At 66.9% G+C, this 112,650-nt stretch carries 104 protein-coding genes (2 of these 104 running past the window's edge); 53 read left to right on the top strand and 51 right to left on the bottom strand.

The window, feature by feature from the left end:
- Both EDC64_RS16900 and EDC64_RS16895 read left to right on the top strand, forming a co-directional pair.
- Positions 1 to 394, top strand: partial view of a hypothetical protein gene (locus EDC64_RS16900; RefSeq protein WP_132033502.1) — the 3' portion only. 446 nt of this gene lie to the left of the window's left edge; only the last 394 of its 840 coding nucleotides appear in the window; its start codon lies off the left edge, out of view; it ends in the stop codon at positions 392 to 394.
- Positions 395 to 596: 202 nt separating this feature from the next.
- Positions 597 to 2,198 (top strand): hypothetical protein, encoded by a 1,602-nt coding sequence (locus tag EDC64_RS16895; protein ID WP_132033500.1) that lies wholly within the window; start codon positions 597 to 599, stop codon positions 2,196 to 2,198.
- Positions 2,199 to 2,234: 36 nt separating this feature from the next.
- Here EDC64_RS16895 and EDC64_RS16890 read toward each other — a convergent pair whose 3' ends face one another.
- Positions 2,235 to 5,156 carry a DUF4114 domain-containing protein gene (locus EDC64_RS16890; protein ID WP_132033498.1) on the bottom strand — a complete coding sequence of 974 codons (2,922 nt, stop codon included), beginning with the start codon at positions 5,154 to 5,156 and terminating at the stop codon, positions 2,235 to 2,237.
- A gap of 270 nt (positions 5,157 to 5,426) precedes the next feature.
- Here EDC64_RS16890 and EDC64_RS16885 point away from each other — a divergent pair, with 270 nt between their 5' ends.
- On the top strand, positions 5,427 to 6,236 hold the full coding sequence (locus tag EDC64_RS16885; protein ID WP_132033496.1) for a bestrophin-like domain: 810 nt from the start codon (positions 5,427 to 5,429) through the stop codon (positions 6,234 to 6,236).
- A gap of 15 nt (positions 6,237 to 6,251) precedes the next feature.
- Here the strand turns inward: EDC64_RS16885 and EDC64_RS16880 are convergent, their stop codons facing one another.
- Both EDC64_RS16880 and msrB read right to left on the bottom strand, forming a co-directional pair.
- On the bottom strand, positions 6,252 to 8,369 hold the full coding sequence (locus EDC64_RS16880) for a S9 family peptidase (RefSeq protein ID WP_132033494.1): 2,118 nt from the start codon (positions 8,367 to 8,369) through the stop codon (positions 6,252 to 6,254).
- On the bottom strand, positions 8,359 to 8,838 hold the full coding sequence (gene msrB, locus EDC64_RS16875) for a peptide-methionine (R)-S-oxide reductase MsrB (RefSeq protein ID WP_132033492.1): 480 nt from the start codon (positions 8,836 to 8,838) through the stop codon (positions 8,359 to 8,361). Before msrB ends, EDC64_RS16880 begins: the two co-directional genes overlap by 11 nt.
- Before the next feature lie 402 nt (positions 8,839 to 9,240).
- Here msrB and EDC64_RS16870 point away from each other — a divergent pair, with 402 nt between their 5' ends.
- The 4 genes from EDC64_RS16870 (at position 9,241) to EDC64_RS16855 (ending at position 11,787) form a co-directional block, all read left to right on the top strand.
- Positions 9,241 to 9,657, top strand: a complete 417-nt coding sequence (locus EDC64_RS16870) for a Ros/MucR family transcriptional regulator (protein ID WP_132033490.1) — start codon at positions 9,241 to 9,243, stop codon at positions 9,655 to 9,657.
- Between the two features lie 645 nt (positions 9,658 to 10,302).
- Positions 10,303 to 10,701, top strand: a complete 399-nt coding sequence (locus tag EDC64_RS16865; protein WP_132033488.1) for a DNA replication initiation protein — start codon at positions 10,303 to 10,305, stop codon at positions 10,699 to 10,701.
- The gene (locus EDC64_RS16860) at positions 10,698 to 11,273 is read left to right on the top strand and encodes a DUF6456 domain-containing protein (protein WP_245504753.1); all 576 of its coding nucleotides are present in this window, start codon (positions 10,698 to 10,700) and stop codon (positions 11,271 to 11,273) included. Before EDC64_RS16865 ends, EDC64_RS16860 begins: the two co-directional genes overlap by 4 nt.
- Before the next feature lie 145 nt (positions 11,274 to 11,418).
- On the top strand, positions 11,419 to 11,787 hold the full coding sequence (locus EDC64_RS16855) for a DUF805 domain-containing protein (RefSeq protein WP_132033486.1): 369 nt from the start codon (positions 11,419 to 11,421) through the stop codon (positions 11,785 to 11,787).
- A 13-nt stretch (positions 11,788 to 11,800) separates the two neighbouring features.
- Here EDC64_RS16855 and EDC64_RS16850 read toward each other — a convergent pair whose 3' ends face one another.
- Positions 11,801 to 12,223 carry a SufE family protein gene (locus EDC64_RS16850; RefSeq protein WP_132033484.1) on the bottom strand — a complete coding sequence of 141 codons (423 nt, stop codon included), beginning with the start codon at positions 12,221 to 12,223 and terminating at the stop codon, positions 11,801 to 11,803.
- A 110-nt stretch (positions 12,224 to 12,333) separates the two neighbouring features.
- Positions 12,334 to 12,747, bottom strand: coding sequence for a DUF5330 domain-containing protein (locus EDC64_RS16845; protein WP_132033482.1), 414 nt, complete (start codon positions 12,745 to 12,747; stop codon positions 12,334 to 12,336).
- A 226-nt stretch (positions 12,748 to 12,973) separates the two neighbouring features.
- Here EDC64_RS16845 and EDC64_RS16840 point away from each other — a divergent pair, with 226 nt between their 5' ends.
- On the top strand, positions 12,974 to 13,381 hold the full coding sequence (locus EDC64_RS16840; protein WP_132033480.1) for a DUF983 domain-containing protein: 408 nt from the start codon (positions 12,974 to 12,976) through the stop codon (positions 13,379 to 13,381).
- A gap of 19 nt (positions 13,382 to 13,400) precedes the next feature.
- Here the strand turns inward: EDC64_RS16840 and EDC64_RS16835 are convergent, their stop codons facing one another.
- From EDC64_RS16835 to EDC64_RS16770, 14 genes are all read right to left on the bottom strand, one after another.
- Positions 13,401 to 14,807, bottom strand: coding sequence for a TRAP transporter large permease (locus EDC64_RS16835; protein ID WP_132033478.1), 1,407 nt, complete (start codon positions 14,805 to 14,807; stop codon positions 13,401 to 13,403).
- 1 nt (position 14,808) lies between these two features.
- On the bottom strand, positions 14,809 to 15,393 hold the full coding sequence (locus EDC64_RS16830; RefSeq protein WP_132033600.1) for a TRAP transporter small permease: 585 nt from the start codon (positions 15,391 to 15,393) through the stop codon (positions 14,809 to 14,811).
- A 120-nt stretch (positions 15,394 to 15,513) separates the two neighbouring features.
- Positions 15,514 to 16,503, bottom strand: a complete 990-nt coding sequence (locus EDC64_RS16825; RefSeq protein ID WP_132033476.1) for a sialic acid TRAP transporter substrate-binding protein SiaP — start codon at positions 16,501 to 16,503, stop codon at positions 15,514 to 15,516.
- A 125-nt stretch (positions 16,504 to 16,628) separates the two neighbouring features.
- Entirely contained in the window at positions 16,629 to 17,717 is a 1,089-nt protein-coding gene (locus EDC64_RS16820) for a 5-(carboxyamino)imidazole ribonucleotide synthase (RefSeq protein ID WP_132033474.1), read from the bottom strand.
- A 3-nt stretch (positions 17,718 to 17,720) separates the two neighbouring features.
- Entirely contained in the window at positions 17,721 to 18,203 is a 483-nt protein-coding gene (gene purE / locus EDC64_RS16815; RefSeq protein WP_132033472.1) for a 5-(carboxyamino)imidazole ribonucleotide mutase, read from the bottom strand.
- Positions 18,204 to 18,389: 186 nt separating this feature from the next.
- Positions 18,390 to 19,316, bottom strand: coding sequence for a lipid A biosynthesis lauroyl acyltransferase (locus EDC64_RS16810; protein WP_132033598.1), 927 nt, complete (start codon positions 19,314 to 19,316; stop codon positions 18,390 to 18,392).
- 33 nt (positions 19,317 to 19,349) lie between these two features.
- Positions 19,350 to 20,372 carry a zinc-binding dehydrogenase gene (locus tag EDC64_RS16805; RefSeq protein ID WP_132033470.1) on the bottom strand — a complete coding sequence of 341 codons (1,023 nt, stop codon included), beginning with the start codon at positions 20,370 to 20,372 and terminating at the stop codon, positions 19,350 to 19,352.
- Between the two features lie 15 nt (positions 20,373 to 20,387).
- A complete protein-coding gene (locus tag EDC64_RS16800) occupies positions 20,388 to 21,146 on the bottom strand; it encodes an SDR family oxidoreductase (RefSeq protein WP_132033468.1) in 759 nt (252 codons plus the stop codon).
- A gap of 13 nt (positions 21,147 to 21,159) precedes the next feature.
- Entirely contained in the window at positions 21,160 to 22,437 is a 1,278-nt protein-coding gene (locus EDC64_RS16795) for a beta-ketoacyl-ACP synthase (RefSeq protein ID WP_132033466.1), read from the bottom strand.
- A 107-nt stretch (positions 22,438 to 22,544) separates the two neighbouring features.
- Positions 22,545 to 23,723 (bottom strand): beta-ketoacyl-ACP synthase, encoded by a 1,179-nt coding sequence (locus tag EDC64_RS16790; RefSeq protein ID WP_132033464.1) that lies wholly within the window; start codon positions 23,721 to 23,723, stop codon positions 22,545 to 22,547.
- Positions 23,716 to 24,189 carry a 3-hydroxyacyl-ACP dehydratase FabZ family protein gene (locus EDC64_RS16785; RefSeq protein WP_132033462.1) on the bottom strand — a complete coding sequence of 158 codons (474 nt, stop codon included), beginning with the start codon at positions 24,187 to 24,189 and terminating at the stop codon, positions 23,716 to 23,718. Before EDC64_RS16785 ends, EDC64_RS16790 begins: the two co-directional genes overlap by 8 nt.
- A 14-nt stretch (positions 24,190 to 24,203) precedes the next feature.
- Positions 24,204 to 24,485 carry an acyl carrier protein gene (locus tag EDC64_RS16780; RefSeq protein ID WP_132033460.1) on the bottom strand — a complete coding sequence of 94 codons (282 nt, stop codon included), beginning with the start codon at positions 24,483 to 24,485 and terminating at the stop codon, positions 24,204 to 24,206.
- A 221-nt stretch (positions 24,486 to 24,706) separates the two neighbouring features.
- Positions 24,707 to 25,765: a histidinol-phosphate transaminase gene (gene hisC, locus EDC64_RS16775; RefSeq protein ID WP_132033458.1), complete on the bottom strand. Its 1,059-nt coding sequence runs from the start codon at positions 25,763 to 25,765 to the stop codon at positions 24,707 to 24,709.
- Between the two features lie 133 nt (positions 25,766 to 25,898).
- Entirely contained in the window at positions 25,899 to 26,843 is a 945-nt protein-coding gene (locus EDC64_RS16770) for a LysR substrate-binding domain-containing protein (protein WP_132033456.1), read from the bottom strand.
- 181 nt (positions 26,844 to 27,024) lie between these two features.
- Here EDC64_RS16770 and EDC64_RS16765 point away from each other — a divergent pair, with 181 nt between their 5' ends.
- The 4 genes from EDC64_RS16765 to EDC64_RS16750 all read left to right on the top strand — a co-directional run bounded on the left by EDC64_RS16765 (position 27,025) and on the right by EDC64_RS16750 (position 30,878).
- Entirely contained in the window at positions 27,025 to 28,347 is a 1,323-nt protein-coding gene (locus tag EDC64_RS16765; RefSeq protein ID WP_132033454.1) for an aspartate aminotransferase family protein, read from the top strand.
- Positions 28,348 to 28,466: 119 nt separating this feature from the next.
- The gene (locus tag EDC64_RS16760; RefSeq protein WP_338023414.1) at positions 28,467 to 29,360 is read left to right on the top strand and encodes an amino acid ABC transporter substrate-binding protein; all 894 of its coding nucleotides are present in this window, start codon (positions 28,467 to 28,469) and stop codon (positions 29,358 to 29,360) included.
- A 34-nt stretch (positions 29,361 to 29,394) separates the two neighbouring features.
- Positions 29,395 to 30,201 carry an amino acid ABC transporter permease gene (locus EDC64_RS16755; protein WP_132033452.1) on the top strand — a complete coding sequence of 269 codons (807 nt, stop codon included), beginning with the start codon at positions 29,395 to 29,397 and terminating at the stop codon, positions 30,199 to 30,201.
- Positions 30,198 to 30,878: an amino acid ABC transporter permease gene (locus tag EDC64_RS16750; RefSeq protein WP_132033451.1), complete on the top strand. Its 681-nt coding sequence runs from the start codon at positions 30,198 to 30,200 to the stop codon at positions 30,876 to 30,878. Before EDC64_RS16755 ends, EDC64_RS16750 begins: the two co-directional genes overlap by 4 nt.
- A 44-nt stretch (positions 30,879 to 30,922) precedes the next feature.
- On the opposite strand, the gene EDC64_RS16745 is transcribed toward EDC64_RS16750, so the two are convergent.
- Positions 30,923 to 31,675: an SDR family NAD(P)-dependent oxidoreductase gene (locus EDC64_RS16745; protein ID WP_207916122.1), complete on the bottom strand. Its 753-nt coding sequence runs from the start codon at positions 31,673 to 31,675 to the stop codon at positions 30,923 to 30,925.
- The gene (locus tag EDC64_RS16740; protein WP_338023413.1) at positions 31,672 to 32,544 is read right to left on the bottom strand and encodes a beta-keto acid cleavage family enzyme; all 873 of its coding nucleotides are present in this window, start codon (positions 32,542 to 32,544) and stop codon (positions 31,672 to 31,674) included. Before EDC64_RS16740 ends, EDC64_RS16745 begins: the two co-directional genes overlap by 4 nt.
- A 133-nt stretch (positions 32,545 to 32,677) precedes the next feature.
- Here EDC64_RS16740 and EDC64_RS16735 point away from each other — a divergent pair, with 133 nt between their 5' ends.
- The 5 genes from EDC64_RS16735 to EDC64_RS16715 all read left to right on the top strand — a co-directional run bounded on the left by EDC64_RS16735 (position 32,678) and on the right by EDC64_RS16715 (position 38,276).
- Positions 32,678 to 33,409: a TetR/AcrR family transcriptional regulator gene (locus EDC64_RS16735; RefSeq protein ID WP_132033447.1), complete on the top strand. Its 732-nt coding sequence runs from the start codon at positions 32,678 to 32,680 to the stop codon at positions 33,407 to 33,409.
- Between the two features lie 65 nt (positions 33,410 to 33,474).
- Positions 33,475 to 34,449, top strand: a complete 975-nt coding sequence (locus tag EDC64_RS16730; protein ID WP_245504751.1) for a cyclase family protein — start codon at positions 33,475 to 33,477, stop codon at positions 34,447 to 34,449.
- Positions 34,450 to 34,615: 166 nt separating this feature from the next.
- A complete protein-coding gene (locus tag EDC64_RS16725; RefSeq protein WP_132033445.1) occupies positions 34,616 to 35,629 on the top strand; it encodes a Bug family tripartite tricarboxylate transporter substrate binding protein in 1,014 nt (337 codons plus the stop codon).
- A 101-nt stretch (positions 35,630 to 35,730) separates the two neighbouring features.
- Entirely contained in the window at positions 35,731 to 36,735 is a 1,005-nt protein-coding gene (locus EDC64_RS16720) for a Bug family tripartite tricarboxylate transporter substrate binding protein (RefSeq protein ID WP_132033443.1), read from the top strand.
- Between the two features lie 119 nt (positions 36,736 to 36,854).
- Positions 36,855 to 38,276: an FAD-binding oxidoreductase gene (locus EDC64_RS16715; protein ID WP_132033441.1), complete on the top strand. Its 1,422-nt coding sequence runs from the start codon at positions 36,855 to 36,857 to the stop codon at positions 38,274 to 38,276.
- A 71-nt stretch (positions 38,277 to 38,347) separates the two neighbouring features.
- Here the strand turns inward: EDC64_RS16715 and EDC64_RS16710 are convergent, their stop codons facing one another.
- Both EDC64_RS16710 and EDC64_RS16705 read right to left on the bottom strand, forming a co-directional pair.
- Complete coding sequence (locus tag EDC64_RS16710; RefSeq protein ID WP_132033439.1) at positions 38,348 to 39,013, bottom strand: TetR/AcrR family transcriptional regulator; 666 nt, start codon at positions 39,011 to 39,013, stop codon at positions 38,348 to 38,350.
- A 48-nt stretch (positions 39,014 to 39,061) separates the two neighbouring features.
- Positions 39,062 to 40,036, bottom strand: a complete 975-nt coding sequence (locus tag EDC64_RS16705) for a glutathione S-transferase family protein (protein ID WP_132033437.1) — start codon at positions 40,034 to 40,036, stop codon at positions 39,062 to 39,064.
- A gap of 172 nt (positions 40,037 to 40,208) precedes the next feature.
- On the opposite strand from EDC64_RS16705, the gene EDC64_RS16700 reads away from it, so the two are divergent.
- Together EDC64_RS16700 and EDC64_RS16695 are read left to right on the top strand one after the other, a co-directional pair.
- Positions 40,209 to 41,009: a glutathione S-transferase family protein gene (locus EDC64_RS16700; RefSeq protein ID WP_132033435.1), complete on the top strand. Its 801-nt coding sequence runs from the start codon at positions 40,209 to 40,211 to the stop codon at positions 41,007 to 41,009.
- Positions 41,010 to 41,174: 165 nt separating this feature from the next.
- Positions 41,175 to 42,182, top strand: a complete 1,008-nt coding sequence (locus EDC64_RS16695) for a Bug family tripartite tricarboxylate transporter substrate binding protein (protein ID WP_132033433.1) — start codon at positions 41,175 to 41,177, stop codon at positions 42,180 to 42,182.
- A gap of 56 nt (positions 42,183 to 42,238) precedes the next feature.
- Here EDC64_RS16695 and accC read toward each other — a convergent pair whose 3' ends face one another.
- The 5 genes from accC to EDC64_RS16670 all read right to left on the bottom strand — a co-directional run bounded on the left by accC (position 42,239) and on the right by EDC64_RS16670 (position 47,033).
- Complete coding sequence (accC, locus tag EDC64_RS16690) at positions 42,239 to 43,594, bottom strand: acetyl-CoA carboxylase biotin carboxylase subunit (protein ID WP_132033431.1); 1,356 nt, start codon at positions 43,592 to 43,594, stop codon at positions 42,239 to 42,241.
- Between the two features lie 26 nt (positions 43,595 to 43,620).
- Positions 43,621 to 44,091 (bottom strand): acetyl-CoA carboxylase biotin carboxyl carrier protein, encoded by a 471-nt coding sequence (gene accB, locus EDC64_RS16685; protein WP_420808966.1) that lies wholly within the window; start codon positions 44,089 to 44,091, stop codon positions 43,621 to 43,623.
- Between the two features lie 55 nt (positions 44,092 to 44,146).
- Positions 44,147 to 44,593, bottom strand: a complete 447-nt coding sequence (gene aroQ, locus EDC64_RS16680) for a type II 3-dehydroquinate dehydratase (protein ID WP_132033427.1) — start codon at positions 44,591 to 44,593, stop codon at positions 44,147 to 44,149.
- A gap of 197 nt (positions 44,594 to 44,790) precedes the next feature.
- Complete coding sequence (locus EDC64_RS16675; protein ID WP_132033590.1) at positions 44,791 to 45,552, bottom strand: DsbA family protein; 762 nt, start codon at positions 45,550 to 45,552, stop codon at positions 44,791 to 44,793.
- A 35-nt stretch (positions 45,553 to 45,587) separates the two neighbouring features.
- Positions 45,588 to 47,033 (bottom strand): M48 family metalloprotease, encoded by a 1,446-nt coding sequence (locus EDC64_RS16670; RefSeq protein WP_132033425.1) that lies wholly within the window; start codon positions 47,031 to 47,033, stop codon positions 45,588 to 45,590.
- 199 nt (positions 47,034 to 47,232) lie between these two features.
- Between EDC64_RS16670 and EDC64_RS16665 the strand changes: the two genes are divergently transcribed.
- Positions 47,233 to 48,405: a pyridoxal phosphate-dependent aminotransferase gene (locus EDC64_RS16665; protein ID WP_245504750.1), complete on the top strand. Its 1,173-nt coding sequence runs from the start codon at positions 47,233 to 47,235 to the stop codon at positions 48,403 to 48,405.
- Positions 48,406 to 48,408: 3 nt separating this feature from the next.
- On the opposite strand, the gene rsmD is transcribed toward EDC64_RS16665, so the two are convergent.
- Both rsmD and EDC64_RS16655 read right to left on the bottom strand, forming a co-directional pair.
- On the bottom strand, positions 48,409 to 48,969 hold the full coding sequence (rsmD, locus tag EDC64_RS16660; RefSeq protein WP_132033423.1) for a 16S rRNA (guanine(966)-N(2))-methyltransferase RsmD: 561 nt from the start codon (positions 48,967 to 48,969) through the stop codon (positions 48,409 to 48,411).
- A gap of 3 nt (positions 48,970 to 48,972) precedes the next feature.
- Positions 48,973 to 51,258: a pseudouridine synthase gene (locus EDC64_RS16655; RefSeq protein ID WP_132033421.1), complete on the bottom strand. Its 2,286-nt coding sequence runs from the start codon at positions 51,256 to 51,258 to the stop codon at positions 48,973 to 48,975.
- A gap of 97 nt (positions 51,259 to 51,355) precedes the next feature.
- Between EDC64_RS16655 and EDC64_RS16650 the strand changes: the two genes are divergently transcribed.
- Both EDC64_RS16650 and EDC64_RS16645 read left to right on the top strand, forming a co-directional pair.
- Entirely contained in the window at positions 51,356 to 51,784 is a 429-nt protein-coding gene (locus tag EDC64_RS16650; RefSeq protein ID WP_132033419.1) for a nucleoside deaminase, read from the top strand.
- Between the two features lie 220 nt (positions 51,785 to 52,004).
- A complete protein-coding gene (locus EDC64_RS16645; RefSeq protein ID WP_132033417.1) occupies positions 52,005 to 52,994 on the top strand; it encodes an SLAC1 anion channel family protein in 990 nt (329 codons plus the stop codon).
- Positions 52,995 to 53,050: 56 nt separating this feature from the next.
- Here EDC64_RS16645 and EDC64_RS16640 read toward each other — a convergent pair whose 3' ends face one another.
- Both EDC64_RS16640 and purD read right to left on the bottom strand, forming a co-directional pair.
- Positions 53,051 to 53,950, bottom strand: a complete 900-nt coding sequence (locus EDC64_RS16640; RefSeq protein ID WP_132033415.1) for an alpha/beta fold hydrolase — start codon at positions 53,948 to 53,950, stop codon at positions 53,051 to 53,053.
- A gap of 93 nt (positions 53,951 to 54,043) precedes the next feature.
- Positions 54,044 to 55,300, bottom strand: a complete 1,257-nt coding sequence (gene purD / locus EDC64_RS16635) for a phosphoribosylamine--glycine ligase (RefSeq protein WP_132033413.1) — start codon at positions 55,298 to 55,300, stop codon at positions 54,044 to 54,046.
- A gap of 127 nt (positions 55,301 to 55,427) precedes the next feature.
- On the opposite strand from purD, the gene xseA reads away from it, so the two are divergent.
- Positions 55,428 to 56,999: an exodeoxyribonuclease VII large subunit gene (gene xseA, locus EDC64_RS16630; RefSeq protein WP_132033411.1), complete on the top strand. Its 1,572-nt coding sequence runs from the start codon at positions 55,428 to 55,430 to the stop codon at positions 56,997 to 56,999.
- A gap of 70 nt (positions 57,000 to 57,069) precedes the next feature.
- Complete coding sequence (locus EDC64_RS16625; protein WP_132033409.1) at positions 57,070 to 57,294, top strand: DUF2093 domain-containing protein; 225 nt, start codon at positions 57,070 to 57,072, stop codon at positions 57,292 to 57,294.
- Here the strand turns inward: EDC64_RS16625 and lpxK are convergent.
- The 5 genes from lpxK to EDC64_RS16600 all read right to left on the bottom strand — a co-directional run bounded on the left by lpxK (position 57,273) and on the right by EDC64_RS16600 (position 61,496).
- Positions 57,273 to 58,256, bottom strand: a complete 984-nt coding sequence (gene lpxK / locus EDC64_RS16620; RefSeq protein WP_338023412.1) for a tetraacyldisaccharide 4'-kinase — start codon at positions 58,254 to 58,256, stop codon at positions 57,273 to 57,275. The genes EDC64_RS16625 and lpxK overlap by 22 nt on opposite strands.
- Positions 58,257 to 58,297: 41 nt before the next feature.
- Positions 58,298 to 59,593 (bottom strand): 3-deoxy-D-manno-octulosonic acid transferase, encoded by a 1,296-nt coding sequence (locus tag EDC64_RS16615; protein ID WP_132033405.1) that lies wholly within the window; start codon positions 59,591 to 59,593, stop codon positions 58,298 to 58,300.
- On the bottom strand, positions 59,590 to 60,291 hold the full coding sequence (locus EDC64_RS16610) for a lysophospholipid acyltransferase family protein (RefSeq protein ID WP_132033403.1): 702 nt from the start codon (positions 60,289 to 60,291) through the stop codon (positions 59,590 to 59,592). The genes EDC64_RS16615 and EDC64_RS16610 overlap by 4 nt, the downstream gene beginning before the upstream one ends.
- Before the next feature lie 102 nt (positions 60,292 to 60,393).
- Positions 60,394 to 60,639, bottom strand: coding sequence for a DUF4170 domain-containing protein (locus tag EDC64_RS16605; protein ID WP_132033401.1), 246 nt, complete (start codon positions 60,637 to 60,639; stop codon positions 60,394 to 60,396).
- Positions 60,636 to 61,496 carry a 3'(2'),5'-bisphosphate nucleotidase CysQ gene (locus EDC64_RS16600; protein ID WP_132033399.1) on the bottom strand — a complete coding sequence of 287 codons (861 nt, stop codon included), beginning with the start codon at positions 61,494 to 61,496 and terminating at the stop codon, positions 60,636 to 60,638. Before EDC64_RS16600 ends, EDC64_RS16605 begins: the two co-directional genes overlap by 4 nt.
- Positions 61,497 to 61,599: 103 nt before the next feature.
- Between EDC64_RS16600 and EDC64_RS16595 the strand changes: the two genes are divergently transcribed.
- Both EDC64_RS16595 and EDC64_RS16590 read left to right on the top strand, forming a co-directional pair.
- Positions 61,600 to 62,067 (top strand): RrF2 family transcriptional regulator, encoded by a 468-nt coding sequence (locus EDC64_RS16595; RefSeq protein ID WP_132033397.1) that lies wholly within the window; start codon positions 61,600 to 61,602, stop codon positions 62,065 to 62,067.
- Positions 62,057 to 62,938: an NAD(P)/FAD-dependent oxidoreductase gene (locus EDC64_RS16590; protein ID WP_132033395.1), complete on the top strand. Its 882-nt coding sequence runs from the start codon at positions 62,057 to 62,059 to the stop codon at positions 62,936 to 62,938. The genes EDC64_RS16595 and EDC64_RS16590 overlap by 11 nt, the downstream gene beginning before the upstream one ends.
- Before the next feature lie 16 nt (positions 62,939 to 62,954).
- On the opposite strand, the gene ubiA is transcribed toward EDC64_RS16590, so the two are convergent.
- Both ubiA and EDC64_RS16580 read right to left on the bottom strand, forming a co-directional pair.
- On the bottom strand, positions 62,955 to 63,920 hold the full coding sequence (ubiA, locus tag EDC64_RS16585; RefSeq protein WP_132033393.1) for a 4-hydroxybenzoate octaprenyltransferase: 966 nt from the start codon (positions 63,918 to 63,920) through the stop codon (positions 62,955 to 62,957).
- A 10-nt stretch (positions 63,921 to 63,930) separates the two neighbouring features.
- Complete coding sequence (locus EDC64_RS16580) at positions 63,931 to 64,434, bottom strand: hypothetical protein (protein WP_132033391.1); 504 nt, start codon at positions 64,432 to 64,434, stop codon at positions 63,931 to 63,933.
- A gap of 339 nt (positions 64,435 to 64,773) precedes the next feature.
- Between EDC64_RS16580 and EDC64_RS16575 the strand changes: the two genes are divergently transcribed.
- The 3 genes from EDC64_RS16575 (at position 64,774) to ilvC (ending at position 68,278) form a co-directional block, all read left to right on the top strand.
- Positions 64,774 to 66,534, top strand: a complete 1,761-nt coding sequence (locus EDC64_RS16575; protein WP_132033389.1) for an acetolactate synthase 3 large subunit — start codon at positions 64,774 to 64,776, stop codon at positions 66,532 to 66,534.
- Between the two features lie 128 nt (positions 66,535 to 66,662).
- Complete coding sequence (gene ilvN / locus EDC64_RS16570) at positions 66,663 to 67,178, top strand: acetolactate synthase small subunit (protein ID WP_132033387.1); 516 nt, start codon at positions 66,663 to 66,665, stop codon at positions 67,176 to 67,178.
- Positions 67,179 to 67,258: 80 nt separating this feature from the next.
- Positions 67,259 to 68,278, top strand: a complete 1,020-nt coding sequence (gene ilvC / locus EDC64_RS16565) for a ketol-acid reductoisomerase (protein WP_132033586.1) — start codon at positions 67,259 to 67,261, stop codon at positions 68,276 to 68,278.
- Positions 68,279 to 68,366: 88 nt separating this feature from the next.
- Here ilvC and EDC64_RS16560 read toward each other — a convergent pair whose 3' ends face one another.
- The 3 genes from EDC64_RS16560 to EDC64_RS16550 form a co-directional block, all read right to left on the bottom strand.
- On the bottom strand, positions 68,367 to 71,339 hold the full coding sequence (locus tag EDC64_RS16560; protein WP_132033385.1) for a hypothetical protein: 2,973 nt from the start codon (positions 71,337 to 71,339) through the stop codon (positions 68,367 to 68,369).
- Positions 71,340 to 71,617: 278 nt separating this feature from the next.
- Positions 71,618 to 71,911, bottom strand: a complete 294-nt coding sequence (locus EDC64_RS16555) for a hypothetical protein (protein WP_132033383.1) — start codon at positions 71,909 to 71,911, stop codon at positions 71,618 to 71,620.
- Positions 71,912 to 72,039: 128 nt separating this feature from the next.
- A complete protein-coding gene (locus tag EDC64_RS16550) occupies positions 72,040 to 72,561 on the bottom strand; it encodes a DedA family protein (protein WP_132033381.1) in 522 nt (173 codons plus the stop codon).
- Between the two features lie 370 nt (positions 72,562 to 72,931).
- Between EDC64_RS16550 and EDC64_RS16545 the strand changes: the two genes are divergently transcribed.
- Both EDC64_RS16545 and infA read left to right on the top strand, forming a co-directional pair.
- The gene (locus EDC64_RS16545) at positions 72,932 to 74,455 is read left to right on the top strand and encodes a DEAD/DEAH box helicase (protein WP_132033379.1); all 1,524 of its coding nucleotides are present in this window, start codon (positions 72,932 to 72,934) and stop codon (positions 74,453 to 74,455) included.
- A gap of 24 nt (positions 74,456 to 74,479) precedes the next feature.
- Complete coding sequence (gene infA / locus EDC64_RS16540) at positions 74,480 to 74,755, top strand: translation initiation factor IF-1 (protein WP_127089831.1); 276 nt, start codon at positions 74,480 to 74,482, stop codon at positions 74,753 to 74,755.
- 69 nt (positions 74,756 to 74,824) lie between these two features.
- On the opposite strand, the gene EDC64_RS16535 is transcribed toward infA, so the two are convergent.
- The gene (locus EDC64_RS16535; RefSeq protein WP_132033377.1) at positions 74,825 to 75,010 is read right to left on the bottom strand and encodes a hypothetical protein; all 186 of its coding nucleotides are present in this window, start codon (positions 75,008 to 75,010) and stop codon (positions 74,825 to 74,827) included.
- Positions 75,011 to 75,443: 433 nt separating this feature from the next.
- Here EDC64_RS16535 and EDC64_RS16530 point away from each other — a divergent pair, with 433 nt between their 5' ends.
- Genes EDC64_RS16530 through EDC64_RS16520 form a run of 3 tightly spaced genes read left to right on the top strand, consistent with a single transcriptional unit; the run spans position 75,444 to position 78,086 of the window.
- Positions 75,444 to 76,220 (top strand): ABC transporter ATP-binding protein, encoded by a 777-nt coding sequence (locus EDC64_RS16530; RefSeq protein ID WP_245504756.1) that lies wholly within the window; start codon positions 75,444 to 75,446, stop codon positions 76,218 to 76,220.
- Complete coding sequence (locus EDC64_RS16525; protein WP_132033373.1) at positions 76,217 to 77,026, top strand: ABC transporter permease; 810 nt, start codon at positions 76,217 to 76,219, stop codon at positions 77,024 to 77,026. The genes EDC64_RS16530 and EDC64_RS16525 overlap by 4 nt, the downstream gene beginning before the upstream one ends.
- A gap of 37 nt (positions 77,027 to 77,063) precedes the next feature.
- Complete coding sequence (locus EDC64_RS16520) at positions 77,064 to 78,086, top strand: ABC transporter substrate-binding protein (RefSeq protein ID WP_132033371.1); 1,023 nt, start codon at positions 77,064 to 77,066, stop codon at positions 78,084 to 78,086.
- A gap of 70 nt (positions 78,087 to 78,156) precedes the next feature.
- Here EDC64_RS16520 and EDC64_RS16515 read toward each other — a convergent pair whose 3' ends face one another.
- The 3 genes from EDC64_RS16515 to parE form a co-directional block, all read right to left on the bottom strand.
- Positions 78,157 to 78,888, bottom strand: coding sequence for an SDR family oxidoreductase (locus tag EDC64_RS16515; protein WP_132033369.1), 732 nt, complete (start codon positions 78,886 to 78,888; stop codon positions 78,157 to 78,159).
- 502 nt (positions 78,889 to 79,390) lie between these two features.
- Complete coding sequence (locus EDC64_RS16510; RefSeq protein WP_132033367.1) at positions 79,391 to 80,956, bottom strand: bifunctional aminoglycoside phosphotransferase/ATP-binding protein; 1,566 nt, start codon at positions 80,954 to 80,956, stop codon at positions 79,391 to 79,393.
- 56 nt (positions 80,957 to 81,012) lie between these two features.
- Entirely contained in the window at positions 81,013 to 83,040 is a 2,028-nt protein-coding gene (parE, locus tag EDC64_RS16505; protein WP_132033365.1) for a DNA topoisomerase IV subunit B, read from the bottom strand.
- 195 nt (positions 83,041 to 83,235) lie between these two features.
- On the opposite strand from parE, the gene argC reads away from it, so the two are divergent.
- From argC to gcvA, 3 genes are all read left to right on the top strand, one after another.
- Complete coding sequence (gene argC / locus EDC64_RS16500) at positions 83,236 to 84,291, top strand: N-acetyl-gamma-glutamyl-phosphate reductase (protein WP_132033363.1); 1,056 nt, start codon at positions 83,236 to 83,238, stop codon at positions 84,289 to 84,291.
- Between the two features lie 126 nt (positions 84,292 to 84,417).
- Positions 84,418 to 87,861 carry a DNA polymerase III subunit alpha gene (dnaE, locus tag EDC64_RS16495; protein WP_132033361.1) on the top strand — a complete coding sequence of 1,148 codons (3,444 nt, stop codon included), beginning with the start codon at positions 84,418 to 84,420 and terminating at the stop codon, positions 87,859 to 87,861.
- Between the two features lie 7 nt (positions 87,862 to 87,868).
- Positions 87,869 to 88,765, top strand: coding sequence for a transcriptional regulator GcvA (gcvA, locus tag EDC64_RS16490; protein ID WP_132033359.1), 897 nt, complete (start codon positions 87,869 to 87,871; stop codon positions 88,763 to 88,765).
- Here the strand turns inward: gcvA and EDC64_RS16485 are convergent.
- Positions 88,750 to 89,541, bottom strand: coding sequence for a crotonase/enoyl-CoA hydratase family protein (locus tag EDC64_RS16485; protein ID WP_132033584.1), 792 nt, complete (start codon positions 89,539 to 89,541; stop codon positions 88,750 to 88,752). The genes gcvA and EDC64_RS16485 overlap by 16 nt on opposite strands.
- Before the next feature lie 352 nt (positions 89,542 to 89,893).
- Here EDC64_RS16485 and EDC64_RS16480 point away from each other — a divergent pair, with 352 nt between their 5' ends.
- The 14 genes from EDC64_RS16480 to lpxB all read left to right on the top strand — a co-directional run bounded on the left by EDC64_RS16480 (position 89,894) and on the right by lpxB (position 104,477).
- On the top strand, positions 89,894 to 90,898 hold the full coding sequence (locus tag EDC64_RS16480; RefSeq protein ID WP_132033357.1) for a 30S ribosomal protein S2: 1,005 nt from the start codon (positions 89,894 to 89,896) through the stop codon (positions 90,896 to 90,898).
- A gap of 100 nt (positions 90,899 to 90,998) precedes the next feature.
- Positions 90,999 to 91,922, top strand: coding sequence for a translation elongation factor Ts (gene tsf / locus EDC64_RS16475; protein ID WP_132033355.1), 924 nt, complete (start codon positions 90,999 to 91,001; stop codon positions 91,920 to 91,922).
- A 16-nt stretch (positions 91,923 to 91,938) separates the two neighbouring features.
- Complete coding sequence (pyrH, locus tag EDC64_RS16470; protein WP_132033353.1) at positions 91,939 to 92,655, top strand: UMP kinase; 717 nt, start codon at positions 91,939 to 91,941, stop codon at positions 92,653 to 92,655.
- Between the two features lie 74 nt (positions 92,656 to 92,729).
- Positions 92,730 to 93,293: a ribosome recycling factor gene (frr, locus tag EDC64_RS16465; RefSeq protein WP_132033351.1), complete on the top strand. Its 564-nt coding sequence runs from the start codon at positions 92,730 to 92,732 to the stop codon at positions 93,291 to 93,293.
- 25 nt (positions 93,294 to 93,318) lie between these two features.
- Entirely contained in the window at positions 93,319 to 94,086 is a 768-nt protein-coding gene (locus tag EDC64_RS16460; protein WP_132033349.1) for an isoprenyl transferase, read from the top strand.
- The gene (locus tag EDC64_RS16455) at positions 94,083 to 94,892 is read left to right on the top strand and encodes a phosphatidate cytidylyltransferase (RefSeq protein WP_132033347.1); all 810 of its coding nucleotides are present in this window, start codon (positions 94,083 to 94,085) and stop codon (positions 94,890 to 94,892) included. Before EDC64_RS16460 ends, EDC64_RS16455 begins: the two co-directional genes overlap by 4 nt.
- 8 nt (positions 94,893 to 94,900) lie before the next feature.
- Positions 94,901 to 96,070 (top strand): 1-deoxy-D-xylulose-5-phosphate reductoisomerase, encoded by a 1,170-nt coding sequence (dxr, locus tag EDC64_RS16450; RefSeq protein WP_132033345.1) that lies wholly within the window; start codon positions 94,901 to 94,903, stop codon positions 96,068 to 96,070.
- Positions 96,071 to 96,190: 120 nt separating this feature from the next.
- Positions 96,191 to 97,336, top strand: coding sequence for an RIP metalloprotease RseP (gene rseP, locus EDC64_RS16445; RefSeq protein ID WP_132033343.1), 1,146 nt, complete (start codon positions 96,191 to 96,193; stop codon positions 97,334 to 97,336).
- 202 nt (positions 97,337 to 97,538) lie between these two features.
- The gene (bamA, locus tag EDC64_RS16440) at positions 97,539 to 99,923 is read left to right on the top strand and encodes an outer membrane protein assembly factor BamA (RefSeq protein WP_245504749.1); all 2,385 of its coding nucleotides are present in this window, start codon (positions 97,539 to 97,541) and stop codon (positions 99,921 to 99,923) included.
- 59 nt (positions 99,924 to 99,982) lie between these two features.
- Entirely contained in the window at positions 99,983 to 101,041 is a 1,059-nt protein-coding gene (lpxD, locus tag EDC64_RS16435) for a UDP-3-O-(3-hydroxymyristoyl)glucosamine N-acyltransferase (protein WP_132033339.1), read from the top strand.
- Positions 101,042 to 101,130: 89 nt separating this feature from the next.
- Positions 101,131 to 101,562 (top strand): 3-hydroxyacyl-ACP dehydratase FabZ, encoded by a 432-nt coding sequence (gene fabZ / locus EDC64_RS16430; protein WP_245504755.1) that lies wholly within the window; start codon positions 101,131 to 101,133, stop codon positions 101,560 to 101,562.
- A gap of 1 nt (position 101,563) precedes the next feature.
- Positions 101,564 to 102,370, top strand: a complete 807-nt coding sequence (gene lpxA / locus EDC64_RS16425; RefSeq protein ID WP_132033335.1) for an acyl-ACP--UDP-N-acetylglucosamine O-acyltransferase — start codon at positions 101,564 to 101,566, stop codon at positions 102,368 to 102,370.
- 2 nt (positions 102,371 to 102,372) lie between these two features.
- Positions 102,373 to 103,269, top strand: coding sequence for an LpxI family protein (locus EDC64_RS16420; protein WP_132033333.1), 897 nt, complete (start codon positions 102,373 to 102,375; stop codon positions 103,267 to 103,269).
- Positions 103,269 to 104,477, top strand: a complete 1,209-nt coding sequence (gene lpxB / locus EDC64_RS16415; RefSeq protein ID WP_132033331.1) for a lipid-A-disaccharide synthase — start codon at positions 103,269 to 103,271, stop codon at positions 104,475 to 104,477. The genes EDC64_RS16420 and lpxB overlap by 1 nt, the downstream gene beginning before the upstream one ends.
- Before the next feature lie 70 nt (positions 104,478 to 104,547).
- Here the strand turns inward: lpxB and gltA are convergent, their stop codons facing one another.
- From gltA to EDC64_RS16400, 3 genes are all read right to left on the bottom strand, one after another.
- Positions 104,548 to 105,852 carry a citrate synthase gene (gene gltA / locus EDC64_RS16410; RefSeq protein ID WP_132033329.1) on the bottom strand — a complete coding sequence of 435 codons (1,305 nt, stop codon included), beginning with the start codon at positions 105,850 to 105,852 and terminating at the stop codon, positions 104,548 to 104,550.
- Positions 105,853 to 106,170: 318 nt separating this feature from the next.
- Positions 106,171 to 108,807, bottom strand: a complete 2,637-nt coding sequence (locus tag EDC64_RS16405; RefSeq protein WP_132033327.1) for a glycosyltransferase — start codon at positions 108,805 to 108,807, stop codon at positions 106,171 to 106,173.
- Positions 108,808 to 109,019: 212 nt separating this feature from the next.
- The gene (locus EDC64_RS16400) at positions 109,020 to 109,544 is read right to left on the bottom strand and encodes a hypothetical protein (protein WP_245504748.1); all 525 of its coding nucleotides are present in this window, start codon (positions 109,542 to 109,544) and stop codon (positions 109,020 to 109,022) included.
- A gap of 100 nt (positions 109,545 to 109,644) precedes the next feature.
- Between EDC64_RS16400 and EDC64_RS16395 the strand changes: the two genes are divergently transcribed.
- Positions 109,645 to 111,297, top strand: coding sequence for a glycoside hydrolase family 17 protein (locus tag EDC64_RS16395; protein ID WP_245504747.1), 1,653 nt, complete (start codon positions 109,645 to 109,647; stop codon positions 111,295 to 111,297).
- Here the strand turns inward: EDC64_RS16395 and EDC64_RS16390 are convergent.
- On the bottom strand, positions 111,257 to 111,637 hold the full coding sequence (locus tag EDC64_RS16390) for a hypothetical protein (protein WP_132033325.1): 381 nt from the start codon (positions 111,635 to 111,637) through the stop codon (positions 111,257 to 111,259). The genes EDC64_RS16395 and EDC64_RS16390 overlap by 41 nt on opposite strands.
- Positions 111,638 to 111,812: 175 nt before the next feature.
- Here EDC64_RS16390 and rfaE2 point away from each other — a divergent pair, with 175 nt between their 5' ends.
- Positions 111,813 to 112,650 carry the 5' portion of a D-glycero-beta-D-manno-heptose 1-phosphate adenylyltransferase gene (gene rfaE2 / locus EDC64_RS16385; protein ID WP_132033578.1) on the top strand. Its footprint extends 602 nt past the window's final position, so only the first 838 of its 1,440 coding nucleotides appear in the window; its start codon is at positions 111,813 to 111,815; the stop codon falls past the right edge of the window.

The raw sequence follows: 112,650 nt of genomic DNA, 5'->3' as shown, positions 1-112,650 counted from the left end.
CCCCGATGCGCTGCGCCGCGGCCGCATTCTCGGGCGCCCGGGGGAGACGGACACCGGGCGGATGCGCCCGCCGATCGAGCCGCCGCTTCCCGCGCCGGCCGCCGAGCCCGAGGCGGCGCCCGAGCCGGTCCGGCCGCCCGCGCCCGAGCGGACGGTGCGCGGCTTCGCACCGCCTCCGCCGCCGCCCGCCGCCGCGCCTCCTGCTGCGCCGCCCGCCGCGCGCCGCCCCGATCCGGCGTCCGAGCCGAGCGTGCTGAAGTCCGGCATCGTCGGGGGCATGGCCTACACGCTCTATACCGACGGCTCGATCGAAGCCGAATTGCCGGACGGCACGCTGCGGTTCGGGTCGCTGCAGGAACTGCGCGACCACGTCGCGCGCACCTCTCAACGCTGAGCGCGCCTGTGGGCGGCGCGGCCGCCTGCGGACCACCGCCCACGCCACGGGGACTTCCGGGCGGGGGCAGGCGGCCGGATGCCGGCGGCTCCGGGCCGCAGCGGAGACGTCAGGCAGCGGGGACGTGATGTCGCGGAGGGAGGCAAGCGCCGGGGCGCCGATCGGGGGCCGTTTCCCGGTGCCGGGCCAGGCGCGGACCTGGATGGCCGCCGTGTCCGCCGGCGGCGGCAGCCGGCTCATCGTGGTCTTCTGTCTCGCCTGCGTGTTCGCGACCGGGGCCTTGGCGTGCCGCCGCTCCATCTTTCAGGATGAAGGCGCGATCATCCTCAATTTCGCGGCCGGCTATCTCGGCTTCTTCGCGCCTCTGCCCTATTACGACCAGGCCGCGCCGCCGCTCGCCATGGCGGTGCTTTCCGCCTTCTACAGCCTCGAGGGCGGCGATCTCTTCCTCACGCGGTTCTTCCTCCTTCTCCTGTGCTGGGTGTTCTTCGCCGGCGCGCTCGCGGTTGCGCTGCGGACACGGGATACCGGGCTCTGGTACGGCCTGCTCATCACCCTGGCGGTGCGGCCGATCCTTCTCTACGCCACCGAGATCAAGCAATACGCCTTCGAGTTCATCTTCACGATCGTCTTCCTGATGATGCATCTCGCGCGCAAGGGCGATTATTCCCTGCGCTATCTCGCGCTCTTCCTGGCGCTCGGCATCCTCTCGATCTTTTTCTCGTTTTCGAGCGTGTTCATCATCCTGGCGGTGATGTTCGACATCGTCGTCACGCGGGAGAGCCGGGGCGTCCGGCTTTATTGGGCCGCGGGCGCTGTCCTCTATTGCCTGGTCTGGGGCGCGGTCTATGTCGTCATGGTCAAGCCCATGATCGCGTTCCAATTCATCAATTACGGAAAGGAATATGCCGGCCTCACGCTGCTGAACGTGGTGCGCAATGGCGATCTGACCTCCCTGGTCATCATGCTGAAGGAGGTGCGCGGCATCGGCCCGCATCTGTTCATCGTGGTGGCCGCTCCGGTGCTGTTGATCGCCGGGCTGCGCGCGAAAACGCCCCGCGCGGCGCCCATCCTGCCGCGATGGGGGGAGGCACGCTCCGCCGATCACGCGGCCGCCCGGCTGCTCGTCTGGGTCTGCGGCGGCCTCGGCTTGCTGAACGTGCTCGGGATCTATCCCTTCTCCACGACGCGGCAGATGCTCTATGTCGCCCCGGTGATCGGCCTGTTCCTGGGCTGGCTGGTGGTGCGGATGCTGACCGCGTTTGGCCTTCGCCCGGCTATGCGGACCGCGCTTCTGGCGCTGATGATCGCCCCGGCGATGCTCTACAATCTCGGGGTCGCGGCCCGGACCTCCTATGTCAAGACGGACGTGTGGGATCTCTACCAATTCATCAAGCAGCACCAGTACCGGCACGTCGTCTCATGGGTGATCTTCGACCCGACCCTGCAGCTCTTCTACGGCACCGATCCCGACAAGACGTTCGAGGTGAAGGGGCTGCTCAACCGGAATTCGGCGCCCAATCTTTCGGTCGCGGAGTTGAAGCGGCGGCTGGCCGCGAACGATGACGACATTCCGAACCAGCTCTGGTCGGTGCTGAAGCGCGAGGAGGACTTCCGCGCTTATGTCGATTGGGTGGTGCGGCGGGTGACGCGGGACGACGTCACCTTGATCGCGACCGTCGAGATCTTCCCCTATCAGGAGCAGCAGCTCGATGCCGCCCTGAAGGCGGCCGGCTGCGACGGGCGGGTGGTGTTCGAAGAGAAGGCCGTGAAGGCCTTCGAGGTGCGCTGCGCCCACCCGTGAGGGGCGGGCGCATGCCGGTTCGGATCCGCCGGCGGCTCAGGCGATCCAGCCGCTGCCATAGGCTGACGTGAAGTCGAGCTGGACGACGAGGTCGTTATAGTCGCGGTCGCCGCCGCCATAGAGGTCTTCCCAGCCCCAGGTGTTGAGGCCGTAGCTCCACAGATGCGCGACGCTTTGGCCGTCGACCTGTTCGTTGGCCTGCGCGAAGGCATAGAAGGTGTCGGTGCCGTTCGACAGGATCATCGCGATCAGATCGCCGGAATCCACGTCGATCAGCTCCGCCTCGCCATATTGGCCGTAGCCCTTGCCGGCGATCCAGGTCGCGCCGCCGCTCTCCTGGTACGCCCGCGCCGTAGCGGCCGCGTCATAGCCGGCATCCCCGGGCGCGAGCCCGTCGACGGTGCCCGCGAAATCGTCGACCTCGTAGAACAGGACGGAGACGTCGTTCATGCCGTTCTGGCGCATCCGCATGATGGCGGTCTGATCGTCCGTGGCGAGCGCCGTTTCGGCGATCGCCACCGCCCGCGCCACCTGGATCGCGCTGTCGCCGTCCGCGTCGGTGAAGTCGACGAAGCCGAACGCCGAGGTCAGGTTGATCTGCGGCAGGCTGGTCGCGGCGCCCTGGATGTCGACCCCGATGCCCGCCCCGGCCTCCACCACGGTCTGGTACACCGTGCCCTGGCTGAAACGGTCGAACAGGGTGACGAGGTCGGCCGAGAAATCCTGCTGCAGGCTCTGCTGGGCGAGCTGGCTGGTCCAGGCATAGGAGCCGGAGGCGGTGCCGGAGAAGCTGATGTCGCTGCCGCCCAAAGAGAGCGACCACGCGTCGTCGGCGGCGAGGATCGGCTGGAACATCAGCGACTGGCGGGTGCCGCTGACGAGTTCGACCGCGGAGGCCGGATCGCTGGGATCGACCGGAAGCTGGACGATGACGTCCGGCGAGAGCGGATAAGACATCTGCGAATGGGCGATGGCGGTCAGCGTCCGGGCGAGCAGCAGGCCGTTGGGCGAGCCGAGCCCGGTCGTCAGATCATAGCCGGGCGTGGCCTCGTAGCCGTAGCCGGTGGGCGTGATCATCTCACCCTGGCTGTCATACGTGCCGCCCAGGCGGTACGACGACATATTGTTGCCCATCGTGATGTCGTTGAAAGCGCCCGGCGCGACGGCCGCGGCGAGATAGAGCAGGTCGGTCATATAGCCGAGCTGCGGCAGGCCCTGATCGGCGAAGATCGCGTTGAACTGGATCGCCAGCGACGCCCAGAGCGGGGTCGCCGCGCTGGTGCCCCAGTCGTAATAAATGTCCTTCATGTCGGGGGAGGGCACGACATAATAGGTGTTGCCGCCGGCATTGGCGGCGACGTCCGGCAGTCCGCGGCCCTGGCCGGGATAAGGGTTGGTGGTGGTGGTCGGGGTCAGGCCGAAATCGAGCTGGTAGGAGGGCGTCGGCTGGGTCGTGTCGACGCCGCCGGACGTGGTGTTGTTGCTGGTATAGCCGTCGGCGGTGAGGGTGGTGCCGTCGAGATAATACTGGTTCCAGACCACCTCGATGAATTGCTGGGTCGCGTTCGCATCCTTCGGCGACGAGGTCAGGCCGCCGGCCACGAGCCGCCAGAGCGTCGCGCGGTCGCCGCCCGCCGCCAATTGCAGGAACGGCGTCAGGGTATAATCCTGCGTCGCCTGGCTCACGGTCGAGACCGAGGTGCCGCCGACCAGCACGGAATAGGGGCTGGCATAATTGTAGGTGACGTTGGTGAGACCGTTGGATTGCTGGTTGCCGGACCCGCCGTCGCCGAGCGCGGTGAAGATCGTCTGATTGTTCAAGGCGGCGTCGACGAACAATTCGCTATAGGCGGAATAGAACAACGAACTCGGGTCGGGATTGTTGCCGTCTCCCCAGGAGGACGAAATGACCGCCGGATTCGTCCAGCCCACCGGCACGGTGTCCGGATCTTGCCAGATGGCGCTCTGATAGGCGGTGAAGACGCTCGACGTCGCGCCATATTGGTCGCCCGACCCGACATACATCGCAATGTCGCTGTTCGGGTTGATCGCGGTCACGACGCCGACGTCGAGCGAGCGCTCGAGGCCGCCATTGTCGGGATAGCTCTGCCCGACAGCGCCCTGAGTATAGACCAGCCCATCCCCCGACACGCCGACGCTCTTGCGGTATTCTTTGGTGTAATGGTCGAAACTGTCGGGGCCGGGAATGGCCGTTCCGATGCCGGGCTCGACGAGCCCGATCGCGCCGGTCGGGACCGCCTCGCCGTTCAGCGGGAAATTGTAGAAGTCGGCGGCGATATCCTGCGGGTTCAGGGAGGTCGCCGTGTTGGTCGCGGTCAGCGTGTTGCCGATGCTCTGCACGCCCTGCGGCAGGGCGACCGAGGCGTCGTGCGCCTGGTTCTCGCCCTCCGGGCTGTTCGAGGCATCGAACCAGAGCCCGCCCAATTCCCAGCCGAAATCATCGGGAAGGTTCAGGTTGCCTTCCCAGAAATAGAATTCCTGAGACGTGCAATAATAGAGCGTCGTTCCAAAGAATTGGGAAAAAGTGGTTCCATCCATCTGCACCCACAAGGTGCGGGATTCGGCGGAGCTGACATAGGTGTTGGAATAGGCGTCATAGGGAAAGGTCGGATAAATCTGATCTTCGGAATTATCGCCGCCGAAATAGGAGACGACGTCCGAATAGGTGGTCGAATCCGCGCCGTAAGTGTCCCAGACGCCGTCCGATCCGAGTTCGGCGAGCATCTGCTGGCGGGTTCCCCAATCGGCTTCGAGAAGCGCCGTGGGGTCGTTCGCGCGCGGCAGGATGATGGCGACATTGATGAGGTCGCTCGAATCCGCGGTTTCATAGTCCGAATCACCGAACCGATAGGCGTGCTGCACGGTGGCGGAGAGGTCGACGAGAGAATAGCCGGTGAATTGAAGATAGGAGGAATTCTGGATCTCAGTATACGCCATGGCCGCACCCTGACTCTGCGACGGAAAACCCGGGCGCGCGGGCGCACCCGAGCGGGAGGATAAACCTGCAACGGTGAAGCCGCAGCGACTTTTTCCGTCGCAGTCGCAGCGTCGCGTCTTTCACCCCGGTCGCACCCATCCGCCGGATCGAGAGGCCTGCCGCCGAGGGGCGCGGGGTCTCTTGGCGTCGGCGAGGGATTGGTGCATCCATCGCTCGCGCGGCGTCGATCCCAGCAGCTCGGGGGCGACGATTGAGGGAGACGTACCGCCATGACGCCTTGGATTCTCGCCGGCGCGGCCTTTCTGGCCATGGCTCTGGCCGGCGGCGGCGCCATGCTGATCGCGCGCCGCCTGCCGATCGACTGGCGCGGCGAGGGGTCGATTGAGAATCTGAAGACGAGCATCGCCATGGTCGCCACCATGTCGTCGCTGCTTCTCGGCCTCATGGTGAACTCGTCGCGCTACAATCTGAGCGAGGCCTATTCGGACGTTCAGAAATATGCCGCGGCGCTGCAGATCACCGATCTCGACCTCCTGTCCTATGGACCGGCCGCCTGTCCGCTGCGCCTGACCTTGCACACCTATACCCATGAACTCTTGGCGGAAAACTGGGACTCCGTCACGGCGTTCTCCGCGAACATGATCGCCGAAGACGCCCTCCAGACCTTGCTGCGCTTCGACGGGCAGATCCGCGCGCTCGAGACCGTGACGGCGGGGCAGGAGGCGCGGCGCAATTCCCTGCTCGCCGCCTCCCGCCAGCTTCTGGAATATCGGTGGAAGGTGACCGGCGTCGCCCGGACCGCAACGCCGGTGAATCTCATCGTCGTCGTGATCTGCTGGTTCGCGCTGATCTTCGCCTATTCCGGCCTGTTCGCGCCGGCCAATCCCCTGGTGATCGGCGGCCATATCCTGGCGATGGCGACCATCGCCGCCGCCATCTTCCTGGTCACTGAAATGGGCGAGCCCTTTGCCGGCGCGATCCAGGTATCGCCGGCGCCGATCCAGCGGCTCCTGCACCGCATGGAAGCGGTGCCCTGCCCGAGTGCCGCACGTCTGCTGGAAGGCGTCCGCCCCGGGTGAGGCGCGCGGCCGGGGTCAGTTCCCGGTCGATCCGGCGTCCGCCGACGCTCCCGCCATTGCGAGGGCGAAGACATAGATCAGCGCCACTTCCTCCAGCCGGTCGAAGCGGCCCGCGGCGCCGCCATGGCCCGCCTCCATATTGGTGCGCAGGAGGAGCGGACCCGGACCCTGGTCGATTTCGCGCAGCCGGGCGATCCAGCGCGCCGGCTCCCAATAGGTGACGCGCGGGTCGGTCAGGCCGGCGAGAGCGAAGATCGCGGGATAGGTCTGCGGCACCACATTGTCGACCGGGGAATAGGCCCGGATGAGGTGAAACGCCTCCGCGCTGTCGATCGGATTGCCCCATTCGGGCCATTCCGGTGGGGTGAGCGGCAAGGTCGCGTCCAGCATGGTGGCGAGCACGTCGACGAAGGGGACTTCCGCGACGATGCCGGCGAACAGGTCCGGCCGCAGATTGGCGACCGCCCCCATCAGCATGCCGCCGGCCGAGCCGCCATGGGCGACGATGCGGTCGGCGCGGGTGATCTTGCCGGCGATCAGGTGCTCGGCGGCGGCGATGAAGTCGCTGAACGTGTTGGTCTTCTTGTCGAGCTTGCCGTCGGCGTACCAGTGCCAGCCCTTTTCGGTCCCGCCGCGGACATGGGCCACCGCATAGACGAAGCCGCGGTCGACGAGGGAAAGACGATTGGCCGAAAACCCGGCGGGAATGGTGATGCCGTAAGCGCCGTAGCCGTAGAGCAGGCAGGGCGCGCTGCCGTCCAGCGGCGTGCCGGCTTTGTAGAGCAGCGTCACCGGTACGCGCGCGCCGTCCGGCGCGGGGGCGAAGATGCGCCGCGTCACATAGGCCGAAGGGTCGTGGCCGCTCGGGATTTCCTGGCGCTTCAGAAGATGCCGCCCGCGCCCGTGCATCTCGTAGGACCAGACCTCGGACGGCGTGGTCATCGAGGCATAGGTGAAGCGCAGATCGGCGGTGTCGAACAGGTAGCCGCCGTCTATGCCGAGCGCATAGGCCTCCTCGTCGAAGGCGATGGCGTGTTCGTCGCTGGAGAACACCGTGCGGATGACGATGCGCGGCAGCCCGTTCTCGCGTTCCAGCCGCACCAGGAAGGACCGGAACGCGATCTGGCTCAGGATCATGCGCCCGGCCTGGTGGGGCACCAGATCGCGCCAGAAGGCGCGCCCCGGATTGGCGCTCGGCGCGGTGACGATCTTGAAGTCCTCGGCGTCGCCCGCATTGGTCAGGATGACGAGACTGTCCTCGCCGCCGAGATCGGGATGATGCTCGACCTCGTAGCGCACGCCGGCCTCGCGCGGGGCGACGGTGCGCAGCGGAGCTGCGGGCGCGCGCAGGTCGATCAGATGGACCTCGGAGGTGGCATGGTCGCCGCACGCGATCAGGCCGTAGGCGCGCGACTGGGTCTCGGCCAGCGAGACGAAGAAGCCCTTGTCTGGCTCCTCATAGATCAGGACATCGTCGTGCGGATCGCTGCCGAGCGTGTGGCGGAACACCTTGGAGGGCCGATGCTCGGCATCGCGGCGGATATAAAACAGCACGGTGCCGTCTTGCGACCACAGAAGGTCGCCCGTCGCGCCCTCCAGGCGATCCGGCAGATCGGCGCCGGTCTCGAGGTCGCGGACGGTGAGGGTATAGAGTTCTGAGCCCTGCAGGTCCGCGGCGAAGGCGAGCCGACGATGGTCGGGGGCGTGGCGCACCGCCCCGAGATGGAAATAGCCCTTGCCCTGCGCCTCGGCGTCGCCGTCGAGCAGGATCTCCTCTTCGCCCGCCGGCAGCGCGACGCGGCAATAGAGAGGATGCTGGCCGCCCTGGCGGTGGCGCGAATAATAAGCGAACGCCCCGTCGGGCGCGGGGACGCCGGCATCGTCTTCCTTGATGCGGCCGCGCATCTCGGCGAGCAGCGTGTCCTTCAACGCCGCGCGCGGCGCGAAGAAGGCGTCCGCATAGGCGTTCTCCGCCTCCAGATAGGCCCGGATCTCGCCATCCAGAACGGCGGGATCGCGCATCACGTCGCGCCAATTCTCCGCCTTCAGCCAGGCATAGTCGTCGTCCAGCCGGACGCCGTGAATGTCGCGGTGCGTGGGACGGCGGGGCGCGCGGGGCGTCTCAGGCGGCATTGCCGGCCTCGCCCTCGGGCGCCGCGTCGAGCGTGAGCTTGAGTGCCGTCCCGTTCATGCAGAAGCGCAGCCCGGTCGGCGGCGGGCCGTCCGGAAAGACATGGCCGAGATGGCTGTCGCAGCGGGCGCAGCGCACTTCGACCCGGCGCATCCCCAGAGTCCGGTCCTCGTGGCTCGCCAAGGCGTCGGGCGAGATCGGGGCGAAGAAGCTCGGCCAGCCGGTCCCGCTGTCGAACTTGGTCTCGGAGCGGAACAAGGGCGCGTCGCAGGCGACGCAATGATAGAGGCCGGCGCGCTTGTCGTCCCAATAGGGGCCGGTGAAGGCGCGTTCGGTGCCGTGCTGCCGCGCCACCCGGAATTGCTCGGGCGTCAGGCACGACATCCATTCGGCTTCGCTCTTGACGACCTTGTCCCGGCTGGGGCGGTCGCCGCCGACATGGGCATCTCGGGCGTTCGCGTCTTCGGCCATCGGGGCATCCTCTCGTCTGCACGCACCACCTGTCGCAGACGAACGTCGCGGCGTCAAAAGGGATCCCGCTTCGGGGTCCGGCCCGCAGCCTGCCGCCGGTCTTGCGGATTTCGGCCGGTTCTTGCGGGATGACGCCTTATGTTGCGCAATCCTGGGATGGACTTTCACGATCTAGTGCATGTGTCGCTTTCTCGCGGAACCCCAAAGAGCTGTGAAGAATAAGAACGCATAGCCGCAAAATGAACTTGATTTTGACGAGCCGACAACCTAACTAACTGGAGTGGCGTGGTTGTCGAATCGCTCCGCCGTCCCGGGAGGGCTGGGGATACAGCGTTCGCCAATGCAAGTCGGCTGCATTCCTGCGGTCAATGCGAGTTTCGTTTCAAACCTGAAGAAAGTCCCATGAGCGAAGCAGCGGAATCGACCTCCTATATCGAGCTGGCGGCGGACATCGTCTCTGCCTATGTCAGCAACAATTCCGTCGCGGCGGCCGATCTGCCGAGCCTCATCAATGAAGTGCATGCTGCCCTGCAGCGCGTCTCCAAGGGTGAAGCCGAACCCGCGCCGGAGCCGTTGAAGCCGGCGGTGCCGGTCAAGAAGTCGGTCACGCCCGACTTCATCATCTGTCTCGACGACGGCAAGAAGTTCAAGTCGCTCAAGCGCCATCTGCGCACGCAATACAATATGAGCCCGGAACAGTATCGCGAGAAGTGGGGCTTGCCGCCGGATTATCCCATGGTGGCGCCGAACTATGCTGCGGCGCGGTCCGAGCTCGCCAAGCAGATGGGGCTCGGCCAGCAGCGCCGCCGGCGTCGCTGACTCCTCGAAATGCTTGGAGCCTGATCCGATCAGGGTGAATCGCCCCGATCGGTGACTCAGTCTCTGCTCATTCGTTAGAGACCGTGTTTTCCGATCAGCCTGCGATGCAAGCCGATCGGCGCGCGCTCTAGGTTCGACGGCGCCCGCGGGGCGCCGTGTCGGGCGCCCGCTCTCCGGCGGGCGCCTTTTCTTTTGCCAGGCGCAGCAGCGCGGCATGGCGCGCCGGGTCGTAATCCGCTGTCCAACCGCGGGCCGCCCGCCGCATCCTCCGCAGCGCGGCGCCGAGGCCGCCGGGTTGCGCGGCAGCGAGGACGCGAAGGGCCGGCAGCCGGCGGGCAATCTCGCGCTCCCGGTCGCTGCACCGCATCGCCCGGATGCGACGCCTCTCCACCGTGGGCGCCGATTCGCTCACGGATGCGCGCTTCGATATGGCCTTCGATGGGGTCCTGGTCTTCATGGCAACCTCCTTTCGCTGTCGCCATCATGCGCCGTCGGGCGGGGGTGGCGGACGGCGGAATAGGAAATAAAACCGAGTAGCCGGACCCGATCCGATTGCGTGCGAAAAATTTGCGTGCAACGATGGCTTGTCATGAGGCCTGAAGCGATATAGGATTTTAAGCCTAGTATCAAATTCAGGATCTGCTCATGTCCACTCCTGCTTTGGATCCCCCGCCGCGGGGATCGTCCGGCCGGCCGAGCCCGTCCGTCTCGCCGTCGTCGCCCGCGCCGCACGCCGTCGCACGGGATGCCGAGACCGCGCTGGCGCTCGCCGCCGCCTGGGCCGAGCTTCCCGTCGCCCGCATCCGCACGCCGCAGGCCGGACGTGACCCCGCGACCCGGGCCCGGCACGTCGCCTTCTATCTCGCGCATGTCGGGCTCGGCCTGTCGCAGCGCGCCGCGGCGCGCGCCTTCGGGCGGCATCGATCGAGCATCGCCTATGGCTGCGCGCGGGTGGAAGCCGCGCGCGACGACGATCGAACATTCGAGCGCGACCTTGCGCGGCTGGAACGGCGGCTCGCGGGCGCGGATGGGGGGCGGCCATGAGACGGACGCCGCGCGCCGGCCATGGGCGCGTCAAGCCGGCGGGGGAGGCGGTCCGCCGTCCGGTCCATTCCTGCCGGGTGCTGGTCGACGGCACCGAGCGCGCCCTGGAGATGAACCTGGCCGAGAGCCCGCTCGCCTGGCTCGCTTTGCGCAAAGGACGGGACGGCGCGCCTCTGATCGCGCCGGCGCAGCTCGCGGCGGGTGAGCGCCTGCGCTGCGATTTCACCCGCGCCGGCCTGACCCCCCGCGTCACCACCAATTGGTCGGCGGCCGGACGGGGCGGCGGCATCGAAGCCTTCAGCGACGTGGTGCTGGCCGCGAAGGCCCGGGTCAACGCCGCGCTCGCCGCAGTCGGTCCCGAACTGTCCGGGGTGCTGCTGGACGTGTGCTGCTTTCTCAAGGGGCTGGAGGCGGTGGAGCAGGAGCGCGGCTGGCCGGCCCGCACCGGCAAGGTGGTGCTCGGGCTCGGGCTCGACCGTCTCGCCGCCCATTACGGCCTCGCCAGCGTTGCGACCGGCCGGCGCGCCGTCGCGCCGCGGGCCTGGCGCGCCGAAGCCGGCGGGGATGGCTGACGCCGTCTTCGATCCGGGCAATGTTTTTTCGGGGGGTGCGGGCGAGCCTTGATGTGCAGCAAGGCCCGCCTGCTATACATCGTTCGATTGGCAGCGGTCGCGCCGTCGGGGGGCCGGCAGGTCGTGCTCTGGGGGGTGGTACGCGATGAATGCTTATCTCGACGCGATGCGGAACTACGCGACCTTTTCAGGCCGCACCAGCCGCAGCGGTTATTGGTTGTTTGTCCTGATCCTGATCCTGATCGAGCTGGTCGCGGCGGTGCTCGATGTGGTTCTGCTCGGCTACGCCATCGAGCATGGCGGCCCGATCAGCGGCATCGTCCACCTGATCCACTTCATCCCCGCGCTCGCCATCGCCGTGCGGCGGCTGCACGATATCGACCGGACCGGGTGGTGGCTGCTGCTCTACCTCACCGTGATCGGCGGGCTGGTGGTCCTCATCTTCCACATCTTGCCGGGGACGCGGGGGGCGAACCGCTTCGGCCGCGATCCCTATCCGTCCGCCCCGGCCTGAACCGCCGCGCGCCTCACGCCTCCGGCAGTGCGGCGCGCGCATCGGCGCGGATCCGGTTCACCATCGAGTTGAGGCCGTTGGAGCGCTGCGGCGTGAGATGGCCTTCGAGGCCGACCCTGCGGAACAGCGCGAGCGCGTCGGTCTCCAGGATCTCCTTGGGCGGTCGGCCGGACGTGATGGCGAGCAGGACCGCGACCAGGCCACGGACGATATGGGCGTCGGAATCCCCCTGGAATTCGAGCACCGTCCCCTCCGGCCCGGTGCGCCGGCGGGAGGTCAGCCACACCTGGCTGGCGCAGCCCTGCACCTTGTTGTCCTCGGTCCTCTCCGCCTCGGGGAAGGGGGGCAAAGCCCGTCCCAGCTCGATGACGTAGCGGTAGCGGTCCTCCCAATCGTCCAGGAGTTCGAAATCGGCGATCAGCGTGTCTGCGTCCATGGGTCCAGGATCCGGGCGTCCGCCCCGTCGCGGCCCGCCTTCCTCATATAGCGCGCATCGGCCGGGGGAAAAGCGGCCCGACGCCGTCCGGCCCCCGGATTTGGCGCGGATCAGGCCGGGCGGCGGGGCGGCAGGGGGATGCTCGGCGCCGCAGGAGCGGCCGGCTTCTGCGCTTCGCCGATCGCGCCGCCCCAAGCGGGGGCGAGATCCTGGGGCGTCAGGCTATGGACTGCGGGCGGGGCGGTATCGCCGGTCTCGACCGGAACCTGGGCCGAGCCGATATTTTCGTACAGCCATTTGGCGCCGGCCTGCGCCTTGTCGCCGAGATGCGCCAGCAATTGGCCGCCGACCGCACAGGCGTCCGGCTGCCGCTGGCAGAAGCCGCCGACATCGGAAAACGCCGATTGTGCCGCGCCGAGCGCCTGGAATGCGCCGATCTGCCGCGTGCCGTCCTCCGAGGTGGAGATCGGCAGCAGCATCAGGACGACGGCCAGCCAAAAGGCCATGCGGATGAGGAAGAACATGGACGCCTCGCCGCCCGGCCAGCCTCCAGTGCCGGGCATTGCCAGGATAACAAACCCGGCCGGCTTCGGCAGCGCAGCGGCGCCCCCCGCGCACCGACTTTTAAAGACATCGTTAACGCTGGCGGGGCGCGGCAAACCGCGCGGCCTGCGACATGTGCACATCTTGTAGTCACACTCTGCCCACTCGATATGCATGCCAGTTGAAACCAACGAGCAGGAGCGGCTGATGTCCGGTTCGGACCAGACGCGGCACTGGCCGCCTCTTTCCCCGATGAAGACTGGTGTGTGGGGGCGGTGCCCGCGCTGCGGGGAGGGCCATCTGTTCGACGGCTTCCTGACCCTCGCCCCGACCTGCGAGGTCTGCGGGCTCGATTATTCCTTCGCCGATCCGGCGGACGGCCCGGCTTTCTTCGTCATCACCTTCGGCTGCCTGCCCTCGACCGTGTTCGCCCTCTGGGTCGAACTCGTCTGGCAGGCGCCCTATTGGGTGCATCTGGTGACGACCCTGCCGCTTCTGCTGCTCACCTGCATTCCCCCGCTGCGCCCGCTGAAAGGGTGGCTGGTCGCCAGCCAGTATTTCTACAAGGCGCAGGAAGGCCGCCTCGTGACGGGCCCCGACCGGCCGGTGGCGTGACGGCGCGGCCGGGCGGCTCTCACCGCCCGAGCCCGGCGAGGCGCGGCAGCCAGAGGGTGAGTTCGGGGATATAGGTGATCGCCGCGAGCGCGAGCAGCAGCGGCACCATCCAGGGCAGGATCGCCATCGTCGTCCGTTCGACCGAGAGCTTCGCCACCCGCGCCAGCACGAACAGAACCATGCCGAGCGGGGGGTGCAGCAGGCCGATCATCAGGTTCAGCGTCATCACCAGGCCGAAATGGATCGGGTCGATGCCGAGCTTGAGGACGATCGGCAGCAGGATCGGCACCAGAATGGTGATCGCCGCGATCGTGTCGATGAAGCAGCCGACGAACAGGATCAGCAGATTGGCGAGCAGCAGGAACACCCATTTGTTCTGGGTGAAGCCGAGAATCGCCTCGGAGAGCATCTGCGCCGCCTGGCTCGCGGTGAGCAGCCAGGCGAAGATCGAGGCGGCGGTGACGATGAACAGCACCGAGGCGGTGGTCTCGATCGTGTCGAAGGTCGCCTTGGCGAGGCCCTTCAGCGTCATCGAGCGGTAGCGCACGAGGCCGAGGAACAGCGACCAGATCACCGCCGCGACCGCGGCCTCGGTCGGGGTGAACCAGCCGAGCGTCATGCCGCCGATCAGGATGACCGGCGCCATCAGCGCCATCACCGCAGAGAAGTCGAAATACCAGTCGGCCGCCAGCAGCACGGCGAGGGCGAGCAGCACCGCCTGGTTGGTGGTGAGGCCGAGCAAGGTGAAAAGATAGACGCCGAGCGGAAAGGCGGCGACCACCAGGATCTCCACCGCCGCGGCGCCGAGCCGGCGCCAGGAGAATTTGGCGTCGCTGCCCCAGCCGTTGCGGTGGGCGAAATAGGCCACCGTCGCCATCATCATCAGCGTCATCACGACGCCGGGCACCACCCCGCCGAGAAACAGCGCGCCGATCGAGACATTGGCGAGCATGCCGTAGATGACGAACGGCAGCGAGGGCGGGATGATCGGCCCGAGCGTCGCCGAGGCGGCCGTCACCCCGACCGCGAACTCGGTCGAATAGCCATGGTCCTTCATGGCCTTGATCTCGATCGTGCCGAGCCCGGCCGCGTCCGCGATGGCGGTGCCCGACATGCCGGAGAAGATCACCGAGCCGACGATGTTGACCTGGCCGAGGCCGCCGCGCATCCAGCCGACGAGGGCGACCGCGAAGGCGTAGATCCGCCCGGTCACGCCGGCAATGTTCATGAGATTGCCGGCGAGGATGAAGAAGGGCACGGCGAGGAGGGGAAAGCTCTCCACCCCGGCGATCATGCGCTGCGCTATCACCACGTCCGGGGCGGTCCCGGTGACGAGGATATAAAGCAGCGAGGCCCCGGCGAGCGCCAGCGCCACCGGCACGCCGATCAGCATCAGGCCGAGAAAGCCGCCGATCAGGATCCACATGTCACGCCTCCGTCCCGTCGAAGGCGGCGGGGCGCTCGAGCACGGAATAGCCGCGCCTGAGATTGGCGATCGTCACCTGGACGGCGCGCGCCAGCATCAGCGCGAAGCCGGCGAGGACGGCGTAATAGACGATGTCCTTGCGCGCCTCGACCATCACCATCGGCTCGTCGCCGACGATCGCGATATAGCGCCACATCAGCCAGACGGCATAAGCGAAGAAGGCGATGCGCAGCAGGTCGACCACGGTGGCGAGCAGGCGCCCGGCGCGCGGCGGCAGGAAGCGGTAGAGCAGGTCCACCTGGATATGCCGCGACAGCCGCACGCACATCGCCGCGCCGAGGAACACCACCACGACCAGCGCGTAGCTCGCCAGTTCCTCGGTCCAGGCGAAGCTGTCGTTCAGCACGTAGCGGGTGAAGAATTGGGTGAAGACCAGCCCGGCCATGGCCCAGAACACGAGCAGCGTGATCCAGTCCTCCGGCCCATAGGCCGAGAGGCGGATCGGCGCCTCCTGCTCGAAGGTCTCGGCGAGTTCGGCGCCGGTGACCTCGGTGTGGATTTCGGCGGTGCGGGCCGGGTCTGCCATCATGTGTCCGGATCTCTTCGCGAAGGCGGTCGTCCCGGCATGGCCGATCGGCGGCGGGAACGGGGCAGGCGGGCCATGGCCGGCGCGCGGCCGGCCATGGGGTCGAACGGCGGGCGCCGCTCAGTTCGTGGCCTTCAGCGCCTGGATGCGGTCCCAGTCGGCCTTGCGGTAGCCGAGGCTCTCGAAGGTGATGTTCTTGATCACGGTGTTCTTGAAGTCGGCGGTGTCGACCTCGACGATGGTCAGGCCCTTCTGCTTGAACACGTCGAGCAGTTCCTTCTCGCGCTGCGCCACTTCCGCCGTCGCCCGCGCGGCGGCCTCCAGCGCCACCTCGGAGAAGATCTTGCGGTCTTCCGGGGTGAGCTTGTCCCACAGGCCCTTCGACAGGATGGTGTTGAGGTGGTCGACGATGTGGCCGGTGAGGATGATGTTCTTCTGCACCTCGTAGAACTTCTTGGCCTCGATCGTCGTCAGGGGATTTTCCTGCGCGTCGACGGTGCCGTTCTGGAGCGCGAGATAGACCTCGGCGAAGGCGATCGGCGCGATATTGGCGCCGCACGCTTTGGGCATGGCGAGATAGGCCGGGGCGTCCGGCACGCGGATCTTCAGGCCCTTCATCTCGGCGCAGGTCTTGAAGGGCTTGTTCGAGGTCGCTTGCCGCACGCCGTAATAGGTGACGGCGACGATGTGGTTGCCGGTCTTGTCCTCATAGCCCTTGGCGAGGTCCTTGAAGACGTCGCTCTTGGCGTAAGCGAGCAGATGGTCGGCGTCGCGGAAGGTGTAGGGATAATAGGTCACGCCGATCGGCGGATAGGCCTTGGCGGCGAAGCTCGACCCGGAAATGATCATGTCGACGGTGCCGAGCGCGAGGCCCTGATTGATGTCGCTCTCCTTGCCGAGCTGGGAGGAGGGATAGACGTCGATCTGGTAGCGGCCGTTTGTGCGCTTGGCGATCTCGCCGGCGGCCCAGACCGAGGCGGTATGGAACGGTTCGGCGGGCTCGTAGACATGCGCCCATTTCAGCTTGGTCTGGGCCTCGGCCACGCCGCCGAGCGTCACGGCGGCCCCGAGGGCGAACGCGGCCAGCAGGCCGCGGGAAAGAGCGGTCATGGGGGAATCCTCCACAGCGCCGGCTTTGAATTGGCGTGCCGGCTTAAATCGATTTGAACAGGAGGCGGAGGCAGGCTGTCAAGCGCTCCGGCGCAACCATCGGTACAGCGCTCGGGGGAGGGGCCTCAGCAGCCCTGCGGGATGCGGTCGAGCATGCGGTTGACATGGCCCATCTTGCGCCCCGGCCGGGCCTCGCCCTTGCCGTAGAGATGCAGATGCGCGGCGGGGTCGGCGAGATGGCTCTGCCAGTCCGCGATGTCGTCGCCGATCAGGTTCAGCATCTCGACCGGCCCGAGCCGCGCGGTGTCGCCGAGCGGCCAGCCGGCAATGGCGCGGACATGCTGCTCGAACTGGCACGTCATCGCCCCGTCCATGGTCCAATGGCCGGAATTGTGCACCCGCGGGGCGATCTCGTTGACGATCACCGTCTCGCTCATGCCGCGTTCCGCCACGAACAATTCGACCGCGAACACGCCGACATAGTCCATCGCCCGGCCGATCTGCCAGGCGATGCGGTGCGCCGCCTTTTCCGTTTCGGCCGCGAGGTTGGCGGGGACGGTGGAGGTGTGGAGGATGTGGTTGCGGTGGACGTTCTCGGTCACGTCATAGGCCGCGAAGGCGCCGTCCGCGCGGCGCACGCCGATCACCGAGACTTCGCGGCGGAAGGAAACGAAGCCCTCCAGGATCGCGCTCTGGCGGCCGATCGCCGTCCAGGCGGCGGCGAGGTCGTCGCCGGCCCGCAGCGTCACCTGTCCCTTGCCGTCATAGCCGAAGCGGCGCGTCTTCAGCACGGCCGGGGTGCCGATCGCGGCGATGCCGGCCGCGAGCCCCGCCAGATCGTCGACCGCGACGAAGGGCGCGGTCTCGATGCCGAGTTCGCGGACGAAGGATTTTTCCGCCAGCCGGTCCTGCGTCAAGGCGAGCGCCCGCGCGCCGGGCCGCACCGGGACCCGGGCGGAGAGGAATTCCGCCGTCGCCAGCGGCACGTTCTCGAACTCGTAGGTGACGACGTCGCTCACCCGCGCGAGTTCCGCCAAAGCGGCGGCATCGTCATAGGCGGCGCAGATATGGCCGGCGGCGACCTGAAAGGCCGGGCTGTCGGCTTCCGGGCACAGGATGTGGGACTTCAGGCCGAGCCGCGCGGCGGCGAGCGCGATCATGCGGCCGAGTTGGCCGCCGCCGAGAATGCCGATCGTCGCGCCGGGCTCCAGCATGGATCAGGACGGCCGCTCCGCGACGCTCTCGGTGCGCGCCGCACGCCAGGCTTCGAGCCGGGCGGCGAGGGCCTCGTCGGAGAGCGCGAGCACGGCGGCCGCCAGCAGCGCGGCATTGATCGCTCCGGGCTTGCCGATGGCGAGCGTGCCGACCGGCACGCCGGCGGGCATCTGGACGATCGAATAGAGGCTGTCGACGCCCGAAAGCGCCTTGGACTCCACCGGCACGCCGAATACCGGCAGCGGGGTGAGCGCGGCCACCATGCCCGGCAGGTGGGCGGCGCCGCCGGCGCCGGCAATGATCACCTGGAAGCCGGCATCCTTCGCGCCCTTGGCGAACGCGACCATGCGCTCCGGCGTCCGATGGGCCGAAACGATGCGCACGTCGCAGGGGATCTCCAGCGCCTCGAACATGTCGACGGCGTGGCGCATGGTCTCCCAATCGGACTGGCTGCCCATGATGACGGCCACCGGCCGCAATCCCATCGCCCTACCCCCGAATTCAAGGAAAGCGCGGCTTTATAGGATCGCGGCGCGGCGGGCAAGGGGCGAGGTGATCGGCCGGTCAAGCGGGAGAGGGTCGGGGGCGGAACAGGCCGAGGCGCGGGCGGGGCTGAAGCGGCCAAGCGGGCGCCCGCTGCCCCTCCGATGTGCCGCGCGAGGCCGACCGCCTCACCGCCATCTGCGGTGAAGCCAGAGCCATTGCGCGGGATATTCGCGCACCCAGCCTTCGATCACCGAGGTCACGGCCTGCATCGCGCCCTCGACGTCGATGCGGCCGTCGCGGTCGCGCGGCAGGGGGACTTCCTCGGTGATCTCGATCCGGAAGCGGCCTTTGGGCAGGCGGATCACCCGCATGCCGTGGACCGGGCAGTCGAACTGGCGGGCGAGCCGGGCGAGGGTCGGGTTGGTGGCGGCCGGGCGGCCGAAGAAGCGTACCGTCACGCCCTGGCCCCAATGCTGGTCGACCAGCATGCCGATATGCGCGCCGTCCTCCAGCATGCGCGCCATCTGCCGGCCGGCATGGCGGCTCGCTTTGACCAGGCCCGGCATGGTCTGCGCGCGCATTTCGGCGATCAGATCGGCGGCCTTCTTGATGTTGGGCGCGCGGTAGAGGACCCCGCCGGGCACGCCGAGCTTGGCGCCGGTGATGGCGTTCAGCTCCCAGTTTCCGGTATGGGCGGTGAAGAACAGCGCCGGCCGGCCGTCGTCGCGCAGCCGCGCCATGATGTCGGCGCCGACAATCTCGATGCGCCCCGCATCGGGATGCGCCGGGTCATAGTCCCAGATCCGGTCGAGATGGGCGAACTCGGCCGCCATGCGCCCGAGATTGTCCCAGACGCCGACCACCAGCCACCACACCTCCCACCCGCTCTTCTCGGGAAAGGCGGCGCGCAGATTGCGCCGGGCGGTGCGGCTGACGACGAAGAACGGCCCGCACAGTTTCGCCAGGCTCGCGATGATGGCGCACGACCAGCTCACCGGGAACAGGCGCGACCACCAGACCAGCCCGCGCAGCGTGCCGACCACGAGGCTCTCCCACAGCGGCGCGAGCACGAGGCGCGCGCGGCGGGCGATGCGCACGAACAGAGCCCTCAGTGACGACACGATCCGGGTCTCCGCGCCGGCGGATCAGAAGCGGACGACGATTTTGCCGAACACCCGCCGGGTCTCCAGACGCTCGAGGCCGGCATTGAAGTTTTCCAGCTCGACCACGCTGTCGATCACCGGCAGCACCCCGCGCCCCATCTTGGCGAGGCCGTCGGAGACGTTGCGGATGGTGGCGCCGAACGAGCCCATGATGTGGTACTGGCGCTGGAACAGCTGCATCAGGTTCATGTTCACCGAGACGCCCGAGGTCGAGCCGCAGGTCACCAGCCGGCCGCCGGGCTTCATCGAGAGCAGCGAGCCGTTCCAGGTGTCGGCGCCGACATGCTCGAACACCACGTCCACGCCGACCTTCTTGGTGATCTTGCGGACCAGGTGCTCGAACCGCTCCTCGCGATAATTGATCACGTGGTCGGCGCCGAGCATCTCGGCCTTGATCGCCTTCTCGTCGTCGCCCACGGTGGTGATGACGGTCGCCCCGACATCTTTCGCCAGCCGGATGGCGGCGGAGCCGATGCCGGAGCCGCCGGCATGGACGAGCACGGTCTCGCCCTCTTCCAGCTTGGCATTGTCGAACAGCATATGCTCGACGGTCGAGAAGGTGATGCCGGCGCAGGCCGCGTCCTCGAAGGACACGCCCTCGGGCGCCGGGATCACCAGGCGCTCGGGCATGTTGATGAGGTCGCGGGCGAAGCCGTCGATGTGGAAGCCCAGCACGCCGCCGACAGCCTCGCAAAGATTGTCGCGGCCCTTCAGGCAGTTGCGGCAATGGCCGCAGGTCATGGCGCCGTACATCGCGACCGTCTGGCCGACCTTCAGCCCGCGCACGTCGGCGCCGAGCGCGACGATCTCGCCGGCCGCCTCGGCACCGACCACGAGCGGCATCTTGCGCTTGGCGAAGGCCATGCCGCGCCAACCCCAGACGTCGATATGGTTGAGGGCGAGGCCCTTCACGCGGATCTGGACTTCGCCGGCACCGGGCGCGCCGGGCTCGGGCATGTCCACGAGTTCGAGCTTGCGGTCGGAGACGAGCTGAAGGGCGCGCATAAGGGTCCTTGAAGGTCAGCGGTGGGCGGAGAGCTGGGCCGAAAGGCCCCCGTCCACCGGGATCGTTGCGCCGGTGATATAGCCTGCCGCAGGGGAGAAGAGAAACGCCGCGACCTGCGCCACGTCGTCGGGTGTCGCGAACCGGCCGGCGGGGATCTGCGCCTCCAGCCGCGCGCGGTGGTCGGCGAACTTGGCGAGCATCGCGGTGTCGATGAAGCCCGGGGCGACGCAATTGACCGTGACGCCGCGCCGCGCGGTCTCGATCGCCAGCGCCCGCACATGGGCCTGCAGCGCCGCCTTGGAGGCGGCATAAGCGGCATTGCCGGGATTGGCCTGCAGCGCGGCGACCGAGCCGATGGCGACGATCCGGCCGTCCCGCGCGCGCGTCATGGGGCGCACCAGAGCGCGGGCGATGCGCACGAAGGCGAAATGGTTCACCTGCATCACCGCCTCGGCCTTGGCCTGGTCGATCATGGCGGCGAGCGTGTCGTAGGGCATGCCGGCATTGTGGCAGAAGCCGAAAAAGGCAGTCGTACCGGCTTCGAGCCCGGCGGCGAAGGCCTCGACCGCATCGCGGTCGGCGAGGTCGAGGGCGACCGCCTCGGGCGCCGTGCCGGGATACGCGGCGCGAAGCTCCGCGACCAGCGCCTGCGCCTCGGCGGCGGCGCTGCGATAGGTGAAGGTCACGTCGAAGCCGGCGGCCGCGAGCGCGCGGACGATCGCCGCGCCGAGCCCGCGCCCGCCGCCGGTGACCAGGATGCGCCGCGCGCTCATGCGCGAGCCGGTGTCACGCCGGCTCCCCCGCCAGAACAAGGCTGACATTCTGTCCGCCGAAGCCGAACGAATTGGAGATCACCCGCCGCACCGTCGCGTCGCGCGCGACGTTCGGGACGACGTCGAGCGGGATGGCGGGGTCGGGGAGGGTGTAATTGATGGTCGGCGGGATGCGGCCATTGGCGATGGTGAGGAGCGAGAACGCCGCCTCGATCGCGCCGGCGGCGGTCAAAGTGTGGCCGATCATCGACTTGTTGGACGAGATCGGGATGCCGGCCAGGACCTCGTCGCCGAAGGCGGCGCGCAGGCCGACATATTCCATCCGGTCGTTCTCGGGGGTCGAGGTGCCGTGGGCATTGATATAGTCGATGTCGGCCGGGGTGACGCCGGCATCGGCGAGGGCGTTCTTCACGCAGCCGATGATCGGCTTGCCGTCCGGGCTCGACCGGGTGCGGTGGAAATTGTCCGCCATCTCGCCGCAGCCCTCGACCACGCCGAGAATGCGCGCGCCGCGCGCCTTGGCGTGGGCATAGCTCTCGAGCACCAGAGCCGCCGCGCCTTCGGCCATGACGAAGCCGTCGCGATTCTTGGCGAAGGGGCGCGCCGCCTCTTCGGGCTTCTCGTTGGCGGTGGTCAGCGCCGAGAGCAGGGAGAAGCGGATCAGCGCCTCGGGATGGACCGAGCCGTCGGTGCCGAGCGCGAGCGCGACCTCGCATTCGCCGCGCCGGATCGCCTCGACGCCGAGCTGGATCGCCGTGCCGCCGGAGGCGCAGGCGGTCGAGAGCGAGATCGGCTGGCCCTTGGTGCCGAACCGGTCGGCGAGGCGGTCGGCGACCGAGCCGAACAGGAAGCGCTCGTGCCAGGGCCGGAATTTTCCGCTCGCGGCCGAGGCGAGCAGGTCGCGATAGGCGAGGGGACGTTCCGGCACATTGTCGGCGAGGCGGCACTTTTCCGGCCATTCCATCTCGACCGGCGGCACGGCCGCGAACAGCGGGCCGGGAAAATCCCCGCCGCCGCCGATCCCGGCCTCGCCGATCGCCTCTTCCACGGCGATCGTGGCGAGCCGCTCGGACAGATCGGGCGCCGGCACGCGATGGTCGAACAGGAAGTCGACGGTGCCGGCGATCGTGGTGCGCATGCCCTCGACCGGGAAGCGGGTGATGCGGTGGATGCCGCTCTCGCCGGCGGTGAGGCGGCGCCAATTCTCCGCCTTGCCCTGGCCGAGGGACGAGACGATGCCGATGCCGGTAACGACGACGATGGGACGACCGTGCGTGTCGGTGTGCGCCATGGGGCGACTCCTGATTTCCTGACAGCGCCCCGCCCGGCGCACGCTTCCGCCTGTTTAGTCGATCACGCGAAAAAGGAGAACGGTGCGCCGGCTCTAAAGCCCGCGCGTCAGCCGATCTTTTCCACGAGGCCCGCGCCTTCGCCGCGCCAGTGGCCGACGCCGGTCACCAGGATGCGGTCCACCGCGCCGTCGCCGCGCTCCACCGGATCGCCGGGCAAAGCGGGGAACAGCGCCCCGCGCGACACGGCGAGGGCGGCCAGAGCGAGGGCGGCGGGGAACTGCGCCTCGAAGCCGTGGCCGATCCGGTTGGCGACGGACCGCACCGCGCGTCCGGACGCTGCGAGCGCCTCGGCCTCGGCCTCGGTCGCGCCGCGCGCCCCGGTGGCCCCGGACAGGATGGCGGCGTCGCCGCCCTTGGCGAGCAAGCCGGCCACGGTCTGCGCCACGCTGCCGGCGACGTCCCGCTTCGCGCGCTCCGACCAGACCCCGGCGAGCCGGGCGATCGGGGTCGCGCCGCGGGCGCGGGCATGGTCGGCCGATTCGAGCACCAGGAAGGCGCCCATCGAGCCGGAGGGGATGCCCGGCGCGTCGCGGCCGGAAAACACCGGCCGGAACTCGCCGGTCATGCAGAAATCGTTGAGCGCGTAGAGCAGGAGCATGTCCTCGCGCTCGGCATTATAGGCGCCGCCCACGAGGCCGATCTCGCTCTGTCCGGCGGCGATCCGCGCATGCCCGACACGCACCGCATCGACCCCGGAACTCTCCTCGCCCATGAAGGTGCGCGAGGAGCCGGTGACGCCGTGGACGATCGAGATGTTGCCGGCCAGCAGATTGGACAACTGCGCCAGCGACAAGGTCGGGCGCAGATCGGCCAGCAGGCGTTCGTTCAGCAGGCGCCCGGCATCGTTCGAGGCGATCAGATCATTGAGGATCGCGGTATCGACCTGATGGTCGCGCTCGCCGCCGCCGGCGCCGACGATCATGTCGGTGCGGCCGAGAATGTCGGCATTCTTGGCGATGCCGGCACTGTCGAGCGCGAGCCCGGCGGTATAGGTGCCGATGCGCTGCCACGTCTCCATCTGACGCTGATCGCCCTTTTTGGGGATCTGGCTGTCATAGGTCAGCTTGACCAAAGGGTGGACGACATAGGGCGCGAAGCGCGCGGCGTCGGTGACCGGCGCCCGGCCGTCGGTGAGCGCCTCCCAATGGGCGTCGAGCCCCTCGCCTAGCGAGGAGACGAGGCCGATGCCGGTGATCCAGACCTCGCGCGCGCCGCCCTCAGGCATCGACATAATCCCCGACGGGGAACGCGACCTCTTGAGCGACCTGAAGGACTGTCGTCTTCATGCGCCCCTCCGGCCAAGGCAGGACGCGGAAGGTCAGCTCGGCGCTGCAGATCGGCTTGCCGTCGAGCGAGGTATGGGTTTTTGCGACCACGAAGCCGGAGCCCTCGTGGAGGATTTCCGAAAACAGATCGAGATTCTGCCCCGGCACGACGAAGGTGCGCAGCTTGGCTTCCTTCACCGTGGCGAGGAAGGGCATCTTGTCGAAGCGGTTGCGGGCCAGCACGAGCCAGCCCGTGGTCTGCGCCATCGCCTCGACCAGCAGCACGCCCGGCATGATCGGATAGCCGGGAAAGTGGCCCTCGAAGATCGAGCTTTCGTGGGGCACGAGGCCCTTGCAATGAATGGTCTTGAGCGCCGGGTCGATTGCAACGACCCGGTCCACCATCTTGAAGACCTCAGGACGCATACGCTGGGTCCGCCTCAGGCCGTCTTCGCCGCGACCAACTCGTCGATCTGGGCGCAGAGATTCTTGAGCACGAAATATTGCTCGGTGGTCGCCTTGCCGTCATTGACCTCCTGGGTCCACTGCTCGAGCGGCAGCTTGATCCCGAAGGCCTTGTCGATCGCGAAGGCGATGTCGAGGAAGTCCAGGCTGTCGATACCCAGGTCGTCGATGGCGTGGCTTTCCGGCGTGATCGTGTCTCGCGGGATGTCGCACGTCTCGGCGATGATATTGGCAACGGTATCGAACGTCGAAGACATGTATGCGCCTCTGTGGTGCTCGGCCGTTCTGTGCGACCGGCTCGCGCGGCGAGGGGGAGCGGGCACGGCCGAGGGAGGCCCGACCGGACCTCCGAATAGTCGAGCGCCCCTATAGCGAAGGTGACCTGAGGTTTCAATGGGAACCGGTCGACGGCCCGCATCGCCGCGCACCGAAACACGCGTCCGGGACGCGGCGAAAGCCGGCGCGCCGGGGGGCGCGGTCAGCGGTGCAGGATCGCGCGGAGCGCCTCGACCAGCCGGCCGCAGGCCTCCGGCGTGCCGATGGTGATGCGCAGATAGTCCGCGATTCGCGGGTGGCCGAGCCGCCGCACCAGGATCGCCCGCTCCCGCAGCGCCGCCGCCAGCACATCCCCGGCATGGTCGGGATGGCGCACGAACAGGAAGTTCGCGACCGAGGGCAGAACCTCGAACCCCAGCGATTGCAAGGCACTGGCAAGGTCTTCGCGGGTCGCGACGACGCGCGCCCGGTTGTCTTCGAGCCAGGCGGTATCGGCGATCGCCGCAGCGGCACCGGCGAGCGCGAGCCGGTCGAGCGGGTAGGAATTGAAGCTGTCCTTCACCCGCACCAGCGCCTCGATCAGATGCGCCTGTCCGATCGCGAACCCCACCCGCAGCCCCGCCAAGGCGCGCGACTTGGACAGCGTCTGGACCACCAAAAGATTTGCGTGGTCGCGCACGAGGGGCACCGCGCTTTCGCCCCCGAAATCCACATAGGCCTCGTCGATCAGCACCACCGCGTCGGGATGGGCGCGGAGCAGGGTCTCGATATCGGCGCGGGAGAGGCCGATTCCCGTCGGCGCGTTCGGGTTCGGCAGGACCACGCCGCCGCACGGTCCGGTGAAGTCCGCCACCTGCACCCTGAGCGCCGCATCGAGCGGAATCTCGCGATAGGCGATGCCGTAGAGCCCGCAATAGACCGGATAGAAGGAATAGGTGATGTCGGGAAAGAGCAGGGGCGCGTCGTGCTTGAGCAGCGCCTGGAAGGCGATCGCCAGCACCTCGTCCGAGCCGTTGCCGACGAACACCTCCTCGGGGGCGACGCCATAGACCTCCGCGATCGTGCCGCGCAGCGCCGCTGCGGTGGGATCGGGATAGAGGTTCAGCGATTCGGCCGCCGCCGCGATCGCCGGGCCGACGCGCGGGGAGGGCGGATAGGGATGCTCGTTCGTATTGAGCTTCACCAGCCCCGGAATGCGCGGCTGTTCGCCGGGCACGTAGGGGGTCAGGGTCTCTACGATCGGGCTCCAGAAGCGGCTCATGGGAAACTCTGGCGTGGCGGGCCGGCGGGACGTGCCGGCGGCGGGGGGTGACAGAGCGGCCATGTATCATGTCCAGCCGGCAATGGGAGCACCCGAGCAGCCTGGAAGCGGGCGCGGCGCCGCCCTTCGTCGCTCAATGGGCGGCCGCGCGGGCCGCGGCGGGCGTCGGCTTCACCGGTCCGGCGGTCCCCAGCTCTGCCTTCAGCCAGGACTCGAACGCCGCATTCTGCGCCCCGCTGCGATGGCCGCGCGGGCGGACGAGATAATAGGAGGTCGCCGTCACGCGGCATTCGGGCGCGGCAAAGGGGGCGACGAGCTTGCCTTCGTTCATCTCCCGTTCGACCAGGATGTCGCCTTCGAGGATCACGCCGAGGCCGTTCACGGCCGCGTCGATCGCCATGCTCGACCGGTCGAGCCACAATTCGTTGGCGGCATGCAGTTCGCCGATCGCCAGGCGCCGGAAATAATCCTTCCACGTCACCGCATTGCTGGAATGGATCAGGGTCGCCCGCACGAGGTCGCCGGGGCTGCGCAGGTCGAGCCGGGCGGCGAGGGCCGGGCTGCACAAGGGGCGCAGCATTTCGGTCACGAGCGGCTCGGCGTCGCGCGCGGTGCCGGCGGGCAGGGCATAAGCGATGGCAATGTCGAACCGGCTGTCGTCGAGGTCGGCCATGCCGGAGAGCGTCGACAGGCGGATCCGGACCTCCGGATGCCGGCTCAGGAAATCCGGCAGGCGCGGCTGCAGCCATTTCGCCGCGAAGCTCGGCCCCGACGCGATCACGAGATGGCCGTGCTGCGACTGGGGGGCGACCAAAGTGGTGGCCTTGCCGATGATGCCGAAGGCCTGTTCGAGTTCGCGGCTATAGACCATCCCCGCCGGCGTGAGCACCGCCCGGCCGGCCCGGCGCTGAAACAGCTTCACCCCGAGAAATTCCTCCAGGACCTGGATCTGGTGGCTCACCGCCGAGGGCGTGACGCCGAGTTCCAGGGCGCCCTTGGCGAAGCTATCCTGGCGCGAGGCCGCCTCGAAGGCGAGCAGCGCCTTGAGCGGCGGGAGCTTCTGGCGCGGCGGCGTCATTGAGCCTGCTTCATGGGGTGCTGAGTTTTTTGCGTTGGCGCTCATCGACGCACCTCACCATCATCCCGGGCGAAGACCAAAGCAAATCGTGGGCCATGGCGGAAGCGCGGGCGTTTCCGGACCTTCCGGGCTGCCTCCGGGAGGCGGGCCACGCGGCGCGCGGCGAATGTGGAGAGGCGAGATGGATCAGGCCCTTGAAGAGGCATCGAAGGAATTTCTCGTCCGCTATGGCGGCGACGTGTTCCCCGCTCTGTTCCGCTCGGCGAAGGGCACCATCGTCCGCGACACAAGGGGCCGCGACTATCTCGATTTCACCTCGGGCCAGATGTGCGCCACGATCGGCCACAACCACCCGGCCATCGTCGCGGCGGTGCACCGCGCCGGGGAGAAGGCGTTCCATTTCTTCAGCGGCATGATCCCGGAAGTGGTGGCGGAATTGGCGCAGGTTCTGGCCCGCGACTGGCTGCCGGGCGACCTGACCCGCTCGATCTTCATCAATACCGGCTCGGAGGCGACCGAAGTCGCCCTGCGCATGGCGAAGATGTACACCGACGGCTACGAAATCCTCGTGCTCGGCGGATCCTGGCACGGCATCACCGGCGGCGCGAGCGCGGTGTCCATGGCCAGCGACCGCAAGGGCTATGGCGTACCGGTGCCCGGCATCTTCGTCATCCCCGAGCCCAACGCCTATCGCCCCTACGTCAAGGGCGCCGATGCCGAGGCGGAGGCCCTGGCCAATCTCGACCTCGCGCTGAAGCTGTTCGACATGCAGTCGACCGGGCGCGGCGCGGCGATCATGGTCGAGCCGGTGATCAGCGCGGGCGGCGTCCTGGTGCCGCCGCAGGACTTCATGCAGGCGCTGCGCCAGGCGGCCGACGACCGCGGCATGCTGCTGATCTTCGACGAAGCGCAGACCGCGTTCGGCCGCATCGGCAAGAAGACCGGATCCGAGCATTTCGGCGTCGTCCCCGACATCATGACCATGTCGAAGACCCTGGGGGGCGGCCTGCCGCTCGCCGCCGTCTCGACCACGGCCGCGATTGAGGCGCGGCTCTACGAGCGCAAGTTCGCCTATTATACCAGCCACGTGTCCGATCCCCTGACCGCCGAGGTCGGGCTCGCCGTGCTGGACGTCATCCAGAGGGAGCATCTCGTGGCGCGCGCCAACGAGATGGGCGCCTATCTGCGCGGCCGGTTCGAGGAGCTGCAGCAGCGCTACGAGGTGATCGGCGACGTCCGGGGGCTCGGCCTGCTGATGGGCGTCGAACTCGTCACCGATCGCGCCAGCCGGACGCCGGCCCATGCGCTGGGCGCGCTGACGACGCAGAAATGCTTCGAGAACGGCCTCAGCATGAACATCCGCCGCCGCCCCGAGCGCGGCTCGGTGTGGCGGATCGCGCCGCCGCTCACCGTTTCCCACGCCGAGATCGACCAGGCCATCGACATTCTCGAACGGGCGCTGCGCGACAGCCTCGACGAGATCGCGCGCGACAAGGCCGCCTGACGCGTCCGGCCGCCCCGGCTGGTCCGGGACGGTCCACCATCCGCCGCACCCGACAGAGGCGAATGCCCGCGGGCCCGGCGCGGCCGAACCGGCCGGTTCCATTCAGAGGGGTAAAGACCATGATGTTTCGGCAGACCTTCCTTCCCGTCGCCGTGCTGGCCGCGATCGGCCTGTCCTCCGCCGCCGCGGCCGCGACCCTCGACAAGATCAAGTCGACCGGCACCTTGACGCTGGGCTACCGGGAATCCTCGGTCCCCTTCTCCTATCTCGGCGCCGACCAGAAGCCGGTCGGCCTCTCCATCGACCTGTGCGCGGCGGTGGCGGAGGCGGTGAAGGCGAAGCTCGCCATGCCCGGCCTGAAGGTCGCGATGACGCCGGTCAACGCCTCGAACCGCATCCCGCTGATCCAGAACGGGACGGTCGACCTCGAATGCGGCAGCACGACCAACACCGCCGACCGCCAGAAGCAGGTCGCCTTCTCGGTCGCGACTTTCGTCAGCCAGCCGAGCTGGCTCACCATGGCGGCGTCCGGCATTTCGGATCTGGCCGGCCTGAAGGGCAAGACGGTGGTCGTCACCCAGGGCTCGCTGAACTATGCCCTGGCGCAGAAGATCACCAAGGAAAACAACCTCGATCTGGTCTTCGTCCAGGCCAAGGACCAGGCGGAATCGCTGCTGATGCTGCGCACCGGGCGCGCGGCGGGCTGGTTTGAGGACCGCATCCTCCAGGCCGGCCTCGCCGCCTCCGCCCCCGATCCGAAGGCGTTCAAATTCCTGCCGGGCCAGTTCGGCGGGTTCGACTATTACGGTCTGATGTTCGCCAAGGACGACCCGGACTTCAAGGCGGTGGTCGACGGCGCGATCCGCGCGCAGATGGCATCGGGAGCGTTCGCCAAGCTCTACGAGAAATGGTTCACGCAGCCGATCCCGCCCAACGGTCAGAATCTTTCGTTGCCGATGGGCGAGGCCCTGCGTGCCCGCGTCGCGGCGCCGAGCGACGCCTTGACGCCCTGATCTGGGGCCAAAGACCGGTCCGACAGGAGGCGGCATGTTCGATCTGCTGTTCGAGCGGGCGCCGGACGGGCGGCTCTATGGCGAATGGCTCCTGTCTGGGCTGTTCTGGACGCTGGCCCTCGCCGGTCTCGGCTGGGCGATCGCCTTCGTCGTCGGCGTCGCAGTGGGCGTGGCCCGCACCCGGGCGGGCGGTGCGGCCGCGGTGGCGGCGCGGCTCTATGTCGAGCTGTTCCGCAACATCCCGCTGCTGGTGCAGCTCTTCCTCTGGTATTTCGTGCTGCCGGAACTCCTGCCGGCCGCCGCGGGCACCTGGCTGAAGCAGATGCCGCCGCCCTGGGGCGCCTTCCTGCCGGCGCTCCTGTGCCTCGGCTTCTATACCGCCGCCCGGGTCGCCGAGCAGGTACGGGCGGGCATCGAGGCGCTGCCGCGCGGCCAAGGCGAGGCCGCGGCCGCCCTCGGCCTCTCCCGCGCCACCGTTTTCCGCCGCATCCTCCTGCCCCAGGCGCTGCGGATGATCGTCCCGACCCTGACCAGCGAGGTGATGAACATCTACAAGAACACCTCGGTGGCGCTGACCATCGGAGTGATCGAGCTGACCGCGCAGGCCCGGCAGATCAGCGAGACCACATTCCAGACCTTCGCGGCCTTCGGCTGGGCGACCGTGATTTATCTCGCGCTCGCTCTGGTCGCCTATCAGGCCATGGAGCTGGTCGACCGCCGGCTGCAGATCCCCGGCCTCCAGCCGGCCCGCCCCGCAAAGCTGCGGGCGCGGTCTTTGTTCGCACGGGCGCGGTCCTGGTTCGCACGGGCGCGCTTCGTCGGAGCGGGGGAGAGATCGTGAGCGGGATCGATTTTTCCGTGGTCTGGCAGGCCGCGCCCTATCTCTGGGCCGGCCTGACCTTCACGCTGAGCCTGACCGTCGCGGCCTTTCTGATCGGTATTTCGGTGGGCACGCTGCTGGCGATCGCCCAGCACCTCCAGGTGCCGGTGCTCGCCCCCCTGGCGCGGATCTATGTCGCGGTGATGCGCTCGATCCCGCTGATCATGGTGCTGTTCTGGTTCTTTTTCCTGATGCCGGTGGTGGTCGGCTATGTCACCGGCAGCCCCCGGCCGGTGCCGGTCGGCGCGCACGCCACCGCCTACATCACGTTCGGCCTGTTCGAGGCGGCCTATTATTGCGAGATCATCCGCGCCGGCCTGCGCGCGGTGCCGCGCGGCCAGTACGAAGCCTGCCGCGCGATGTCGATGAGCCCCTTCCTGACATACCGGCTCGTCATCCTGCCGCAGGTGCTGCGCGCGGTGGGGCCGATCGTGCTGAACCAGACCATCGTCCTGTTTCAGGATACGTCGCTGGTCTATGTCCTGTCGCTGACGGACCTTTTGGGGGCGGCGGCGAAAATGGCGCAGATCAATGGCCGCCTGGTCGAAATGTATCTGGCCGCGGCCTTGATCTATCTCGTCATTTCGACCCTGGCCTCGCAGATTGTCACCATGCTCAAGCGCCGATCCTGGCGGTAACGGACCGTCTCCGGCCGGGCTGGACAGGCCCGGCCGGGACGGCGTTACAGCGCCCGCCCGCCATCCACCAGGATGACCGAGCCGGTGGAGTATTTCAGCGTGGTCGCGCAGGCGACGATGGCGTCGGCGACGTCGCCCGCGCCGGCGATGCGCTTCAGCGGGATGGTGGCCGCCACCTTTTCGTTGAAGGACGCGTCGCGGCCCGGCACGAAATCGGTGTCCACCACGCCCGGCGAGACCGCCATCACCCGCACCGCGGGCGCGAGCGCACGGGCGAGCGACTTGGTCATCACGTCGATGCCGGCCTTCACCGCGCAATAGGCGATGTTGCTGCCGACGCCGTTGGTGCCGGCGATCGAGGAGACGTTGACGATCAGGCCGTCGCCGCTCTCTTTCAGGAGCACGGCGGTGGCCCGCACCGCGGCGAAGCTGCCGCGCCAATTGACCGCGAACATGCGGTCGATCAGATCGTCGTCGAGGGCATCGAGATCGGCATGCTTGATCGGCTTGGTGAAGCCGGCGGCATTGACCAGGATGTCCAGCTTGCCGTGCCGCGCGCGCAGCGTCTCGGCGAGGCGCACCAGCGAGGCGCTGTCCTCGACGCTGGCCTGTTCGGCGGCATGGCCGCTGCCGGGCAGCCGCGCCACCAGCGCCTCCGCCTCCGCCGCGCGGGCGCGGTAGGTGACGGTGACGCTGGCGCCGAGCGCGGCGAGGCGCTCGGCGGTGGCGGAGCCGATCCCGCCCGATCCGCCCACCACCAAAGCGATCCGGCCGGCGAGAGGGGCGGGAGGGGTCACGACTTGAGGCCGAGAATGGCCCGCGCCTCGTCCGGCGTCGCAAGCTCGCCGCCGAGATCGTCGATGATGCGGGCCGCCTTGGTGACCTGCTCGGCATTGTCCTTGGCGAGCTGGCCGCGGCGGATCTGCACGCCGTCCTCGAAGCCGCAGCGCACATGAGCGCCCAGCGTGTAGGCGGCGGCGACCATCGGGAACATCATGCGGCCGATGCCGAACGCCGCCCAATGGGCGTTCTTCGGCAGCAGCGACTTGGCGTAAACCACGGTCTCGACGGTGCCCGGGAAGCCGTAGCGGATGCCGGTGACGATCTGGAACAGCGGCGGCTCCTCGAGCACGCCCTGCTCGATCAGCACCTTGGCGAGCTGGATGTCGCCCGAATCGAACACTTCGAGTTCCGGCTTGGACCCGGCTTCCTTCATGGCGTTCGCCATGATGGTGACGTTGCGCGGGGAATTGATCACCACGCTGTCGCCCGACCACATCGTGTTGAGGTCGAGGGTGCAGATTTCCGGCTTGATCGCGAGGACGTGCTCGACGCGCTTCTCCGGCGCCATCAGCGTGGTCCCGGGCGCATAGACCTTCGGGTCTTCGAGGCCGGGAACGAAGCGCTGGCCCGGGCCGGTGGTCAGGTTGATGACCATGCCGCAGCCGGAATCGCGGATCCGGTCCACCACCTCGCGGTAGTGCGCCAAATCCATGCTCGGCCGACCGTCGTCGTGCCGCACATGGATATGCGCGACGGCCGCACCGGCCTTGCACGAATCGATGGCGGCGTCGGCGATCTGCTTCGGCGTGCAGGGCAGGCCGGGATGCTGGGCCAAAGTCGTCTGGTTTCCTGTCACCGCGACGGTGAGGATCGTCTTACCCACTTTCAGCGTCTCCTGCTGAGCTGCTACCGTAGGACCACGGAAGCTTGACATATATAAACGACTGTTTACGGTAAACATACGTTTGAATACGTCAAGGCCCCGATTTGGTTCGCCTTGAGGGAGCAGCGCCGGAATGTCAACGGAACCGCCGCGCCTCGTGGAAGCGGGAGCGCAGGAGCAGGAGGACCGCTTCGCCGATATACGGGCGGTGCTCGCCGGCCTGACGCCGCGCGAACGCATGCTCGTGGTGGCGGAGCGCCTGTTCGCCGACGAGGGGCTGGCCGCCGTCAGCGTGCGCGGCATCACCGCCGCCGCCCAGGTCAACCTCGCCTCGCTGCATTATCATTTCGGCTCCAAGGAGGGCCTGCTCGAAGCGATTTTCGAGGCCCGCGCCAAGCCCATCGCCGACGAGCGCATGCGCAGGCTGGCCGAATGCGCGGAGGCGCCGGGGCGTCCGCCGCTCCTGGAGCAATTGCTCTTCGCCTTCCTCCATCCGGCGCTGACGCTCGGCCTCGAGCCGCGCTTCGGCGGGCCGGCCTTCGCCCGCCTGCGCGCCCGGCTCGGCTCCGAATCCGAAAAGGTGTCGCGGCGCATTCTGAGCAAGGCGTTCGACGAGAGCAGCAAGGCCTTCATGGCGGCGATGCAGGCCGCCTTGCCGGATTTGCCGCGCGGCGAATTCGCGTGGCGCTTCCATTTCCTGCTCGGAACCATGGTCTACACCATGGCCGATAGCGGGCGGATTCAGAGCTTGACCGGAAACGCCTGCGATCCCGCGGACGGCCGGGCTGCGCTCGACCATCTCATTCCGTTTCTCGCGGCGGGTTTTCGCGCCCCGAGCATTGTCGGATCCGGCGCGGCGCCTTAGGCGCCGGCGGCTCCGGCCCGTTCAATCCCCAGAAACCACCGCGTTCAATTGAGGACCGCTCGAGCATGACCAAGACTGTGTCTACCCCCATCACGATGAAGCTCATCGAGGAAGCCGCCGAAGAGCTGAAGAACTGGGGCAAATGGGGGCCGGAAGACCATATCGGCACGCTGAACTACGTGTCTCCGGAGGATGTCGTCCGCGCCGCCAGCCTGGTGCGCACCGGCAAGGTGTTCTCGCTCGCGATCGATTTCGACAATAAGGGCCCGCAGGGCGGCAAGACCAAGTTCCCGCCGGTCGGCCGCTTCAATCCGGTCCACACCATGCTGCGGTCGGGCACCGACGCTTATTCCGGCATCCTGGACAAGCGCGGCATCCGCTCGGCCGACGATCTGGTGCTTCTGCCGCTCCAGGCGGCGACCCATTGGGACGGGCTCGGCCACATCTTCTACAAAGATTATATGTGGAACGGCTATGATTGCCGCGAGGTCTCCTCGTTCGGCGCGGCCAAGGCGGGCATCGAGCATGTCCGCGACCGCATGGTCGGCCGCGGCGTGCTGCTCGACATCGCCCGGCACATGGGCGTCGAGTGCCTCGAGGACGGCTTCGCCATCACCAACGAGATCCTCGACGCCGCCTGCGCCTCGCAGAACGTGACCGTCGGGCGCGGCGACTTCCTCCTGGTGCGCACCGGCCAGATGGGCAAGCAGCACAAGCTCGGCCATTGGGACGGCTATCCCGGCGGCGACGCGCCGGGTCTCGCGTTCGAAACGCTCTATTGGCTGCACGAGAAGCAGGTCGCCGCGGTCGCCACCGACACCTGGGGCGTTGAGGTCCGCCCGAACGACAGCGACGCCAACCAGCCCTGGCACTGGATCTGCATTCCGATCATGGGCCTGACCATGGGCGAGATCTTCTTCCTGGACGAACTCGCTGCCGCCTGCGCCGCCGACAAGACCTACGACTTCATGTTCGTGGCGCCGACCTTGCCGATCACCGGCGCGGTGGGCGGCCCGGTCAATCCGATGGCGATCCGCTGATCGCCGCGCCGCCCCGGATGGCCGGGGCGGGCCGGTGACGTTAATCTCCAGGGCCGGCGCGGATCTTCGGGTCCGCGTCCAGCCCAAGTCAGGCCCGCGATCGGCTGCCGGGGAGACGCCCCGGTGCCGACCCAACGGCCCGACGACAACCAGAGGATGGGAAGAAATGCCGACAGACGACACCCGAAAGACTGCGACCGGATCGGTTTCGCGCCGCACGGTTCTCGCCCTCGCCGCGGGCGCGCTCGCGACCCCTGCGCTGATCCGCTCCGCTCATGCGGCGGGATATCCCGAGCGCTTCGTGACCTTCATCGTGCCGTTCGCCCCGGGCGGCCCGACCGACGCCATGGCGCGCGTGGTGGCGGGTCCGCTCGGCGAACTGCTCGGCCAGACCGTGGTGATCGAGAATCGCGGCGGCGCGGGCGGCAATATCGGCATCGGCGCGGTCGGGCGCGCGACGCCGGACGGCTACACGATGCTGCTGACCTCCAGCGCTTATGTGGTCAATCCGAGCCTCTACAAGACCGTGCCCTACGATCCGTTCAAGGATTTCCTGCCGGTCTCGAATCTCGGCTCCTCGCCGAACGTGTTCGTCGCCAATCCGCAGGCCGGCATCAAGACCTTGGCTGATTTGGTCAAGAAGGCCAAGGCGGAGCCGGGCAAGCTGTCTTATGCCAGCCCCGGCGCCGGCACGACGCCGCATCTCGCCATGGAACTGCTGAAGGTCCGCGCCGGCATCGACATCCTGCACGTGCCGTTCTCGGGCGCCGGCCCGGCCATGCAGGCGGTGCTGGGCAATCAGGTCCCGCTCGCCTCGACCGCGCTGCCGCCGGCCCATCCGCAGATCAAGGCCGGCAAGGTGATCGGCCTCGCCGAGACCGGCGCGAAGCGCTGGTACGATCTGCCGGACCTGCCGACCGTGATGGAATCCGGCTATCCGGACTTCGAATCGGAAACCTTCCAGGCTCTGTTCACCCCCACCGGAACGCCCCAGGCGGTGATCGACAAAATGTCGAAGTCGGTGATCGAGGTGCTGAACCGCGCCGACGTCAAGGAGCGGCTGAACAAGGCCGGCTTCGGCGTCCTGGCCCAGGGTCCCGCCGAACTGGCGGCGCTGGTCCAGAAGGAAGTGCCGATGTGGCGCGAGATCATCAAGACCAGCGGCATCTCGGCCGACTGACGCATCGACGACCAATCAAGCGGGGGGACGTTCGTTCCCGCGCCCGGAGACGGGCGCGGGCGGATGCCGTGTACCCGAAAAACCATGACCAGGAGGACGCCATGAGACCCCCTAACACCACCCCCGCGCGCAGCGGGATCGGGAAATGGATGACCGCCGGCATCGCCGCCGCGTTTGCGCTGTTCGCCGGCGCCGCATCCGCCGCCGATCCCTATCCCACCCGGCCGATCACCATCGTCGTGCCGTTCGCGCCGGGCGGCCCGACCGACCTGATCGCGCGCGTGCTCGGCGAATCGCTGCAGAAGCGGCTCGGCCAGGCGATCGTGATCGACAATCGCCCCGGCGCCGCCGGCAATACCGGCATGGGCGTCGCCGCGCGCGCCACGCCGGACGGCTACACCCTGCTCTTGACCTCGACCTCGATCGCGGTGAACGCGGCGATGTTCGACAAGCTGCCCTACGACCCGATCAAGGACTTCATCCCGATCTCGGAACTGGTGAATTCGCCCAACGTGTTCATCGTGAAGGCGGAATCCGGCATCAAGACGCTCCCCGAACTGATCGCCAAGATCAAGGCGGCCCCCGGCACCTTCAATTATTCGAGCCCGGGCGCGGGGACCAAGTCCCACATGTCCGGCGAATGGCTGAAGCTGCTCGCCACCATCGATTCCACCCATGTGCCGTATCGCGGCGCCGGGCCGGCGACCACCGCGGTGATCCAGGGCGACGTGCAATATGCCTGCGTCGCGCTGCCGCCGGCCGAATCCCTGATCAAGTCCGGCCGTCTCAATGCGCTGGCGGTCACCGGCGCGAAGCGCTGGTTCTCGCTGCCGGACGTGCCGACCATGGTCGAGCTGGGCTACAAGGATTTCGTCTCCGACACGTTCCAGGCGCTGTTCGCGCCGACCGGGACGCCGGCCGAGATCGTCGCCCGCCTGACCAAGGAGACCCGCGAGGTCATGGCGGAGCCCGCCGTCATCGAGCAGGCCCGCAAGCTCGGCTTCGAGGTGGTCAACGGCACGCCCGAGGACCTCGGCAAGCGCGTCGCCGCCGAAATCCCGGCGGTCAAGGACATCGTCGCGAAGGCCAAGATCAGGTCGGAGTGACGCGGCCGGCCGGGGTCGCGTGCCCCGGCCGCCCGCAGCGCGCCCCCGCCGCAGCGGAGGCGGATCGAAACGACGCGCCGTGGCCGCCACGGCGCGTTCGCCATGTTCAGGGGTGCCGAATGGATGCCGATCCCGCTCTCGATGGATTTCGCGCCCTCGTCGGAGAGGCCGGTCTGCTCACCGCGCCGGACCTCACGGCGCGCTATCTCACCGACCAGCGCGATTTGGTCCGGGGCGTATCCCCCGCCATCCTGCGCCCGCGTTCGACGGCGGAGGTCCAGGCGGTCGTCCGGCTCGCCCGCGCGCTCGGCTATGGCCTCGTGCCCCAGGGCGGCAACACCTCTTATGTCGGCGGCGCCACGCCCGACCGGAGCGGACGCCAGCTCGTCGTCAGCCTGGAGCGGATGGCGGGGATCCGGGAGGTGGATGCCGCCGGCTTCAGCCTGTGCGCGGATGCCGGGGCGGTGCTCGCCGATGCGCAGGCGGCGGCCGAGGCCCACGGCCTGATGCTGCCGCTCAGCCTCGGCGCGGAAGGCAGTTGCCGGCTCGGCGGCAATATCGGGACCAATGCGGGCGGCCTCAACGTCCTGCGCTTCGGCATGGCGCGCGACCAAGTCCTGGGCATCGAGGCGGTGCTGGCGGACGGCACCCTGTTCTCGGACATGCGCACGCTGCGCAAGCACAATGTCGGCTACGACCTGAAGCAGCTCTTCATCGGCGGGGAAGGGACGCTCGGCATCGTGACCGGGGTGGCGCTGAAGCTGGTGCCGAAGCCGGTCGCGCACGCCACCGCCTGGGTGGAGCTTGCCGACGGCGCGCCTTTGTCGGGGCTGCTGGCCGAGGTGCGGCGGGAAAGCGCCGATCTCGTCTCCTCGTTCGAATTCATCACCCGGAACGCGCTCGACCTGGTCAAGGACCTCGGCACGGCGGCGGGGCTGAAGGCGGGGCCGGGCGGCGCGCTGATCATCGAATTGTCCGCCTCCTCCCGGCGCGTTCCGCTCGATGCGCTGATGGAAGGAATCCTCGAAGGCATGATGGAGCACGGCTGGGTCTCGGACGCCTTCCTCGCCCAGTCGGAGAGCCAGCGGCTCGACATGTGGCGGCTGCGCGAGACGATCCCGGAAGGCGAGAAGCAGGCGGGCGGTTCGGTGAAGCTCGACATTTCCGTGCCGCTTTCGCAGCTCGACGCCTTCCTCGCCCGCGCCCGGGCGGCCGTCCGGCAGCACGATCCCGACCTCGTTTTGTCGATCTACGGCCATGTCGGCGACGGCAATGTCCATTTCAACATTCTGGTGCCGAAGGGCGCGGACCGACTCGCCTTCACGCGCGAGGTCGATGCCGGGCTGGCGCACGACATCTATGCGATCGCGGCGGATCTCGGGGGCGCCTATTCGGCGGAATACGGCATCGGCCGCATCAAGCGCGGCCTCCTCGAGCGCTATGCCGATCCCGTGCGGCTCACCTTGATGCGGCGGATCAAGGCCGCCTTCGACCCCGAGAATGCGATGAATGCCGGGGCGATGGTCGATCCGGTGCCGTAGCGCCCGATCCCGCCCCGTCGAACGCCATCCCCGAGCGGTCGATTGGTCTCAATCCGGGCATCGGTTCCGCCTCACGGATCGGCGCGCGGGGCCCGAAATCCGGCGGCGACGAAGGGGACCATCTGGCGCAGGGCTTCCTGCATATCGGAGGAATCGCACCGGCCCTGTGTCAGGGCCTGGATGCGCCCGCTGTCGGCCATGGTGTAGGTCATGGCGCCCAGCAGGAAATGGAAGCGCCAAAACAGATCATGCTCCGGCAGGTCCGGGAGCAGCGATTTCAGCACGTCGAGATAGCGCCGTCCGGAGGCGTCGAACGCGTCGGACATGATGCTGCGGCTCAGCCCCTCGGATTCGACGCTGAGCCGGGCTCTGAGCTTGCAGAAGGCCCGGCCGCCGAAACCGGTCTGCATCTCGTAGGACAAGGCGCCGTGCAGATAGGCCGCGATGACCTTTTCGAGCGTGACATCGCCGCTCGCCATCACCGCGTCGAGCCGCCGGTCGCGCTCGGCCACGATGTGCCGGGCGCGGTTGGCGAACAATTCGCCGAGAAGCTTTTCCTTCGAGCCGAAATGATAGTTCAGCGCCGCCAGGCTGACATTCGCATGGGCGGCGATGGTGCGGATGCCGACACTGTTCCAGCCATGCTCGGAAAACAGCGCCTCGGCGGAATCGATCAGGCGCTGGCGGACCGGGCGCGGATCGTCGGTGGCGTCGTGGCGAGCATTGGTCTTTGGCACGCGGGAATCCTCGAAATCATTGGGCGCCGGGCCGGGAGCCCGGAGGGATCAAGACTGCATGGTCTCGCGCCCGTGCGGTTGCGACAATCGGGAAGCAAAATCCTGTGGGGGAAGCGGCACGATCCGCGAGGGATTGGCGCGCGGGATTGAAAAATAGCCGCGCACGATATGATCGATGCGCACGGTCTCCGCAACGCCCGGCTGCTGGTAAAGGTCGCGCATGTAAGCGGAGAGGGCGGGATAGCTCTCCAGCGTGCGCAGGCTGCACCGGAACAGGCTGTGATAGACCGCGTCGAACCGCACGAGGGTGATGAACAGCCGCCAGTCCGCCTCGGTGATGCGTCCGCCGACCAGATACCGGGCGCCCGCGAGGTGCGCTTCGAGCGCATCGAGCGTGGCGAACACCTGCCGGCAGCCCTCCTCATAGGCCGCCTGCACGGCGGCGAAGCCGCAGCGATAGACGCCATTGTTCAGGCCGGCATAGATTTTTTCGTTCATCGCATCGATGTCCGCGCGCAGATCCGGCGGGTAAAAATCCTGCTTGTTCGTGGCGAAGGCGTCGAACGCCGAATTCAGCATCCGGATGATCTCGGAGGATTCGTTGTTGACGATGGTGCGTCGCGCGCGATCCCAAAGAACGGGGACGCTGGCAATCCCGCTATAAATCGGGTCGGCGGCGGCATAGGCCTCGTAGAGATAGGCGAAGCCTTCGGCGGCATCTTCCGTCGTGCCGGTGCCGTCGTCGCGGAACTCCCAGCTCATCCGCCGGTCGTTCGGCACCGCGATCGAGACGCCGATGGCCCCCTGGAGCCCCTTCAGGGCGCGGTAGAGCAGCGCGCGATGCGCCCAGGGGCATTGATAGGAGACGTAGAGGTGGTAGCGGCCGGCTTCCGCCGGGAATCCCGATGCGCCGTCGGCGGTGACCCAATTGCGGAACTGGCTGTCCTTGCGGATGTAGCGGCCGTTTTCCGTCAAGGCGTGGTTCGCCTCGGTCTCCCAGCGGCCGTCGATCATCGTCCCCATGCGCAGCTCCCGGCAAATTTCCCGCTCTTGACTAATACGAACGTTCGTATACTTCAACAGGCAGCCTCCGGCCCGGGTGAAGCACGCCGCCGCGCGATGTGCCGAACGTCATCGCGTCTCGACGGGGGGCGACAGCAAGAGGGCCGTCAGCGGGCTCCTGAGGAAATCGTCCATGACCATTGAATTGTATCACACGTCCCATTCGACCTGCAGCCAGAAGGTTCGCCTGACCCTTGCGGAGAAGGGCCTGCCGGAGCGCAATGTCGATTGGACCGAGCACGACGTCGATTTGAACAAATTTCAGCAATTGACGCCGGAATATCTGAAAATGAATCCGAACGGCGTGGTGCCGACGCTCGTTCATGACGGCGTCGCCCTCTATGAATCCTCGGCCATTCTGGAATATCTCGACGAGGTTTTCCCCGAGCCGAAAATGTCGCCGGACACCGCCGTGGGCCGCTCGCTGATGCGCGCCTGGATGCGCTATATCGACGAGGTCCCGACCGTGGCGGTGCGGGTTCCGACCTTCGCCAACATCATCGCGCCGATGCGCTTCGGCAAGACCAGCGACGCCGACTTCGCGGCCCATGCCGAGCGGCTGCCGCTGCGCAAGCAATTCTACCAGCGCATGTCGCAGAAGGGCTTCGGCAAGGCCGAACTGGACTATTCCCTGTTCCAGATGCGGCAGACGGCGGAGCGAATCGACAAGGCCGTGTCCGAGAGCGGCGGGCCGTTCATTCTGGGTCCGGCCTATAGCCTGGTCGATGCGCAGGTGATCCCGCTGATCGATCGCATGGACGATCTCGGCTACCAGGAATTGTGGGACGGCCTGCCGCACATGCAGAGCTGGTACGCCGCGGTGATGGACCGGCCCTCTTACGCCGCCACCTATTATCCCGGCGCCCGGATTTCGCAGAAATATCCGGACCATTTCCGCACGGCGGCCGAAGTGCGCGCAGAGCGCGGCTACTGATCCCGCGGCGCGGTCCAGCGGCGGCCCAGCCGGCGCTGGAAAACCGGGCGTCGGGCTCGGTCCGAGCTTGAGCTTGCCCTGGAAGCCCGGAGCGGGTCGAATGGGCCGGCCGGCCTTGGACCGCGTGAAAATAAAAAGCTTTTGGGAAGAAACTGAGGAGGGAACATGGACAAATTTGACCCCGCCCGCGCCACTGGGCGGGTGACGCGACGCGGCGCGCTGGCGCTCATCGGCGGCGGACTTGCCGCCTCGTGCCTCGCGGCGCCGGCCCGCGCTGCCGGCTATCCCGAGCGCTTCATCACTTTCATCGTCCCGTTCGCGCCCGGAGGGCCGACCGACGTGATGGCGCGCGTGGTGGCCGGCCCGCTCGGGGAACTGCTCGGCCAGACCATCGTGGTGGAGAATCGCGGCGGGGCGGGCGGCAATATCGGCATGGGTGCGGCCGCCCGGGCGGCGCCCGACGGCTACACGATGCTGCTGACCTCGAGCGCCATCGTGGTCAATCCCAGCCTCTACAAATCGCCCCCGTACGCGCCGAAGGATTTCCGGGCCGTCTGCAATCTCGGTGCGTCGCCCAACATCTTCATCGCCACGCCGGCGAGCGGGATCACCTCGATCGCGGATCTGGTGAAGCGGGCGAAGGCCGAGCCGGGCAAGCTGTCCTACGGCAGCCCCGGCGCGGGAACGACGGCGCATCTGTCGATGGAACTGCTCAAGAGCCGCGCCCAGATCGACATCGTGCACGTGCCCTATTCCGGCGCCGGCCCGGCGATGCAGGCCATCCTCGGCAACCAGATCCCCCTCGTCACGGCGGCCATCCCGCCGGCCTTTCCGCATGTCAAGGCCGGGAAGGTCATCGGACTCGGCGAAACCGGACCCGCGCGCTGGCCCGAACTCCCGGATGTGCCGACCTTGGTGGAATCGGGCTATCCGGGATTCGTCACGGAAAACTTCCAGGCCCTGTTCGCCCCGGCCGGGACGCCGGACGCCATCGTCGAGAAGGTGTCTTCCGCCCTCATCACCGTGCTGAAGCGGCCTGAAATCAAGGCGAGCCTCGCCAAGACCGGGTTCGGCGTGGTCGGTGACGGTCCGGCCGCTTTGCAGGCGCTCGTGGACAAGGAGATCCCGATGTGGCGCGACCTCATCAAGGTCGCCGGGATTTCGAACGACTGAGCCCGATCGGGCGCGTCGTCGGCGGGGTGATCCCATCCCGCCGGCCGCGCGCGGTCTCAGCCGGCCTTGTGCACGGTCTCGGCCAGAAAATGTTCCAGCCAATGGATGTCGTAGCGGCCCTCGGCGATGTCCTTGGTCCGCACCAGCGTGCGGAACAGGGGCAAGGTCGTGTCGATGCCGTCGACGACGAACTCGTCCAGCGCCCGGCGCAGGCGCATCAGGCATTCGTCGCGCGTCTTGCCGTGGACGATCAGCTTGCCCACCAGCGAATCGTAATGCGGCGGGATCGAATAGCCCTGATAGGCATTGCTGTCGACGCGGATGCCGAGCCCGCCCGGCACGTGATAATGCGTGATGCGCCCCGGGGAAGGGCGGAAGGTGGTCGGGTGCTCGGCATTCACCCGGCACTCGATCGCATGTCCCTCGAACACGATGTCGGCCTGGGTGAGGGTCATCGGCTCGCCGGCGGCGACCCGGATCTGTTCGTTGATCAAATCGATGCCGGTCACCATCTCGGTCACCGGATGCTCGACCTGGATCCGGGTGTTCATCTCGATGAAATAGAAGGCGCCGTTCTCGTAGAGGAACTCCACCGTTCCGACGCCGAGATATTTCATGTCCCGCATCGCCTTCGCCACCGTCTCGCCGATCTCGGCGCGCTGCGCGGCGGTGATGACCGGGGAGGGGGCTTCCTCCCACACCTTCTGATGGCGGCGCTGGAGCGAGCAGTCGCGCTCGCCGAGATGGATCGCGGCGCCGCGCCCGTCGCCGAGCACCTGAACCTCGATGTGCCGCGGGGTCGAGAGGTATTTCTCCAGATAGACCGCATCGTCGCCGAATGCCGCCTTGGCCTCGCTGCGCGCGGTCGACAGGGCCTGTGACAGGTCGTCGGCGGTGAGGGCGACCTTCATGCCGCGCCCGCCGCCGCCCGCCGCGGCCTTCACCAGGACCGGAAAGCCGATCTCGGCGGCGATCCGCTGCGCGTCCTCATCCGAGCCGACGCCGCCGTCGGAGCCCGGAACCACCGGGATGCCGAGCCGCTGCGCGGTCTTCTTGGCCTCGATCTTGTCGCCCATGATGCGGATATGCTCGGGCTTGGGACCGATGAAGTGAATCTTGTGGTCGGCCAGGATCTCGGCGAAGCGGGCATTCTCGGCGAGGAAGCCGTAGCCCGGATGCACCGCGTCGGCGCCGGTGATCTCGCAGGCGGCCAGCAGCGAGGGGATGTTGAGATAGCTGTCGCGCGCCGGCGGCGGGCCGATGCACACGCTCTCGTCGGCGAGCCGGACATGCATCGCGTCGGCATCCGCGGTCGAGTGCACGGCGACCGTGTCGATGCCGAGCTCCTTGCAGGCGCGCAGGATCCTCAGCGCGATCTCGCCGCGATTGGCAATCAGGATTTTCCGGAACATAAGCCGTCTCTCTCCGCCAAGCGGCGTCACTCGATGACGAGCAGCGGCTCGCCATATTCAACCGGCTGACCATTCTCGACCAGGATCCGCGTGATCGTGCCGGATCGCGGCGAGGGGATGGCGTTCATGGTCTTCATCGCTTCCACGATGAGCAGGGTCTGGCCCTCCTTGACGCTCGCGCCGAGTTCGACGAACGGCGCCGCGCCGGGTTCCGCGCTGCGATAGGCGGTGCCCACCATCGGCGAGGCGACGACGCCGGGATGTTTCGAGAAGTCGATCGCCGCCGGCGCGGTGTCCGCGGCGGGCGCGGCCTGCGGCGCCGGGGCCGGGGGGGCGGCCGGCGCCGCCGCGGCGATGGTCACCGGCGCCGGTGCGCGCACCACGCGGATGCGCAGACCGTCATGCTGGACCTCGATCTCGGTGAGATCGCTGTCGGACAAAAGCTGGGCGATCTCGCGCACCAGGGCCGAATCGATGGGCGTTTTGGAGGGTTTCATCATGATGCGTGCAACTGCGCGCCGGGAGCGGCTGCGCAAAGGCTCCTTCGAAGGGTCATGGGAGGGTCGGCCGCGCGGCCGCCAGAGCGGCGATGCCGAGCACGTAACCGTTAAGGCCGAAGCCGCAGATCACGCCGCGGACCACGGGCGACAGGTAGGAATGATGCCGGAAGGCCTCGCGGGCGAACACGTTGGACAGGTGGACCTCGACCGTCGGCACGCCCGACGCGGCGATCGCGTCGCGCAGCGCCACCGAGGTGTGGGTATAGGCGCCGGCATTCAGCACCACGCCGAAGCTGCCGCGCGCCGCGTGGATCTGCTCCACCAGCTCGCCTTCGTGATTGGTCTGGCGAAACACGAGGTCGAGCTTGTGCCCGGCCGCCGCGGCGCGGCAGGCGGCCTCGACGTCCGCGAGCGTGGTCGTGCCGTAGATCTCCGGCTCGCGCGTGCCGAGCAGGTTGAGATTGGGTCCGTTCAGGACATGGACGAATTGTTCGGGCATCCGCGCGGTCAGCCTTGGCGGCCGCGCCGCCCGAAGCGGGGGCGCTGGCCTGCATCTCGTGCCGGAGAGCGGGGGCCGCCGGCTCCGGGCGTGCGTTTATAGGGGGCGCGAGCTCGCATGAAAAGGCATGCCGCGATGCACGGACGCCGCGCGGCGTCGCATCGCGGCATACCGGGGGCGCCGACCGCTGCGCCGGATCACTTCGCCTGCGTCTTGCGCTGGGCGTCCACGGCCGCCTTGAGCTGCTCGTAGCCGACCGCACCGATCACCACCTCCTCGCCCACGACGAAGCTGGGGGTGCCGTTGAGGCCGAGCGCCTGGGCGATCTTCATGCTCTCGTCGAGGGTCGCGTTGAGTTCGGGCGAGGACGCCTGCTTCTGGATCAAGGCGGGATCGATCCCGGCTTCCTTCGCCGCCGCCAAAGCCCGCGTCCGGTCGGCCTGCCCGCGGCCCGACAGGAGAGCGTTGTGGAAGGCGAGATATTTGTCCGGCGCCACCATCCGCACCGCCACCGCCACCTGGGCCGCCTCGACCGAGCCCTTGCCGAGCACCGGGAACTCCTTCAGCACCACCTTCAGATTGGGGTCTTCCTTCATGAGCTTGGTCAGGTCCGCCAGCGCATGCTTGCAATAGCCGCAATTGTAATCGAAGAACTCGACCAGCGTGACGTCGCCCTTCGGGTTTCCGACCACCACACCGCGCGGGCTGTCGAAGATCAGGTCCTTCATTTCCGCCAGCGCCTGGCTCCGGCCGGCGGTCTCCTGCGCCTGCTGCTTCTTCTCCAGTTCGGTGATCACCTCCTGGAGGACCTCCGGATTCTTCATCAGATAGTCCCGGACGACCGTTCCGATCTCGGTCTTCTCGGCGTCGGTGAAGGCGGCCGCGGGCGACGGCGCCGCGGCCAGGATGCCGAGCGTCGCGACGCAGGCGAAAGCGGCACGCAGGCCGGAACGGAACATGTGGTTCTCCATGAGGACGAAATGCGGCGTCGGGATCATTGCGATCCCTGCGCCGATTTCGGGGGCTTGAAATTGAGGATGTCGTCCGCCTTCAGCCAGCCCGGCGAATTCGGCGGGAAGCGCATCCGGGCGCGCGCCGCGAGTTCCTGGGCGGTGCGGAATTCGCCCGACGCCATCAGCGACTGGGCCGAGGCGAGATCGGCATTGGGGAGATCGCCCTTGCGGCCATAGGCCATGGCGAGCGAGCGCCAGCCCTCGACCGAATTCGGATCGCGCTGGGTGGCGCGCACCAGTTCGACGATCGCCTCGTCGGTGAAGGCGGGATTGCCCGACTGCACCAGAGCCTGGCCGAGCATGGCGCGAATCAGCGGGTTGCCGCCGGTCATGCTCACGGCCTGGCGTAGCGGCGGCACGGCCTGCCCGGCCCGGCCGGCCTCCAGCAGCGCCTGCCCCTTCAGTTCCAGGAAATAGGGATTGCCCGGCTCGCGCGCGATCAAGGCGTCGATCTTGGCCACGGCGTCGTTCACGTTGCCGTAGCGATAGGCCGAAATGGCGCGGGCATATTGGGCGGGGAGGGAGGTGTCCGAGAGCGGATAGCGCCGGTAGACCCCGTCCGGCCGCTCCATGAAGCCGGCGAGCTTGGCGCGCATCAGATTGTGGCGCTCCTGCAGGGCCGGCGGATCCTTGGCGTTGTAATAGGGGCTCGCTTTGGCGAGCTGTTCCAGGGCCGCGATCCGCTCGCGCGCCATGGGATGGCTGAGCAGATAGGGATCGACCCTTTGGCTGAGGAACAATTGTTCGCTCTGGAAGCGCTCGAAAGTCTCCAGCATGCCCTTGGAGGATTGCTTGGTCTCGTTGAGATAGCGCACCGCCGAGCGGTCGGCCGCCTGTTCCTCGCCGCGCTGGTAGGAGAGCAGCGAGCGGCGGATCATTTCCTGGGGCGCGGTGATCGCGCCCGCCGCCGCGCTGCTGAGGCTGGAGCCGCCGACCCCGGAGGCGGCGCCCGCCGCGACGCCGGCCCCGGCGAGCAGCATCGCCACGACCGCCATGGTCTGTGCGCCGGCAATCTGTTCGCGCATCCGGGCGAGATGCCCGCCGGCGATATGGCCGGCTTCATGAGCGAGCACGCCGATCACCTGGTTCGGGGTTTCCGAATCGAGCAGGGCGCCGGCATTGATGAAGATCCGGCGGCCATCGGCGACGAAGGCGTTGTAGGACCGCTCGCCGATGATCGTCACTTCGACATTCTGCTGGGCGAGGCCCGCCACCTTCATGACCGGGCGGGTATAATCGCGCAGCAGAGCCTCGATCTCCGCATCGCGGATGATCCGCACGCGCGGGCCGCCTTGGCCCTGGCCCTGGCTCTGCGCCACGGCGGCCTCGATCGGCAGCGCCAGTGCCGCAAGGAAGGACAGCGCGACCGCAAGGGCACGGCGCGGACGGCGCATCGCGCCGGCTGGCAATGTCGCTTTCCCAGTCATCGGCCCTGCATCGTCTCCGTTGCGTGTATGGGGACCCGTGCGGCCCGTCTGCCCTTGGCGCGCAGCGCCGCCCGGGCTACGAGACGAAGGAACACGGGCGCAGCCTCAGGGTCAATCACCCTTCCTTCACGATAGGGCGACGAGCTACCCACGCCGGGAATGCGGCGACACGGCGGCGGCGCCCCGGGATTTCGATACGATGCACCTGCCTCATCCCCGTCTTGGCTCCGCCCGCAGCGCGGTGGCCCCCTTCATCGTCATGGACGTGATGGCGCACGCCGCGCGGCTCGAGCATGCCGGCGCGCACGTCATCCATATGGAAGTCGGACAGCCGGCAGCGCCCGCCCCCGGCGCCGCGCGCCGCGCCGCCGCGGCCGCGCTGGAACGCGGGCAGCTCGGCTATACCGCCGCGCTGGGCATGCCGTCTCTGCGCGCGCGCATCGCCCGCCATTATGCCGAGACCCACGGCCTGGCGATCGATCCCGAGCGCGTCGTGGTGACGAGCGGCTCTTCGGCCGGGTTCATCCTCGCCTTTCTGGGCCTGTTCGAGGCCGGCGCGCGCGTCGCGATCGCCGCACCCGGCTATCCGCCCTATCGCCACGTGCTCGCGGCGCTGGGCTGCGAGCCGGTCCTGATCGAGACCAGGGCCGAGGATCGCTATGCCTTGACGCCGGAGACTTTGCGGGCCGCGCACCGCGAGAAGGCGCTGGCCGGGGTTCTGGTGGCGAGCCCCGCCAATCCGACGGGCACGATGATGGACCGGGCGGCTCTGGCGGCGCTTCATGCCTGCGCCCGCGAGCTCGGCCTCGCCTTCGTCTCCGACGAGATCTATCACGGCCTCGATTACGCTTTTCCGGCGGTGAGCGCCGTCGCGATCGCCGAGGATGCGATCGTCATCAATTCCTTCTCGAAATATTTCTGCATGACCGGTTGGCGCGTCGGCTGGATGATCGTGCCGCCCGGTTTGGTGCGCACGATGGAGCGCCTGCAGCAAAATCTCTCCATATCGGTGCCCACCCTCTCGCAGATCGCCGCCGAGGCGGCGTTCGACGCGCGCGACGAGATGGAGGCGATCAAGCACGGCTATGAGGAAAACCGGAAGATCCTGATCGAGGGCCTTCCCAAGGCCGGGCTCGACCGGTTCCTGCCGGTCGACGGCGCCTTCTATCTCTATGCCGACGTCTCGGCCTTCACGTCCGATTCGGCGGCCTTCGCCACCCGGCTGCTGGATTCGGCGCATGTCGCGGCGACCCCGGGCGTCGATTTCGACCCGTATCGCGGCCATGACTTTCTGCGCTTCTGCTATGCCGGATCGCCGGCGGAGATGCACGAGGCGGTCGCCCGCATCGGGAACTTCCTCAAGGCCGGCTGAGCCTCACCCGCCGGGGGAGGGCCGCAGGAAGGTGAGTTCGGTGGTGTCGTAGCGCCGCCGTTCCAGCACTTCGAACCCGTCGGGCGGCACGAAGGCGCCCGCTTTCTCCTCCACCACCAGGAGCGCGTCTTCGGCGAGCCAGCCCCCCGCGCGCGCGGCGGCGAGCGCGGCTTCGGCCAGGCCCTTGCCATAAGGCGGATCGCAGAAGACGAGGTCCGCGCGCTCGTTCTGCGGGCAATCTCCGAGCCGCGTCGCATCGCGCCGGAAGATCCGGGTCGCACCCGTGAGCCCCATCGCCTCGACATTGTCGCGGATCAAGCCCCGCGCCTCGGCCGCCTCCTCCACAAAGACCACGAAGCGCGCCCCGCGCGAGATCGCCTCGATCCCGAGCGCGCCGGTTCCGGCGAACAGATCGAGCACCCGCGCCTCCGCGGCGGCATCGCCATAGGCATGGGCGAGCACGTTGAACAGCGCTTCCCGCAGCCGGTCGGAGGTGGGGCGGATCGCCTGCGAGGCGGGGGCCTTCAGCGCCCGCCCCTTGAGCCGCCCGCCGACGATCCGCACGGGTCAGCGCGCCCGCGGGCCGCCGGCCTTGCCGCCGGGCTTTCCGCCGGACCGCGCGCCGCCGGGGGCTTTCCCCCCGGACGATTTGCCGCCCGTCGGTTTTCCCCCGGGCGACCGGCCCGCGGTGAATTTGCCGCCGGGCTTTCCGGCGGGTCGGCCGCCGGCCTTGCCCGCCGGCCGGCCGCCCGGCTTGGCACCGGGCCGCGATGCGGGTGCGCCCGCATCTGCGCCTTCGGTCCGCCTGGGGGGGCGGGGGCCATCGAATCTGCCGCCGGCCGGCTTGTCCGCGCCCCGGCCGGCATATCCCGGCTTTCCACCGCTGCGGGCGGGGCGTGGCGACCGGTCGCCGCGCGCCTCCTCGCTCCAGCCGGTCCGCTCGGCCGGTGCGCGCCGGGCACCGCTGTCGCGCGCGCCGAACCCGTCGTCGTGCCCGCGCGCCGGACGCTCGCTATCGGTCGTCTCCCGGGCGCGGCGCGGGGGGCGGGCGGTGTCGGAGGTCGGGCGCCCGGCGCGGAAGGGCTTGTCTGCGTCCCGCGCCGGGCGCTCGCCATAGGTCTTGCTCCGCTCCTCGCGCGGCGGCCGCGCGCCGAACCCGTCGTCGCGTCCGCGCGCCGGACGTTCGGTATCCGGCGTCTCCCGGGCGCGGCGCGGGGGGCGGGCGGTGTCGGAGGTCGGGCGCCCGGCGCGAAAGGGCTTGGCTGCGTCCCGCGCCGGGCGCTCGCCATAGGTCTTGCTCCGCTCCTCGCGCGGCGGCCGCGCGCCGAACCCCTCGTCGCGCGCGCGCCGGGGCGGGCGGCCGTCCTCGGACTCCGAGCGGGCGCCGCGATAGGGCCGCGCCTCGGACCGTTCGGGCTTTGCCCCGGCATGCGGGGTGCGGTCGCCGAACTCGGCCCGGCGCGGTTTGCCGTGACCGCCTTCGGGACGCTTGCGACCCTCGCCCCCACGGCGGAAATCCTCCTGGCCGGCGGGTGCGCTCCACGCGCCCCGTTCGCGCGTGCCGCCCTCGCGCGGGCCCTTCTCGCGTGGGCCGCCCTCGCGCGGCATGCGGGGACCGCTGCGCGCGGGACGGCGATCGTCGCCGTCGTCGAAGCCCGCGCCGGGCCGGGTCCGCGCCGGGGTGGGGCGCTTGCCGCGCGGGCCGCCGGCCCGGTCCGGCGCGCTGCTTTTGCGGCGGGGCGGACGGCGCTCCTCCTCGGGCGGCGGGGCGACCACGCGCTCGACTTTCACCTGCCGGCCCTTGCGGTCCGCGACGGTGCCGCGGCTCTCCACTTCCCGATCGGGATCGGCGCGCCGGCTGCGCAGCCGGAAGGCGACCGCATCTTCTTGCTCGCCGCGCGGATGGCGGGTGCGGCCGCGGCCTTCCGGCTCGCGATCGGTCCGCCGGGCCGGACCCGGGACCCGCCGCGGATCGGCGTCGGCGGGACGGGGTGGCGGCGGGCCGAGATCCCGCTCGATCAGAGGGGCGTCGAAATCGGCGCCTGCGGCGGCCGTCAGCTCGTCGCCGATCTGGTCGCGCAGGATGCGGGTGCGCACCTCCTCGATGCCGCCCTCGGGGACGTCGCCGAGCTGGAACGGACCGTAGGAGATCCGGATCAGCCGGTTGACCTGCATGCCGAGCGCGGCGAGCACGTTGCGCACCTCGCGGTTCTTGCCCTCGCGCAGCGACACCGTGATCCAGGCATTGGCGCCCTGGACCCGGTCGAGCGTCGCCTCGATCGGCCCGTAGGTGATGCCCTCGACGGTGATGCCGCCGAGCAGGGCGTCGAGCCGCGCCTGGTCGATATCGCCCTTGGCGCGCACCCGGTAGCGGCGCAGCCAGCCGGTTTCGGGCAGTTCCAGGACCCGGGCGAGCCCGCCATCATTGGTGAGGAGGAGCAGGCCCTCGGAATTGAGGTCGAGACGGCCGATCGAGACCAGCCGGGGCAGGCCGCTCGGCAGGATCTCGAACAGCGTCGTGCGCCCCTCGGGATCGCGGTTGGTCGTCACCACGCCCTTGGGCTTGTGGTAGAGGAAGAGCCGCGTGCGTTCCCGCTCGGGCAAGGCCGCGCCGTCGACGGCGATCGCGTCCGCGGGCGTGACCGTGATTGCGGGGCTGGTCAGGACCACGCCGTTGACCGCGATGCGGCCGGCAGCGATCCAGTCCTCGATCTCGCGCCGCGAGCCGAGGCCCGCCCGTGCGATCACCTTGGCGACGCGCTCCGCCTCCTTGGCGGGGGCGGTGGGCGTCGGCGCGCGCGGGGCGCGCGGAACGCGGTTCTTGTCCTTGCGGGGAGGCGGTGTCTGGGGCATGCAAGGCCGATAGCACGAAGACGTGCCGCGGGCCATTGTCCCGCGCATCGGGGGCGCCGGCGGAAATCGGTGCAGGCGGCGGGTGAGCGAGACTTTCATGCAGATGGCGCTGGCCGAGGCCCGCCTCGCCGCGGCGCGGGGCGAGGTGCCGGTCGGCGCCGTCCTGGTCTACGGATCGAACGTCGTCGCGCGCGACGGCAACCGGACGCGCGAACGCACCGATCCGACCGCCCATGCCGAAATGCTGGTGATCCGGTCCGGCGCCGCCGCGCTCGGCGCCGAGCGGCTGCTCAATTGCGACCTCTACGTCACCCTGGAGCCCTGCGCGATGTGCGCCGCCGCGCTCTCCTTCGCCCGGATCCGCCGGCTCTATTATGGCGCGGCCGATCCGAAGGGTGGGGCGGTGGAGAGCGGACCGCGCTTCTACCAGCAGCCGACCTGCCACCACGCGCCCGAAGTTTACGGCGGCATCGCCGAGCGGCAGGCGGCGGAGGTGCTGCGCGCCTTCTTCCGCGACCGGCGCTAGGGTGGCGCGCCGAACAGGAACGTAATTATAAATTTATTCATTGTATTTCAATGCATTGAATTCTTAAGTTCGAGCTTAATCTGCGGTGTTAGGCGCCTGTTACGATGGCTGCGGCCGCCGCGCGGCGCGCCACCGCGCCCCGGCCGCGCCGCTCCGGTCGAGACCATTCGCCGCCGAGAAGGCTGTTTCCCGCGGCCCGGAACGTGCTTTAGGAAGCGGCATGACCACGACACGCCTCGATGCTGCGCCGGTTCAACGGCCGCGCCGGCTGACCCATCTTCCCCTCGCTTTGTTCGCCGCCCCCATGGGCCTCGGCGGCGCCGCGCTCGCCTGGCGCGAGGCGGCGCGGATCTTCGGTGCCCCGGCCGCGATCGGCGAAACCCTTGTCGCTGTGACACTTTTCGTCTGGCTGCTGGTGGCCGGCCTGCAACTCGTCCGGATCGTCGGTGCCCCCGGAGCCCTGGTGGCGGATCTGCGCCATCCGGTCCGCTCCGCCTTTGCCGGCGCCGCGACCATCGGCCTGATGACCGTCGCCGGGGGCCTTTTGCCCTACGCCCCGTCGGCGGCTGCGGCGATCTGGCTCGTCGCCGTGGCCGTCCATCTCGTCATCGGCGTGTGGATGTTCCGCGGACTCCTGAGCCTGCCCCGCGAAGCCGCCGCTTTGACGCCGCCTTTGCTGATCCCCCTGGTCGGCAGCGTCGTCGCGCCCATCATGGGCGTGCCATTGGGCTTCGAAACCCTGTCCTGGGTGCTGTTCGGGGTCGGCGGACTGCTGTGGATTCTGGTCCAGTCGCTGATCTTCGGCCGCATCGTCACCGGCCCTTCCTTGCCGGAGCCGCTGCGCCCGACTTTGGTGATCCTTCTCGCTCCGCCGGCTGCAGCCACAGTGGCGCTGGCGAAATTGACCCACGGGTTCGGCCCGGCCCCGCTGATCCTGTTCGGCCTGGCCGTCTTCATCGCCGCCGTTCTGGCGAGCATGGCCGGGCGGTTCGCGCGGGTCCCGTTCTCGGTGTCGTGGTGGGCCTGGACCTTCCCCACCAGCCTTTTCGCTGCCACGCTCCTGCTGCTCGCGGAGGCGCATCGAAGCGTCTGGACGAGCGGGCTCGCCTGGATTGCGCTTCTGGCCGCGAGCGGCGTGCTGCTGAAGGTTTCCCTCGCCACGATCGCGGCCGCCCGCAGCGGCGCTCTGCTTCGGTCAGAAGGTGGATAATATTATTTAAGATCAGTTGTTTGTGGTGATTTGTTTCAGCGAAAAATGAGAAGGGGCTAGGCGGCGAGAAACGGTTTCAACGCCGCGAGAACCTCGTCCGGAGCCTCCTCGCACAGATAATGGCCGGCTTGAATCGGCTGCCCAGCGAGCTTGGGAGCGAAGGCACGCCAGCTTTCGAGCGGGCCGGTACTGACCGAGCCCCGGGCGCCCCAGAGCACCAGGACCGGACAGGCGATGGTGCGCCCGGCCGCAAGATCCGCTTCGTCATGTGCGAGATCGATCGTCGCTCCGGCGCGATAATCCTCGCAGGCCCCGCGGATATGGTCGGGGGAGCCGAAGGCGGCGCGGTAATGCGCCAGCGCGCGCGGGTCGAACAGCGACAGGTCGTCGGCCCCGGACCAGGCCTTCAAAGTCCAGTCGAGATAAAACCGGGGATTCCCCCCGATGAGAGTCTCGGGGAAGGGATGAGGCTGGGCGAGGAAGGTCCAGTGATAGGATTTCATCGCCCGCGCGCGATCCATGCTCCGCCAGGCGGACAGCGTCGGGGCGATGTCGAGCAAAGCCAGGCGGTCGACGCGCCCCTCGTGGTCGAGCGCCAGTCGGTAGGCCGCCCGGCCGCCCCGGTCGTGGCCGATCAGGGCGAAATGGGCATGGCCGAGCTGCTCCATCATCGCCACCAAAGCGGCGCCCATGGCGCGCTTGGAGTACGGCGCGTGGTCCCGGCCGGGTTCGGGCGCCGCGCTCCAGCCATAACCCGGGAGATCCGCGATGACGACGCGATGGGTCCGCGCCAGCGCGTGTGCCACGCGATGCCACATCACACCGGTCTGGGGAAAGCCGTGGAGAAGAAGCAGAGGCGGGCCCTCGCCCCCCGCCCGCGCGAAGATCCGACCGGCGGGCGTGTCGACATGATGCGCCTCAAATCCGGGAAACAGATCGGCCAGATCCTCGGACATCGCTTCTCTCCGGTCTTTAATTATCGCCTGCAGCGCATTGAAAATACGCGTGAAAGCCTCACTCCGACCAAGGTGCAGGGCATCAAAGGCGGGTTATTTCAGCGCGCGCCAGCCGATGTCGCTACGATAGAAACCTTCCGGCCAGTCGATCCGCGCGGCGGCATCGTAGGCGCGCGACCGCGCCTCGGCCAGCGTCCGTCCGGTGCCGGTGACGTTGAGCACCCGGCCGCCATTCGAAACCAACTTGGCTGCGACGCGCTTCGTGCCGGCCTGGAAGACCAGCACTCCCTCTACGGCGCCCGCTTCCGCCAGGCCGGATATTTCCAAACCGGTCTGGTAGCTCCCGGGATAGCCTCGGCTGGCATAGACCACGGTCAGGGCCGAGCGGGGCGACCAGCGCACCTCGGCCTCGGCCAGACGGCCATGCGCCGTCGCGTCCAGGACGGCCAGGAGGTCGCTTTCCAAGCGCGGCATGAGCACCTGGCATTCCGGGTCGCCGAACCGGCAATTGTACTCCACCAGCTTGGGGCCGGCTGCGGTCAGCATCAGGCCGGCATAGAGGATGCCGCGATAGGGCGCGCCCAGCGCCACCATCGCCTTGGCGGTCGGGACGACGATCTCGGCGATCGCCCGCGCCTCGAGGTCCGGGGTCAGAACCGGGGCGGGCGAATACGCCCCCATGCCGCCGGTGTTCGGGCCGAGATCGCCGTCGAACGCGCGCTTGTGGTCCTGAGCGCTGCCGAAGGGGACGACGGTCTCGCCGTCGACGAGGCAGAACAGGCTCGCCTCCTCGCCTTCCATGAATTCCTCGATGAGGACTTCCGCGCCCCCGGCGGCGAACACCTGCTCGACCGCTGAAATCGCCTCTTCCACGGTGAAAGCCACCACCACGCCCTTGCCGGCCATCAGCCCGTCCGCCTTCACGACGATCGGGGCGCCTTGCGCCTGGACATAGGCGAAGGCGGCGTCCGGCGTCGTGAACCGGCCGAAGGCCGCGGTCGGAATATTGTTCGCGCGGCACAATTCTTTGGTGAAGAGCTTCGATCCCTCAAGCCGGGCGGCGGCCGCCGTCGGGCCGAAAGCGGCGATTCCCGCCTCGGCCAGCCGGTCGACGAGCCCCGCCACCAAAGGCGCCTCCGGCCCCACGACCACCAGGTCGATCGCCTGGGCGCGACACCAGGCTACGAGGCTCTGGTGGGCCGAAAGGGCGACGCCTTCCACAGGCTTGGCATGCTCGGCGATCCCGGGATTTCCCGGCAAAGCATAAAATCGGCCCATGCCCGGGCTCTGTGCGAGCTTCCAGGCAAGGGCATGTTCGCGGCCGCCGGCGCCGAGCAGAAGCACGTTCATCCAGGTTCCTCCCCGGGAAACCGCTATCGGCTTCAGCCGCCGCGAACAAGGGGTTCGGTGTTGCGCTCGCCGCATGGGGGGTGAAGCGGCTATGCTTGCTCATCCGTCCTCAGCGCCGGTGCGAATCATGTCTGCCGTTTCCGAACCGCGTCCCAACACTCCGGAATGGACCGTCTCCGAGCTTTCCGGCGCGCTCCGTCGCACCGTGGAGGACGCCTATGGCCATGTCCGCGTGCGCGGGGAAATCTCCGGGTATCGGGGGCCGCATTCGTCCGGCCATGCCTATTTCAGCCTGAAGGACGAGGGCGCTCGGCTCGACGCGGTGTGCTGGAAGGGCACGTTCGCCCGTCTGAAGGTGAAGCCGGAGGAAGGCCTCGAAGTCGTGGCGGTGGGCAAGCTCACCACCTATCCCGGCAAGTCCGGCTATCAGATCGTGATCGAGGCCCTGGAATTTGCAGGTGCCGGCGCCATCATGGCCATGTTGGAGGAGCGCAAGCGCCGGCTCCAGGCGGAAGGCTTGTTCGAGCCGGCGCGGAAAGTGCCGCTGCCCTTCCTGCCCCGGACGATCGGCATCGTCACCTCGCCGACGGGCGCCGTGATTCGCGACATTCTGCATCGTCTGGCCGACCGCTTTCCGCGCCGGGTCCTCGTCTGGCCGGTCCGGGTGCAGGGCGAAACGTCGGCGGCGGAGGTCGCGGCGGCGATCCGCGGATTCAACGCGTTGCCTCAAGGCGGCCCGGTGCCGCGGCCCGACCTGCTCATCGTCGCCCGCGGCGGCGGCGCGCTCGAGGATCTGCTCGGCTTCTCGGACGAGGCGGTGGTGCGGGCGGCGGCGGAGAGCACGATCCCGCTGATCTCGGCGGTCGGGCATGAGACCGACGTCACCTTGATCGATTTCGCGGCCGATGTCCGGGCACCGACGCCGACTGCGGCAGCGGAAATGGCGGTTCCGGTGCGCGCCGAACTTCTCGGGACGGTGCGCATGCTCGGCGGGCGCCTGACGGCGGCACCGCCGCGGCTCGCGGAGCGGTGGCGTAGCGCGCTGCGGGGCCTGGTCCGCGTCCTGCCGAGTGCGGAGGACCTGCTCGCTCAACCCCGCCAGCGGCTTGATCTCGCAGCGGCCCGTCTGCCGCGGGCGCTGCGCACCAATGCCGGTGCCCACCGCGTGCGTCTTCAGGCGGTGAGCGGGCGGCTGTCGCCGGCCATGCTGCGCGCCCGCCTCGACCGTCTGGGCGATCGGACGCGGCAACTCAGCCGATCGCTGGTCCAATGCACCGCCCGGACGATGCAGCGGGGAGCCGACCGGCTCGCGGCGACGCGGGATCGCCTCGGGGCTGCCCGCGCCGCCAGTCTGCGCGCCCACCGGGTTCAGATCGAACGGCGCGGCGAGCGGCTGATGGGTTTGCATGAGCGGGCGGTGCGGTGCCTTTCGGTCGGATTGCGGGACCGTGCGCGCCGTCTCGGCGCCGTCGCGCAGGTGTTGGAGGCCTTGTCCTATCACGGGGTTTTGGCGCGCGGCTTCGCCTTGGTGCGGGACGCGTCCGGCAAGGCCGTCCGCAGCGCGGCGGGTGTTTCCGGCGGCCAGGTGCTCGATCTCGAGTTCGCCGACGGCCGGATCGGCGTCGTCGCGGCTGGGACGCGTCCGACCGGCAGACGGACGCCGCCGGCGCCACAACCGGGGCTGTTCGACGCGCCGTGAGGATCTTGACCTTTTCCTGCGCCCCGCAAGCCACTATCTTTGCGGCGTCGATGGGTGCGCAGTGGCAGAGATGAACAGGTTCGAACGATTCCCCGAATCCGGCGGCGAGGCTCAGGTCCGCTATCTCGACGGCGAGTTCCGCATCCTGCGGCCCGGCAGCTTCGTGATCTGTGCGGTCACGGGCCAGACCATTCTGCTCGATGAACTGCGCTATTGGAGTGTCGATCTACAGGAACCCTATTCGGATCCTGAAGCCGTTTTAGTCCGGGTGCTTCAGCGCCGACTCGAGGGCTGAAGTGCGGCTTCGGTCTCCGCACGCCGTGCCTCGGCGGCGTCGATGAGACGGTCGAGGCCCGCCTCCTGCTCCAGCACGAGACCCACTGGCAGGACGTGAATGTGCGCGCGCGCTTCCGCGAAGGCGGGGCCTGACAGGCGCACGAAATCCTTGGCCGTGGTCACGATCCGGAGATCGCGGGCCACAGCGCGCTCCAAGAGTCCCTGTATGTCGGCGAGCGTATAGGGATAATGATCGGGAAAGGCGCGGGTCTCGACGAGATCGCAGCCGATGGCGCGCAGGCTGGTGAAGAACTTTTCCGGCCGCCCGATGCCGGCAAATGCGAGAAGCCGACGTCCGGCCAGCGCCTCGGCACCGCCCGGCCGGGGGACGAGACGGCCGCGCAGGACGAGACCGTCCCCCCTGGCCAAGAGATCGCCGGCGCTGCCGTCCCCGATCACCAGGAGCGCGTCGGCACGGCGCCGCTGCGCAGCGTACGGCGCCCGCAGCGGACCGGCCGGCAGGACGCGGCCATTGCCGAGTCCTGCCTCGCCGTCCACCACCAGCAGCGCCGCGTCCTTTTCGAGCGCAGGATTTTGGAACCCGTCATCCATCACGATATGGCTTGCGCCGAGCGAGACCGCGAGGCGCGCGCCGGCGGCGCGGTCGCGCGCGACGATGGTCGGTGCGGCGGCCGCGAGCAGCACCGCCTCGTCCCCGACCGCGGCGGCATCGTGTCCGGCGACGAGAAGCGGCCCAGCCTCCCGGCCGCCATGGCCACGAAGCAGGGCGAAGGGGCGGGCCCCGCGTGCCGCGAGCCGTTCCAAGACCAAGATCGCGGTCGGTGTCTTGCCGGCGCCGCCGACCGTGGGATTGCCGATGCAGATCACGGTTGCCGGTACCCGCGCGCCCGTTTTGCCCATGCGGGCGAGCGTGATCCGGCCGATCAGCGCGCCTATTGGCGCCAGGAGGGTACCCGCCAAGCTGTTCGGCGCCGACCAGAAGCGAGGCGCGCGCGCTCCGATCATCGCCGGGCGAGGCGGATCTGGGCGAGATAGGGATCGATCGCAGCGAGGGTGCGATCGAGGGCGCCACTGAGCGCCTGCGTGGTGCGGCGCGCGGCTTCCACGGTGTGTCGGTGCAGAGTGGAATCCGTCATTTGCGCCAGAACCCCTTCTGCGAGGCTGAGGGCATCCTCGATCGGAACGGCACCGCCCTCCTGGTCGAGGCGGGCATAAAGCGCCCCAAAATTCCACACGTGCGGCCCGTGCAACACCACGGCACCGAGCTTTGCCGCTTCGATCGGGGTCTGCCCGCCATGGCGGACCAGGGATCCCCCCACGAATACAACCGGCGCCAAGCGATAGAACACGCCGAGTTCGCCGACCGTGTCGGCGACATAGAGATCGGTCGCGCCATCGGGCAGGTGGCCGGCGCTGCGCAGCCGAACCCGAAGTCCGGCTTGTTCGGCGAGCCCGTAAATGTCTGCGCCACGCTCGGGATGGCGCGGGGCGATGATGGTGAGGAGGTCCGGCACTTCGCGTCGCAGCAGACCGTGCGCGTCGATCACCACGGCGTCCTCGCCGGAATGGGTCGAGGCGGCGAGCAGAACCGGGCGCCCGCGCACGGCGGTCCGCATCTTCTCCAGCGCGTCCGGCTCCGCCGTGGGAGGAGGGACGTCGAATTTGAGATTGCCTGAAACCTGGACGCGTGGCGCGCCCAACGCCTCGAAGCGCTGGCCGTCGTCCCGGCTCTGCGCGAGGCATAAATCGACATGGGACAGCAGAGCGCGCGCGCTGTTCGGCAGACGCGCCCAGCGGGCGCTGGAGCGCTGCGAGAGGCGCCCATTGACCAGAACCATCGGTGTTCCGCGGCGCCCGGTTTCGCCGATGAGGTTCGGCCAGAGCTCGGATTCCGCGAGCAGCGCGAGGTCGGGCTGCCAGTGATCGAGGAAACGTCGGACGAAGCGGCGGGCATCGAGGGGGACGAACTGGTGCGTGAGCGCCGGGTTTGGCCGACGCGCAGCGATCCGGCCGGAGGTGAGCGTGCCCGAGGTCAGCAGCACGTTGAAGCCGCGCTCGGTGAGCCGGTCGAGCAACGGCATGACGGACAGGACCTCGCCGACACTCGCGCCATGGACCCAGACCAGCGGCCCCTTCGGTCGCGGCGCGCTCGCAATGCCGCGGCGCTCGGCCAGGCGGCCGGGATCCTCCTTGCCCTTTCCGACCCGGTAACGCAGCCAGATCGGCGCGAGCAATGTCGCGGCTGCGGTGACCCCGCGATAGACCTGCAGGGGCACCGGCGCGGCGCGGCCTTTCATCGCCCGGGACCGTCCCGGCCCAGAAGGGCTTCCGCCCGCGCGCTCGCGGCCTCCAGCCGCTGTTGCACCAACAGACGCGCAGCCTGAAGCCCGGCCTCGTCCACGTCTTTCGCGACCCAGATCGGCTCACCCGCCACCGCGGCCCCCCGGCCGAACGGCAGGTGAAGACTGGCGCGGTCCCAGCTCTTGAGGAGGATGCGGTTTCGCGTGGCCATGGCGACAGGCAGGATAGGGCGTCCGGAATGGCGCGCAATCGTCACCACGCCGAGGCCGGCGCGCCGGGAGATTTTTGGTACGTCCGCCGTCATCGCCACGTTGATGCCTTCGGCGAGCGTGTCGAGCATGGCATAGGTGGCGGATACGCCACCCTTGCGGTGGAAGTCCCGCGGGGACGTCGCACCAGAGCCGCGGATCGTGCCCACGCCCAGCCGCTCGGCGGCGATCGCGTTGATCTCCGCATCGGCATGGCGAGAGATCAGCACCTTGGCCTTGTGGTGCGGCTTCATCATGAAGGGGGTCAGGAAATGCTGACCGTGCCAGAAGGCGATGATGGCCGGAAGGCACGAATCGATGCGCTCATAAATGTCCTCCGGTTCCACCACGAAGCGCGTCGAATGCGCGACAAGCGAGAAATAACCGGCGAACAGATTGCCTGCCGCCAGCTGGAAGGCACGATTTGTCCTGACGCGACGCCACATACTCGGAGGAAACCTTGCTCGTCGCGCAGCACGCCCCCCGGCGCCGGCGCACCTTGAATCGGAAAGAAGCGACGGCGCGACGGCAAAGCGCCGCGCCGGGCATCAATGGGCGTGGCCGGTCTCGGGGTCGAGCAGCCGGTGCATGTGCACGACGAAGTAGCGCACCATGGCATTGTCCACCGTCAGCTGCGCCTTGGCGCGCCAGGCCGCGGCGGCGCTCGCATAGTCGGGAAAGATGCCGACGATGTCGAGGCTGGAGAGGTCCTTGAACTCGATGCCGCCCAGCTCCTTCAGCTCGCCGCCAAAGACCAGGTGCAAAAGCTGTTTGGGTTCCGATGAGGTGGTCATGGGTGCCGGTAATCCGCGTTTGGTAGGGACCGGGTGACCCCGATGCCGTCTCGGATGAGCGCGAGCATCGGCGCGTGGAGGTGAGGCCCGGCACAAACCAAGGGTCCGTGACGGGGCACAGAGGCATTGTAGACTGGTACCGCGCCATCGTAACCCGTCAAGGCGCCGCCCGCTTCGTGCACCAGAAGATCCGCCGCGGCAATATCCCAGTCATGGCTGTTGGCCGAGGCCAGAGACACGTCGAGCTCCGCGGTCGCAACGCGTGCCAGCCGCAAGGCGAGGGAGCGCACCCGCGGCATGCGGGTCAGCCCGACGTCCGCCAGGCGATCGAGCAGGAAGCCGGGGCCGGAAACGGCCGCCTGGTCTAGTCCCGGTTTGGCGGACGCCACCATCGGGCTCGCGTTACGGGTGGCGCCCGCACCGCGCGCCGCGATCATCATTTCGCCGGTCACCGGAGCGAACAGCACGCCGACGATCGGCCGGCCGCTTTCCACCAACGCGACCGAAACCGCCCAGTCCGCACGGCCCTCCAAATAAGCGCGGGTCCCGTCGATCGGGTCCACCACCCACACGCGCTGGCGCGCCAATCGATCGGGGCCGTCGATGCTCTCTTCGGACAACCATCCATAATCCGGCGCCAAGGCCCCGAGTTCCGCGCGCAGGAACCGGTCGACGGCGATGTCGGCCTCGGTGACGGGGGAATCATTCTGCTTGTTCCAGGTGCGAAGGTCCGACCGGAACAGCCCGAGCGCGATCGCCCCGGCTGCCGCGACGGTCTCCGCCAAAAGCCGAGCAACCTCCACCGGCGCCGCAAGGTCGGCAGAACCAAGCCGGGTCAAGGGAGGGATCGCAGTCATGTGCACCGCAATAAAAGGGTGGGGGGCCGGTGGCAAGCGCTGATCCCACGCGGCACGCCCGACACGCTTGAGGCTGGGTCTAATTTGTAATAAATGAAGTTACATGAAAAGAGACAGCCGCCTCTCGTCGGTCCTCCACGCGCTCCTGCATTTGGCGGAACATCAAGCGCCGATGACATCGGAAGCCCTGGCAAAATGCATGGCCACCCACCCGGTGGTGGTTCGCCGCACCATGGGAATGCTGCGCGCGGCTGGGCTCGTCGCCTCGGCACGCGGGCACGCGGGCGGCTGGCGGATCACCGCGGATCTCGCAGCCGTCACCTTGCGCGAGTTGCATGACGTGCTCGGCGAACCTGCCGTCTTCGCCATCGGCAATCGCAACGAAACACCAGGCTGTCTGGTCGAAGAGGCCGTGAACGCCGCGCTCGACGACGCTTTCGCGCAAGCCGAGGCTCTTCTGCTCGAACGGTTCGCGCGCATCACGCTCGCCGACCTCGCCGCCGATTTTGCACGCCGGCATGCGGAACGGCGTGCGCAGGACCATGAGCGAGGAGACCGAGATGCCTTATGACGTGATCGTCGTCGGTGGCAGTTATGCAGGAATGGCGGCCGCCCTTCAGGTGCTGCGTGCCCGGCGGTCCGTCTTGGTGGTGGATGCCGGAGCGCCGCGCAATCGTTTCGCGGCCCATTCGCACGGCTTCCTCGGCCAGGATGGCGTCGAGCCGGAGATCATTGCGCACACGGCGCGGGCGCAGCTCATGCGCTATCCGACTCTGACCTGGACCGAGGGGATGGCGTTAAGCGCCGAAGGCGAGAAGGACGCGTTCGCGCTTTCGCTTGCCGAAGGCCCCTCGGTCGCGGCGCGCCGCCTCCTGTTTGCGACCGGCCTTGCCGATGCCTTGCCGGATATTCCGGGGATCGCGGACCGCTGGGGCCGGAGCGTCTTTCATTGCCCCTACTGCCACGGCTACGAACTCCAACGTGGCAGGATTGGCGTGATCGCGACGGGTCCCATTTCTCTTCATCAGGCGCAGCTGATCCCGGAATGGGGCGATGTGACCTTTTTCACGAATGGCGCGATTGTGCCGGATGTCGCTACCCGTACGGCACTCGCCGAGCGCGGGGTGGCGATCGAAGACACGCCGATCCTCGCCCTCGAAGGTGAGGCGGACATCCGCCTTTCGGACGGACGGATTCTCGCCTTTTCCGGCCTCTTCACGGCCACCCGCACCGCCCCGGCGACGCCGATCGCGCAGAATCTCGGCTGCATGTTGGAGGAAACGCCGTTCGGCACTCAGATCCGCACCGATGCCGGGAAGGAAACCAGCATTCCCGGCGTCTTCGCCTGCGGGGACGTGGCCCGCATTCCCCATTCGGTCTCGCTTGCCGTTGGGGACGGGGCCTGGGCGGGCGCCTGTGTTCATCGGTCTTTGGTGTTCTGAAGCGCGCGAGACGGCGTCAGATCAGCCCGGCGCTCACGGCGCGTTGAAGCAAGGCGTCGGCGCACAGGCCGGCGAACAGGATCAGTCCGGCGTCGCGGTTCGACTTGAACAGAACGAGGCAAAGGGTCCCGTCCGCGATATCGAGCCGCTTGACCTGCCGGTAGAGAAGGACGGCAAAGCCGATCAAGCCGAGCGCGGCGAGAAGGCCGGCTCCGGCCGACGCCAGCGCGCAGCCGAAAAGTAGGACACAGGCGCAATAAGCGAGCGCGATCGCGAGCCGGCTGTGCGCCCCGAACAGCAGCGCGGTCGAGCCGACGCCGACCAGCGCGTCATCCTCTTTGTCCTGTTGGGCATAGATGGTGTCGTAGCCGAAGACCCAGCACACCGACCCGGCGAACAGAAGCAGCGCGGGATCGTCGATGCTGCGGAACACGCTCGCCCAGCCCATCAGCGCGCCCCACGAAAACGCGATGCCCAAGATCACCTGCGGCACCGAGGTGATCCGCTTCATGAGCGGGTAGATCGCCACGACGCCGAGCGACGCGATTCCCGTGACGATGGCAAAGCGCGGAAGACTGAGCAGGACGGCGACGCCGACCGCAAGCTGGAACGCGAGAAAGGCGAAGGCCGCCTTCAGGCCAAGCTGCCCGCTGGCCAATGGGCGATTGCGGGTCCGGGCCACCTGCCGGTCAATGTCGCGGTCGAGAATGTCGTTCCACGTGCAGCCGGCGCCGCGCATGGCGACCGCACCAACCGCAAACAGCGTCAGCAACCAGGGGTTGGGATAGGTCTGTCCCGCAGCGATGGCGGCAAGCGCTGTCGACCACCAACAGGGGAGAAGCAGCAGCCAGCTGCCGATCGGCCGGTCCGCGCGGGCAAGTCGCAAATAGGGCCGCAAAGGCGCCGGCGCATACCGGTCCACCCAATTGCCCGCGCCCGCATCGGCGACGGGCGCGACCGCGCCATCGCGCCAGGACGTCACGCCGCCACCGTCAATTTCTCAAAGCGTTGCCGGTCAGCGTGTCGAAGATCCCGCCGCCGGAGGAACTCTGGCCGGGAGCATAGCCCGTGGTGACGCCGAGAGCGCTCGACACCGAACCCTGTGGCGGCGGGCGTGCGCCCCCGCCCGCCGCACCAGCGGCGGCCGCGGCGCACACCTTGTCGCGCAACGCGAAGGTCTTCTGATTGGTCGCTTTGGCCTGGGTGATCGCCTCTTCGGGGATCTGGCACCAATCCTTATTTTCGATCAGATATTTGGTCATCTTGCCCTCGGCCGCGGTATAGGCGCGGAACAGCGGGCACAATTCCTGGGGCGAGGCCTTCGCCTTGCCGGCCGCTTCGAGTGCCTTGCCCTTGGTCTGCATTTCCTCGCGGATCGCGATGAAATCCGCCTGGCAGTCGGCCCGGGCGGGACCCGCAGCGAACAGTGCAGACGCGATGACGAGCAGGGTTGCGGCAGACGTGACTGCGCGCGGAAAGCGAAATTGCTTCGACATGACGTGTTCCGCCCTCCCTCTGAACCTCTATTCTCCCTTACAGAGAGCGCAAAGTTAGGGCAATATCGGGGCGGATTTCGAGGATCAAAAATCCGCGCGCCGCTGCCTTGACGGAGATTTCGTCAGAAGCTAGGTTTGCGCAACTTTTGGAAGGACGCGTGGCTTCATGCGCAAGATCGTTACGATTATCGTACTTAGGAGCGCCACCATCGGGACAGGCTGACAGCCGGTTGCGAGAGATGGTGGCGTGCGACGAGGGGCCTTCGGGCCCCTTCGTCGTTTCCGAGGGGAGACAGACGTTCGGATTGCGGCGCGGAGGCGGCGCCAGGGAGAGACGAGATGAGCAAGGACATGACCGGCGCCGAAATGGTCATCCAGGCGCTAGCGGATCAGGGCGTCGAGCACCTGTTCGGCTATCCGGGCGGCGCGGTGCTGCCCATCTATGACGCGCTGTTCCACCAGAACAGCATCGAGCACATCCTCGTGCGGCACGAGCAGGCGGCGGTGCACGCGGCCGAGGGCTATGCCCGTTCGTCCGGCAAGGTCGGCGTCGTCCTGGTCACGTCCGGGCCGGGCGCGACCAACGCCGTCACCGGCTTGACCGACGCGCTGATGGATTCCATCCCGCTGGTCTGCATCACGGGGCAGGTGCCGACCCACCTGATCGGCAACGACGCCTTCCAGGAATGCGATACGGTCGGCATCACCCGGCCGTGCACCAAGCACAATTATCTCGTGCGCGACGTGAAGGATCTCGCCCGCGTCCTCCACGAGGCGTTCTACGTGGCGCAGAACGGCCGGCCGGGGCCCGTGGTCGTCGACATTCCGAAGGACGTGCAATTCGCCCTCGGCAGCTATGTCGGTCCGGAAAATATCGAGCACAAGACCTACAAGCCGAAGCTCCGCGGCGACGCGGACCGGATCGAGGCCGCGCTCGACATGATCGCCCGCGCGCGGCGGCCGATCTTCTATACCGGCGGCGGGGTCATCAATGCCGGGCCGAAGGCGAGCAGCGCGCTGCGGGACCTCGCGCGGCTGACCGGCGTGCCCGTCACCTCGACCTTGATGGGTCTCGGCGCCTTTCCGGCGGCGAGCCGGCAATGGCTCGGCATGCTGGGCATGCACGGCACCTACGAAGCCAACATGGCGATGCACGGCTGCGATCTGATGGTGTGCATCGGCGCGCGCTTCGACGATCGGATCACCGGCCGCATCGATGCCTTTTCGCCGGAATCGAAAAAGATCCACATCGATATCGACCCGTCCTCGATCAATAAGAATGTGAAGGTCGATCTGCCGATCATCGGCGATTGCGCCCATGTGCTGGAGGCCATGGTGCGCGGCTGGCGCGAGGGCGGCCGTTCGACCGATGGCGAGGCGATGGACGTCTGGTGGCGTCAGATCGACCGCTGGCGCGCCCGCAACTGCCTCGCCTATCGGGCGTCCGATACGGTGATCAAGCCGCAATACGCGATCGAGCGGCTCTATGCGGCGACCTGCGACAAGGACGTCTATATCTCCACCGAGGTCGGCCAGCACCAGATGTGGGCGGCCCAGTTCTTCCGCTTCGAGGAGCCGAACCGCTGGCTCACGTCGGGCGGTCTCGGCACCATGGGCTACGGCCTGCCGGCGGCGATCGGCGCGCAGATCGCCCATCCCGACGCTCTGTGCGTGGACATTGCCGGCGAAGCATCGATCCTGATGAACATGCAGGAGATGTCCACCGCCATTCAGTTCGATCTGCCGGTGAAGATCTTCATCCTGAACAACCGCTATATGGGGATGGTGCGCCAGTGGCAGGAATTGCTGCATGGCGGACGCTATTCGCACTCCTATTCGGAGGCGCTGCCGGACTTCGTGAAGCTGGCGGAGGCTTATGGCGGAGTCGGAATGCGGTGCGACAAGCCCGGCGACCTCGATGCGGCGATCGCCGAGATGATCGCGGTCAAGCGGCCGGTGATCTTCGACTGCATCGTCGACCAGCAGGAAAACTGCTTCCCGATGATCCCGTCCGGACGGGCACACAACGAGATGATCCTCGGCGACATGGCGGTGGACCTCGACGAGGCCATCACCGACGAAGGCAAGATGCTGGTGTGAGCTGAACCGCGCCCACGCCCGCCACCTCTCGGGAGGGGGGCGGCGGGTGGCGCGGTTACTCGCCCTGTTTCGCTTTTTGATCCTTCCGGCCCCTCCCGCCGGTCGTCCCCCATCCTCAGAGACATCCCATGTCGCACCCCCCCGAACGCATCGAACGCCACACGCTCTCCATCCTGGTGGACAATGAGCCGGGCGTGCTCGCCCGCGTGATCGGCCTGTTCTCCGGCCGCGGCTACAACATTGACAGCCTCACCGTTTCCGAGGTGAGCCACGAGCGTCATCTTTCCCGCATCACCATCGTCACCACCGGCACGCCCATGGTGATCGAGCAGATCCGAAACCAGCTCGACCGCCTCGTGCCGATCCACCGGGTGCGTGACCTCACCGTCGAAGCCGCCTCGGTCGAGCGCGAACTCGCCATGGTGAAGGTGCGTGGCACCGGGGATGCGCGCAGCGAGGCGCTGCGGCTCGCCGAGGCGTTCCGGGCGCGCGTGATCGACGCCACGACGGAGAGCTTCGTGTTCGAGATCACCGGCAAATCCGACAAGATCGACCAATTTGCCGTGCTCATGGTGCCGCTCGGCTTGGTGGAGGTGTCGCGCACTGGCGTCGTCGCCATTTCCCGCGGCCCCGAAGCGATGTAAGTGGCTCGCTGCGATCACGCGGCCTGATCCCAGCCTGACCTGATCCCAGCTTTATAAGAGACGCCCAACAGGAGAGAATGATGCGCGTTTACTACGATCGCGACGCCGACCTGAACCTCATCAAGGGGAAGAAGGTGGCTGTCGTCGGCTATGGCAGCCAGGGTCATGCCCATGCGCTGAACCTGCGCGACAGCGGCATCAAGGACGTTGCGGTCGCGCTGCGGCCTGGCTCCGCCACCGCCAAGAAGGCCGAGGCCGAGGGCTTCAAGGTGATGAGCGCCGCCGAGGCCGCCAAATGGGCCGACGTCGTCATGATGCTGACACCGGACGAACTCCAGGGCGACATCTACCGCGAGAGCCTGCACGACAACATGAAGAACGGCGCGGCCCTGCTGTTCGCCCATGGACTCAACGTGCATTTCAATCTGATCGAGCCGCGTCCCGATCTCGACGTCCTGATGGTGGCGCCCAAGGGCCCCGGTCACACCGTGCGCTCGGAATATCAGCGCGGCGGCGGCGTACCGACCTTGATCGCGATCGCCCAGGACGCCTCGGGCAATGCGCACGATCTCGGTCTGTCCTATGCGAGCGCCATCGGCGGTGGCCGCGCAGGCATTATCGAGACGACGTTCAAGGAAGAGTGTGAAACCGATCTGTTCGGCGAACAGGTCGTGCTTTGCGGCGGCCTGGTCGAACTGATCCGCGCCGGCTTCGAGACGCTGGTCGAGGCGGGCTACGCGCCCGAAATGGCTTATTTCGAGTGCCTGCACGAGGTGAAGCTGATCGTCGACCTCATTTATGAGGGCGGCATCGCCAATATGAACTACTCGATCTCGAACACCGCCGAGTTCGGCGAATATGTCACCGGCCCGCGCATCATCACCCCCGAGACCAAGGCGGAGATGAAGCGGGTTCTGGCCGATATCCAGGGCGGCAAGTTCACCCGTGACTGGATGCTGGAGAACAAGGTCAACCAGACCTCCTTCAAGGCCACCCGTGCCCGCGTCAACGCGCATCAGATCGAAGACGTCGGCGAGAAGCTTCGCGCCATGATGCCCTGGATCAAGGCCAAGGCGCTGGTGGACAAGACCAAGAACTGAGCGGCGGGGTCGCCCAGCGACCCGGCGGATGATGACGGGCGGCGGCACGCAGCAGGCGGGGCCGCCGCCTTTGTTTTGAGGTCCCGCGTCAGAGGCGCCCGGTGAGTGCGACATCCCGGAGGATCAACCCGCCGCAATCGGCCGGCGGCTCGACCGTGATCCGGATCTGCGCGATGGATGGGGCGAGGAACCAGCGCGGCGCGGCATCGAGCGGGACGAGATTGACCGGAAAGGAGGCTGCAAACCAAACGCTCCGCTCGGCCGAAAAGCCTTGTCCTGCGCCGCGCCACGCAATTTCGATGTGCGGCATACGCCGCTTGACGGCGCAGCGCACCTCCAGAACGAGCAGGCCGTTTTGCGCCGGGTTAAGCCCGGCCGGAACGTCATAGAGGAACCCGGGCTGCCGCCCGACAATCCTGTAGCGTCCGTCCCCCGCGCGCGTGGCGTCCGTCATCCCGGCCTGCGGCAGGGGGAAGCGCGTCGCACCGACAGCGCCGGACAGCTTGGCGAGCGAACGCCCCCAGGCTGAAGGCAATCTCCCGAAATCGCATACGTTGAAGACCTGCGCCCAAAGGTCGGCATCGTCCCGGCCGGTCGCCGGCGCCTCTGTCTTGAATGGCAGGCGTGCCCCGCTCACATCGGGAGGTAGTGGCGGCGTCAGCCGTACCATTTCGCCGTGGACGGCGACCACGGTCCGCGCGACACCATCGTAAAAGTTCAGGAAGTCGCCCGGCACGAGGCGACCGGCGAGGGGCTCTTGCACCCGGAGCGACCACGTCGTGTCGCCGGCAATGGCCGTGCCACTGTGGCAAGTGACGCTCGTCACGGGGCGGCGCGCCGCGGCGGGCAGGGCAGTCAGCCGGTCCGTTTGATCGCTGCGGATGCCGTAGAGGATCGACCCGGCCAGAAAGGGCCGATAGCGTTCCAAGAGGTCTCGGTAGAGCAGGAAAGAGCGCAGCGGGAGGGTGTAGCCGTCATGCTCGAAATTCTCCGCGCCCACCAGCGCGAGCGGTGGCGGGTTCGCGGCGAGATACGCGAGATTGAGCTCCTGAAATGCCCGGGGCGCAGCGTTGTAGGCGCCGGAGATCGGCACCGGGATCGCGCGGTCGAGATAGAAATAGAGCGCGTTGCGGTTTGTGAGGTCGAGATAAGTCTCATCCGGCCGCAGGAGTGCGTCGGTCGTGCGCTTCACCGAGGCGATCAGATCGAGGTGCGCGCGATCGGCCTGCGCCATGCCCATGGCGGGGAGCGGGGCGGGCGGCAAGGCGCCGAGGGGGGCCGGGGGCGGCATGAGTGGCACGGACGCCCACACATGCAGGAAGGTCGGCAGGGCGGTAACGAGAAGGAGCGCGGCGATTCCGGCCTGGACGAAGCCGGTCCGAGGCGCCCCGGGTGAGAGGAAACGGTCCCGGATCTGGGGTGCCGTGATCCAGAATGCGAGAAAGACGAGGGTCACCGCCGTCGCAAAGCTGGCGCGTGGTAGGCTCACATCGAGCCGGCCCAGGGCATAGGGCGCGAGCAGCAGCACCAGTGCGACCACCGGAAGCACAGCCAGCCCGATCCAGGTCCAGGAGTGGCCGCGACTCTGCCCCGGACGGACCAGCAGCGCGAAGGCGAGCATCGGCGTCAGCAGGAACATCAGCGCTGTGCCGATCTCGACGAGGCTAGCCAAGTCGGATGCGCGGACAACGAAATTATTGCCGTAAAGAACTGCATTGGTCCGGGCAGAGGTCGCCAGGAAAGCGATCTCGCCGAGAAAAGCACGCGGAAACGCCGCGAAGAGGGCCAGTGCGCAGATCGCCCCGGCGCAGCAGGCGCGGACCAGGCCACGCCGGGTCCCGTCGCGAAACAGGAACAAGGCGGCGAGGGCGCTCGGGACGGCAATAGCGACCCCGATCCCGTTGAGGAGAAAGATCGTGGTGGCGGCGGCGAGGGCTATCGCTGCGCCGGCTGCGTAATCGTTCCTCGGCGTGGCGCTCCGCAGGATCGCGACGATCATCAGCACGACCAGTGGCACCGGGAATATAAGGTTGGGCTGCAGGGCAACGAGGAGGAGGATGGCGGGCGCTGGCCCGAGCTGGCGCACCATCTGCCAGGCGAGGATCAGCAGGATGAAGACATCCGCATAGATCTTGCCGATCGCGACGCCGATCGCGCTGCGGTCGCCGATCAGCAGGGCGCCGAGACCGCCCAGGGCGTCGCTGAAGCCGTGGGGCGAGAAGAAGGTCTCGAACAGACGGCCCTCCCACAGGGCGCGGGCCGCCAGGAGCCGTTCCCCGTAATGGTAATCGTCGAACGGCAGACCGAATGGGCTCTGCCGGAAGACCGCGAGGAGGAGAAAGGCGGCCGCCAGAGGAAAGGCAGGTGTGCGGGAGAAGCTCTTGCCTGCGGGGGAGCGCAGGAACATCAGGGTCTGCACCGCGACACCGGCCGCGGCGATCCAGATCACAGCGTCGATGACGGTCGGTCCCGCATACGCCGAGGTCGGCATCCAGAGAACCGGCGCGGCGCGGGCCGTCGCGCCCGCCAGTGCCAGGCCGGTGAGGCCGTAGGCCGCCCTCAGCAGGCGGGTGCGACCTCGCAGCACCAAAGCTGCGAGACACAAGGGAAGATAGGCGGCGGACAAGAGAAGGCGGACGTCGAGAATGCCGAACTGATTGCAGCCCCAGGCAAACAAGGCGGAGAGGCTGAAGACCAGACCGAACGGCGCGGTCCAGGCGATGCCGAACCCCGCGCGGAGCAGGACGACGCCCAGGCCGAGCAGAATCAGGATGGCGAGCGGGACCAGATCACCCGCAATCGCGGCGAGTGAGAGGAGAAGAACGAGGACGGCGACAAGGACGGCGTGCGATGGAGCATACTCTGCGAAGGTATCGAAGCGCGGCACGGATGAGAGGCGTCGTGCCCAGCCGAGCGCCACCAAAGCGGCTGCGATCTGAAGCACGATCGCGACGGGCGCGATCCAAAGGTCCCGCGCCTTGTTTGCATCGTGATAAACCGCGCCGCCCACCGTCAGTTCGCTGACGAACCCCATGTGCGGCATGTTTTTATAGACGACCACGCACAATCCGACCGTTGCCGCGGCGCAAAGCAAGAGAAGTAGGAAGAAGACGTTGTCTCTCAGGGAGAAACGTGGAAGAGAATCGATGAGAGACTGCAGGTTCGCTCGCACGGCGGTCGTCAAATAGTGCAGCATCGACGAACCTGGAGGACCCGACCGAAGCGGCAATTCATGCAGGGAACCGCCGAGGAAGAAGCCGATTTATAGCGAGCGCCGCCTATCGCCGCAATCCCCGAGACAACGCTTGGCCGCCCCACGTCGCGGGAGGACCTTCATGGCTATTTTGGCTGGATCGTCGGGTCGCCGCCCGGCGAGCCTGGGGGCGGGATAACGGGCATCGTCCCGGTCGCCGGCGCGGGGTGGGAGAGTTCGGGGTCGAGATTGCGCGCGGGCGGAATCACGCCTTCGTGCCGCTCCAACTGGTCGCTCAAGGTTTCGCCGGGCGCCGGCTCGGGCAGAGCAGGGCCGGGTGCGGTCGGCGGCCGGGGATCGTTGCCGGCCTGCGAAAAGGCGGGGCCGGCGATGACCACACCAAAGGCGATACCAATGAGCAAAGCGGATGCGGGTTTCATGCAGGCTGCCTCCGTGTGTTCTGTGGCGCCGGGTCCGGACGCGGTTGCAGAGCCAACACGAGGGCAAGGTCTCGGGTTCCAATTTTGCCGGAGACCAGTTCTGCCGGGGCAGGTCCCCCGTTGGAATGCTATCCGAACATCTTCAGAACGGCCGCGCCCGGGGCCAGCATTGCGAAAGCCCAGAGGGCGGCTGAGAGGATGTTCGCAACCTGGAACGGGATCTGCCGCATGGCCAGGATCCCGGCGATAAGGGGCACGACAGCGCGGATCGGGCCAAAAAAACGGCCGATCGCAACGCTCCAAACGCCGAAACGGTGAAAGAAGGATTCCGCCCGCGCCACCAGATCCGGGTGTCGGGACAGGGGCCAGAAGCCGCGCGCCTGATCCTTGTAACGAAAGCCGATCCAGTAGGAGAGCGTGTCGCCCAGGATCGCTCCCATGGTCGCGGCGAGCCAGATCGGCGCCAGCGGAAGGCCGCTCGCCTCGGCCAGGGCGCCGATGGCGAGCAAAAGGACCGTCGCCGGAATGAAGAAGGATACGAGAGAGATCGATTCCCCGAACGCCAGAAGGAACACCAGGACCGGCGCCCAGGATTGGTTGGCCCGGACGAAATCCGTGGTGGCGGCAACGAGGGAATTGGCGTCGAACATGGAACCTCCCCTTGGGTGATGTCCGAAATCCGAAATCGCGACAAGGGGTCGAACAGGCGTCCGGCGCGGCATGATGGCACGGTCCCGTGACCGACTTGTTTGAGCCGATCACGCAGATGTCTTGAAAATGCCGTCGATTTAGGCCATATGACGGCTCGCAGCAGACCGCGGTGCCCACCAGAGGCGGAGCGGATTGCTCTCGGGCCGCGTAGCGGACGCGCAGGAGCGCCATCAGGCTGTTCCGACGCCTTTGCCCGATATCTTTAGACGTGCGACAGCCCAGGCCACGCGGGGTGTCATATCCCTCGCGAATGCGCGGTGCGCCAAATGATGAGCGCGCTGACGATGTTCGCCGCATGAAAGACAGAGCTTGATCTCATTTTCGGAACTCGGCCTCGCCGAGCCTATCGTCCGCGCCCTCACCGAAGAGCGCCATATCACGCCGACGCCGATCCAGGCCGAGGCGATCCCTCACGTTCTCTCCGGCCGCGACCTCATCGGCATCGCCCAGACCGGAACCGGCAAGACTGCCGCCTTCGCGCTTCCCATCCTCGACCGTCTGGCGCGCCATCCCGCCCGTCCTCTGCCGAAGACGGCAAAGGTCCTGATCCTCTCCCCAACCCGCGAATTGTCCGGCCAGATCCAGGAGAATTTCACCAGGTTCGGCCGCCATCTGCGCCTCTCCGTGGCGCTCGCCATCGGTGGCGTGCCGATGGGCCGGCAGATCCGCGCTTTGGCTCCTGGTGTCGATGTGCTCGTCGCCACCCCCGGCCGGCTTATGGATCTCGTCGAGAACAACGCGCTGAAGCTCGACCAGGTGAGCGTGTTCGTGCTCGACGAGGCCGATCAGATGCTGGACATGGGCTTCGTCCATGCCATTCGCGCCATCGTCCGCCGCTTGCCCGCCAAGCGCCACAGTCTGTTCTTCTCGGCGACCATGCCCTCGGCGATCGCCGAACTCGCCGGCTCCATGCTGCACAATCCGGTCACTGTCGCTGTCACCCCGGTCGCCAAGACGGCCGACAAGGTGGAGCAGCGCGTCATGCTGGTGGACAAGCAGAGCAAGCCGGCGCTGCTCGCCGAACTGCTCGCGGCCGAGCCGATCGACCGTGCACTGGTCTTCACCCGCACCAAGCATGGCGCGGATAAGGTCGTGCGCGCTTTGGAAAAGGCCGGCCTCTCGGCCGAGGCGATCCACGGCAACAAGTCGCAAAATCAGCGCGACCGCGTGCTCGCGGCGTTCCGCGACGGCACGGTCAGAACCTTGGTTGCGACCGATATCGCCGCCCGCGGCATCGACGTGACCGGTGTCAGTCACGTGTTCAATTTCGATCTGCCGAATGTTGCGGAATCGTATGTGCATCGCATCGGCCGCACGGCGCGGGCCGGCCGCGAGGGCATTGCGATCTCGTTCTGCGACAGCGAGGAGCGGGCCTTTCTCAAGGCGATCGAGCGGCTGATCCGCATGCAGCTTCCGCTGATCGACCGACGCGCCCAGGCGCAGGCGGCCCCCGCGCCGCTGCCGGCCGATCCGCAGGGCCGCTCTGAGCCGGCACGCCCTGCGCGCCGTCCGGAAGGTGGCCGCTCCAATCAGCCCGGTCGTTCGCGCGACGGGCGCGCCCAGGATGGGCGCGGCCATGAAGGGCGCGAGAGCCGCCCGCATGACGCGCGCAAGCCGAAGGATGGCCGCGCGTCCACGCGCAACGAATCCAACTCCGCCGGCGCCAAAGCCGGCCGATCGGGTGAGGGGCGGGGCGCTCCGCGTCAACAGGATGTGCGCGGCGGCGGGATGGCTGCATCCGCGTCCGGCGCCGATATCGGCGCCGTCGGTTTCATGAGGACTGCACCCGCACGCGGCGGACAGCCGGATGCGCGCGTCCGTCGTCCGCGGTGAATTTGGGTAGCTGGAGACGTATATATGGCGAAAGAAGAACTGCTGGAGTTCGAAGGGACGGTGACGGAAGTGCTGCCGGACGGCAATTTCCGCGTGCGGCTCGACAATGATCATCAAATTCTGGCTTATGCCGCCGGAAAGATGAAGAAGAACCGCATCCGCACCATCGAGGGCGACCGCGTCGTGGTCGAGATGTCGCCGTACGACCTCGACCGGGGCCGGATCAATTTCCGCCACAAAGCGGAAGGCTCCATGCCTCCGCCGGGTGCGCGCCGCCAGCAGAACTTTCGCCGCCGCTGAGCGATGATTCTTCCGCGCTCCGGGCGAGACCTGGAGCGCGGCCGTCGCTGGGCCGCGCAGACGGAATTCTCAGAAGGCCGGCATCACATCGAGCACGATCTCAAGCGCGCTCTCACGCGTGTCGACGGAGAACCGTCGCCGCATGACGTAAAGATCGAGCGTCGGCACGTCCGACAGACCCACCCGATCACCGACCCGCATCACCCCTTCGAAATGCGCCGCACGCTCCATGAGGATGGACAGGCGCGGTCTCAATCCATGTTTGACGACATGGTTTTGTGCCGATGCGGTCAGGCTTATGACCACGCTCAGACCATTTTCCGTGGGGGCCCCGCGAAGCGGACCGGCCCCGCGCGCATGCGCCGAAGCCGGTTGAGGAGGTCGCCCTGAAGCCACGCAAGTCACCCTTGTCTCTCTCGAGTGGATCCAAGAACAAACTTGTTGTGTCCGACCGACTGGTGGTTCGCAAGCAGAACTTTCGTCATTGCTTCTACCCCTTGGATGTTCGGTATCTCGATCTGCGTGTGGCGCGGGACAGGACAGACTTCGCCTCTTGCGCGTTTGCCCGACACGGCTAACCTCTTCCCCGTAAGAGCCGGAAAGGCTCAAGGGAGGGCAGATGGACAGCGGCACCGCGCCGGTCCCCATCAGGATCGGGTCACGTCATTGCGCGGTTGCGCTGACCGACATGCGTATCACCTTTTCCGGACAGGACCGCGACGGTTTCACCGCGGTCGACCGGGTCGACTTGAGCGTCGCAGATGGCGAGTTTGTTGCGATCGTCGGGCCGACCGGTTGCGGCAAGTCGACCCTTCTCAATGCCACCGCCGGTCTCATCGCGCCGAGTGCCGGCTCGGTCGCCATTTTCGGGGAGCCCCTGGTCGGACTGAACCGGCGCGCGGGCTACTTATTTCAGGCTGAAGCTCTCTTCCCGTGGAAAACCGCGCTCGAGAATGTCGCGATCGGGCCGGAAGTCGCGGGCGCGACCGCTGAGGAGGCGCGGGGCCGGGCGCGCGACTGGCTCGCGCGGGTCGGCCTCACCGCTTTCGCCGCGCGTTATCCGCACCAGCTCTCCGGTGGACAGCGCAAGCGCGTCGGGTTGGCGCAGGTGCTCATCCGCGATCCCAAGATCCTGCTCATGGACGAACCGTTCGGGCCGCTTGACGCCCAGACCCGGCAGATCATGGGCAATCTTCTGCTGGACCTTTGGAACGCCGACCGGAAGGCGGTTCTGTTCGTGACCCACGATCTGGAAGAGGCCATCGCCCTCGCCGACCGGGTGGTCATCATGGGGGCAGGGCCGGCCGCCCGCATCATCGGCGCCTGGCGGGTGGATCTGCCCCGGCCGCGCGACATTTCGGAAGTGCGCCTGGACCCCGCTTTCCATGCCCTCCATCGGGAGATCTGGTCGGCTTTGCGCGACGAGGTGATCAAGGGCTACCGCCAGACCGAGGGCGCGGCATGAAGCGCGCACGACTCCTCTTCTTCCAAATCCTGGTCGCAGTGGTGCTGATCGCCCTTTGGCATGTCGGCTCCACCGTGAAGGTGCCGGCCGGCTTCCTCTCCCAAAAGGCGTTCTTCTTTCTCGACCCATTCTTCTTCTCGACGCCGTTCGCGGTGTTCGAGCGGACCTGGCGCGATTTTGCGACGGGGGTGATCTGGTTTCACCTCGGCATCACGCTGCTCGAGACGCTGCTCGCTTTCGTGATCGGTGCAGCCGGCGGCGTGCTGATTGGCTTCTGGTTCGCCCGCCAGCATGTGGTGGCGGCGGTGTTCGATCCTTATGTGAAGATGGCGAACGCCTTGCCCCGGGTGGTCCTCGCACCGATCTTTGCGCTGTGGCTCGGCCTCGGCATCTGGTCGAAGGTGGCGCTCGGCGTGACCCTGGTGTTCTTCATCGTCTTCTTCAACGTCTATCAGGGTGTGAAGGAGGTGAGCCCGACCGTGCTGGCAAATGCCCGCATGTTGGGAATGAGTGAGCGCCAATTGATGCGCCACGTCTATTGGCCTTCCGCGCTCTCCTGGATGTTCTCCTCGCTGCATACCGCGGTCGGGTTTGCGTTGGTCGGGGCGGTGGTCGGAGAATATCTCGGCTCGGCTGCCGGCCTCGGCTATCGGATCCACCAGGCGGAAGGCGTGTTCGACGTGACCGGTGTGTTTTCCGGCATGTTGGTGCTCGCGATTTTCGTGATCATCATCGACACCTGCGTGACCGCGATCGAAAACCGCCTGATGGTTTGGCGGCCGACCAGCGCGTCGAGCCAAACCTGATCGGCGAACAACAACAGATCAAGATGGAGGAAGCCCCATGAAGATGTTTGCAAAGGCCGTTCTGATCGCGGTCGCTGCCGTGCTGAGCGCCGGTTCCGCGGCGGCTCAGAAAATCGAAAAGCCAAATGTGACGCTGGGCGTGGGCGGCAAGTCGCTGCTCTATTACCTGCCGCTGACGATCGCCGAACGCAAAGGCTACTTCAAAGAAGAGGGCCTCGCCGTCACGATCAACGATTTCGGCGGCGGTGCGAAATCGCTCCAGGCGTTGATTGGCGGGTCGGTGGATGTCGTCACCGGGGCCTATGAGCATACGATCCGTATGCAGGCAAAGGGCCAGGACATCGTCTCAACCATCGAGCTCGGCCGCTATCCCGGCATCGTTCTGGTGGTGCGGAAGGACCGCGCCGACGCCTACAAGGCGGTGAAGGATCTCAAAGGGGCCAAGATCGGCGTCACCGCCCCCGGCTCCTCGACCAATTTCTTCGTCAATTTCCTGCTCGCCAAGAACGGCCTGAAGCCGGAGGACGTGTCCTTCGTCGGGGTCGGCGGCGGGGCCTCCGCCGTCGCTCAGATGAAGCGCGGAGAAATCGACGCCATGTCGAACCTCGATCCGGTCATCACCAAGCTCGAGAGCGACGGCGACGTGGTGGTGCTGGCGGACAGCCGCACCGAAGAAGGCAACAAGGCGATCTTCGGCGGCACAAACCCGGCGGCCGTCCTATACTTGAAGCGCGATTTCGTCACCGAGAACCCCGTCACCACGCAGAAGCTGACCAACGCCCTGTACAAGGCGCTCATCTGGCTGAAGACGGCGACCCCGGAGGATATCGCGCAGGTCGTGCCACAGGAATATCTGCTCGGCGACAAGACCCTCTATCTCGCCGCCGTAAAGAATTCGAAGCCGATCTATTCCCTCACCGGACTGATTCCGGAAAGCGGCATGAAGACCGCCTTGGATATGCTGGTCGAGTTCGATCCCGAGCTGAAAGCCGCCAAGATCGACCTTGCCAAGACCTTCGATCCGCGCTTCGTGAAGGCGGCTGCCGAAACTATCAAGTGAAATGGCACGAGGGGCGGGGAGCGTCCCCAGCCCCTCGGGTGGTCCGCGCCTCCCAGAGAACGGCGGTGCGTCACCGCCCGCCGGCCACATCGACAAGGCTGCCGGTCACATAAGACGAGGCGTCGCCGAGCAGCCACACGATCGTCTCGGCGACTTCCTCCGCGCTCCCCGCGCGCCCCATAGGCGTGGTCGCGCCGAGCACCTGCGCCCGGTCGGGCCTGCCGCCGGAGGCGTGGATCTCGGTCTCGATCAGACCGGGACGCACCGCATTGACGCGGATCCCCTCCGGCCCGAGTTCCTTCGACAGGCCGATCGTCAGCGTATCGAGCGCGCCTTTGGATGCGGCATAGTCGACATATTCGAACGGCGCACCGAGCTTGGCGGCGATCGACGAGACGATCACGATCGATCCGCCCGATTTGAGCCGCCGGGCCGCCTCCCGGGCGCAGAGGAGGGCGCCCAGAACATTGACGTCGAACATCCGGCGCAGCCGCGCCGCGTCCATGTCCGCAAGCTTCGATCCCGGCGCGACGATGCCGGAATTCACCACCACGCCATCGAGCGGTCCGAGCGCGCGCTCGGCGTCGTCGAACATCCGTAGCACGTCTTCCTCGCGGGCCACGTCGCCCTGCATCGCCCGCGCGCGGACGCCCGCCGCCTCTGCTTCCGCCACCGCTTGATTTGCCGCATCGGCGTCGCGCACGTAGGACAGGGCGACGGACCAGCCCTTCGCTGCGGCCTTCCGGACCGTCGCCCGACCGATTCCGCGGCTGCCGCCCGTGATGAGGATCGTTTTGGTCATGAATGCCTCCCTTATTTGGGAGGATCCTAACCCAGTCTGGATCGCGATGCGGCTTGTTGAGCCGCTCAACCCGGTTTCCTGCACAGGGCCCTATGCCTGTCGTGCGGTCAGGACGTGCGGTCTCCGGTGTCGTAGGTGGTTCCGGTCGGTGCCCCATTCGTGTCCGACACGAGGCGGATCGCGGTTGCCGTCGGTGGTGTCCACGGCCGTTTTTCGATCGCTGCGCTTCCGTCGGGGCTCGCGACCGCACCGTCATCAGCGGATGAATTTGGATGATCGGTCATCGATAATCCGTCAGTTTCTGCACATTTCGCCCGGCAGTTCGTCCGATCTCCGCACACTGCCTCTTATCTAAGACCCTCATGAGAATGACTTTCCGATAAAACTGCGATTCCGTTGGATTGGAAGCGCGCTCGGACAAAGGCGGCCTTCGGCCGCCGACCGCCAGAATGCGCGAGATTTCAATCTTGGCTGCAGCGGGAGTCAATCCGACGCATACGTCTCACATTGCCCCTTTGCCGGTCATTAAGTCGGAGATCAGCTGCAGTGCACGCGCGCAGGTTTCAGCGACAGGCTGGGTGGCGTCGAGCCGATGCCAGCCGAGCGGGCCGATCTCGTAGCCGAGCTGCCGGTCGACGACCTCGACCGTCGCGTCCGAGGCATCCGCGCGCCGTTCTGCCACGCGCTGGCGCAGCACCTCCGGAGCGCCCTCCAGCCAGAGGCCCAAGAATTGCGCCCCGGCGGTCCGGGCAACGTCTTCGATCGCGGTGCGCTCCTCGGGGGAGGCATGGACCGCATCGACCACCGCGCTGAATCCCGCCGACAGAGTGCGGGCGGAGAGGTCCCGCACCTGGGCATAAACGCGTTCGGTGATGTCGGAACCATAGGCCGCGGGCGGCAAGCGGTTGCTCAGCGTGCAGCCGAGCATGCGTTTGCGCTCCACGTCGGTGCGCAAATGGATTGCCCCCGGACGAGGCGCGAGATCCGGACAGAGGCTTTCGGCGAGCGTACTTTTTCCGGTGCCCGAGAGACCGCCGACCGCGACCAGAAGCCGCGCGGGGGCAGGGGAGATCAGCGTCGAAGCGAGGTCGAGATAGGCGCGCGCTTCGTCGCGGGCCTCGTCCTGCACCGCCGCATGGCCACTGGAAAGCCCAGCCAGATCGAGCGCCACTTTGGTGCGCACCGCCGCCCGCAGCGCCATGAAGACCGGCAGCGCGCGCAGCCCTTCGACCAGCACCGCAGGCTCCGCGGCCCCCCACACATAACGGTTCAATAGCCTGTTTGCGTCGCCCGCGAGGCCACGATGACAGAGATCCATCAAAAGGAAGCCCAGATCGTAGAGCACGTCACAGGTTGCAATCGTGTCGTCGAACTCGATCGCGTCGAAGAGCACCGGTTCTCCCGCGATCAGCGCGATGTTGCGCAGATGCAGATCGCCGTGGCAGCGGCGCACCTCGCCGGTGGCGCAACGCGCGAGAAGAAGGGGTCGAAGGGCTGCAAGTCGGGTTTCCATCTCGGTTTGGAAGTGAAACGCTGCCTCCCGCGGAAAAATGGCGGCGCCCTCCGAAATCGCACGCAGCGTATCCGATGCCTGGATGAGGAAAGTGTCGACCGCTGCCGGCTCCGTTGTTACGGGTGCGCGGGCGTGCGCCTCCAGGATGCGCTCGGCGAGCCGCGTGAGAAGGGACTTGCCGAGAGGTCCGGCGGTGGCAATTCGGTCGAGCGTCTGCGTCTCGTCGAAGCGACGCAGATGCACCGCCCATTCCACCACCTCGCCGTCTCCGCCGATCGCGAGCCGGCCCGCGTGGCGCGTGATCGGGACGACGCCAAGATAGAGATCTGGGGCATTGGCGCGATTGACCGCGATCTCGTTCAGGCACGCCTTTTGCCGCAGGTCCAGTGTGGAGAAATCGAGAAATGGAAACCGAACCGCGCGCTTCACCTTGTAGGCGTTTGCTCCGGCGAGGAAGACGAAGGCTGCATGGGTTTCGACGCGGCGCACCGTGATGCCTGGACCATGGGCCTCGGCACTCTCGAGAAAGCGCAGAACCTCCGTCTGGTCATCCATGAGCCGCGCCTCTCGTTTTCGCGGGCGCGTCCCGGACGGGAAAGCCCCCGCCGGGTTCAGATGTCCAGAAGCTCGTCGTCGGCGAAGGCGGCGCGCTCGGAGATGAAGGCGAAGCGCGCTTCCGGCTTATTGCCCATCAGCCGCTCAACCAGATCGGCGGTCGCCGCCGCCGCCGCTTCCTCGATGGTCACGCGGAGGAGGGTGCGGGTGCGCGGGCTCATCGTGGTTTCCTTCAATTGCGCCGGCATCATCTCGCCCAGGCCTTTGAAGCGGCCGATTTCGACCTTGCCGCGGCCGGAGAACTCGGTCTTCAGGAGCCGCTCCTTATGGGCGTCGTCCCGGGCATAGATCGTCTTGGGACCCTGCGAGATGCGGTAGAGCGGCGGTACGGCGAGGAACAGGTGACCCTCTTCGATCAGCTTCGGCATTTGGCGGTAGAAGAAGGTGACGAGGAGCGAGGCGATGTGCGCGCCGTCCACGTCCGCATCGGTCATGATGACCACCTTCTCGTAGCGCAGGTCCGCTTCCCGATAGTGCGAGAGGGCGCCGCAGCCGAGCGCCTGCATCAGGTCCGACAATTGCTGGTTCTGGGCGAGCTTGTCGCGGCCGGCATTGGCGACGTTGAGGATCTTGCCGCGCAGCGGCAGCACGGCTTGGGTCTTGCGATCGCGGGCCTGCTTGGCGGAGCCGCCGGCCGAGTCGCCCTCGACGATGAACAGTTCCGATCCCGCCGCTTCGGTGTTGGAGCAGTCGGCGAGTTTGCCCGGCAGGCGCAGCTTGCGCACCGCCGTCTTGCGGGAGATTTCCTTCTCCTGCCGGCGTCGCAACCGCTCTTCGGCGCGCTCGACGACATGATCGAGCAGGCGCATGGCCTGGACGGGATTGGCGGCGAGCCAATGATCGAAAGGATCGCGCAGCGCCTGCTCGACGATGCGTGAGGCTTCAGCGGTCGCGAGCCGGTCTTTGGTCTGGCCCTGGAATTCCGGCTCCCGCACGAACACCGAGAGCATGGCCGCGCAGCCCGTGGCAACGTCGTCGCCGATCAACACCGCCGCGCGCTTGCCCTGGCCGGTGCGCTCCGCATGATCCTTGAGCCCGCGCAGGAGCATGAGGCGCAGCCCATTCTCGTGGGTGCCGCCGTCCGGGGTCGGGATGGTGTTGCAATAGGAGGAAATACCGCCGTCCCCATCGGCGACCCAGGCGACGGCCCATTCCACCGAGCCATGGCCACCGGTCTTCTGGATCCGTCCCGCGAAGATCTCGCCATGCACCAGGGTTTGGCCCTCGAGGTCGGCGGCGAGATAGTCGCGCAATCCGCCGGGAAAGCGGAAGGTCATTTTCTCCGGCACGCCGGACACGCCGGCGAGGAGCGCCGGATCGCAGCTCCAGCGGATCTCGACACCGCCGAACAGATAGGCCTTGGAGCGGGCCATGCGGAAGACGCGCGCCGGTTCGAAGCGGGCGCTGGCGCCGAAGATCTCCGGATCCGGGTGGAAGCGGATCCGCGTGCCGCGCCGGTTCGGCGCCCGGCCGACTTCGGCGAGGGCTCCAATCGGATTTCCTTTGGAGAAGCTCTGACGATAGAGCGTCTGGTTGCGTGCAACCTCGACCTCCAGGTGGTCGGACAGCGCATTCACCACCGAAACGCCGACGCCGTGCAGGCCGCCCGAGGTCTCGTAGACCTTGCTGTCGAACTTCCCGCCCGCATGCAGCGTGGTCATGATGACTTCGACGGTCGATTTCTTGGGAAATTTCGGATGCCGCTCGACCGGGATTCCGCGCCCGTTATCGGTCACCGTCAGGAAGCCGTCGGTGCCCAGATGCACCTCGATGAAGCTGGCGTGCCCGGCGACCGCCTCGTCCATCGAATTGTCGATCACTTCGGCAAACAGATGATGGAGTGCCTTCGCGTCGGTGCCGCCAATATACATTCCTGGGCGGCGGCGCACCGGCTCCAGTCCTTCCAGCACCTCGATATGCGCGGCGGTATAATCGCTCGCCATGGTCGGGACCGTGGGCGCGCGGCTGCGGGCCGGCGTCGGGCGGCTGGGATTGGGAGCGAACAGATCGTCGGAATCGGACATCGGGTCCTTTCGGGCGGCGGCGCGAATCGTCTTCCCATATCATGTCAGGATGCCGAAGCGAGCGGAACGGACCGGAAACGCGCACCAGTTCCGCGCTGCCGCGTCTTTCGCCCCGGGTGGAATATGGGGTAGAGAGCCAAGGCTCATGCCGCGCGCTGCGGCACCACCATCCGAACCTTGACGGGGAGCGCTTCCATGGCGGACGGATCGAAGGCGAGGATCGCGGTCCTGGGCGCCTCGGGCTATACCGGCTCCGAACTGGTGCGCCTTCTCCTGCGCCATCCCGGTGCCGAACTGGTGGCGTTGACCGCCGATCGCAAAGCCGGCCAGGCTATGGCCGACGTGTTCCCGCAATTCGCGCCGTTCTCACTGCCGCGCCTCGTGACGATCGAGGAAGTGGATTTCTCCGGCGTGGATCTCGTCTTCTGCGCGCTGCCGCATGCCACGACGCAGGACGTCATCAAAACGGTGTTCGACAAGGCGCCGAAGGTGAAGGTGGTCGACCTTTCCGCCGACTTCCGCCTTCACGACCCCGGCATGTACGAGAAATGGTATGGCCATCCCCATGCCGCCCTCGACCTGCAGAAAGAGGCGGCGTTCGGCCTCGTCGAAATCTACCGCGACGCGATTCGCAAGGCGCGGCTCGTCGCCAATCCCGGCTGCCATACCACGACCGCGATCCTGCCCGTCGTACCTCTGCTCGAGGCCGGCGCGATCGATCCGGACACGATCGTCATCGACAGCAAAACGGGAATGTCGGGGGCGGGGCGCAGCGCCAAGGAGGCGATGCTGTTCTCGGAGGTGTCCGAGGGGATCCATGCTTATTCCGTCGGCTCGCACCGCCATATGGGCGAACTCGACCAGGAATATTCCAAGGCTGCCGGCCGGCCCGTCGCGCCGGTCTTCGTGCCGCATCTGGTGCCGATGAACCGCGGCATCTATGCGACGCTTTATGTCCGCACCGCGGGCGCGAAGCCGGAGGATCTGCACCGGCTGCTGGCGGACTATTATCGGGGCGAGCCTTTCGTGCATGTGCTGCCGTTCGGCCAGGTGCCGCAGTCGCGCCATGTGCGCGGCTCCAACATGGTCATGATGGGCGTGGTCGCCGATCGCGTTTCGGGCCGCGCGATCCTCGTTTCCACCACCGACAATCTGGTGAAGGGCGCATCCGGGCAGGCGGTTCAGAACATGAATCTGGTGCTCGGCTTCCCCGAGACGATGGGGCTCGAACAGATCGCCTTGATGCCGTGAGGCTTGCGCTTCTGGTGAAGCGCGGCATCGTTCAATCCTACGGCTGCCGGCGGACCGGGTGGCCGTTTCCGTCCGTGCCGAAGGCGCTCTAAACTCGGCGCGCGACTCGGCCTTTGCGTGAGCCTCATGCCCGATCCTGGCTTCGTCCATCTGCACGTCCACTCCTCCTATTCGCTGCTGGAGGGGGCGCTGTCGTTCGGTAAGCTCGCCGATCTCGCGAAGGCGGACGCGCAGCCTGCGCTGGCTCTGACCGACACGGGAAATCTGTTCGGGGCGCTGGAATTCAGCGAGAAGATGGCGGGGGCCGGAATCCAGCCGATCATCGGCTGCGCGGTGGCACTCGATCTGCCCGAGCCGACCAATCAGCGGACGCCCGTGCTGGTGCGCAAGCCGCGCCTCGTCCTGCTCGCGGCCCGTGAGGCCGGCTGGCGCAATCTGATGACCCTGGTCTCCCGCTCCTTCATCGAGACCCCCAGCGACGAGGAGCCGCGCATCGCCCTCGATTGGCTGGCGGAGGCGAACGAGGGGCTGATTGCTCTATCCGGCGGACCGGCGGGGCCCCTCGACCGGGTGCTCTCAACCGGCCATGCGGAGGTCGCGGCGCAGCGGCTCGATCGGCTGGCCGGGATGTTCGGCGACCGCCTCTATCTCGAGATCCAGCGTCACGGCACCGTCCCGGAACGTCTGGTCGAGGCCCAATTGCTCGACTTGGCCTATGCGCGCGGCCTCCCCATCGTCGCCACCAACGAGCCGTTCTTCGCGGCGCAGTCCGACTATGACGCCCACGACGCGCTGATCTGCATCGCCGAAGGACGCATGGTGTCCGAGGGCGAGCGCCGCCGTCTGACGCCGGAGCACCGCTTCAAGACCCGCGGGGAAATGCGGTCCCTGTTCGCCGATCTGCCGGAAGCGGTCGACAATACGGTGGAGATTGCTCGGCGCTGCGCCTATCGGGTGCGGACTGTGAAACCAATTCTGCCGCGCTTTACCAGCGGCACCGAGGCCGGCATCGACCCGTTGGAGGCCGAGGCTGCCGAACTCGAGCGCCAGGCGCGCGAGGGGCTCGCCGCGCGGCTCGACAAACATGGCCCGGCGCCGGGACTCTCCATCGAAACGTATCAGGAGCGTCTTACCTACGAAATTTCGATCATCAGCCGCATGAAATTTCCCGGCTACTTCCTGATCGTGTCGGATTTCATCAAATGGGCCAAGGCGCACGACATTCCGGTGGGCCCGGGGCGTGGGTCCGGGGCCGGCTCTTTGGTCGCCTATTCGCTTCAGATTACCGATCTCGACCCGCTCCGGTTCGGCCTTCTGTTCGAGCGCTTCCTCAATCCCGACCGCGTGTCGATGCCGGATTTCGACGTCGATTTTTGCCAGGACCGACGCGACGAGGTGATACATTACGTCCAGCAGCGCTATGGTCGCGCCCAGGTCGCCCAGATCATCACCTTCGGCACGCTCCAGGCGCGCGGCGTCCTGCGGGATGTCGGCCGGGTGCTGGAAATGCCCTACGGCCAGGTCGACAAGCTCTGCAAGCTGGTGCCGCAGAACCCCGCGGCGCCCGTCACTCTGAAGCAGGCGATCCACGACGAGCCACGTCTTCAAGCGGCCCGTGACCAGGAGGACGTGGTCAAGCGCGCCTTCGACATTGCGGTGCGGCTCGAAGGGCTGAACCGCCACGCCTCGACCCACGCCGCCGGCATCGTCATCGGAGACCGGCCGCTGCATGAACTGGTGCCGCTCTATCGCGACCCCAAGTCCGATATGCCGGTTACCCAGTACAATATGAAATGGGTGGAGCAGGCCGGGCTCGTGAAGTTCGACTTCCTCGGCCTCAAGACCCTGACGGTGATCGAGACCGCCGCGAAGCTGATCCGCCAGCGCGGCGTCGATCTCGACATGTCGCAGATCCCGCTCGATGATCCCAAGAGCTACGCGATGTTGGCGCGCGGCGAGACGGTCGGCGTGTTCCAGGTGGAAAGCGCGGGCATGCGGCGCGCGCTGGTCGATATGAAGGCCGACCGGATCGAGGACCTGATCGCGCTCGTGGCGCTCTACCGTCCAGGTCCAATGGCCAATATCCCGGTCTATTGCGACTGCAAGCACGGCCGCGCGCAGCCGGACTATATCCATCCTCAGCTCGAGCCATATTTGAAGGAGACCTTCGGCGTCATCATCTACCAGGAACAGGTGATGCAGATCGCGCAGGCGCTCGCGGGCTATTCGCTCGGCGAGGCGGACCTGCTGCGCCGCGCCATGGGCAAGAAGATCCGCGCCGAGATGGAGAAGCAGCGCGAGCGCTTCGTTTCGGGCGCCGCCGAGCGCGGCGTGCCGAAGGCGCAGGCGGATACGATCTTCGACCTGCTCGCCAAATTCGCCGATTACGGCTTCAACAAGTCCCACGCGGCGGCCTATGCGCTGGTCGCGTACCAGACCGCCTGGCTGAAGGCGAATTACCCGACCGAGTTCCTCGCCGCCTCGATGACCCTCGACATGGGCAATACCGACAAGCTGGCAGAGTTTCGCCAGGAGGCCCAGCGGCTGGGGATCACGGTGGTCCCACCCTCGATCAACCTGTCGGGCCGCGCTTTCGCTGTCGTCGACGGGCGAATCATCTATGCCCTCGCCGCTCTCAAGGGGGTCGGCGGTGCCGCGGTCGACGCGCTGGTCGCTGCGCGCGGCGCGACGCCGTTCAAGGATCTCGGCGATTTCGCCGGTCGTCTGCCGGCCAAGACCGTCAACAAGCGGACCCTGGAAAGTCTCGCCGCCGCCGGCTGTTTCGATGCGCTGGAGCCGAACCGCGCGCGGGTCTTCGCCGCCCTTGAATCGATCGTGGCTCATGCCGCGCGCGAGGAGCAGGGCCGGGCGCTCGGACAGAACGACATGTTCGGCTCGGGACCAGTCAAGGCCGAACTGCCGTTGCCGCAGGCGTCGCCTTGGGATCCCGCCGAGCGGCTCCAAAAGGAATATGACGCGATCGGGTTCTTCCTGACCGGCCACCCGCTGGACGATTATGCTCCTGCGCTGCAGCGCATGCGGGTTCAGCCGTTTGCCGATTTTTCGCGCGCGGTGCGGGCCGGCGCGGCGGCAGGAAGACTTGCCGCGACCGTGGTCTCGCGTCAGGAGCGGCGCACGAAATCCGGCACCCGCATGGGTATTGTCGGCCTCTCGGATCCCTCCGGCCATTTCGAGGCGGTGATTTTTTCGGAGGGGCTCGCCCATTATCGCGACCTGCTCGAACCTGGGACTCCGCTTCTCATGATGGTCTCCGCGGAGCTTCAGGGTGAGGACGTCCGGGTCCGCATCCAGTCCTGCGAGCGTCTCGATGCGGCGACCTCGCGCCATCACAAAGCCCTCCGCATCTTCATGCGCACGCCGGACCCGCTTGACGGCATCGCGAAACGCCTGACTGCCGGGAAGGGCGACGGCGAAGTCAGTCTCATTCTGCTGATGGATGACGGGCGCGCCGAGGTCGAGATTCGGCTCGACGGCCGCTATCCCGTCTCGCCCCAGATCGCCGGCGCCATCAAGGCCATCCCCGGCGTGGTGGCGGTGGAGGCGGCCTGAGGCTGCCATGACCTATCGCCTGCCGCCCTTGAATGCCCTTCGCCTGTTCGAGGCGGCGGGGCGCCATCTTTCCTTCAAGCAAGCGGCGGACGAACTGCATGTCACGCCGAGTGCGGTGAGCCATGCCATTCAGGGGCTCGAAGCCTGGCTCGGCGTAGAGCTGTTTCGGCGCGGTCCACGGAGCCTCGCTTTGACCGAGGCGGGAGAGGCCTATCTCCCAACGGTCAGGTCGGCGCTCGCCCAACTCGCGGCAGCGAGCGCACGGCTGCCGGGCCGGGCGCCGCGGCGGCTTGTCGTGAGTGTCGCACCGACCTTCGGGCTGCGGTGGCTGATTCCCCGGCTCGCACGCTTTCAGGCGGGTCACCCTGATATCGAGATTACCCTCGATACCAGCCGCCGCCGCGTCGACCTCGCCCGCGACGGAATCGACGCCGCGATTCGCATGGGGCGGGGGGATTGGCCGGACGTGGCGCAGGACCTGCTCGTTTCCGAAACCCTCGTCCCGGTCTGCGCGCCGTCACTCGCCCCCCAGATTGCCGGGCCGGGGGATCTCGCCGGCGCGCCTCTGCTTCATGTGGTGAACGTCGCGGAGGATTGGGCGGCGTGGGCGGTCGGCGCCGGTCTCACGCCGGACCGGCTCGATCTCAACCGAGGCCAGAAGTTCGACAATATCCATATCGCCTTGGAGGTTGCCGCCCGAGGCGGCGGGATTGCCGTAGGTCGCCTGCCCTTAATGCAAGACGACATCGCCGCCGGTCGCCTGGTTGGCGTGGCTGGGCCGCCTGTGCCCGCGGTCACAGGCTACTGGCTCGTCACCGAACGGGAGTCGCGGCAGCGGCCTGAGATTGCCGCTTTCCGCACCTGGCTGAGGCGCGAACTGGCGCCGGATCAGGATGCGGCGTAGCGGGGCCGGCGTTTTTCCACCCAGGCCTCCAACCCCTCTCGCAGATCGTGCGTGGGAACGAGCCGGGCGAACTGTTCGCATTCCACGGCCAGCCCCTCCGCGATCGACAGGTTAATGCCGCGCGTCACCGCTGTCAGAACCGCCGTGACCGCGAGCGGTGAGTGACGCAGGATGCGCCGCGCGAGAGCTTGAGCCGAGGCGAACTGCGCACCCTGCGGCACGACCTCGTTCACAAGCCCCAAATCGAGCGCACGCTGGGCCGAAAAGGCGTCACCGGTCAGCAGCATTTCCAAAGCCCGCTTGCGGCCGGCGAGGCGCGGCAGACGCTGTGTGCCGCCGAACGTGGGCGGCATTCCGAGCTTGATCTCCGGCTTGGCGAACAGCGCCTTTTCGCTCGCGACCGAAAGATGGCACGCTTCGACGATCTCGCAGCCGCCGCCATAGGCGAGGCCGTTCACTGCTGCGATGACCGGCTTGCAAAAGGCTTCGATTCGGCTGGTCACGGCTTGGCCGCGGCGCACGAAATCCCGCACCGCCGTCGGTACGCCGAGACGAACGCTTCGGCTGAATTGGGTGATGTCGGCGCCGGCGGAGAACGCCCGGTCACCGGATCCCGTGATGATGACGGCGCGCACGGTTCCATCGGTCTCGAGCGCATCGAGGAACGAGGACAGCGAATCCAGCAGCGCATAATTGAGTGCGTTGAGCTTTTCCGGACGATTGAGGGTGAGGGTGGCGATGGCGTCGGCGATATCGCAGTGAACAGGTTTCGACATTGGCGTCTCCCACAGTGTGGCCATGTGGGAGGCTGCGGGCTGCGCCGGTTGGCGACAAACGCGAAATCCGCATCCCGTGGTGAAACGCGCTCACCCGTGCCATTCGCCCGAACGCTTTGGGCGCATTCTCGGTACATGGGGAGCGACCAAAATCGCTCCTGCTGCCGTCAAGGCCAGGCTGAGGCCGTGACCGTTCTTGAGTCAGGCGCGCGCCGGTCTTGCCTCTTTGGTGCCCTTCGCCTATAAGCCGCGCCATTCCGCACGCGGACATTCGGCCATATCGGCCATCCGGTGCCTTCGTCCCCGACGGGTCGAGGGTACGTCCGCGGAGGCTCAACCGGAGAACAACGAAATGGCGCTTCCCGATTATTCGATGCGCCAGCTGCTTGAAGCTGGCGTGCATTTTGGACATCAGTCCCACCGTTGGAATCCGAAGATGGCTCCGTACATCTTCGGCGTTCGCAACAACATCCACATCCTCGACCTGTCCCAGACCGTGCCGGCGCTTCACCGCGCGCTTCAGGCCGTCTCCGACACGGTGGCCAATGGCGGTCGTGTGCTGTTCGTCGGCACCAAGCGTCAGGCTGCGGACCAGGTGGCCGATGCCGCCCGGCGTTCTGCGCAGTATTATGTCAATTCTCGCTGGCTGGGCGGGATGCTCACCAATTGGAAGACGATCTCCAATTCGATCGCCCGGCTGAAGAAGCTGGAGGAGATGCTGTCGGGTCCCGAACAGGGGGCCGGTTATACCAAGAAAGAGCGTCTGACGCTGTCCCGCGAAAAGGATAAGCTTGAGCGCGCCCTCGGCGGCATTCGTGACATGGGCGGTCTGCCGGATCTCCTGTTCGTGATCGACACGAACAAGGAAGACATTGCGGTGAAGGAAGCGCAGCGCCTCGGGATTCCGGTGGCGGCGATCCTCGACACCAATTGCGACCCGGACGGTATCGCCTTCCCGGTGCCCGGCAACGACGATGCCGGCCGTGCGATCCAGCTTTATTGCGATCTGGTCGCCCGCGCGGCCATCGATGGAATTTCGCGTGGTGCCGGTGAGCTTGGAGACATCGGTGCCTCCGACGCTCCGCTGATCGAGGACCTGCCGGTCGAAGAGGTCAGCATCTGGACTTCGTTCGAGCCGCTTTCCGGCCCGCGTGGCGTCGCCGACGACCTCAAGAAGTTGGCGGGCGTAAGCCCGGAGATCGAGCAGAAACTGAACGATCTGGGCATCTTCCACCTCGGCCAGATCGCCGCTCTGGATTCTCATGACGCGCATCTGATCGGGGAAGAAGTGGGTCTGCCCGGCCGCGTCGACGGCTGGATCGCCCAGGCGAAGGAGGCCTCCGCCGAGGTGGAGTGACCCCCTTCGACGGAACCCTATCTGTAGAGGGGCAATGGCCCCGGCGGCCGGCTCGGGACACCGTGGCCGGCCGTGGTGCGAAAAGAAGAGGAACACGACAATGGCCGCGATCACGGCAGGACTGGTGAAGGAACTGCGCGACAAGACCGGCGCGGGCATGATGGACTGCAAGGCCGCCTTGACCGAGACCGACGGCGACATCGAGGCCGGCATCGACTGGCTGCGCAAGAAGGGCCTCGCCAAGGCGGCGAAGAAGGCCGGACGCGTCGCTGCCGAGGGTCTGGTGGCGGTGGAATCCTCCGGCCATTATGCGACCGCGGTCGAGATCAATGCCGAGACCGATTTCGTTGCCCGCAATACCGATTTCCAGGCTTTCGTGCGCGAGGCTGCGAAAGTGGCGCTCAATACCGACGGCACGGTCGAAGCCCTTGCTGCTGCGCATTTTCCGGGCGAGACAGTCACCGTCGCTGAGAAGCTCTCCTCTCTGATTGCCACGATCGGGGAGAACATGACGCTCCGCCGCACGGCGAAGCTCTCGGTCGAGAAGGGCGTCATCGCCAGCTATGTCCATGGCGCGGTCTCCGATGGCATGGGGCGGATCGGCGTCCTGGTCGCGCTGGAATCGGCCGGCGACGTGGACAAGCTCTCGACCCTCGGCCGACAGATCGCGATGCATGTGGCGGCGTTGAGCCCGGTCGCTCTCGATGCCTCCGGGATCGACCCGGAGACCGTTGCGCGCGAAAAGGCGATCCTGCTCGAGAAGCATCAGGGCAAGCCGGCCAACGTGCAGGACAAGATCGCCGAAAGCGGCATGAAGACGTTCTTCAAGGAAGTGACGCTGCTCGAACAGGCTTTCGTGCACGACGGATCGAAATCGGTCGCGCAAGTTCTCAAGGAGAACGAGGGCTCGGTCGGTGCTCCGATCAAGATCAAGGCGTTCGTCCGTTTCGTTCTGGGCGAAGGCATTGCGAAGGAGGAAAGCGACTTCGCCGCCGAAGTCGCTGCTGCTGCGGGTCAGGCGTGACAAGGGAGGGGAGGCGATGACCGACCTTCCCTATCCCCGCATCCTCGTCAAGGTCTCGGGTGAGGCCTTGATGGGCTCCGAGCCCTTTGGGTTGCATACTCCGACGGTTGCGCGCATTGCCCGCGATCTCGTGGCGGTTCGGGCGCTCGGCTGCGAAGTTGCGGTGGTTGTCGGCGGCGGCAATATCCTGCGGGGATCGCGCGTCGCGGGTGAAGATCTGAACCGCTCCACGGCGGACCACATGGGCATGCTGGCCACGGTGATGAATTGCCTTGCTCTGGAGCAGGCGGTCGAGGCCGCGGGCGAGCCCGCCCGCACCATGTCGGCTATTCCCATGCCGACGGTGTGCGAGCCCTATGCCCGGCAGCCGGCGATGCGGCACCTGCGGCGCGGACGAATTGTCCTCCTCGCGGGCGGTACCGGCAATCCGTATTTCACCACAGATACCGGGGCCGTGCTGCGCGCGGCGGAGCTCGATTGCGACGCGGTGCTGAAGGCGACCAATGTCGACGGCGTCTACACGGCGGATCCCAAACTCGATCCAAACGCCCAGCGTTACGATCGCATCACCCACGATCAGGCCCTCGCTTATGACCTCAAGGTCATGGACGCGGCCGCCTTCGCCCTTGCCCGGGAAGCGGCGTTGCCGATAATCGTGTTTTCGATCCGCGAGGCGGGAGCCATTCTGGCGGCAGCCAAAGGGGAAGGCCGCGTGACCGTGGTCGCGCCCTGATAGGCACCGCGGCGGCAACCGGAGACGTCCGGCGGTCCCGAACGGCCTCGGCACAACCAAGAACAGGGGTAATCATGTCCATCGAGGATTTCGACCTCAACGACATCAAGCGCCGCATGCAGGGCGCGGTGAGCGTCCTGAAGCAGGAACTCGGCGGCCTGCGGACCGGGCGCGCCTCGGCCAGCCTGCTCGAGCCGATCCAGGTGGATGCCTACGGCACGCACATGCCGCTCAACCAGGTGGCGACCGTCTCTGTGCCGGAACCGCGTCTGCTCTCGGTCCAGGTTTGGGACCGGAGCATGGTGAGTGCGGTGGAGCGGGCGATCCGCGACAGCAATCTCGGTCTGAATCCGAATACCGAGGGGCAGGTCATGCGCATCCGCATTCCCGAGCTCAACCAGGAGCGGCGCCAGGAAATGGTAAAGGTCGCCCACAAATACGCCGAAGCAGCGCGTGTCTCGGTCCGTCATGTGCGACGTGACGGCATGGACCATCTGAAGAAGATGGAGAAGGATGGCGACATCAGCGCAGACGATCTGGAGCGCATGTCGGTGCAGGTTCAGAAAGCGACGGACGAGACCATCGCCGAACTCGATCAGACGCTGGCGCACAAGGAGAAGGAGATCCTCTCGGTCTGAGGGGTCTCGAAAGGGGGGAGCGGCCATGTCTATGCGCGAGGGAGCTGCGACCCAGGCGAAGGCTCCCGCCTGCGTGCCGGTGCATGTGGGTGTGATTATGGACGGCAATGGCCGATGGGCCACCGCCCGCAATCTCCCGCGATTCGAAGGCCATCGCCGCGGGGTCGAAGCGCTGCGGCGCTGCGTCCGCGCCGCCCGCGAGATCGGCATCCGTTATCTCACCATCTATAGCTTTTCGAGCGAGAACTGGTCGCGCCCCGCCCAGGAAATCTCAGAACTCATGGGCTTGCTCAAGCGGTTCGTCAGGCACGATCTGGCTGAGCTGCACGCCAACAATGTCCGGGTCCGCATTATCGGCGAACGCCTCTCTTTGGCGCGCGAGATTTCCAATCTGCTCGAAGAGGCGGAAAATCTCACCAAGGGCAATAACGGGCTCACTCTGGTCATCGCGTTCAATTACGGCGCGCGGCAGGAGATTGCCGCAGCCGCGGCGCGGATCGCCGCGCAGGTGGCGGCCGGTGAGCTGACGCCGGAGGACGTGACGGTCGAACGGATCGGGGCGAATCTGCTCACCGCCGGCATTCCCGATCCTGATCTCATCGTGCGAACCAGCGGAGAGCAGCGTCTCTCCAATTTCCTGCTTTGGCAGGCGGCCTACGCGGAATTCGTGTTTCTGCCGATCTATTGGCCGGAATTCGACGAGGCCGCGCTGCTGGGCGCGATCGAGGAGTTTGCCCGGCGTGACCGCCGGTTCGGGGGCGTGACCGCCCGCGCCGGCAGCGCGCGCTCGTGAAGGTCAGTCCCGATCTTCGGCGACGGACGATCTCGGCGCTGATCATGGTGCCGGTGGTGCTCGGCGTGACATATTTCGGCGGGCTGCCGTTCGTCGCGCTGTGGATGATCGCGGCGGCGGCGGTACTTCATGAATGGGCGCACGTCGCCAAGCTCGCGCCGGCTTCGGCCTTCCTCGTCATCGGATTGCTGGGCATCGGCGGCGGCGCCGCCGACATCTATCTCGCAAGCGGAAGCTATGCGCCTCTCGCCGTGCTGGCGGCGGCATTCGCCTGTGCTCTCGTGACCCGAAGCCTTCGGTCTGGGGCGAGTGGGGTGGTGATTGCCGCGCTCGCCTGTCTGCCGCTTATGGTGCTTCGGGGTGACGATCGGATCGGCCTGTCCGCGGTGCTGTTCGTCTATGCGATCGTCTGGTGCACCGATATCGGCGCCTATTTCGTCGGACGCGCGGTGGGGGGGCCTAAATTGTGGCCGCGTCTCTCGCCGAACAAGACTTGGTCGGGTGCGATCGGAGGTGCGCTGATCGGGACTGCCGCGGGGTGTGGACTGCTGGTGGCGACGGGCTTACGGCTGGTGCCCGAAATGGCGGCGATCGGACTTGTTCTGAGCATCGCGGCGCAGTGTGGCGATCTGGCCGAATCCGCATTCAAGCGCGCCTATGGGGTGAAGGATGCGGGATCGTTGATCCCGGGTCACGGTGGGGTTCTCGACCGGCTGGACGGCTTCACGGCGGCGGCCGTTGCTGCGCTCGTCATTGGCCTCGTGCGCAATATCGATGCCCCTGCCATCGGCCTTCTCCTGTGGTAGGAGAGGCCATGGCGAGTGTTTCCATCCTTGGCGTCACGGGCTCGGTCGGGCGCAGCACCGTCGAATTGTTGCGTCATGCGCCGGGGCGGTTTGAGGTCGAGGCCGTTGCCGGTGGCCATGACGCCCGGGCGCTCGCCGCTGCCGCCATCGCTGTCGGTGCCAAGTTCGCCGCAATCTATGATGCCCGCGCCGTAGCCCTCCTGGCGGATCTGCTGTCGGGCACCGGCATCGCCTGTGGGGCGGGGCCTGAGGCCTTGACCGAGGCCGCGCAGCGGCCCGCAGATATCGTTATCGGTGCAATTTCCGGCGTGGCGGGATTGGCGCCGACCGTTGCGGCCTTCGGACCCGGTCGGCGAATTGCTCTTGCAAACAAGGAGTGCCTCGTCGCGGCCGGAGCGTTCTTCATGGCCGAGGCGCAGCGCACGGGTACGATCCTCCTGCCGCTGGACAGCGAACACAACGCGATATTTCAAGCTTTGGCCTGCGGCAGGATCGAGGATGTGGAGCGGGTGACGATCACCGCATCCGGCGGGCCGTTCCGGCAGGCGAGCCGTGAGGAGATCGCACGGGCTGGGCCCCAGGACGCGCTGCGCCATCCCAATTGGTCGATGGGAGCGAAGATCACGATCGATTCGGCGACCCTGATGAACAAGGGTCTCGAACTGATCGAGGCGCACCACCTCTTCGCCCTGCCGCCCGAACGGCTGGAGACGGTGGTTCATCCGGAATCGGTGGTGCATGGCCTCGTCGCCTATCGGGACGGCTCCGTCATGGCAGGGCTCGCCATGCCCGATATGCGCGTGCCAATTGCGCACTGCCTCGGTTTCCCTGGGCGGATCGAGACCTCCTGTCGCAGGCTTGATCTGGTGCGGCTCGGACGGTTGACGTTCGAGGCACCTGACCTCGTGCGATTCCCCGCGCTCGGGCTTGCGCTCGAGGCGCTCGCCGCAGGCGGGCGCGCGGCGAGCATCCTCAACGCCGCCAACGAGGTGGCGGTGGCCGCCTTCCTCGATGGCCGGATCGGGATGTTCGACATCGCGGCGACCGTGGCGGAATGTTTGGCCACGCTGCCATCTGGCGTGCCACCCGCTTCGGTCGAGGAAGCGCTGGCGCTCGACCAGGAGGCGCGACAGTTCGCGCTTTCTCTCTTGCCTAAGTTTGCCGCAAAGGCATCTTAATCAAGGCTGCGAGGGGAGTTTCGGACTTCGGGAGAGGCGGCTGTGGCACTTGGTGTGACGCGCCGCAGCTTGCGATGATCGGAAGTCTCTTCATCCTGACACGGCGATGAGGACGTGACGATGGACGTATTGGCAGGTATGGGGTCCTGGGGCTCCTCGCTCCTTGGTTATGTCGTTCCGTTCCTGTTCGTCCTGACTTTGGTGGTGTTCTTTCACGAGCTTGGCCATTTCTGGGTAGCGCGCCGCGCAGGCGTGAGGGTTCTTACCTTTTCGCTAGGTTTCGGCCCTGAACTTCTTGGCTTCAACGACAAGCATGGCACGCGCTGGCGGTTGGCCGCGATACCGCTCGGCGGGTATGTCCGTTTTTTCGGGGATGAAGACGCCGCGAGCACGCCGGATGCCGAAGGACTGGCGCGCATGTCTCCGACGCAGCGACGCGAATCGTTCTTTTTTCAGCCGCTCGCCTGGCGCGCGGCGATTGTCGCCGCCGGTCCGATCGCGAACTTCATCCTGGCGATCGTCATCTTCGCGCTGGTTTTCATGACCTTCGGGCGCCAGATCACGGCGCCGAGGGTGGATCAGGTGGCAGCTGCGAGCGCCGCCGAGCGCGCCGGGTTTAAGCCGGGCGATCTCGTGCTGACGATCGACGGCTCGCCCGTCGAGAGCTTTTCCGACATGCAGCGTGTAGTCGGCGGCAATGCCGGGCGGCCACTCGAGTTCCGGGTCGAGCGTGGCGATAGCGAGATCGCGCTGACGGCGACGCCGGAACTGCGTGAAATGAAAGACGCGTTCGGCAATGTGCACCGGATGGGCCTGCTCGGGATTACCCGTTCCCTGGCGCCGGACGATGTCTCGACCCGGCGGTACGGTCCGGTCGAGGCGGTCGGGCTCGGTGCTCAGGAGACCTGGTTCGTCGTCACGCGCACGTTCGATTATCTCGGAGGGCTGATTTCCGGGCGCGAGTCGGCCGATCAACTCGGCGGACCGATTCGGATCGCTCAGGTGTCGGGGCAGGTCGCCACCTATGGGATCGGTGCGCTGCTGTCGCTTGCCGCCGTGTTGTCGGTCTCGATCGGATTGCTTAACCTCTTTCCGATCCCGCTCTTGGACGGCGGACATTTGTTGTTCTACGCTGTCGAGGCGGTGAGGGGGCGCCCGCTCAGCCCCCGCACCCAGGATATCGGGTTCCGGATCGGTCTCGCGATCGTTTTGATGCTGATGGTTTTCGCCACGTGGAACGATGTGCTCCACTTGGCAGCAATGTAGCATTTTCGCCGAGCGGCGGGATATTCGTGGCGTGGGGGCAACGGTGGCCGGAAAAGCAGAACCCGCTGTAGCGGCAGGCGTTTGCAGTGCGGTCAAAAGCTTGTACAAGCGCCGCGAAGGGCGGAATCTGCGGGGCTACTTCCGCTGGTTCGTGCACAACAAAATCAGGGTTGCGTGCCATATGACTGCTCCGGTCCGGGTTATGTCGAAGTTGGCCGCCGTCCTGGGCATTGCGCTCTTCGTGGCGCTGTCCTCAGGCGCCGGTTCGCTTCTCGTCTCCACCCCGGCTGCCGCGCAGTCGTCGAACATCGTGGTCGAGGGCAATCGACGCGTCGATGCCTCGACCATCAGGTCCTATTTCGGCACCGGTCCGCTCACGCCGGCCAAGATCAATGAAGGCCTGGCGGCGCTCTATGCGACCGGCCTGTTCTCCGACGTGAACATTTCCCAGCAGGGCGGGCGCCTGGTGGTTCGCGTGTCGGAGAACGAGGTGATCAACCGCATCGCGTTCGAGGGAAACAAGAAGATCAAGGACGAAGTCCTTGCGGGCGAGATCCAGTCCAAGCCTCGTGGGACCCTTTCGCGCGCCACGGTCCAGGCCGATACCCAGCGCATCCTCGAAGTCTATCGCCGGTCCGGCCGCAACGACGTGCGGGTCAATCCGGTCACGATCGATCGCGGCAATGGACGAGTCGATCTCGTGTTCGAAATCAACGAGGGCGAGAAAGTCGGCATCAAGGACATCAAGTTCCTCGGCAACAAGGCCTTCTCGGAATACAAGCTGAAGGACGTCATCTCGACCACGACGACGAACTGGCTCTCCTTCCTCAAGTCGACCGACGTGTATGATGCCGACCGCATCAATGCCGACCAGGAGCTTCTGCGGCGTTTCTATCTGAAGAACGGCTACGCCGATTTCCGCATCCTCTCCGCGACCGCCGAGCTGGAACCGGACGGAAAGGCGTTCGTCGTGACCTTTACGGTGGAAGAGGGGCCGCAATACACCTTCGGCACCGTGGATGTCGTCTCGAACATCCGCGACGTCCCTGCAGCGAACCTGCGCAACGCGCTGCGCATGAGCGCGGGACAGGTTTACAACGCCGAGCTCGTCGAAAAGACGGTCGAAAACATCACCATCGAAGTCTCGAAGAGTGGTTACGCCTTCGCCCAGGTGCGGCCGCGCGGCGAGCGTGATTTCGAGGCGCGTAAAATCAATGTGGTGTTCGTGGTCGAGGAAGGGCCGCGCGTCTATATCGAGCGCATCGAAATCCGCGGCAACACCCGCACCCGCGACTGGGTCGTGCGCCGGGAGTTCGATATCGGCGAGGGCGATGCCTATAATCGCGTGCTCGTCGATCGCGCCGAGCGCCGGCTGCGCAATCTCGGATATTTCAAAACGGTCAAGATCACCAACGAGCCCGGCTCTGCGCCGGATCGGATCATCCTGATCGTCGACGTCGAGGACCAACCCACAGGCGAGTTCTCGGTTTCGGGCGGCTATTCGACATCGGACGGCTTCATCGGTGAGGTGTCGCTCGGCGAGAAGAACTTCCTTGGGCGCGGCCAGTATGTGCGGGTGTCCGGTTCCCTCGGTGAATATGCCCAGGGTGCGGAATTCTCCTTCACCGAGCCTTATTTCCTCGGCTATCGCCTCGCCGCCGGTTTCGATCTGTATTGGAAAGAGACCAACGCGACCAATTACACGTCCTATGACAGCAACACGGTTGGTGCCGGCATCCGGTTCGGCCTTCCGATTACGGACGAGATCACCCTGGCGCTGCGCTACAACCTCTATCAGCGTGAGCTGAGCCTGGAATGCGGCGACGGCTGGGGGGTCTACTTCACCTGCCCCCCGGGCTTCGCCTCCTGGGCGATCATCGAAGCGGTTGCCCAGGGACCCACCATCACGTCGGTGGTGGGCTACACCCTCTCGTTCAACGGTCTCGACAACAACCTCAATCCGACCTCGGGTCTGTTTGCCGAGTTGAAGCAGGACTTTGCCGGTCTCGGCGGCGATGTGAACTTCATTCGTACCACCGGCGACATGCGCTACTATTATCCGCTCATGAACGACTGGGTGCTGATGCTGCGCGGTCAGGCGGGCTATGTGTCGGCTTGGGGCGACGAAGATCTGCGCATCATGGACAACTTCTTCATGGGGCCGAACCTGGTCCGCGGCTTTGCGCCGTCCGGCATCGGTCCGCGGGACGTCGCAAGCCTCCAGCTCGACTCCTTGGGCGGCACCGCCTACTGGGGCGTTTCGGCCGAGGTGCAGTTCCCGCTCGCTTTCCTGCCGAAGGATGTGGGCATGAAGGGCGCGCTCTTCTTCGATGCGGGATCGCTTTGGGATTATAGCGGGCCCACCAGCTTCCCGGCGGTTCCGAACGTCACTTGCCCGGCGGGTTCCAACAACGCAACCGGTGCGGTCTGCGTCGCCGACGACAACGGCATCCGGTCGTCGGTCGGTGCAAGCCTGATCTGGCAGTCGCCCTTCGGTCCGCTGCGCTTCGATTATGCCTGGGTTCTGTCCCAGCAGGCCTACGACCAGGATCAGGCGTTCCGCTTCTCGGGCGGCACGCGGTTCTGAGCCCATCTCTCACCGCGGGCGCCGGCGCTTTGCGCGCGGCGCCCGCTTTGTATTTGATAATGACCGAACCGCTCTTCTTCCCCCTTCCGACTGCGCTCTCACTGAGCGATATCGTGGCATTGAGCGGCGCGCGCGCCCTCACGGATCTCCCGGAGGGTGACCTTCTCGTGCGGGGCGTCTCGACGCTCGTCGATGCCGGGCCGGGCGACCTCGCTTTCTTCGACACCCCCCGGTTTCGCGACGATTTCCGCGCTACTCGTGCAAGTGTTTGTATCACGACGCCGAAGCTCGGCGCCGAGGCGCCGGCTGGTGTCGTCGTTCTGGCTTCGGATCGCCCGGCCCACGCATTCGCAGCCGTGACGCGACGCCTCTTTCCCACCGCCCTGCGGCCGCAGCCGGTCTTCGGCCACAGCGGGATTGCCCCGGGCGCCTTCATTCATCCGACCGCCCGCCTTGAAGACGGCGTGACGGTCGATCCCGGGGCTGTCATCGGGCCAGGCGTCGAGATCGGCGCCGATACGGTCATCTGCGCGAATGCCGTCATCGGCCCGTCGGTGCGGATCGGACGCGACTCCGCCGTCGGTCCGGGGGTGAGCCTGCTGCATGCGCTCGTCGGGAATCGCGTCATTCTCCATGCTGGGGTGCGCATCGGTCAGGACGGGTTCGGCTACCAGCCTAGCCCGCGCGGGCATTTGAAAGTGCCGCAGATCGGCCGCGTGGTGCTTCAGGACGATGTCGAGGTCGGCGCCGGGACGTCGATCGATCGCGGCGCGCTGCGCGACACGGTGATCGGCGAGGGGACGAAGATCGACAATCTCGTCCAGATTGCACACAACGTCGCCGTCGGGCGCCATTGCATCATCGTCTCTCAAACCGGAATTTCAGGCAGCGCGACACTCGGCGATTTCGTGATGCTGGGGGGGCAGGTGGGCGTGCTCGGCCATATTACAATCGGGGACGGGGCCCAGATCGCGGCAACCAGCAATGTGAAGGACGATGTCCCGCCCGGAGTGCGCTGGGGCGGTTCACCGGCGAAGCCCGTACGCGAATGGTTCAGGGAAATCTCCACGCTTAAGCGCTTGGCAGAGGCGGGAGCGCACCGTCAGGGGGAGGGGTGACGATGAGCGGCAACCTCACGGTCACAGATCAGAATGCGGCGCAGGCGCAGGGGACCGGCGGCGAGCGCGCGCTTGCCAGTGCCGACATCATGAACATTCTCTCCTGTCTGCCGCACCGCTACCCGTTTCTGTTGGTCGATCGGATCGTGAACATCGACAGTGATCAGACCTGCATCGGGATCAAGAACGTCACGGCAAACGAGCCGCATTTCCAGGGTCATTTCCCCGGCAATCCCGTTATGCCGGGGGTTCTGATTATCGAGGGGATGGCGCAGACCGCGGGGGTCATCTGCATCCTCTCGAAAGGCGGCATTCCCAAGGACCAGGCGGCGCCATTGGTTTATTTCATGACCATAGACGAGGCGAAGTTCCGTCGTCCGGTGGTGCCAGGGGACATACTGGAATATCACATGACCAAGGTCGCGAAGCGCCGCAACATGTGGTGGTATCGCGGCGAAGCGCGGGTCGCGGGAGAACTCGTGGCCGAGGCGCGCGTCGGCGCCATGATTACTGGCTTTTGAGATGACTTCCATCGATCCGACGGCGCGGGTGAGCGACGGCGCCGTGTTGGCAGAGGACGTCAGTGTCGGACCCTATTGCATCGTCGGTCCGGACGTGACGCTTGCGACGGGGGTCGTTCTGCATGCCCATGTCAACATTCAAGGCGCAACGACGATCGGTGCCCGTACGCAGATCTATCCCTTCGCCTCTCTCGGGACGCCGCCCCAGTCCGTGCATTATAAGGGCGAACGGACCGAGCTTTTGATCGGGACCGATTGCGTCATCCGCGAGCACGCGACGGCCAATACCGGGACCGCAGGCGGGCGCGGCATCACGCGTATCGGCGATCATTGCATGTTGATGACTGCCTCCCACGTGGCCCACGACTGCATCGTGGGAAATCATGTCATTTTCGCCAACAATGCGACGATCGGCGGGCATGCCGAAGTGGGCGATCATGTTTTCCTCGGCGGCCTGTGCGCGGTGCATCAGTTCACCCGCATCGGGGCTCAGGCGATGATCGCGGGCCTCAGCGGGATTCGCGAAGACGTTATCCCGTTTGGTTACGCCCTCGGCCAGGCGGCGCGTCTCGTCGGACTCAACACGATAGGCATGAAGCGTCGGGGCTTCTCGAAGTCCGAACTGCACGCGGCGCGGGCCGCCTATCGCGAGCTGTTCTTCGGTACGGGTGTCTTTGAAGATCGGCTTGGACGACTGCGGGAGAAGATCGCGACGTCGGAATTTGCGCGCACCATTGTGGCCTTCATCGATTCCGGAGACAAGCGATCGCTCTGCCGCCCGGCGCGTGGCGTTGCGGGCGAGGCCTGACCTTGCCGGCTGCCGCGCCCCTCCCACGGCGTGAAGCGGGAGCCGGCCGGGTAGGGCAGGGGCCCCTCGCGATCGTCGCCGGAGGCGGCGCGTTTCCGGCCGCGGTCGCCGAGGCGGTGAGGGCAACGGGCCGCGACGTCGTCCTCCTGCTGATTCAGGGCTTCGCCGACCCGGACCTTGAGCGTTATCCGCATTTTTGGTTCAAACTCGGCTCGCTGGGCGGGGTCACTCAGCGTGCCCGTGCGCTGGGTGTCCACGATGTGGTGATGGTGGGAAGTCTCACGCGCCCGCGTTTGCGGGATCTCGGGATGGACTGGACCATGGTGCGGCTCTTGCCGCGCATCGCCCGCCTACTCCAGGGGGGCGACAATCATCTCCTCTCGGGCGTCCTCGGCCTCGTCGGCGAGCAAGGGTTTCATCTCCTGGGGGCGCATGAGGCCGCGCCGTCGCTTCTCCTACCGGAAGGCCGTCTCGGGGCCCGAATCCCGAGTGCGCGCGACGAGGCGGACATTGCACTCGGCCTGCGTTTGGTGCGCACGCTCGGCCCGTTCGATGTCGGCCAGGGGGCGATCGTGGTCGATGGCTTTGTCGCCGCAGTCGAGGCCGCCGAGGGCACGGATGCGATGCTGGCGCGGTATGGAGATTTGCGCCGATCCGGGCGGTTGCGGTTTCCGGCGGGATTGGGTGTGCTCGTTAAGGCGCCGAAGCCGGGACAGGATCGGCGGGTGGATCTTCCGTCGCTCGGACCGGCAACCATCTTGGCCGCAGCCGCGGCGGGGCTCGCCGGCATTGCGTTCGAGGCGGGTGGAGTGATCGTCCCGGACGCGGCCGAGCTGGTCCACGCGGCGGATGCCTCGGGCCTGTTTGCCCTGGGGACGCCGCCATTGGTGCGCGCCTGATGGGTGCGCCTGCGAACCGGCCTCTGCGCGTGTTTGTGGTCGCAGGGGAGGAGTCCGGGGATCAGTTGGGCGGAGCGCTGATGGAAGCGCTCGCGGACCTTGCGCCGGCGGGCGCCACATTTTCGGGCGTCGGCGGCCGGCGCATGGAGGCTGCCGGCCTGCAGAGCCTATTCCCCATGGACGACCTGACGGCCATCGGGTTCGGCCAGGTGGTGGGGAAGTTGCCGACAATCCTGCGCCGCCTTCGGGAGACGGTCACGGCGATCGTGAAGGAGCGGCCGGACGTGCTGGTCTTGGTGGACGCGCCGGATTTTACCCACCGAGTCGCGGCACGGGTGCGGCGGCTCGCCCCGGACATTCCCATCGCCAAATATGTCTCTCCCACGGTCTGGGCCTGGCGCCCTGGGCGCGCGCGGGCGATGCGCCCGTCTATCGACCGGATTCTTGCGCTCCTGCCGTTCGAGCCACAGGTGCACGAAAGGCTCGGCGGCCCCCCGACCTTCTATGTCGGCCATCCGCTTTTGGAGCGACTGGGAGACCTTCGTCCTGCGGCTGCGGAATCCGGGCGGCGCTCGGCGCGGCCATATCGTATCGTTGTTTTGCCAGGCAGCCGACGTAGCGAGGTGGAGCGGCTCGGTGACGTGTTCGGGACGGCGCTCGGGCAGATTGCGGAGGCACGTGACGCCGAGTTCGTTTTGCCGACGCTGCCGCGTCTCCTGCCGATGGTCGAGGCGTTGGTTTCCCACTGGCCGGTTCCGGTCCGCGTCGTCACAGCGGAGGCCGATCGCATGACGGCCTTCCGCACTGCGCGCGCTGCACTGGCTGCGTCCGGGACGGTGACGCTGGAACTGGCGCTCGCCGGAGTTCCGCTGGTCGCCGCCTACAAAGTGGCGGGATGGGAAGCGAAGATCGCCCCATACATTCTGACGATTCCCAGCGTGATCCTGCCCAATCTCGTGCTTGGCGAGAATGTCGTTCCGGAATTCCTGCAACATGATTGTACCCCGGCCAAGCTTGCACATGCGCTTGACGAGGTGATCGCAGAGGGGCCGAAGCGCCGCCGGCAGATCGAGGCGTTTGCGCGTCTCGATGATGTCTTCGGGACGACGGGTCCAGTACCTAGCGAACGTGCGGCTGCGGCCGTGCTGGACATGATCGCGCACGGCTCGCCGGAGAGAGCCAGCGCGCAGGCCGACGTACGGGCATAAAAAAGCGCGGCCGTGGCCGCGCTTCAGCATCTCGCAGAGACGGACCGGCGGCTGTGCCGCCGGTCCCCGATCACTTGCGCTTGGCCATTGCCACGTAGTCGCGGCGCTCGGCGCCCGTATAGAGCTGGCGGGGACGCCCGATGCGCTGGCTGGGATCCTCGATCATTTCCTTCCATTGGCCGATCCACCCCACCGTCCGGGCAAGGGCGAAAAGCACGGTGAACATGTCGGTGGGGAATCCCATCGCCTTCAGCGTGATGCCGGAATAGAAATCGATATTGGGATAAAGCTTCTTCTCGATGAAATACTCATCGTGCAGCGCAACGCGCTCGAGCTCGATGGCGACGTCGAGGAGCGGGTCGTCCTTGATGCCAAGTTCACTCAGAACCTCATGGCAGGTCTGCTGCATGATCTTCGCGCGCGGATCGTAATTCTTATAGACCCGGTGCCCGAACCCCATCAGCCGGAACGGGTCGTTCTTGTCCTTGGCCCGGTTGACGAATTCCGGGATCCGCTCGGGATGGCCGATCTCCGTCAGCATTTTCAGCGCGGCTTCGTTGGCACCGCCATGGGCGGGTCCCCAGAGACACGCGACGCCGGCGGCGATACAGGCAAAGGGGTTCGCGCCCGAAGAACCCGCGAGCCGAACCGTGGACGTCGATGCATTTTGCTCGTGGTCGGCATGAAGGATGAAAATTTTATCCAGTGCTTTGGATAAAGTTGGCGATACTTTATAGTCTTCGCAAGGTACAGCAAAGCACATATTCAGGAAGTTTGCTGTGTAATCAAGGTCGTTCTTCGGATAAATAAAGGGCTGGCCAATCGAATATTTATAAGCCATGGCCGCCAGGGTCGGCATCTTCGCGATCATGCGAATCGAGGCAATCAGGCGCTGCTGCGGATCCGAGATGTCGGTGCTGTCATGATAGAAGGCCGACAGAGCCCCAACGCATGCGACCATGATCGCCATCGGGTGGGCGTCGCGGCGGAAGCCCGTGAAGAAGCGGTTCATCTGATCGTGAACCATCGTGTGACGGGTCACGGAGAAATCAAAATCGGCCTTCTGGGCAGGGGTGGGCAGTTCCCCATACAGCAGCAGATAACACGTCTCGAGGAAGTCGCCATTCTCCGCCAGTTGCTCGATCGGATACCCGCGATAGAGCAGCACGCCCTCGTCGCCGTCGATATAGGTGATCTTGCTCTCGCAGGAGGCGGTGGAGGTGAAGCCAGGATCATAGGTGAAGAGACCCGTCTGGCCGTAGAGCTTGGAAATATCGACCACCTGCGGGCCGATCGTCCCGTCATGGATCGGAAGGTCCCAGCTCTTGTCCCCCACGGTAAGCTTCGCAGATGCGGTATTGGCGGTGGCGTCCATGAGATCTCCCATCCTTGTGCGGCTGAGTGATACCGCTATCGCATATGCGCTAGGGTTCCCGGCAGTCGTAACCCCTCCCCAATTCTGCCGCAAGCGTGACCGAAGGGATGGAGGCCAATCGAAGGATCGATCGTCTCCTCGGCCTTATGGCAGTGCAGCGAATGCCGCGAGGAGCCAGCTTGCAGAGCGGCAGGACCTCGTCGGGGGTCGTCGCGATCCGCAGGTGTGCGAATTGGTCTTCCGCTGTCAGAGCGCCAGGGATGGTTGGGAATGTGTTGCGCGAGGGACGTGGCCGCGAATGGTCACGTCCCCGCGCGATTACTCCGCGACTGCGGGCGGAGCAGCGGGGCGCAGCCGGCGCAATGGCGCTGCCACCAAAGCCCGTGCCGCCGCCCAGGATGCGAAGTCATTGAGGCGGGTCGGTTCGGCGAGTCCGATCAAAGCGGCGGCGACGAACGGCAAGCTCTGGATCGCCAGAGCGAGGGCGTATAGGTCCACCTCGCGCACCCAATGCCAATTGGTCATGTGCAGGAGGATGGCGCTGCTCAGCAACAGTCCGCCCATCACCGCCTCGGGCAATGCCGGAAAGCTGCGTGCGGCTCCTGCGAGCCAGCCGCCTTTGGCGGTGCGGGCAAAGGCGAGATCGCGATAGCGGAAGCCGTCAAGAACCGCCTTCGCGACCGTGAACTGCACGGCCATCGCGGCAAGCGCCGCCCCGGCCATCCGCAGCGGGGTGGTCGCAACACGCATCCGGTACAAGGCAACGAAGTGCAGCAAATACGCGGCGAACGTCATGATAATGGGCAAAGTGAGGATGTAGGCGGGAACCGAAATCCCCAAAGTCAGGACGAACGGCACGAACAGCAGCGAGAGAATCGCCGCGAGCGCACCGACGGACTCCGCGCCCAACCAGGAAACCCAGCCGAGGAGGAAATGGCGACGTTGTGACGTGGTGAGGCGCGAGCCTCCGGGCAGGAAACGATGCCAATGCTTGCGGATGATCTGAAAGCCGCCATAGGCCCAGCGGTGGCGCTGCTTCTTAAATGCCTGGAACGTGTCGGGGAGCAGGCCCCAGCCGTAGCGCGTCCGGGTGTAATGGGTCTTCCAGCCGTTCTCGGCGATCGAAAGCCCGAGATCGGTGTCCTCGCAGATCGTGTCGGAGGACCAGGAGCCGGCCTCCATCATCGCCGCGCGCCGGATCAGGCACATCGTGCCGTGGACGACGATGGCGTCCTCTTCGTTGCGCTGGACCATTCCGATGTCGAAGAATCCGGCATATTCCGCGTTCATCGCCTCGTGCAGGGGGCTCAGCGTCGCGTCGCGATGATCCTGCGGCGCCTGGACGAGGCCCACCGTCGGATCCTCGAAGACCGGGACGAGGTCTTTCAGCCAGTCGGGATGGACCATGTAATCGGCATCGATCACGCCGATGATTTCGGCGTCGGGCGCGGTGTGCTCCAGCGCGATGCGCAGGGCACCCGCCTTGAAGCCGGCCATTTTCTCGACATTCAGGAATTTGAATCGATCTCCCAACGTCTCGCAGTGCGCGCGCACAGGCTCGACAAGAGCGGGGTCGGGCGTGTTGTTCACCACCACCACGCATTCCAGATTCGGCCAATTCAAGCGCGCGACGCTGTCGAGCGTCTGCTTCAGCATATCCGGTGGCTCGCGATAGGCGGGAATGTGGATCGAAACTTTGGGGTGCCGCGCCGCCGGGCCGCGCGGGCGCAGCTCCACCAACCGGCTCGGCGCCCGTCCAAAGGCGATCGCGGAAAGCTCTTCCGCCCGGTAGAGCAGAACGAGGACCAGGGGCCCGAGCAAGACGACCGACAGGACCAATGTCACGTAATTGCCGCCGGTGACATAATGCGTCGCCCAATAATCCACGACGAGCGCGACCCACGCGCCGACCCCGCAGGCGGCCGCCGACAGAACCGCACCCTGCGAAACGGTCATGTTTCGCGCGCCGAGCATGGGCAGGCAGAAAGCGATTCCGAGAAGAAGAGCGAGGATTGCGGTTCGACTGTAAGTGCGATGCTCCAGGGGGCCGGAAAGCGCGAACTTCAACTTACGGTCGGCGTCGAAGACGCCCCAATATTGACCAACCGAGCCTTCGAAGCTCTTCCAGGGCGCGTCGAAGGCCTCGATGATGTTGTACTCGATGCCGAGCGCCTCGGCCCGCGACGCGAAGGTGCGGATCACGTTCGCCTGGGCGATCTCGCCCGGAATAGCACCGTCACGGTTATAGCCGGCGCTCGGCCAACCGAACTCGGCGATGACGATCCGCTTTCCAGGATAGGCGGCGCGCAACCGGTTGTAGATGTCGATCGAACGATCGACGACCTGCTCGGCGGAGACACCTTCCCAGTACGGAAGAATGTGCGCTGCGATGAAGTCCGAGGCCGAAACGAGTTCCGGATGATCGAGCCAGACGTTCCAAATCTCGCCCGTGGTCACGGGGACGTTCGTCTGGCGTTTCACGGTACGGATCAGCTCGGCCATTTCGGCAGCGCTTTTCTCGCCGCGGAAGATGGTCTCGTTGCCGACGACCAGGGCTTCGACATTGCCGTTCTGCTTGGCGAGCCCGATCGCATTCTGAATTTCAAGCGCGTTGCGTTTTTCGTCTTTGTCGATCCAGGCGCCGACAGTGACCTTGAGACCGCGCTCCGCTGCAATCGACGGAATCTGATCGAGGCCAAGGGTGGTCGAATAGGTGCGGATCGCCCGGGTGTGGTCAGCCACCGCCTCGACGTCCGAGCGGATCTGTTCGGCCGTCACAGCCGGTCCCTTGTCCGGGTGCCGGACGTCGCGGCTGTAGGGGGCGAAAGAGAGGCTGGAGAAGCGCTCCGTCACCGCCGGAGCGGTTCCTTCGGGCCGCAGAGAATACCAGACCGCAGCGTGAAATCCGGTCACAGCCGCGATGATCACTGCCGCAGCAGCAAGGCCCGTACGCATGATCGAGACCTACTCGATGGGGAGTCGAACCGTGAACGCAGGCTTTCGGCACCGGTTCCGGCCGAAAGTCAGGGGACACCGTTTCGACCTGCCCCACCGGTCGGCGGCGCCTGTCATACGGCACCGCATCGAGACACTAAACCTCTCAAATAAAGAGGTAAATGGGGACTGTGGCGGCGGTTCGGCGGAGCCGGGGCGCCGCCGTGATCTAATTATTGCGCAGGTGCAGCAACATAGTCGGGGTTAACCCAACATTGCTGAACCCTTCCGCCAAGGCGCTCCTGCGTTTTTGGATCGATGTTGCCCTGGCGCACCAGACAGCGGAAGGCGAGTTTGAGGTGTTCGGTCGGGCAGCCGAAGCGCTCGTAGAGTTCCAGATGGCGCCGGGCAGTGTCGATGTCGTCGCGCCAGAGCAAGGCGGCGATGCGCCGTCCGGTCCAAACACATTCCGGAAGGCCGGCCGTCCCCGGCAGTTTGGCGGCCTCGGCGAACTCTTCAACCGAGCGGCGCTGCGCCTCGCGTGCGGCCTGCTGCTCGGGTGTCATCTGTTCGGGTTGAGCCGGCTTCTGCTCAGGAGAGGAGGATTGGGCGCCGGCCGCTCCGGCGCAGCCGAGGAGAATGGCGCCCGCGAGCAGAGCGATACGAAAACGATCCATGTCGGCCATGAAGTTCGAGGCTGGAAAGCGGAAGGCGTTCCGCGGCGACACGTTAGAAGAAGGGGCCGAATTTGTCAGCATGACGACGTGCGCCCCGAGCGCGCAGCGCGGCCGTCTCTTCACAGGGGGGCGGGGAGGCTTTATGTCGCCATGGCCCGGGCCTCGGGCGCTGGGAGTTGTCATGCCGTTCGCCCTCCGCTCGTCGGGCCTGTTGCTGCCGGTCGGACTCTTCGTTTCGGTAGCCGTCCTCATCCTCGCCTTTTGGGCTTGGATCGGACGCCCGGTCGAGATGCCTGCCTCACCGCTCGGTGCCGACGGGAAACTGCCGTGCGTCTCCTACGCGCCGTTTCGCGAGGGCCAGTCCCCGCTCGGCGACCGGGTGCCGATTGCCGAGAGCCAGATCGAAGAGGACATGGCGCAGCTCGCCAAGCTGACGCAGTGCGTACGCACCTATTCGGTCGAACTGGGTCTCGACAAAGTGGCCCCCCTGGCACGCAAATACGGGATAAAGGTCCTGCAAGGCGTCTGGCTGGGATCCAATCCGGAGAAGAACCGCGCCGAAATCGACGCCGCCGTCGCCGTCGCGCAGAAATATCCGGACGTCATTTCGGCCATGGTGGTGGGAAATGAGGTCATGTTGCGCGGGGAGCTCTCGGCCGCCGCCATCGCCGCGGCCCTGCGTGACGTGAAGGCGCGGGTCGGGGGCATTCCCGTGACCTATGCCGATGTCTGGGAGTTCTGGGAGCGCGCCCCCGCGCTGGCCGGCGAGGTCGATTTCGTAACGGTGCATATCTTGCCGTACTGGGAGGATTTCCCGGTTCCGGCCGAGGCGGCGGCGGCGCACATCGATCGGATCCGCCAGCACGTCGCGGCGCAGTTTCCGGGCAAGGAGATCCTGATCGGCGAGACCGGATGGCCAAGTGCCGGACGGATGCGGGAAGGCGCACTGCCCGCGCCCTCGACCCAGGCGCGCGTGCTCAGCGACGTGCTGAGGCTGGCTGCCGAAAAGGGCTACCGCGTCAATCTCATCGAAGCCTATGACCAACCCTGGAAGCGGCGGAACGAAGGCACGGTCGGCGGGCATTGGGGGCTGATCGAGGCCGTGTCCCGCGCCCCGAAATTCGCTTGGGGGACCCCGGTCAGCGATCATCCCTATTGGCCCTTGCAGGCGCTGACGGGAATCGTCCTCGCCGGCGTCGCCTTCGCCGTGGCGGGAGCGGCAGCCCGTCGCCTGAAGGAGCGGGGGGAAGCGCCGCCTAAATCCGGGGCCTGGGTCTGCGTCTCCGTCCTGGCCCTCACCGCGGGGGCGACCCTGGGCGGGACGATCACCGCTTTGCCGCTGGAGAGCCTCGGCGGAGTGGGGTGGGCGCGGAACGGCGCCTTTCTCGGTTTGTCGCTTGCCGTCGCGTTGGTGGTTCCGGCATTGCTCGTGCGGCGCACTCCGCTCGCCTCGGTCGCAGTCGCCCTCGATGTCCGCGGCTGGCGCCTCAGACCCGCGCGCATCGTCGCCGGTTCCGTATTGCTCGTACTTGGGGTGCTGGCGGTCGGAGAGGTCGCCCTCGAACTGATCTTCGACCCGCGCTACAAGGACTTTCCGCTCTATCCCTTGACGCCGGTGGTGGTCGCACTCGGCCTCCTCGCCGTGCGTACGCCGCCGCAGGCCGATAAAGCCGGCTTCGCCGAGCGGTCGGCCTTCTGCCTGCTCTTGGTCGCGGCCTTCTATATTCCTTTGAACGAAACGCTGGCGAATTGGCAGGCCCTGTGGTTCGGGCTGATCTGCCTCTGCCTCGCGCTTACGCTGTTACGCGTCCTGGCCGCGCGAGCGAAAGGATGAGCAGCATCGCCGCCACGGCGCCTGCGAGATTGTTGTAGAGGACCAGGGAGATGCCCGAAAAGGCGAGGCCGGCGGCGAGCATCGGGACCGAGGGGCGCAGGAGCTGGATAACCGCTGCCGCCAAAGCCAGCCCGCCGAACACAGACCAGCCGAACAGAAGGATCACAATAGCCCGCATGCGGCACAGAAACGTCGTCAGACCGGCGTCGCAGGCGAGGCCGACGACCGATGGCTCGATCACCATATAGCGGACATAAAGCGCCCAGCCGGTGGCTGCCATGGTGAGGAAGATCAGCCAGTTCATGGCACGCGGGCCCGGGGTAAAGGTGGTGCGGGGCATTTCGTCCTGTCGCGCCTCGAAAATGGGATCGCCTCTATGACCGGCTGAGTCCGGAGCGGGAAACTTGGATAGGGATAGACCGACCGGCGCGTTGCGGAAAGCCCCGGAGGTGCCGGCCCAATTGTTCGGTTCACGATAAACGCCTAAGGAAGGGCCGGTGGTCCGGGTGAGTGAGATGCATTTTTCCGACGCGCGGGTTCTCGTCATCGGCGATGCCATGCTCGACGTCTATTGCGAGGGCAGCGTTGCACGGGTGTCGCCGGAGGCGCCCGTACCGGTCGTCCTGATGGCGAACGAGCGCATGGTGCCGGGCGGAGCCGCCAACGTCGCCGCCAATATCGCCTCGCTCGGCGCTGCAGCCGATCTCATCGCCGTCCTCGGACGCGATTCCGGCGCGCGCGATCTTGCAGACTTGATGCGGGCCCAGTTTCCCCGCGTGGGGCTCGACCATCTGGTTCAGAGCGACACCCGGTCGACCACAACCAAGACCCGGGTGATCGGTAACAAATATCAGGTCGTGCGGCTCGACAGGGAGCAGAGCGGATTCCTCGATGCTGCGACCGAGAATGCGGTGCTCGCGAAGATCGAGGCCCGGCTCCCATTCTGTTCGGTCGTGATCCTGAGCGATTATCTCAAGGGCGTGTGTTCCGACCGTGTGATCCGCGGTGCCATTGCTTTGGCGCGAGCGGCAGGAAAGCGAATCCTCGTCGATCCAAAGCGGTCGGATTTTTCGATCTATGAGGGGGCGGATTACCTCAAGCCCAACGCCAAGGAACTGGGCGCAGCCACCGGGATGCCATGCGGCACGGATGGCGAGATTGCTGCGGCGGCACGCCGTATCACCGCTCTGACCGGCGCGTCCGTCATCGTGACTCGTTCGGAACGTGGCATGTCCTTCGTTCCGCCGGAGGGGGATCCGATCCATATCCCGACCGTCGCGCGCAGCGTGTTCGACGTGTCGGGTGCCGGCGACACCGTCATGGCCGCGCTGGCGCTCGGGCTGCAGGGGCGCG

The organism is Aquabacter spiritensis (genome assembly GCF_004346185.1).
GTDB classification, from domain to species: Bacteria; Pseudomonadota; Alphaproteobacteria; order Rhizobiales; family Xanthobacteraceae; genus Aquabacter; species Aquabacter spiritensis.
This window is presented reverse-complemented; position numbering and strand designations above follow the sequence as displayed.

Coding starts and splice junctions, on each gene's coding strand:
- EDC64_RS16590 (WP_132033395.1), top strand. CDS start 62,057: ATGCCTTATGACGTGATCGTCGTCGGTGGCAGTTATGCAGGAATGGCG.
- ilvC (WP_132033586.1), top strand. CDS start 67,259: ATGCGCGTTTACTACGATCGCGACGCCGACCTGAACCTCATCAAGGGG.
- EDC64_RS16675 (WP_132033590.1), bottom strand. CDS start 45,552: ATGTTCCGTTCCGGCCTGCGTGCCGCTTTCGCCTGCGTCGCGACGCTC.
- parE (WP_132033365.1), bottom strand. CDS start 83,040: ATGTCCGATTCCGACGATCTGTTCGCTCCCAATCCCAGCCGCCCGACG.
- EDC64_RS16480 (WP_132033357.1), top strand. CDS start 89,894: ATGGCGCTTCCCGATTATTCGATGCGCCAGCTGCTTGAAGCTGGCGTG.
- EDC64_RS16395 (WP_245504747.1), top strand. CDS start 109,645: ATGCCGTTCGCCCTCCGCTCGTCGGGCCTGTTGCTGCCGGTCGGACTC.
- EDC64_RS16665 (WP_245504750.1), top strand. CDS start 47,233: ATGCACCTGCCTCATCCCCGTCTTGGCTCCGCCCGCAGCGCGGTGGCC.
- EDC64_RS16825 (WP_132033476.1), bottom strand. CDS start 16,503: ATGACCGCTCTTTCCCGCGGCCTGCTGGCCGCGTTCGCCCTCGGGGCC.
- dnaE (WP_132033361.1), top strand. CDS start 84,418: ATGCCCGATCCTGGCTTCGTCCATCTGCACGTCCACTCCTCCTATTCG.
- EDC64_RS16785 (WP_132033462.1), bottom strand. CDS start 24,189: ATGCGTCCTGAGGTCTTCAAGATGGTGGACCGGGTCGTTGCAATCGAC.
- ilvN (WP_132033387.1), top strand. CDS start 66,663: ATGTCGCACCCCCCCGAACGCATCGAACGCCACACGCTCTCCATCCTG.
- EDC64_RS16485 (WP_132033584.1), bottom strand. CDS start 89,541: ATGTCGAAACCTGTTCACTGCGATATCGCCGACGCCATCGCCACCCTC.
- EDC64_RS16550 (WP_132033381.1), bottom strand. CDS start 72,561: ATGTTCGACGCCAATTCCCTCGTTGCCGCCACCACGGATTTCGTCCGG.
- xseA (WP_132033411.1), top strand. CDS start 55,428: ATGTCTGCCGTTTCCGAACCGCGTCCCAACACTCCGGAATGGACCGTC.
- EDC64_RS16895 (WP_132033500.1), top strand. CDS start 597: ATGGCCGCCGTGTCCGCCGGCGGCGGCAGCCGGCTCATCGTGGTCTTC.
- fabZ (WP_245504755.1), top strand. CDS start 101,131: ATGAACATTCTCTCCTGTCTGCCGCACCGCTACCCGTTTCTGTTGGTC.
- accC (WP_132033431.1), bottom strand. CDS start 43,594: ATGTTCCGGAAAATCCTGATTGCCAATCGCGGCGAGATCGCGCTGAGG.
- EDC64_RS16520 (WP_132033371.1), top strand. CDS start 77,064: ATGAAGATGTTTGCAAAGGCCGTTCTGATCGCGGTCGCTGCCGTGCTG.
- EDC64_RS16650 (WP_132033419.1), top strand. CDS start 51,356: ATGCAGATGGCGCTGGCCGAGGCCCGCCTCGCCGCGGCGCGGGGCGAG.
- EDC64_RS16735 (WP_132033447.1), top strand. CDS start 32,678: ATGTCAACGGAACCGCCGCGCCTCGTGGAAGCGGGAGCGCAGGAGCAG.
- EDC64_RS16720 (WP_132033443.1), top strand. CDS start 35,731: ATGAGACCCCCTAACACCACCCCCGCGCGCAGCGGGATCGGGAAATGG.
- argC (WP_132033363.1), top strand. CDS start 83,236: ATGGCGGACGGATCGAAGGCGAGGATCGCGGTCCTGGGCGCCTCGGGC.
- EDC64_RS16390 (WP_132033325.1), bottom strand. CDS start 111,637: ATGCCCCGCACCACCTTTACCCCGGGCCCGCGTGCCATGAACTGGCTG.
- tsf (WP_132033355.1), top strand. CDS start 90,999: ATGGCCGCGATCACGGCAGGACTGGTGAAGGAACTGCGCGACAAGACC.
- EDC64_RS16525 (WP_132033373.1), top strand. CDS start 76,217: ATGAAGCGCGCACGACTCCTCTTCTTCCAAATCCTGGTCGCAGTGGTG.
- EDC64_RS16610 (WP_132033403.1), bottom strand. CDS start 60,291: ATGTGGCGTCGCGTCAGGACAAATCGTGCCTTCCAGCTGGCGGCAGGC.
- msrB (WP_132033492.1), bottom strand. CDS start 8,838: ATGGCCGAAGACGCGAACGCCCGAGATGCCCATGTCGGCGGCGACCGC.
- EDC64_RS16835 (WP_132033478.1), bottom strand. CDS start 14,807: ATGTGGATCCTGATCGGCGGCTTTCTCGGCCTGATGCTGATCGGCGTG.
- EDC64_RS16640 (WP_132033415.1), bottom strand. CDS start 53,950: ATGTCCGAGGATCTGGCCGATCTGTTTCCCGGATTTGAGGCGCATCAT.
- EDC64_RS16855 (WP_132033486.1), top strand. CDS start 11,419: ATGAATGCTTATCTCGACGCGATGCGGAACTACGCGACCTTTTCAGGC.
- EDC64_RS16845 (WP_132033482.1), bottom strand. CDS start 12,747: ATGTTCTTCCTCATCCGCATGGCCTTTTGGCTGGCCGTCGTCCTGATG.
- bamA (WP_245504749.1), top strand. CDS start 97,539: ATGTCGAAGTTGGCCGCCGTCCTGGGCATTGCGCTCTTCGTGGCGCTG.
- EDC64_RS16515 (WP_132033369.1), bottom strand. CDS start 78,888: ATGACCAAAACGATCCTCATCACGGGCGGCAGCCGCGGAATCGGTCGG.
- EDC64_RS16765 (WP_132033454.1), top strand. CDS start 27,025: ATGGATCAGGCCCTTGAAGAGGCATCGAAGGAATTTCTCGTCCGCTAT.
- accB (WP_420808966.1), bottom strand. CDS start 44,091: ATGAAACCCTCCAAAACGCCCATCGATTCGGCCCTGGTGCGCGAGATC.
- EDC64_RS16790 (WP_132033464.1), bottom strand. CDS start 23,723: ATGCCTGAGGGCGGCGCGCGCGAGGTCTGGATCACCGGCATCGGCCTC.
- EDC64_RS16655 (WP_132033421.1), bottom strand. CDS start 51,258: ATGCCCCAGACACCGCCTCCCCGCAAGGACAAGAACCGCGTTCCGCGC.
- EDC64_RS16405 (WP_132033327.1), bottom strand. CDS start 108,807: ATGCGTACGGGCCTTGCTGCTGCGGCAGTGATCATCGCGGCTGTGACC.
- EDC64_RS16860 (WP_245504753.1), top strand. CDS start 10,698: ATGAGACGGACGCCGCGCGCCGGCCATGGGCGCGTCAAGCCGGCGGGG.
- EDC64_RS16870 (WP_132033490.1), top strand. CDS start 9,241: ATGAGCGAAGCAGCGGAATCGACCTCCTATATCGAGCTGGCGGCGGAC.
- EDC64_RS16865 (WP_132033488.1), top strand. CDS start 10,303: ATGTCCACTCCTGCTTTGGATCCCCCGCCGCGGGGATCGTCCGGCCGG.
- EDC64_RS16780 (WP_132033460.1), bottom strand. CDS start 24,485: ATGTCTTCGACGTTCGATACCGTTGCCAATATCATCGCCGAGACGTGC.
- EDC64_RS16575 (WP_132033389.1), top strand. CDS start 64,774: ATGAGCAAGGACATGACCGGCGCCGAAATGGTCATCCAGGCGCTAGCG.
- EDC64_RS16725 (WP_132033445.1), top strand. CDS start 34,616: ATGCCGACAGACGACACCCGAAAGACTGCGACCGGATCGGTTTCGCGC.
- EDC64_RS16670 (WP_132033425.1), bottom strand. CDS start 47,033: ATGACTGGGAAAGCGACATTGCCAGCCGGCGCGATGCGCCGTCCGCGC.
- EDC64_RS16595 (WP_132033397.1), top strand. CDS start 61,600: ATGAAAAGAGACAGCCGCCTCTCGTCGGTCCTCCACGCGCTCCTGCAT.
- EDC64_RS16625 (WP_132033409.1), top strand. CDS start 57,070: ATGAACAGGTTCGAACGATTCCCCGAATCCGGCGGCGAGGCTCAGGTC.
- purD (WP_132033413.1), bottom strand. CDS start 55,300: ATGAACGTGCTTCTGCTCGGCGCCGGCGGCCGCGAACATGCCCTTGCC.
- hisC (WP_132033458.1), bottom strand. CDS start 25,765: ATGAGCCGCTTCTGGAGCCCGATCGTAGAGACCCTGACCCCCTACGTG.
- gcvA (WP_132033359.1), top strand. CDS start 87,869: ATGACCTATCGCCTGCCGCCCTTGAATGCCCTTCGCCTGTTCGAGGCG.
- EDC64_RS16805 (WP_132033470.1), bottom strand. CDS start 20,372: ATGCGCGCCCTTCAGCTCGTCTCCGACCGCAAGCTCGAACTCGTGGAC.
- gltA (WP_132033329.1), bottom strand. CDS start 105,852: ATGGACGCCACCGCCAATACCGCATCTGCGAAGCTTACCGTGGGGGAC.
- lpxD (WP_132033339.1), top strand. CDS start 99,983: ATGACCGAACCGCTCTTCTTCCCCCTTCCGACTGCGCTCTCACTGAGC.
- EDC64_RS16770 (WP_132033456.1), bottom strand. CDS start 26,843: ATGACGCCGCCGCGCCAGAAGCTCCCGCCGCTCAAGGCGCTGCTCGCC.
- EDC64_RS16820 (WP_132033474.1), bottom strand. CDS start 17,717: ATGCTGGAGCCCGGCGCGACGATCGGCATTCTCGGCGGCGGCCAACTC.
- lpxA (WP_132033335.1), top strand. CDS start 101,564: ATGACTTCCATCGATCCGACGGCGCGGGTGAGCGACGGCGCCGTGTTG.
- EDC64_RS16510 (WP_132033367.1), bottom strand. CDS start 80,956: ATGGATGACCAGACGGAGGTTCTGCGCTTTCTCGAGAGTGCCGAGGCC.
- EDC64_RS16885 (WP_132033496.1), top strand. CDS start 5,427: ATGACGCCTTGGATTCTCGCCGGCGCGGCCTTTCTGGCCATGGCTCTG.
- EDC64_RS16700 (WP_132033435.1), top strand. CDS start 40,209: ATGACCATTGAATTGTATCACACGTCCCATTCGACCTGCAGCCAGAAG.
- aroQ (WP_132033427.1), bottom strand. CDS start 44,593: ATGCCCGAACAATTCGTCCATGTCCTGAACGGACCCAATCTCAACCTG.
- lpxB (WP_132033331.1), top strand. CDS start 103,269: ATGGGTGCGCCTGCGAACCGGCCTCTGCGCGTGTTTGTGGTCGCAGGG.
- EDC64_RS16890 (WP_132033498.1), bottom strand. CDS start 5,156: ATGGCGTATACTGAGATCCAGAATTCCTCCTATCTTCAATTCACCGGC.
- EDC64_RS16840 (WP_132033480.1), top strand. CDS start 12,974: ATGTCCGGTTCGGACCAGACGCGGCACTGGCCGCCTCTTTCCCCGATG.
- purE (WP_132033472.1), bottom strand. CDS start 18,203: ATGGGATTGCGGCCGGTGGCCGTCATCATGGGCAGCCAGTCCGATTGG.
- EDC64_RS16705 (WP_132033437.1), bottom strand. CDS start 40,036: ATGGGGACGATGATCGACGGCCGCTGGGAGACCGAGGCGAACCACGCC.
- EDC64_RS16760 (WP_338023414.1), top strand. CDS start 28,467: ATGATGTTTCGGCAGACCTTCCTTCCCGTCGCCGTGCTGGCCGCGATC.
- infA (WP_127089831.1), top strand. CDS start 74,480: ATGGCGAAAGAAGAACTGCTGGAGTTCGAAGGGACGGTGACGGAAGTG.
- frr (WP_132033351.1), top strand. CDS start 92,730: ATGTCCATCGAGGATTTCGACCTCAACGACATCAAGCGCCGCATGCAG.
- EDC64_RS16795 (WP_132033466.1), bottom strand. CDS start 22,437: ATGGCGCACACCGACACGCACGGTCGTCCCATCGTCGTCGTTACCGGC.
- EDC64_RS16400 (WP_245504748.1), bottom strand. CDS start 109,544: ATGCTGACAAATTCGGCCCCTTCTTCTAACGTGTCGCCGCGGAACGCC.
- EDC64_RS16615 (WP_132033405.1), bottom strand. CDS start 59,593: ATGAAAGGCCGCGCCGCGCCGGTGCCCCTGCAGGTCTATCGCGGGGTC.
- rseP (WP_132033343.1), top strand. CDS start 96,191: ATGGACGTATTGGCAGGTATGGGGTCCTGGGGCTCCTCGCTCCTTGGT.
- EDC64_RS16850 (WP_132033484.1), bottom strand. CDS start 12,223: ATGGACGCAGACACGCTGATCGCCGATTTCGAACTCCTGGACGATTGG.
- EDC64_RS16830 (WP_132033600.1), bottom strand. CDS start 15,393: ATGGCAGACCCGGCCCGCACCGCCGAAATCCACACCGAGGTCACCGGC.
- EDC64_RS16800 (WP_132033468.1), bottom strand. CDS start 21,146: ATGAGCGCGCGGCGCATCCTGGTCACCGGCGGCGGGCGCGGGCTCGGC.
- EDC64_RS16605 (WP_132033401.1), bottom strand. CDS start 60,639: ATGACCACCTCATCGGAACCCAAACAGCTTTTGCACCTGGTCTTTGGC.
- EDC64_RS16555 (WP_132033383.1), bottom strand. CDS start 71,911: ATGAAACCCGCATCCGCTTTGCTCATTGGTATCGCCTTTGGTGTGGTC.
- EDC64_RS16880 (WP_132033494.1), bottom strand. CDS start 8,369: ATGCCGCCTGAGACGCCCCGCGCGCCCCGCCGTCCCACGCACCGCGAC.
- EDC64_RS16460 (WP_132033349.1), top strand. CDS start 93,319: ATGTCTATGCGCGAGGGAGCTGCGACCCAGGCGAAGGCTCCCGCCTGC.
- EDC64_RS16530 (WP_245504756.1), top strand. CDS start 75,444: ATGCGTATCACCTTTTCCGGACAGGACCGCGACGGTTTCACCGCGGTC.
- EDC64_RS16730 (WP_245504751.1), top strand. CDS start 33,475: ATGACCAAGACTGTGTCTACCCCCATCACGATGAAGCTCATCGAGGAA.
- dxr (WP_132033345.1), top strand. CDS start 94,901: ATGGCGAGTGTTTCCATCCTTGGCGTCACGGGCTCGGTCGGGCGCAGC.
- EDC64_RS16645 (WP_132033417.1), top strand. CDS start 52,005: ATGACCACGACACGCCTCGATGCTGCGCCGGTTCAACGGCCGCGCCGG.
- pyrH (WP_132033353.1), top strand. CDS start 91,939: ATGACCGACCTTCCCTATCCCCGCATCCTCGTCAAGGTCTCGGGTGAG.
- EDC64_RS16695 (WP_132033433.1), top strand. CDS start 41,175: ATGGACAAATTTGACCCCGCCCGCGCCACTGGGCGGGTGACGCGACGC.
- EDC64_RS16580 (WP_132033391.1), bottom strand. CDS start 64,434: ATGTCGAAGCAATTTCGCTTTCCGCGCGCAGTCACGTCTGCCGCAACC.
- EDC64_RS16755 (WP_132033452.1), top strand. CDS start 29,395: ATGTTCGATCTGCTGTTCGAGCGGGCGCCGGACGGGCGGCTCTATGGC.
- EDC64_RS16600 (WP_132033399.1), bottom strand. CDS start 61,496: ATGACTGCGATCCCTCCCTTGACCCGGCTTGGTTCTGCCGACCTTGCG.
- EDC64_RS16715 (WP_132033441.1), top strand. CDS start 36,855: ATGGATGCCGATCCCGCTCTCGATGGATTTCGCGCCCTCGTCGGAGAG.